Below are 110,646 nucleotides of genomic sequence, written 5' to 3' on the forward strand. Positions count from 1 at the left end.
GGTCAGTGTTTCGGCCATCGCCGTGATGCTGGCGACGCCGGCCTACGCGCAGGACGAAGTCCAGACCGACCAGATCGCCGACGAAGCGGCCAGCACCGACTCCGGCGACGCGATCATCGTTACCGGTTCGCGTATCCGCAGGCCCAACCTTGAATCGTCGGTCCCGGTCGTGTCGATCGGCGGCGATGAATTCTTCCAGCAGGGCCGCACCGCGATCGGTGACGTGCTCAACGACCTTCCGTCGCTGCGCAGCACGATCGGCCAGTCGAACTCGACGCGCTTCCTCGGCACCTCCGGCCTCAACCTGCTCGACCTTCGCGGCCTCGGCACCCAGCGCACGCTGGTGCTCCAGAACGGCCGCCGCCACGTCGGTTCGGATATTCTGAGCAACGCCGTCTCGGTCGACACCAACCAGATCCCGACCGACCTCATCGAACGCGTCGACATCGTGACGGGCGGCAGCTCGGCCATTTACGGTTCGGACGCGATCGCCGGTGTGGTCAACTTCGTCCTGAAGCGCGACTTCGAAGGCCTGCAGATCCGCGGCCAGTCGGGCATCAGCCAGCACGGCGACGCGGGCCAATATTATGTCAGCGGCGTCTGGGGTACCAACTTCGCCGAAGGTCGCGGCAATGTCGCAGTCAACGTCGAATATGCCCGTCAGGAAGACTGGTATGCCTCGCAGCGCAAGTCGTACCGTACGCAGAACACCTGGGTTCAGGTCGACAGCGATCCGTCGGGCCTCACCAACGGTAGCGACGGCGTGCCCGACTCGGTGTTCACGCGCGATGTCCGCAGCGGGCTCTACTCGAACGGCGGCACCTTCCTCGGCTGCTGCGATGCCAGCGGCAATTATCTGCAGCCCTATCTGTTCCGTCCGGACGGCACGCTGACGCCGCAGACCGGCGAGTTCATCGGCGTTCAGAGCTATCCGACGGTCGTCGGCGGCGACGGCAACAACTTCCGCGACGGCACGCAGACCGGCTTCTCGCCGCGCCTCGACCGCGTCAGCGTCAACCTGATCGGTCACTTCACCGTCAGCGACGCGTTCGAACCGTTCATCGAAGCCAAATATGTGCGGACCAATTCGCTCGGCAACGCCAGCGGTCCGTTCTTCTTCTCGGGCGGCACCACCGGCTCGCCGCGTGAAGTGTTCAACACCGACAACCCGTATCTGAACCCTCAGGCGCGCCAGTTCCTGCTCGACTATTACGGCTCGGCAACCGACGTTCCCTTCTACTTCCAGAAGAATGTCGTCGATCTCGGCAACCGTGAAGAAAAGGCGCAGCGCGAAACCTTCCGCATTGTCGGCGGTTTCCGCGGCACGTTCAATGACGACTGGAACTATGAAGTTTCGGGTAACTATGGCGAGTTCCGCGAGTCGACCCGCATCCTCGGCAACCTGAACGTCCAGCGCTTCCTGCTGGCGATCGATGCCGTCGATCAAGGCCTGTTCCAGAACGGCGTCGCCAACGGCAACATCGTCTGCCGCGCGCAGGTCGACCCGACCGCGGCGATCGCCTTTGAAGGCGCGCGCCTGCCCGGCTATGCAGCAGCCCAGCTGGCGAACGACGTCGCCGCCTGTAAGCCCGCGAACATGTTCGGCGAGGGGAATATCTCGCAGGACGCCAAGAACTACATGATCCAGGACACCGTCTCGCACGGCAAGATCACGCAGCTTGTGTTCAGCGGCTTCCTCAGCGGCGACACGAGCCAGTGGTTCGAGCTTCCGGGCGGTCCCGTCGGCTTCGCGATCGGCGCCGAATATCGCCGTGAAACGAACGATTACACGCAGGATCCGCTCGTCGATGCGGGTCTGACCTTCTACAACGCGATCCCGACGTTCAACCCGCCGGCGTTCGAGGTGAAGGAAATCTATGGCGAGCTTCGCGTGCCGATCCTCGCGAACATGCCCTTCTTCCACGAACTGACGCTGACCGGCGCCGGCCGTATTGCCGACTACAAGGGCAAGACGGGCACCGTTTACACCTATAACGGCGGTGTCGAATGGTCGCCGATCGAGGACATCCGTTTCCGCGCGCAATATGCGCGGTCGGTGCGCGCGCCGAACCTGACCGAGCTGTATACGCCCGCCGGTCAGAACTTCGCGCCGGGCTTCCAGGATCCGTGCGACGTCAACAATATCGGCGACGCACCGAACCGTGCCGCCAACTGCGCCGCTGCGGGCATTCCGAACGGAGCCGCGATCCCGTATCTGCAGTCGCTGCCCTACCTGTCGGGCGGCAACCCCGATCTGGACGCCGAAAAGTCGGATTCCTACACGATCGGCGGCGTCTTCCAGCCGCGCTTCCTGCCCGGCTTCTCGGCATCGGTCGATTATTACAACATCACGGTGAACAACGTGATCGTCCCGCTCGATGCGCAGACGATCGTCGATGCTTGCTATGATTCGGAATCGACCGTCAATTCCTTCTGCGGCCTCTTCACCCGTAACGGCAACGGCACGGGCCCGAACCAGGAAGCACCGTACCAGATCATCTCGAACAGCCTGCTGTCGGGACCGGTCAACTTCGCGAAGCTGAAGGTTCGCGGGATCGACGTCGAAGCCGCCTATCGCAAGAACTTCGGTTCGTTCGCGCTCAACACGCGCATCCAGTACACGCACGTTCTGCAGAACGACAACTTCCTCGATCCGCTTTTCCCGACCGTCGCCGACCGCGTGCGGTACGAGCTGGGCGATCCGGCGGATGCGTTCAACTGGAACGTCGAGCTGAAGCGCGGCAAGGTGACCTTCGGGTACCAGATGCGCTACATCGGCAAGATGACGCCGGGTGCGGTCGAGAACATCCAGTCGGTTCAGGGCCGTCCGCCCGAGAACGAAGATGCGTTCGAAATCAGCTACTATCCGGACGTTTTCTATCACGACCTGCGTCTGCAGGTCGATGTGAACGAGAAGTTCAACGCCTATTTCGGCGTCGATAACGTTGGCAACCGCCTGCCCCCGTACGGCCTGACCGGCATCGGCGGCGGCAGCGGCATCTACAACAATATCGGCCGCTTCTTCTACGTGGGCGCCGTCGCCAAGTTCTGACGGATCGCCTTCGGGTAAAGTGAGGACCGGGAGCCATGCTCCCGGTCCTTTTTTTGTGGCGCGCGCCTGTCCCCGGCTGCAAAAGGCCGCGATGGCCGCCCACCCCTTTCCCGCAATCGTCCGCACATGACCGCCGACGGCTTCGGAACACTCGAACATGCCCTCGCCAACGGCCGCGCCCTGCTCGCGCGCGACCCTCGCGGCGCGCTTGAACAGGCGCATGAGATATTGCGCGCCGACGGGCGCAATTATGACGCGCTCCGCCTGCGCGCCGCCGCGCTCCGTCGCCTTGGCGATGCGCGGGAGGCCGAACGAACCGAACGTCTCGCGATCGAGAATTTCGGTCGCAGCCCGGTTCTTGCAGCCGCAGCTACGGCGCTATCCCATGGCGATCTGAAACACGCCGAACATCTGCTCCGGCCGCATGTCGCGCGCAATCCGGACGAGCCCGGCGCGCTGATCATGCTCGCCGAGCTCGACAATATGATGGGCGCCTATGCCAGCGCGGAAACGCTGTTCCGCAAGGCCGCAACGATCATGCCCGCCTTCGCAGAACCGCGCCTCGGCATCGCGACTGTGCTGTTCCGGTTGGGCCGCCCCTGGGAAGCCGTCGACGAACTCCGCGCGATCGTAGAGACGTATCCCGGCAACGAGGCGGCGACGCGCCAGCTTGCCACCACACTCGGTCATCTCGGCCGCTTCGACGAAGCGATCACGGCCTATGAGACCTTTCTCGCCGCCGCCGAAGGCAGCGAGGTCGCGCGCGTCGGCTATGGCCATATGCTCAAGACCGTCGGGCGAGCCGGGGACGCGGTCGCCGCCTATCGCCGCGTCCTGTCGGAGCGCCCCGGCCATGGCGAAGTCTGGTGGAGCCTCGCCAACCTGAAAACGGTGCGCTTTGACGCAAGCGATATCGGGCAGATGGAGGCAGCGATCACGGCGCCGGGCCAGTCCGCCGACGACCGCGCGCATCTGCATTTCGCCCTCGGCAAGGCGCTTGAGGATGCTGGCGACTATCAGAGGTCTTTCGCGCATTACGTCGAAGGCAATGCGCTCGTTCGCTCACTCCTGCCGCACGATGCCGAGGCCTTCACCGGCGAAGTATCGCGGGCAATCGCGGCGCTGACACCCGAACTGTTCAGGGCGGCCGCCGGGGGCGGTCACCCCGATCCCGCGCCGATCTTCATCCTCGGCATGCCGCGCGCCGGATCGACGCTGATCGAACAGATTTTGGCGAGCCACTCAGAGGTCGAGGGGACCGCCGAGCTTCCCTATATATCGGAGATTGCGCGCGATCTGGTTTCGGAGACCTGGCAGCCCTATCCCGAGTTGCTGGCGGGCGTGGGCGGCGAAAGGCTGGCGGAACTCGGACAGCGCTACATCGATCGTGCCCGTTTTCATCGCAGCTCCGACCGCCCTTTCTTCATCGACAAGATGCCGAACAACTGGGTCGATATAGGCCTGATCCATCTGATTATGCCCAATGCGAAGATCATCGATGCCCGCCGGCACCCGCTCGATTGCAGCTTTTCGAACTTCAAGCAGCATTTCGCGCGCGGTCAGGCCTTTTCCTACGACCTTGCCGACATGGGGCGTTACTATCGCGACTATGTGCGGCTGATGGCGCATGTCGACCAAGTGCTGCCCGGCCGCGTCCACCGCGTGATCCACGAAGATCTGATCGCCGATCCCGGGGGGGAAATTCGCCGCCTGCTTGCGGCGCTCGATCTGCCATTCGAGGAAAATTGTCTGCGCTTCCACGAAAATGCCCGTCCGGTGCGAACGGCAAGTTCGGAGCAGGTGCGCCGTCCGATCAATCGCGACGGAGTGGAACGCTGGCGCGCCTATGAGGCGTGGCTGGGTCCGCTGAAGGACGCATTGGGGCCGGTGCTGGACGCCTATCCGGCCGCTCCGCAAGACTGAACGCGGAGCAAGGGAGGCGGGGCGCCGCCCGAAGACGGCGCCCCGCATCTGTAATCAATAGCGGTAGTGGTCGGGCTTGAACGGCCCCTCGACCGGCACGCCGATATAATCGGCCTGCTTCTGGGTGAGCTTCGACAGCTTCACGCCCAGCTTTTCGAGGTGCAGCGCCGCGACCTTCTCGTCGAGATGCTTCGGCAGGACGTACACGTCGTTGCCGTAGTTCTCGCCCTTGGTGAACAGTTCGATCTGCGCGAGCACCTGGTTGGTGAAGCTCGACGACATCACGAACGACGGGTGGCCGGTGGCGCAGCCGAGGTTCACAAGACGGCCCTTGGCGAGCACGATGATCTGCTTGCCGTCGGGGAATTCGACCAGGTCGGTGCCCGGCTTCACTTCGGTCCACTTGTAGTTGGCGAGCGCCGCGATCTGGATCTCGCTGTCGAAGTGACCGATGTTGCAGACGATCGCCATCGGCTTCATCGCTGCCATATGCTCGGCGGTGATGACGTCAGCATTGCCCGTCGCGGTGCAGAAGATGTCGGCGCGGGCGACGGCTTCGTCCATCGTCACGACTTCATAGCCTTCCATCGCCGCCTGCAGTGCGCAGATCGGATCGATTTCGGTCACGAGCACGCGTGCACCGCCGTTGCGGAGCGAGGCGGCCGAGCCCTTGCCGACGTCGCCGAAACCGGCGACCGCGGCAACCTTGCCGGCCAGCATCACGTCAGTGGCGCGGCGGATCGCGTCGACCAGCGATTCCTTGCAGCCATAAAGATTGTCGAACTTCGACTTGGTGACGCTGTCGTTGACGTTGATCGCGGGGAAAGGCAGCTCGCCCTTCTTCGCGATCTCGTACAGACGGTGGACGCCGGTCGTCGTTTCTTCCGACACGCCCTTCAGCGCCTTGACGGTCTTGGTCAGATAGCCAGGGTTCGCGGCGACGAACGCCTTCAGCGCGCGCTGGAATTCGACTTCTTCTTCATTCTCGGGCGCGGGCAGCGTTGCGCCGGCCTCGATCTTCGCGCCCCACAGCGCGAACATGGTGGCGTCGCCGCCATCGTCGAGAATGATGTTCGAAACCTCGTCGCCCCAGTCGAAGATGCGGCCGACATAGTCCCAGTAATCGGCGAGGCTTTCGCCCTTCACCGCGAAGACCGGCGTTCCGCCCGCGGCGATCGCGGCAGCGGCATGGTCCTGGGTCGAGAAGATGTTGCAGGTCGCCCAGCGGACGTCGGCGCCGAGCGCGGTCAGCGTCTCGATCAGCACGGCGGTCTGGATCGTCATGTGCAGCGAACCGGTGATGCGCGCGCCCTTCAGCGGCTGTGCAGCGCCGAACTCGGCGCGCAGGGCCATCAGGCCGGGCATTTCGGTTTCGGCGATCGCGATTTCCTTGCGGCCGAAGTCGGCAAGGCCGATGTCGGCGATCACATAGTCACGGGTGTCGGCGGCGAGAGTAGCCACGGGGGAGTCTCCATTCTGGCGAGTACGACCGCAGGCGAGCGGCCACGAATTGTCATGCAATTATCGTGCGCGCCCTAGCCGAAAGCGCGCCGCCAATCAAATATAAAGTTTTCTTTATATCTTCAAGACCAGGCCCGCTCCCCATCCCGCTTCGCGCACGACTCAGCGGCCGCAAAGCGGACCCATGCGAAAATAAATTTTCAGCGGACGCAAATGTGACAGCCGATCGCCCGGCTGTGTAACAACGAGTCGTCGATACCAAGATTATGAAAATCCTGATTTATAATTCGCCTTGGCGCTTAGCCTAATCTCTCTTTGTGACACCAGTGTTACACATGCCCCGAAATATTGACTTTTCTGTGGACGAGCGAGAAAATCAGCCAAAGTTTTCGGGGAGATAGAGACAATGAAAAAAATTCTGCTGCCGCTCGTCGCACTTGCTTTCGCGACCCCTGCTGCGGCCCAATCGATCATTGTGAACGGGTCTGACGAAGAGGGTCTGGCCCCGCTGTCGGTGGCGTATGAAGAGCTCCAGGCCGGACAGAATGCCGCCGCGGCCGACAAGCTGGAGCATAGCGCGCTCGACGCTCAGGATCCCTCGCGGCTGATCAACCTCGGCACTGCCTATGCCCGCCTCGGTAAAAAGGCCGATGCGCGCACCGCCTATCGGGCCGCGATCACCAGCCCGCTCCGCTACGACGTCGAACTCGCCGGTGGCACCTACATGGATTCGCGCTGGGCGGCTCGCGCCGCGCTCGCCAATCTCGATCAGGGCAAGCCGCTGCTCGCGCTCGCGCGCTAATAACAATCGCGGCACCGACCTGCTCCCCCGCCCGGCCTCCCATAGGCTACTATCGTCAGGAAGGCCGTGTGGGGGAGCGGGCCGGTGCCGCAATGTTTCAGCAAGGCTGAAACAGAAAACTAAGCCTCGCCGCCTTCGGTGGTGAGCAAGCGGGCGTCCACTCCCGCTTCGGCGAACGCCGCCTGCCAGCGACTGGCGGGCGGCGTTTCGAATATCAGGGCATCGCTACCCGGCGTTACATGCCAGCCGTGGCGCACCATTTCCTCTTCAAGCTGTCCCGGCGACCAGCCGGCATAGCCCAATGCGACCATCCAGCGCGACGGGCCGCGGCCCTCCCCGATCGCGCGCAATATGTCGTGCGAGCTCGACACCATCCAGCGATCGGCGACCTGCACCGCCTCCTGCCCGCCCCAGTCACGGCTGTGGATCACGAAGCCGCGCGTCTGCTCGACAGGGCCGCCGAGGAACACCGGCTGGTCGAGCGGGTCGTCATGGCCGATTTCGAGCTGGTCCAGCACGGCGCCGACGGTCATGCCGTCGATCGGGTCGGCGATCCCGATCCCCATCGCGCCTTCGTCATCATGGCTGACCATCGCGATCACCGCATGCTCGAACCGGGGATCGCCGATCCCGGGCAGCGCGAGCAACAACTGGCCGGTGAAAAAAGTCGGAGCCGTCTCCATTCGTTCACCATGCCCCGTGGCGCCCGCACGGTCCAGCGTCATTCGGCGAGTTGATCGCATCCACCGCGCTTGACTCGCGGCGCTCCCGCCCCAATGTCGCGCCCTGACAAATCCCCTCGAGTGAAAGGATGTCTGAATGACGATCAACACCGGCGACAAGCTGCCCGACGCGACCTTCGTGAAAGTGACCGAAAACGGTCCCGAACAGGTCACCACCGCCGATTATTTCAAGGGCCGCAAGGTTGCGCTCTTCTCGGTCCCCGGCGCCTTCACCCCGACCTGCTCGGCCAAGCATCTGCCGGGCTTCGTCGACAAGGCCGACGAACTGAAGGCCAAGGGCGTCGACGAGATCGTCTGCACCGCGGTCAATGACGCCTTCGTGATGGGCGCATGGGGCAAGAGCGCCAACGCGGGCGACAGCGTCACGATGCTTGCCGACGGCAACGGCGCCTTCGCCGATGCGGTCGGCCTCACCATGGACGGCACCGCCTTCGGCATGGGCAAGCGAGGCCAGCGTTTCTCGATGATCGTCAACGACGGCGTCGTCGAACAGCTCAACGTCGAAGCGCCCGGCGAATTCAAGGTGTCGAGCGCCGACCATATGCTCGAGCAGCTCTGATCATAATCCTCCCTGTGGCGCAGCCATGGGGAGGTGGCAACGCGAAGCGTTGACGGAGGGGCCTTTGGCCCGGCGCCACGGCCCCTCCAGCATCCTTCGGATGGCCCCCCTCCCCACGGCTTCGCCGCAGGGAGGATCGGTTCCCACCTCTTCCCTTTTGTCATATTTTCGTGCAACAGCGTCGCGATGACATCAGACGCATCGAACAATCAGAACATCGCCGATCCCACCGCTCTTGTTGAAGGGATCATCGCCGAGCTGCAGGAGCGCTTCCGCACCTCGGTTTCCAATCTCAAATCCGCCATCGCCGCCTATGTGCGCGACCGCACGTTGCCGCCGGCCGATGCCGCCGCGACGGGCCTGTTCGACTATCCCGCGATCCGCCTCGTCACGACGGGTGAGCAGCGCGAAGGCCAGACCGCACATAATCTGGCTTTCGGTCAGTTCGAGCGCGCGGGCGAGTTCATCACCACGGTGACGCGCCCCGACCTGTTCGCCGACTATCTACGCGATCAGCTCACCTTGCTTGCGCAGCATTATGACATCACGCTGGAGGTGACGCGCACGGGACAGCAGATCCCCTTCCCCTATGTGCTCGACGCCAGCGACGGGTCGGACATGGGCGGCGTCACCCCGCTCGAACTCGCGCGCCACTTCCCGACCACCGAACTCGCCGATATCGGCGACGAGCTGGCCGACGGGCTGTTCGGGGCCGACCCGACGGCGTCGCAGCCGCTGGCGCTGTTCGATGCGCTGCGCACCGACTTCAGCCTCGCGCGCCTCCGCCACTATACCGGCACCGCGCCCGAGCATTTCCAGCGCTACATCCTGTTCACCAACTATCACCGCTATGTCGACGAATTCGTCGCCTGGGCGGGATCACAGGTCGGTCAGGGCAAATATACCGCGCTCGCGGGCGCTGCGGGCCTCTATGTCGATCAGCCGGGCATCAACGCCAGTGCGCTCGTCGCCGACAGCGCCTGGCGGCGGCACCAGATGCCCGCCTATCACCTGATCGCGCCCGACGGCGGCGGCATCACGCTCGTCAACATCGGCGTCGGCCCGTCGAATGCGAAGACAATCTGCGACCATCTCGCGGTGCTGCGGCCCGAGGCGTGGCTGATGATCGGTCACTGCGGCGGGCTGCGCCCCAGCCAGCGCATCGGCGATTATGTGCTCGCGCACGCGTACCTCCGCGACGATCACATCCTCGACAGCGTCCTGCCGCCCGAAATCCCGATCCCGCCGATCGCCGAAGTGCAGGTCGCGCTCGCCAGCGCTGCCGAAGCGGTGTCTGGCGCCACTGGCGCCGACCTCAAGAAACGCATGCGTACCGGCACCGTCGTCACCACCGACGACCGCAACTGGGAGCTGCGCTACACCGACAGTGCGCTGCGTTTCTCGCAGTCGCGCGCGATCGGCATCGACATGGAATCGGCGACGATCGCTGCGCAGGGGTACCGCTTCCGCGTCCCCTACGGCACCCTGCTCTGCGTCAGTGACAAGCCGCTCCACGGCGAACTCAAGCTGCCCGGACAGGCGAACCGTTTCTATGAGGAAGCGATCGCGGCGCATCTTCAAATCGGCATTCGCGCGTGCGAAACGATGCGTGACGAGGGCGCGAAGCTCCACAGCCGCAAGCTTCGCGCGTTCAACGAGCCGCCGTTCCGTTGAGCAGCACACCGGACCGTTCGCGCTCGGTCGCGGGCCGCGTCGCGATCGTCACCGGCGCCGCGAGCGGCATGGGCCGCGCGACCGCGCTGCTGCTCGCCAGCGAAGGCGCGAAGGTCGCGGTTACCGACCTCGACCTCACCGCCTGCCAAGCCGTGGCTGATGAAGCCGGCCCCAACGCAAAAGCCTTCGCGCTCGACGTCGCCGACGGCGAGGCAATCAAACGCACCGTCGTCGCCATCGCCGAACATTTCGGCGGCATCGACATATTGATCAACAACGCCGGCGTCTCGAGCTTCGCACCGCTCGACGCCGAAGACGAGTATGAAGCGATCTGGCACCGCGCGATCGCGGTCATGCTCACCGCGCACCAGCGCATGGTCCGCGCCGCGCTGCCGTGGCTCCGCAAAAGCAACGCCGCGCGCATCGTCAACATCGCCTCGACCGAAGGCCTCGGCGCCACTCCCGGCGATACGCCCTATGTGGCCGCCAAGACCGGCGTCACCGGTCTGACCCGCGGCCTCGCGGTCGACCTCGGCAAGGAGGGCATCACCGTCAACTGCATCTGCCCCGGCCCGATCCGCACCGGCATGACCGACAAGGTGCCCGAAGAAGACAAGGCGTTGTTTGCCAAACGCCGCACCGCGCTCCGCCGCTATGGCGAGCCCGAAGAAGTCGCGCATGTGACGCTGAGCCTCGTACTGCCCGCGGCAAGCTATATCACCGGCGCGGTGATCCCCGTCGACGGCGGGCTGATGGCGCGCAATGCGTGAGCATTTGCGTTACCGGGGAACGGGCGCAGCCTCCTGAACGATCATGGTGGCCATCGCGGCAAGCCCGTTGGGACCTGCGCCCTGCGACACGGGCCAGCTGAGATTCAGGGTGGCCGGTTTTCCGGCGATATCTTTCTGGAACAATTGCATTTTCGCGGCAGGCGACGGGCTCGAGGTCGCCTGCGCCGCCCATCCCGAACCCGGTTTGTTGAGTTGTTCCAGAGCCCCGGCATGGCTGCCCGGAGCATCAAAGCTGCCTACACGGCACGCCAGCGGCGCGAGGGAAAAGACAATGTAGACGACGCCCGCAGCGCCGTCGACGCTGCCCTTGTATACATGGGCCCGTTGCCCCAGCATGAGCATGTTGACCTTTGCCTCATCCCCCGAAGCCGACATATAAAAGCCGCGCTGCGAAAACGGGCCCGGTTTGGCCGGGTCGGACTTTTCGCCCTTCAGCCCACCGGTATAGACCGCCTCACACGCCATGATCCCCTCTTCGAAGGCGACTGCGGCCGAAGGAAAAATAATCGGGCTGGCGGGCGTGGCACTGGCCTGGGCGGCGGCGATCAATGCGAGTGAAAGCGTCACGATGGTCATTCGCGGCCAATAGCAGCTCGGCTCGAAGAAAGCATTAAGCACGACACGCCATCCCGAGCCTGCCCGGGATGGCGCCATTCCATATGCCGACAGTGTCCGGCCTATGCCGCCGCGCCCTCCCGATACCGCGGAGCCAGATCGCGCTTCGACAGGTTCGGGCCCATCGCCAGCCGCGCGGCATAATAGCTCTTCCACTGTCCCTCGTCGGCAAGCGGCGGGATCGTCACGTCCTCGCCCCGGTCGAGCCCGAGCAGCGCCGCGTCCACAAGATCGCTCGCACTCATCACCATCTCGGCGGGAAAAGCATCGACATCCTTGCCTGAACGCTCCCAGATTTCGGTGCGCGTCGCGCCGGGAAGCACCGCCTGAACATGGAAACCCTTTTCGCGGCCGGTCGTCGCGAGCGCATGGCTGAGGTTCAGCAGGAAGGCCTTCGACCCGCTGTACACGCCCTCGAATGTTTCGGGCGCGAGCGCGAGGACCGAGGCGATGTTGACGATCGCGCCCTTGCCGCGCGCGCCGAACGCCTTGCCCGCAGCGATCGCGAGCCGCGCGGCGGCGGTAATGTTGAGCGCGATGATCGTCTCGATCTCGGCCGCGCTATTCTCCAGCGTGCCGCCGTTCAGCGACATCCCGGCGTTGTTCACGAACAGCGTGATCGCTGCGTCGTCGATCAGACGCTGCTCGATGCGCGTCACGTCGTCGCTTTTGGTCAGATCGGCTGCGATCACATCGACCGCGACGCCCGTCGCGGCGCGCAGCTTCGCGGCGAGCTCCTCCATCTGCGCCCCATTGCGCGCAACGAGGATCAGATCGTGGCCACGACGTGCGAGGCGGTCGGCGTATACGGCGCCAAGGCCGGTCGAAGCGCCCGTGATCAGGGCCGTTCCAGTGGGAATAGTCATCGTCATTCTCCTTTGCAGGCGGCCCGCCAGCGGGTCACTTGCAAAATGATAGTTACTACTCCATATGAGTTCAATGGCTATGGATGAAAATAATTCGGGCACCTGCCCCGTCGATCGCGGGCTGATGCGCGTCGGCGACCGCTGGAGCATATTGATCCTGCGCGACATCGAGCGCGGACTCACGCGTTACGACCAGATGCGGACCAGCCTCGGCATTGCGCCGAACATATTGTCGCGGCGCCTGTCGGCGTTGAGCGAGGCAGGGCTCATCGAGAAGCGCCGCTACAGCCAGCGGCCGCCGCGCGACGAATATCTGCTGACCGAAGCCGGCCGCGACTTCCTCCCCATCCTCGCCGCGATCGGTGCATGGGGACGCAAGCATAATGGCAAAGGCGCGCTCACGCGCCAGATCGATGTCGGGACCGGCGAAACGATCCGCCCGGTCGTGATCGACGCCAATACCGGCGCGCCGCTGGGCTCGCGCCCGCTCAGGTTCGAATATCCTGTGTAGAGGGCGCTATTTGTACATGCCCTCGCGCAAATTGATCCCGTGCTCGATCCAGACCTTGAGCGCGCAGAGCATCTGCGACCAGCCTTGGCAATTGCCGTAGGAGGCGCCGAGCGCACCCTGGTTCTCACGCCAGCCTTCCTCGGCGATCTCGACCAGCGTGCGGCCGTCGTCGAGCGCCTTGAAGCTCATCGTTACGCGCGTGCGGTAATCGGCATCCTTCAGTTCGCCGCCCTCGACGTTGGGCGCCTCGCCCTCGTTCGCCTGCCACTCAAGGACGATCCTCTCGTCGGGCACCACTTCGATCACATAGACCGGGAAGGCCCCCGGAAAATCGTGGAAATCCCATGTCACGGTCGCACCGGTCTCGAGCCGCCCCTTCGCGCCGCCGGTGGTGAAATAGTTCGACAGCTTCGCGGGATCGGCAACCGCCTCGAATACCTCGTGCACCGACTTCGCGATCCGCGCCGCGACCCTGAATTTCAGTTCCATGATCACTCTCCGCTTGAGTCGCATCCTTTTATGTTATATTTATATAACATGTCAATTCGCGACCAGTTCGACGCGACCTTCAAGGCGCTCGCCTCGCCGATCCGGCGGCAGATATTGGACGATCTCAAGGACCAGCCGCTGACCACCGGCGCGCTGTGCGGGCATTTCGCCGACATCGACCGCTGCACCGTGATGCAGCATCTGAAGGTATTGGAGGACGCCGGACTGGTGATCGCCGAGCGGCGCGGGCGCGAGCGCTGGAATCATCTCAACGCGATGCCGATCCAGGATATCCACGATCGCTGGATCGGCCCGCACGCGGCGGCGGCCACGGCGCGGCTCGCACGCTTCAAGCAAGCGGTCGAAACATCATCCCTCTGACTGGGGACGACGGCTCAGGCGTCGTACAGCGTCGTCCGCAGTTTCTCGCAAATGCTCGCGAAAATCAGGATCTGCAGCTGAAAATTGCCCATCGCGATGCCGTGATCGGCAACGACATAGGCCTGCGCCTTTACCGCCCCGTTGTCGCCGCGCATCACCTTGCCCGCTGAATGGCCCATGTTGAACGTGTTGATCAGCTTGTCGACCTCGGCCGTCGTCTTGTTCTTGGGCTGATCGAAATCGGCAAAAAGCGTCATCCCCATGCAGCCCTCGGGCTTGCAAACGGTAAAATAGGCCGTGGCCTTGATCCCGTTGGCGAAAGTGATGGCGTAATATTCGATCCCGTCGCTGCCCTTGGATTTGGTCCAGGTAGCGCCCGATTCTTTCAGCGATGCCGCAAGCGCGGGCTCGCGCAGCGACGTCAGTATCTGCGCGGATTTGAACTCCTGCGCCGTGGCCGGAACCGAAACACATGCCGCGGCGACCGCGGCCATAAGCATGAAACGCACATCCCCCCCCTTTACTCGACCCCACGTGATCGCGACCCACGTGACGATGGGCGGCGCACCCCGCGCGCCGCCCGAATGTGCTTACCAGCCCGACGGCTTGCCCTTGTTCTGTTCGTCGAGCCATTTCTTGAGCGGCGCGAAATAGTCGGCCATCGCCTTGCCCGACATTTCGCGGCTGCCGGTGAACACCTGCAGCGCGTCAGGCCACGGTTTCGACGCGCCCATTTCGAGCATCGCGTTCAGCTTCGCGCCGACCTGTTTGTTGCCATAGAAGGAACAGCGGTGGAGCGGGCCCTTCCAGCCCGCCTGCTTGCACGCCGCCTGATAGAATTGGAACTGCAGCACGCGCGCCAGGAAATAGCGCGTGTAGGGCGTGTTACCCGGAATGTGGAACTTCGCGCCCGCATCGAACGCGTTGGCCGGCCGCTCGCCGGGGGGCGTGATGCCCTGATATTCGCGGCGCAGATCGGTCCATGCCTTGTTGTAATCGGCGGGCTTGATCGACCCGTCGAAGACGCCCCAGCGCCAGCGATCGACGAGCAGGCCGAACGGCAGGAACGCAACCTTGTCCATCGCCTGACGCAGCAGCAGGCCGATATCCTTATCGGCGCTCGGCACCTTCGATTTGTCGAGCAGGCCGATGTCGACCAGATATTGCGGTGTGATCGACAGCGCGACGAAATCGCCGATGGCTTCGTGGAAGCCGTCGTTGGCGCCGTTCAGATAGAGGAACGGCTGCTTGTTATAGGCGCGCTGGTAATAATTGTGCCCAAGCTCGTGGTGGATCGTGATGAAGTCGTCGGCATTCACCTTGATGCACATCTTGATGCGCAGATCATCCTTGTTGTCGACGTCCCATGCCGAGGCGTGACACACGACCTCGCGGTCGGCGGGCTTCAGGAACTGGCTGCGCTTCCAGAAGGTTTCGGGCAGCGGCGCCATGCCAAGCGACGAATAGAAATTCTCGCCCGCCTTGACCATGTCGAGCGGCTTTTTGCCTTTTTCGGTGAGCAGATCACCGATGTCGTAACCGAGGTCGCCGGTGCCCGGAGGCGCCACGAGCGGATAGATATTGCCCCATTCCTGCGCCCACATATTGCCCAACAGGTCGGCGCGGATCGGGCCGGTCTTGGGCTGCACCGCATCGCCATATTTCTCGTTGAGCTTCCAGCGGACATAGGTGTGAAGCGCCATGTACAGCGGCTTCATGTCCTGCCAGATCTTCTCGGTCAGCTTGGCGAACTCTTCGGGCGGCATGTCATAACCCGACCGCCACATCGCGCCGGTATCGGCAAAGCCGAGTTCTTTCGCGCCCTCGTTCGCGATGCCGACCATCTTGACATAGTCATCCTTCATCGGCGCGCCGACATTGTTATGCCAGCTTGTCCACATCTCGGCATATTCGGCGGGCGTGCGCTGCAGGTTGCCCATTTCGGCCTCGATATCCGAACCCGAAATTTCCTTGCCGTCGAGCGTTCCGCGGCCCTTGCCGTATTGCGACTGCAGGTCGGTCGCGATCGTATTGAGTTCCGTCGCGGCGCCCGGCGTCGTCGGCGCGGGCAGGACGATGCCGGTGCGCAGGATGTCGAGCTTGCGCTTCGTGTCGGGGCTGAGGCCCGGAACGCCGGCATATTTGGCGGCATCGAGAGCATATTTGACCGACTTTTCGGTGCCGACCGCGTTGATCCGCGCCGCCATCGCGTCGGTGTCCTCGGTAATATAGGTCGCGTTGACCCAGTTCACCTGGCTTGCCTCGACCGTATAACCGAACAGATCCTTTTCGACCGACGCGATGAAGGCGTCGGCATCGGCCGCAGTGGGGGCAGCGGCGGGCGTCGCTTCGAGGGTCGACTGCGCGAGCGCGGGGGCGGCTACCGCGAGCGACAAGGCTAGCGACAGCGTTGAAATCATGGCTTTCATGGGGTGCGTCCTCTGGATTTTTTGATTGCGCGCGGGGGCGCTATGGCGCGCAATCTGGACCGCGACGCGTACCGGGTCAAGCGGCGAGGAATGCCGCGATCGCCTCGCCCAGTTCGGGCTGCGTCACGCTCGACATATGCGTGCCGGGGATCGTCGCAAGCCGTGCATCGGGCAGCACCGCGACCAGCTCGTCAGCCGATCCATTGTCCTGATCCTGCTCACCGCAAACGACGAGGGTCGGCATCGTCAGCGCCGCGAGCATGTCGGGCGTCGTGTCGGTGAAACTGTCCAGCAGCAGGCTGGCGGCGACGCGGTCGACCTTCATCGTCTTCAAAAACTGGATCGACATCCAGGTCTCGTCGCCGCGCTTCGCCGTTTCATATTCGGCGATCACGCGCTGGAAGAACTGCCCGCGCTTCTGCCACCCGGCCAGACCGGCAAGCCCCATCCCGCCAAGGATCAGCCGCTTCGGCGTCATGCCGGCGACGACGGCGCGCGTGCTGGTGCGCGCGCCGAGCGAAAAGCCGCCGAGGTCGAAATCGGAGAGGCCGAGGTGCGCGACCAGATCCTGCAGGTCGTGGACAAGCACGTCCGGCGGATAATGGTCGGGCTCCTGCGGCGCTTCGCTCGACCCGTGAACGCGCAGGTCGGGCATGATCACGCGGTAGCCTTGCTCGGCGATGCGTGCCGCAGTGCCGAATTTGATCCAGTTAACCTCGGCATTCGAGAACAGGCCGTGGAGGAGAAGGATCGGAGACCCCTTGCCCAGCTCGCGCCACGCCAGCCGCACGCCATCGCGCGCTTCGAAAAATCGGGGTTCGATCGTCATCGCGCCGCTTTAGGCCCCGTCCCGTCGGCGGGCAAGCCGCGCGCAGGTCAGCGCGGCCGCAGCCCTTTCTGCTCCATCCGCCATCTGGCCATCTCGATCCGGTCCTGCCCGAAAAAGGGTTCGCCGTCGAAGACGAGCGTCGGCACGCCCCAATGTCCCGCGATCTCGAGCGCGACCTGATTTGCCGCGATTTCGTTGTCGAGTGCCTCGGCGTCGGCCTCGACTTCGGCGTCGAGCTCGGCGAGGTCGAGCCCCGCGCGCCGCGCGGCCCCGGCCAGATGATCGCCAAGATGCCAGTCCTGCGCGCCGCCCCAGATAAGCTGCGCCGCTTCGTGCGCGAAGGCCAGACTCTTGCCGCGTCGCGACGCGGCCTGGCCGAGCCGTGTCAGCCTGTAGATATAGGGCTGCTCGGCGGCGATCGCGCGCGTCGTGACATTCTGGACGATCGGGTCGGGGCGCGGTGGACCGAAAGGGATGCCGTGGAACTGCGCCACACGGATCATGTCGCGCATCGTATAGCTCAGCCAGTTGGGGTGGTTGCGCTCGAAGAAATCGGGCTGGCGGATCGCAAGCGGATAGACCGGACGCAAGTTGATGGTCAGATCATGACTGGCAGCGAGCGCGCGATATCGTGCGATAGCCAGATAGGAATATGGCGAGCGAAAGGACCAGAAGAGGTCGGCGGTCAGTGTCATGGCACCCATTGTGCCAAAAATGACGTCGCGCGCAAGCGCCCTGTCGGAAAATTTTACACCATATCAGATGTTTCGCACATGCAGCATAGTTGTGATTGAACATAATAGCATTTGCTATTATGTCGTGTGCCATGAGCGAGACGATCGGCTTTCTGCTGAACGACAGTGCGCGGCTTTTCCGCCGTGCCTTCAACGCGCGCACGAAAGGCACGGGGATCACCGCGCTGCAATGGCGGTTGATCAGCTATCTGAAACGCCACGAAGGCATCAGGCAGGGACCGCTCGCCGACCTGATCGAGGTCGAGCCGATTACGCTGTCTCGCATGGTCGACCGGCTGGTCGAGTCCGGGTTGGTCGAGCGCCGAGCAGACCCGACCGATCGCCGCGCCTGGCAATTATATCTGACCGACCGTGCGGGCGACCTGCTCCATGCGATGCGCCGCACCGCCGAAGATCTGAATGCCGAAGCCACGGACGGCCTGACACCCGCCGAACTCGAACAGCTTGCCGAACTGGTCGAACGGATACGCGCCAATCTCTCGCGCCGTGAATGCCTGAAAGAAGCTATATAATGGACCAGCTCTCCCCTTCCCCCACCAAAGCGGAAGACGCCCGGCCGAAGGCGATGCCCAAGGCCGATCCGGTTCCCGCCGCGCCGTCGGCGATCGAAAGCGGCGACAAGCCGGCGCCGGCCTGGCGCACCCGCGTCCTGATGTTCGGCCTGCCGCTGATCCTCGCGGCGGTGGGCGGCTGGTACTGGCTGACGAGCGGCGGGTCGGTGTCGACCGACAATGCCTATGTCCAGATGGACAAGGTGTCGGTCGCGGCCGAAGTCGGCGGCCTGATCACCGAGGTCGCGGTGCGCGAGGGGCAGGAGGTCCAGAAGGGCCAGCTGCTCTTTCGCATCGATGGCCGCCCCTATGCGCTGAATGTCGCACAGGCGAGCGCCGCGATCGATGCGGCGCAGGTCGACGTGGGCAATCTGTCGGCCAGCCTCGCGTCGACCGGCGTCAATATCCAGGCCGGACAGGAAGCCGTCGGCTTCGCCGAATCGAACTTCGCGCGCCAGGCCGCGTTGATGGAAAAAGGTTTCACGACCAAGGCCGCCTATGACGCCTCGAAGCACGCCGTCGAACTGGCCCGCGCCAGCCTGGCACAGGCAAGGGCCGACGCCGCCGAAGCCCGCGCCAAGCTCGCGACCGGCACCGGCGGGGTCAATCCGCAGGTGGAAGCCGCGAAGGTCCAGCGTTCGCAGGCTGAGGTGAACCTCGGCCGCACCGAGGTCCGCGCACCGAGCGCCGGGCGGATCGCCGAATCGGATCGCCTGCAGCTCGGCCAGATGATGGTCGCGGGGCTTCCGGCGGTGACCCTCGTCGACACTGCGCACCCGTGGGTCGATGCCAATTTCAAGGAAACCGACCTTGCCGACATGTGTGTCGGCCAGCGCGCCGAGCTGCGCTTCGATGCCTATCCCGGCCTTGTCGTGCGCGGGCACGTCAAGACGATCGGCGCCGGCACGGGCAGCGAATTTTCGATCCTTCCGGCGCAGAACGCCACCGGCAACTGGGTCAAGGTAACCCAGCGCGTGCCCGTCCGCATCGCGTTCGACGAGGTCGCGAAGCGCCCGATGATCGCCGGCCTGTCCACCGACGTCACCGTCTTCACCAGCGGCGGCTGCAAGTAGGATCGGGCGGGTGGCGAGCCGCGCCCTTCCCCGCCGGCCATCCGGCCCGGCGGCCATCGACGACGCGATCCCGCTGTACGAGCAGGTTCGCTATCGCGGCCTGCTGACCGTCGCGGTCATGGGCGCGTCGGTTATCCAGATCCTCGACACGACGATCGCCAATGTCGCGATCCCGCACATGCGCGCGGCGCTCGGCGCGACGAGCGAGACCGTAAACTGGGTGCTCACCAGCTATATCATCGCCGCGGCGGTCGCGATGCCGATCACCGGGTGGCTGGCCGATCGTATCGGCCGCAGGCGCTTGTTTCTGGGCGCGGTCACCGGCTTCATCCTTGCTTCCATGGCCTGCGGCGCCGCCCAGAATCTCGAAGAAATGGTGATCTTCCGCTTTCTTCAGGGAATCAGCGGCGCATTCATCGGGCCCCTCAGCCAATCGGTGATGCTCGACATCAATCCGCCCGAACGGCACGCCCGCGCGATGTCGATCTGGGGCATGGGGGTGATGGTCGGGCCGATCCTGGGGCCGATCCTCGGCGGCTGGCTGACCGAGTCGGTCAACTGGCGCTGGGTCTTTTACGTCAACCTGCCCGTCGGCCTCGTCACGCTATCCCTGATGTGGGCCCTGCTTCCCGCGACGAAGACGCGGACCCGCAAGTTCGACCTGTTCGGCTTTTCGATGTTCGGGCTCGGGCTCGCCGCCTTGCAGCTCATGCTCGACCGCGGCGCGCAGCAGGACTGGTTTCACAGCACGGAGATCTGGATCGAACTCGGTGTGTCGGTCGCGTGCCTGTGGATGTTCCTCGTCCATCTCTTCACGGGCCGCGAAACACTGTTCAATCGCCAGATGTTTCAGGACCGCAATCTCGTCACGGCGATGGGCTTCATGATCGTGATCGGGATCGTGATGTTCGCGTCGATGGCGCTGCTGCCGCCGATGCTGCAAAATCTGTTCGGCTGGCCGGTGATCGACACCGGCTGGGTGCTTGCCGTTCGCGGGATCGGCATCCTGATATCGATGTGGGTCGCCGGTCAATTGCTCGGCAAGGTGGATGCTCGCTGGATGGTCGGCACCGGCCTTGCGGTCGCGGCGCTGTCGCTCTGGCAGATGAGCCACTGGTCGCTCGAAATGGGCATGCAGCCGGTGATCGTCAGCGGCCTGGTTCAAGGCGTCGGCATGGGGCTGGTCTTCATTCCGCTCAACACGATGGCCTTCGCGACCATTCCTCCGCAGTTCCGGACCGATGGGTCGAGCCTGATGAACCTGCTGCGCAGCATCGGCGGGTCGGTTGGCATTTCGGTGGTCACGACGTTGCTCGGCGTCAATATTCAGACCAGCCACGAGGATATGGCGACGCATATCACCAGCAGCTCGGTCAGCATGATCGATGCGTCGACAGCCGATCGCTTCGGCGTCCTCGGCGATACCGCGATGGCGATGGTCAATGCCGAGATCAACCGGCAAGCCTCGATGATCGCCTATCTCGACGATTTCTGGTTGATGATGTGGGTCACCCTCGCCGCACTGCCGCTGGTGCTGCTGCTGCGCCCGCCGAAGCCCGGCGGACCCAAGGCCTCCGCCGCCGACATGGGGCACTAGGCCTCAGCCGCGGCGCGCCATCGCCAGCGCCATGAACACCGCCGGATCGGGATTCTCGTCGAACGTTGCCATCCCTTCCGGAACGGCGATCCAGTCGCGTTTCCGCTTCACCCACAGATGCGCAAAAGGTTCGAGGATTGACGGATCGTCGAGCGTTCCGGCGCGGACGATCGCCATCCCCGGCCGCACGCTGTTGAGGTTATAGACACGGCTCAGGCAGTCGGGGCAGTGATAATGCGTGCTGACCCCGCCCGCCGGGCGCGGAAATTCGACCGTCATGCTGCGTCCTTCGATCGCCAGCGCATCGGTCATGACGATCAGCTGGTCGGCAAAGGCGCTCGCGGTCGACTTCTGGCAATCGAGACAGTGGCAGACATAGTTGAGCAAAGGCCCGTCCTGCGCGATGCGATAGCGAAGCTGGCCGCAGCGGCAGCCGCCCTGATATTCCTGCGCCATCGTCGGACCTCAGCGAAAGAAGCAATTGTCGCCAGCGAACAGCGCGTCGATCTTGGCGCTGTCGCCCGGCTCGGCGAACATGCCGCCGATGACATGGTCGCCGGTGCCGATGCTGAATTCCTCGCCCAGCGTGCTGTCCTCGACATCGGCGATCGACACCGATTCCTTCGCCTTCGCGCGCGTCGTTCCGACGCCGATCCCGCTCAGCGTCGAATATTCGGAGGCGCCATTCTCGTTACCCAGAAACCAGCCCACGAACTTGCCGTCCTGAAAGTTCAACGTCATCGCGTCGAAGCGGGTGAATTCCATCGTCCCCGCGCCGCATTCCTCGTTCGTGCTGCGGTCATCGGCCTTGCCCGCGACGCGCGCGAGCGCCTCTTCGGCCTGCGCCCGCGGCACGCCGAAGGCAAGCAGGCTGGTCTTGCCATTATTCTTGTCGACGAAGCGGAGCCCCTCCCCGTCGAGGCTGACCGCGGTCGTCGCGGCGGCCGGGCCGTCGGCCTTCGCTTCTGGCATCGCGGGCGCATCGACGCTGTCTTCGCCCGCAGCGGGCCTGTCCGTTGCCGGCTTGCAGGCCGCGAGCAGCGCAATGAGGGTGAGAGCCGCAAATGTCCGCATGATCTATCTCCTGCCTGCGAAGGGCAGCACCAGTATCGCACCGAGCGTGGCGAATGCCATATCCTTTTGGGCATCCCAGATATCGCCCTGCTGGCCATTGTAGCGATCGGCGGTCTCGCCCGCCGCGACGATCGTCAGCAGCCATTCGAAAATCTCGTAGAGGCACGAGATCGCAAGCACCCAGCCAAGCACCGCAACCGCCGCGCCGCGGGGACCCATCCCGCCCCAGCGCCGCGCGACCTCGGCGACAGGCACGACCGACAGTGCGCCAAATGCGAAATGGACGAGCCGGTCATAATGGTTGCGCGTCCAGCCGAATAGTTCGGACAATGTCGTCCCCGTCAGCGCCTGCAACCAATCGTCATAGGGGACATTGCTATAGGCATAGCGCCCGCCGAGCGTGTGGAGCGCGAGGAAGGCGACAATGCAGGCGAGCGCCGCGGTCGACAGCGGCCAGCGCCGCAGGATCCAGGGCGCAGCAATCAGGAATGCCAGCGTCGGAATGTGCTGGAGTAGCGCAACCTCGGGATAGGGCTGCGCGATCTGCGCGAGCAGCAGCAACGCGAGCAGCCCGCCAAGCAGCCATCGCTGCAGCTTTGACAGCGCGGCGATCACCAGCGCAGCGACATACAACTGAGCCCCGCATCGATGCGCGCGACATGCTCCGTCGCCATCCGCCGGACCGCGATGCCGCGCGCGGCGAGCAGCGCCTGCGTCGCGCGCCAGGTCTCGCCGATCAGCACCGTGTCACGAACGCGGAGAATGTTCGCCGCGCCCTCCTCGCCCGGCGGCGTCAGCACGACTTCGAGTTCTGCGAACTCGGGGCAGTCGCGCATCGCGGGCACCGCGAGCACGGTCCGCGCGTCGATCAGGCTGCATCCGGTCTTGAAGTGCAGCACGCCGGCGGGCGTCACCGCCACCTCGGCGCGATAGCCGAGCCGTTCGAGCAAGCCGGCTAGTTCGGTCGCGCCGGCACGGTCGGTCCGATCGGACAGCCCGATAACGATCCGGTCGGCGAGCCGTAGCACGTCGCCGCCCTCGACATGGCCGGGGCCGGTCATTTCGAGCAGCACCCGATGGCGCGCGGCGAGCGCGTCCCGGATATGCGCCACCTCGCCCGCCCGAGCTTCCGCGCCGGGACGGAGCAGGATCGCGCCTTCGGGAAAGGTCAGCGCGACATCCTCGGTGAAGAGCGCGTCGGGAAACGCATCGAGCGCGGGCAGCAGATCGACCGACAGGCCAAGCTCGCGGAGCGTCGCGACATAGGCCTCATGCTCGGCAGCGAGCGTGTCGAAGTCGGGATCGGGCCCTCCGCCGGCGCGGATACCGTTGACGGCGGACGGCGCGGGTGTGCGACAAAGCGCGCGAGTGAAAGCGAAGGGAGAGGTCATCGCCCCTTCCCTACCCGTTCGCAACCCGAAGTCGAGATGCGAACGGGCGGAAGGTCGGCTCAGCCCTTCTTGAGGTGCCGGCGGCCGAGCAGCTCGGCGATCTGCACCGCGTTCAGCGCGGCGCCCTTGCGGAGGTTGTCGCTGACGCACCAGAGGTTCAGGCCATTGTCGACGGTGCTGTCATCGCGGACTCGGCTGACGAAGGTCGCATAGTCGCCCACGCATTCGACCGGCGTGATGTAACCGCCGTCCTCACGCTTGTCGACGAGCATCACCCCCGGCGCTTCGCGCAGGATGCGCTGCGCATCCTCGGCCGACAGTTCGTTTTCCATCTCGATATTGATCGCCTCGGAGTGGCCGACGAAAACGGGAACGCGGACGCAGGTCGCGGTGACCTTGATCTTCGGATCGAGAATCTTCTTGGTCTCGACGACCATCTTCCACTCTTCCTTGGTCGACCCGTCGTCGAGGAACTTGTCGATGTGCGGGATGACGTTGAAGGCGATCTGCTTGGTGAACTTCTGGATATCCTTCTCGTCGCCGACGAAGATCTGACGCGTCTGGTTCCACAGCTCGTCCATGCCCGACTTGCCCGCGCCCGACACCGACTGGTAGGTCGAAACAACGACGCGCGTGATCTTCGCGGCATCGTGCAGCGGCTTCAGCGCAACGACCATCTGCGCGGTCGAGCAGTTCGGGTTCGCGATGATATTGCGCGCGGTATATCCGTCGATCGCCTCGGGATTCACCTCGGGCACGATCAGCGGCACGTCGGGGTCCATGCGATAGAGCGACGAATTGTCGATCACGACGCAGCCCGCCGCCGCCGCCTTCGGCGCATGGATCGCGGTCGCGTCGCTGCCGATCGCGAAAATCGCCATGTCCCAGCCGGTCCAGTCGAAATTCTCGATATTCTGGCATTTGACGGTCTTGCCGGTATCGCCGATCTCGACCTCATCGCCCTGGCTGCGCGACGATGCGACCGCTGCCAGTTCGTCGATCGGGAATTCACGCTCGGCCAGGATGGCGAGCACTTCGCGCCCGACATTGCCCGTCGCGCCGGCGACAACGATACGATAACCCATTTACTCACTCCTCAGCGTAGAACCCGGTTGAAAACATTGGGTAGGCTTAGACTTTCCAGCGAAAGTGGCCGGTCAGCGGATGCGCGAACAGCGCATCCTCCTCGCGGGCACCACCGCCGATATTATGGATCACGAGCGGGGTGCCCGTGCTGTTCTTGCGGTCGGACACGATGCCCGTGTGCGGCAGGCGCCCGCCGACCATCTGCGTAAAGATATCGCCCGGTCGCCAATCGGCCGCGGCGTCGGTCACCGGCACCGCCGCCTTCTGGCGCCGCCAGAAGGTCGCAAGATTGGGAACGCGGCGATGGTCGATATTGCGGTCGGGGCGGCCGAGCCCCCAGTTTTTCGGATAGGCCCCGAAATTGGCGCGCATGTCGGCGTTTACAAGGGCCTGAAGGTCGAGGGCCAGCGCATCGCGAAAGGCGCGGATCACCACATCGGTGCACACGCCCTTCACCCGCTCGACATCGCCGTTCGGAAAAGCAAGCACCGTGTAAGCGGGGTCATAGCGCAGCGTGACGCCGACCTGCCGCCGCGCCGCCGCGACGAGCCGCTGCGCATTGCTCGTCGCCATCGCTTCGCCCGCGAATCCCAACGCGAGCACCGAACCGATGAAGGCCCGCCGCGTCGGCTGGAGAAAGGAAGACGGCTGCAGCAAATTCGTTTCGCCCAAAAGAAAACGACCGGCTCTGCCTGTTGGCGGAACCGGTCGTTTTTGAAAGCTGTTTCGGCTTTGTAGAGGAGAAGCTCTCCTTAGCCTTCGCCGGCTTCCGACCGGTATTCGCGGCGCTCCGCAATACGCGCCGATTTACCAGTGCGGCCACGAAGATAGTAAAGCTTCGCACGACGCACGGCACCCTTGCGGATGACGGTAATGCTGTCGATGTTGGGCGAATAGAGCGGGAACACGCGCTCGACACCTTCGCCGAACGACATTTTGCGCACGGTGAAGTTGGAGCCCATGCCCTTGTTCGAGCGTGCGATGCACACGCCTTCGAAATTCTGGACGCGGGTGCGTTCGCCTTCAACCACCTTCACGCCGACTTTCAGCGTGTCGCCGGGACGGAACGTCGGAATGGTCTTTGCCGCCTTGGCAATTTCTTCGGCTTCGATCGTCTGGATGAGGTTCATGTCCTCTAGTCCTTTTCTTTTCGCCGCGCGCCAGAGGCAGGTCGGTCCCGAGCGCCCTCGTGGCGCTCCCAAAGGTCCGGCCTGCGTAACCGTGTATGATCCTCCGCCTGTTGTTTCCGCCAGGCGGCGATCTTCGCATGATCCCCCGATCGCAGCACTTCGGGGATCGTGCGCCCTTCCCATTCAACAGGTCGGGTATAGTGGGGATATTCCAACAAACCGTTTTCAAACGATTCGTCATCACCACTTGAAGCCGCGCCCATTACGCCGGGAAGCAGCCGAATGCAAGCGTCGAGCAGCAGCAGCGCGCCCATCTCGCCGCCCGACAATATGATGTCGCCCATCGATACCTGCTCGATCGGCCGCGCATCGAAAATCCGCTCGTCGAATCCCTCGAACCGGCCGCAGAGGATGATCGCGCCCGAACCCGCCGAAAGCTGGCGGATGCGGCCTTGCGTGACCGGCGTTCCGCGCGGCGTCATCGCCAGGACCGGGAGGTTCGGATGCGCCGCGATTGCTTGATCGACTGCGGCCGCCAGCACATCGGCCTTCAGCACCATCCCCGCGCCGCCGCCGGCAGGCGTATCGTCGACGGTGCGATGCCGGTCGGTGGCGAAATCGCGGATCTGCACCGGGGCGCACGACCACACCCCTGCTTCGAGCGCACGCCCGGCCATGCTGTGCCCCAGCGGACCGGGGAACATGTCGGGATAAAGCGTCAGGGGAACGGCGGTGAAGGTCATGGCAGCGGCTCCCATAGCGCCTCGGGAACGAGCTGGCGATCCATCTCCATCTCTTCGTGGAGCCACTCGCGAAAACGTTCGATCTTGCGGACCCCGACCCGCCCCTCCGGGTGAACGAGGAAATTGGCCGTTCCCGGCTGGTATAATGTCTCGAACGGACGGATGAGCCGGCCGCTTTCGAGTTCGGCGCGCCAATAGATCGGCGTCATCAACGCGATGCCGAAACCGCTCTGCGCCGCGATTGCTTCCTGAAGCTGGCTATCGAGCTCGATCCCCTGCTGGCGCGGCGGCGGGGTGCCGATACCCGCCGCAGCGAACCAGCTCGCCCACCAGGGATCGTTCGGCGCCAGCCGTTCGACACGCAACAGATCGGCGGGCTTTTCGATACGGTTAGCCTCGAGAAAGGCCGGCGAGCAGATCGGGGTGGCATGGCTGCGGAACAGGAAATCGTCGCGCAGGCCGGGCCAGTGCCCGGGACCGGTACGGATCGCGACATCGACGCTGGTGGCGTCGAAATCGACAAGGTCGTTCGACATGAGGAGCCGCACGGCAAGGTCCGGATAGCGCAGCTGGAAGCGCCCGATCCGCGCGCTGAGCCACGTGCCGCCAAAGGTGATCGCGGCGCTGATCGTCAGCACCTCGGCATCGTCGCTGCTGAGCGCGGCAAAGGCATCGCCCATCGCGGCAAAAGCTCCGCTTATTGCCGGGAGCAGGCGCTGACCGGTCTCGGACAATCGCACCCGCCCCTTCTCGCGCACGAACAGCGATCGGCCGAGCCGCTCCTCCAGCTGCCGGATCTGGTAGCTGACTGCAGCCTGCGTCATCCCGAGCTCTTCGGCAGCGCGCGAGAAATTCTGCAAGCGGGCGGCAGCCTCAAAGGCGCGGACGGCGGCAAGAGGCGGCAATCTGGACATACAATACATATAAGCTGTCCTTATATTCCATGCCAGCCGTTTTGTTGGCCCCGGCGCCGCGAAGGGCGCATCTGATGGCCACACACCGGAAAGGAGAAAAGCGATGATGGAAGAACATTTCATGCGCGGCTGGGTCCACAGCCACGACCGCCTGAGCGCGGATCTCGACCGCGGGTTCAAATGGCTGCGCGCCAGGGCACGCCAGTTCGTCGAGACGGTTTCGCCGGGCCACGCCCCGGGCGAAGACAGCTACACCCCCCACCCCGCCCCGGCCGGCCGCATCGCGACCACGCCGGCACGAACACGCGCTGCGAAGCCTCGCTGAGCCGCGTCTGCGCCTGCCGCGCCGTCTCCCGGTGGTCCCTCGCCGGTGGCGGGGCGGCGGGCGCTTCTATTCGATGAAAGCTGCGTCGATGATTGCGCGCTCGTCGTTCCAGTCGGGAACTGCGCGGGCGGTCATCGGCACCATGAAGCGCTTGGGCTTCTTGCCCGGCTCTGCCGGCGTCTCGATCTCGAGAATATCGCCGGCCCCGAAATTCTCGACCGCCACGACCTGCCCGATAGCTGCACCGTCGCTCGACACGCACGGCAGGCCGATCAGGTCATGATGATAATATTCGCCCTCGGCGAGCGTCGGCAATACCGAGCGCGGCACGGTCAGCACGGTACCGCGTAGTGCCTCGGCGGCGCTGCGGTCGGCGATCTCGGCAAAGGTTGCGACCGCGCCCTGATTGGCGGGACGCACCGATTTCAGAGTCAGTTTGCGGTCTCCCGCATCGAAAACGGAAAAGGCGCGGAGAGCCTCCGCGCCTTCGCCGAACAGCTTGAGACGCACCTCGCCCCGCACCCCGTGCGCGCCGGCGATGGCGGCAAGGGTGACAGGGCGATGGGCGTCGGCCAAGGCTTAGCCTTCGGCCTTTTCTTCGCCAGCTTCAGCAGCCGGAGCCTCTTCGGCAACCGGGCCGCCTTCGGCGACTTCCTCGGCGATCGCGGTCGCGTCTTCGGCGGTCGCATCGGCCGGAGTTTCGTCGGCGACGGCTTCGGCCACCGCTTCGGCGGTTTCTTCGCTCTTCACCGAACCGGTTGCATCCGATTCAGCGGCTTCGGGAGCAGCGGCTTCTTCAGCGGCAGGCGCTTCGACTTCGGGTTCCGGAGCCGGAGCGGCGGCGGCGGCTGCGGCTGCCTCTTCGGCGTCAGCCAGCTTCTGGGCCTTTTCTTCGGCGCGTTCCTTGGCCTTTTCGCCGGGGACACCCTTGTTCGGGTTGCTGCGGGCGGCGCGTTCCTTGATGCCGGCGGCGTCGAGGAAACGGGCAACACGGTCGCTCGGCTGGGCGCCGACGCTCAGCCAGTGCGCAGCGCGCTCGGCGTCGAGCTTCACGCGCTCGGGACTATCCTTGGCGAGCAGCGGGTTGTAGCTGCCGAGCCGCTCGATGAAGCGGCCGTCGCGCGGGCTGCGCGAGTCGGCAACGACGATCTTGTAATAGGGGCGCTTTTTCGAACCGCCGCGCGAAAGGCGAATGGAGGTAGCCATGATATTTTCCTTTTACTTCAAATATTAGGGTTAGTTACGATTACTTCTTTTTGTTCATCAGATTGGCGAGTTCGGGCGGGATCGCCCCGCCGCCAAGGCCAGGCAGCCCGCCGAGGCCACCGCCCCCGAGGCCGCCCATTCCGCCGCCGCCCATGCCACCCATGCCGCCGCCGCCTTTGCCGAACAGAGCGCCGAGCCCCTTCAGGCCGCCCATCTTGCGGATCTTCTTCATCGCGGTGGACATTTCCTGATGCATCTTCAGCACCCGGTTCACCTGCTGCACCGTGGTGCCCGAACCGTTGGCGATGCGGATCTTGCGCTTGGCGGTCAGAATTTCGGGCTTCGCGCGCTCCTTGGGAGTCATCGACCCCATGATCGCATCGAAATGCACCAGCATCTTGTCGTCGGCGCCGCTGTCGGCCATCGCCGCCTGCGCCTTCTTGAGGCCGGGGATCATGCCCGCGAGAGCGCCGATCCCGCCCATGCGGCGCATCTGGTTAAGCTGGGTACGAAGGTCGTTGAGGTCGAACTGGCCCTTGGCCAGCTTCGCCGCCATCGCCTCGGCCTCTTCGGCCTGGATCGTCTCGGCGGCGCGCTCGACCAGGCTGACGACGTCGCCCATGCCAAGGATGCGGCCGGCGATGCGCGAGGGCTGGAAAAGTTCGAGCCCGTCGAGCTTTTCGCCAGTGCCCGCGAACTTGATCGGCTTGCCGGTGACGGCGCGCATCGAGAGCGCGGCACCGCCGCGCGCATCGCCGTCCATGCGGGTGAGCACGACACCGGTGAGCGGCACCTGATCGGTAAATCGCTGCGCGACCTGCACCGCGTCCTGACCGGTCAGGCTGTCGACGACGAGCAAAGTTTCGGCCGGGTTCGCCGCGCGCGACACCGCCTGCATCTCGTCCATCAACTGCTGGTCGACGTGGAGGCGGCCGGCGGTGTCGAGCATCAGGACGTCATAGCCCTGAAGCTTCGCCGCCTGCAGCGCGCGCTGCGCGATTTCGACCGGCTGCTGGCCGGCAATGATCGGGAGAGTCGCGACGTCGATCTGCTGGCCAAGGACGGCAAGCTGTTCCTGCGCGGCAGGGCGATTGACGTCGAGCGACGCCATCAGCACCTTCTTGCGCTCCTTGTCCTTCAGCCGCTTCGCGATCTTCGCCGTCGTCGTCGTCTTGCCCGAACCCTGCAGACCGACCATCATGATGATCGCGGGCGGGGTGACGTTGAGGTCGAGCTCGGCGGTTTCGGAACCGAGCATCTCGGTCAGCGCGTCGCTGACGATCTTGACGACCTGCTGGCCCGGAGTGACCGAACGCAGGACATTCTGGCCGATCGCGAGTTCGGTGACCTGGTCGACGAAACTGCGCACGACGGGCAGCGCGACGTCGGCTTCGAGCAGGGCGATTCGCACTTCGCGCATCGCCGCGCGCACGTCGGCTTCGGTCAGCGCGCCGCGACCGCGGAGCTTCCCGAAAACATCGCCAAGCCGATTGCTCAGACTGTCGAACATGCGCCTTTTATACCCTTCTGACGACCGCAACGCAAAACACGCCGGTGAGCGAAACCTCGCCAACCAGCGGTATCCGTGGACAGTGTTTTCCGTCGCGGATGTCGTATCTGCCCGTCCGCAAGATGCGTCCGGACGCGGCGCCATTACGCAAAAGCGGGAGAAAAGGCAAGCGTGGATCGGGGGCCGGAGCGCCGAAGACCGCGACGCCACTTAACGCAAATTTCACCGCTGGCGGTCCATAAAGGCGACGATGGTGGGGAACAATCAAATGATGCTGGAACCGAAGGCTCGCGACCGGAGCGAAACCGCCCGGCGCGACGTCGTCGCGGGCGGCATCGTCGTCGCGGGCATATTGCTGTTCGTCGGTACCGGCGGCAGCGTGATGCAGTCGGTCGTGCAGACACTGATCGGGATCGGCGGCGGACCCGACAAGGTGCTGTCTGTGGCGCTGATCCTGAACGTCGCACTCGTCCTGTTCGGGTGGCGCCGCTACGAGGATCTCAACCGCGAAATCCGCGAACGCACCGAAGCCGAACAGCGCGCGCGCTATCTCGCCGACACCGATCCGCTCACCGGCTTTCTCAATCGCCGCGCGCTGCTGGTCAAAGGCCAGCGCCTGATCGCCGAAGCGACCGCCGACAAGCGCAACATCGCCCTGTTCCTGCTCGATCTCGACCATTTCAAAACCGTCAACGACATCCACGGCCATGCTGCGGGCGACCGCGTGCTGCAGGTCGCGGCCGAGCGCATCACGGCGGTGCTGCCGCCCAATGCGACCAAGGCGCGGCTGGGCGGCGACGAATTCGTCGCGATGCTGCCGTTCGAGCCTGCCGCACGCGCCAATATCGACGCAATGGCGGCAGCGCTGGTGACCGCGCTCGACGACATGGTCACCCATGATTCGCAGCAGATCCGCGTCGGCGCCTCGCTCGGCATCTCGCTCGCCAGCGACGCCAGCATGACGATGGAAACGATGGTCCGTCAGGCCGACATCGCCATGTATCACGGCAAGGACGAGGGGCGGAACCGCCACATCTGGTTCGAACAGGGCATGGAAATGGCGGTGCAGGTCCGCAACCAGATCGAGACCGGTATTCGCGACGGCATGCCACGTGGCGAGTTCATCCCCTATTTCGAGCCGCAGGTCGATATCGCAACCGGCCGCCTCGTCGGCTTCGAAATGCTGATGCGCTGGGAATCGCCCGAATATGGCCTGATCCCGCCCGAGCGCTTCATCCCCGTCGCCGAGGAAAGCGGCCTGATCGGCGAGCTGTCGCTGCAGGTCATCGGCCGCGCGATGGAAATTGCCAAGAGCTGGGATCCCTCGATCATCCTCGCGGTGAACATCTCGCCGCAGCAGCTCAAGGATCCCTGGTTCAGCCAGAAGCTCACCAAATTGCTGGTCGAGACGGGTTTCCCCGCAAGTCAGCTCGAGGTCGAGATCACCGAAAGCTCGCTGTTTGAAAATTTGCCGCTAGTCCGCTCGATCGTCACCAGCCTCAAGAATCAGGGCGTGTCGCTCAGCCTCGACGATTTCGGCACCGGCTATAGCTCGCTGTCGCATCTGCGCGCGCTGCCGTTCGACAAGATCAAGGTCGACCGCAGCTTCATCACCGCGATGCGCGGCAGCGCGGACGCCCATGCGATCGTCGTCGCGATCGTCCGTCTCGGCGAAAGCCTTGCGATGCCGATCATTGCCGAAGGCGTCGAGGATGAGGTCACCGCGACCGAGCTTACTCGCCTCGGCTGCGCCAAGGGGCAGGGCTGGTATTACGGCCGCGCCGCGTCGATCGACGACACCGCGCGCCTGCTTGCCGACCGCGGCCTGCTTCGCGCCCCGGTGCTGCCGCAGGGCGCACCGCCCGCCAGCGAAGACGAGCCGCTGCGCAAGACCGCCTGACACCGCCACATCGCTAGACTTCCCCGCCCCGCGCCCTTACATGCGCGGCTATGGCGGACCGCTTCACCAAGATGCATGGCCTCGGCAACGACTTCGTCGTCATCGACGCGCGCGAACAGGCGGTCGCGATGACGCCGGCGCGCGCGCATGCGATCGCCGACCGGCGCCACGGCATTGGCTGCGACCAGCTGATCCTGCTCGAACCGTCAACCAGCGCTGATGTGAAGATGCGCATCTTCAACGCCGACGGCGGCGAAGTCGAGGCGTGCGGCAATGCGACGCGCTGCGTCGCGACCCTGCTTGGCAAGCCCGCGGTGATCGAGACGCTGGGCGGGATGCTGCGCGTGACCCCCGCCGACGGCGGCGCCGAAGTCGTGCTCGGCGAACCTGTCTTCGACTGGGAGCATATCCCGCTCGCGATGCCGATGGACACCCGCGACATGCCCGTTGCATGGGACGAGCTGGAGCGCGGAGCTGCGGTCAATGTCGGCAATCCGCATGTCATCTTCTTCGTGCCAGAGGCCGACGCCGTGCCGCTCGCCGACCTCGGCCCTCGGATCGAGACCGACCCGCTCTTCCCCGAACGCGTCAACGTCAACGTCGCGAGCCTCGACGGCGAAGACCAGCTTCAGCTGCGCGTCTGGGAACGCGGTGTCGGCCTGACGCAGGCGTGCGGCACCGGTGCCTGTGCGACCGCGGTCGCGGCGATCCGCGCCGGGCTGGTCAAGTCGCCCGTCACTATATCGCTGCCCGGCGGCGACCTCGTCATCCGCTGGGCGCCGGGCGAGCCGATCGTGATGAGCGGCGCCGCGACCCGCGTGTACGACGGCGAGACCGACTGGACGCAATTCGGATGACCACCCTCGCCGCCGACCGGCGAGAGGTCGTTAATTTCGGCTGCCGGCTCAACATCGCCGAGGGCGAAGCGGTTCGCACCGCAATGCGCGATGCCGGCGCGCGCGACACGATCGTCTTCAACAGCTGCGCGGTCACCGACGAAGCCGTGCGGCAAGCTCGGCAGGCGGTGCGCCGCGCACTGCGCGAACGTCCCGAGACCGAGGTGGTCGTCACCGGCTGCGCAGCCGAACTCGAACGCGACGTCTTTATCGCCATGGGCGCCCGGGTCGTCGCGAACGACGCCAAAGGGCTGGCGCAAAGCTATGGCGGCACAGCCGCATCGCTTTCCGCCACATACACCCCCGCGCTCTCCGGCGCCGATCACGCTCGCGCCTTTCTTGGCGTCCAGACCGGGTGTTCGCACAGCTGCACCTTCTGCGCGACGGTGATCGCGCGCGGAACTGCTCGTTCGGCGACGATCGAGGCCGTCCTCGACGCCGCACGCATCGCGATCGTCCGCGGGCAGCGCGAGATCATCCTGACCGGGGTCGACCTTGCGAGCTATGGCGACGACAGCGGCACCAGTCTCGCCGCGCTGGTCGAGGCCTTGCTGACGCTTCCGGTCGAGCGCCTGCGCCTCTCGTCGCTCGACCCCAACCGCATCGACGATCCATTGTTTGCGCTGTTGACGCAGGAGGCGCGCGTGATGCCGCACGTCCACCTGTCGCTGCAGGCGGGCGACGATATGGTACTGACGCGCATGAAGCGCCGCCACCGCCGCGCCGACGCCGTGCGCCTTACCGAACGGCTCAAGACGGCCCGCCCGGACATCGCGATCGGCGCCGACCTGATCGCCGGATTCCCGACCGAGGATGAGGCGATGTTTGCGAACTCGCTCGCGCTCATTGAGGATTGCGACATCGTGTTCGGCCACATCTTTCCTTACAGCCCCCGCGCCGGAACACCCGCAGCGCGCATGCCGCAGGTCGGCCGCGCCATCGCCCGCGAACGGGCCGCGACGCTGCGCGAGGCCAATGCCCACCGCCGCCAGCGCTGGCTCGATGCGCAGCTCGGCCGGACCGCATCAATGCTTGTCGAGCGCGACGGCCGGACGGGGCATGCCGAAAATTTCGCCGCCGTGACGCTTGTCACCCCTGCAGCCCCCGGCAGCATCATCGACGTGCGGATGACCGCACGCGACGGAGACCGCATGATCGCCACCCCCATCGAACAGGATATTGCAGCATGAGCGGCCTCAGCTGGAGCGAGCGGCTGCTCGGCGGCCTCAAGCGCACGTCGGAAAAGCTCGGCGAGAATCTGTCGGGCCTCACCGGCAAATCGCGCCTCGACGATGACGATCTCGACCGGATCGAGGATGCGCTGATCACCGCCGACCTTGGTCCCAATATGGCATCGCGTATCCGCGGCCGGCTGTCGGAGCGCCGCGATGTCGCCGCGAACGGCATCGAGGAACTTCGCAGTGTCGTCGCCGGGGAAATCGCCGCGGTGCTGCGCCCCGTCGCCGAGCCGCTCGACATCGACGCCTTCCCGCGCCCGCAGGTCATCCTCGTGATCGGGGTCAACGGATCGGGCAAGACCACGACCATCGCCAAGCTCGCGCACCTGTTCCAGGAACAGGATTATGGCGTGATGCTCGTCGCGGGCGACACCTTCCGCGCCGCCGCGATCGGGCAGCTCAAGGTCTGGGCCGAACGCCTCGGCATTCCGATCATGGCCGGCCCCGAGGGCGGTGACGCCGCCGGCATCGTGTTCGACGCGGTGAAACAGGCGACCGCGACCGGTATCGACGTGCTGATCGTCGACACCGCCGGCCGCCTGCAAAACAAGCGCGAACTGATGGACGAGCTCGCCAAGATCAAGCGCGTGCTCGGCCGTCTCAATCCCGCCGCCCCGCACGACGTCGTGCTCGTCCTCGACGCGACGACGGGGCAGAATGCGCTGTCGCAGATCGACGTGTTCCGCGAGGTCGCGGGCGTTACTGGTCTGGTCATGACCAAGCTCGACGGCACCGCGCGCGGCGGTGTCCTTGTTGCCGCGGCCGAACGCCACGGCCTTCCCATCCACGCGATCGGCATCGGCGAGACGATCGACGACCTCCGCCCCTTCGACGCCGACGAAATTGCAGGCATCATTGCCGGAAATATCCGATGAGCGATCAACCCGAACAGCTTCCCGGCGGCCCCGAGCCGATCCCGGCCCCGCCGCCCGCCAAACATGGCGGGCTGAATTTCGCGATCGATTTCGGGCCGCTGCTCGTCTTCTTCCTGACCTATAAGTTCACCTCGGGCGGCACCGGCGCCTTTGCCGCGACGACCGGGGCAATCAAGGCCACCGTCGCCTTCATGATCGCGATCGTGATCGCGATGGTCGTGTCGAAATGGAAGCTCGGCAAGATTTCGCCGATGCTGTGGATGTCGAGCATCCTTGTGCTCGGCTTCGGCGCGCTGACCATCTGGTTCCATGACGAGCGCTTCATCGTGATGAAGCCGACGATCATCTATGCCGCCTTTGCGGCGTTGCTGCTCGGCGGCTGGTTGCTGAAGAAGCCGATGCTCAAATATCTGCTGCAATCGGCGCTCGAGGGCGTGACCGAACGCGGCTGGCTGCTTCTGTCGCGCAACTGGGGCTTCTTCTTCGCAGCGCTCGGCGTCGCCAATCATGTCATGTACGAGATGATCCAGGCGAAACAGATGAGCTTCGATACCTGGCTGACGATCAAGGTGTGGGGCGTCACCGCCCTCTCCTTCCTCTTCACGCTGACGCAGCTTCCGGTCATGCTGAAGAACGGGCTCGCCATCCCGGACGAAGCCGTCGCCGACAAAAGTTGATGCAATTCCCCATCGGGCTGGCATAGCTGCGTCACCGGCTCCGGGTCGCAAGCGGCGCCGCAAAACAGAGGGGGAACTGCCATGGACAAATTTTTCGGTAATCTGCACGCGGTGCTCGGCACCGGGCTCGTGCTCGCAATCATCCTGATGCTGACGCTCAACGGCCAGAATTTCGAGGACGGAATCGCCGCCGGCAACGCCGTGATGCGCTGGCTCCACACCTTCTTCGGCGTGCTGTGGATCGGCCTGCTTTACTATTTCAACTTCGTCCAGATCCCGACGATGCCCAAGATTCCGGCCGAGCTGAAGCCCGGCGTGTCGAAGCATATCGCACCCGCCGCGCTGTTCTGGTTCCGCTGGGCCGCGCTGATCACCGTGCTGCTGGGCCTCGCGATCGCGGGTCATGCCAAATATCTCGCGCCTGCATTGGGCCTTCAGGAACCCTATAAGCTGATCGGCGTCGGCATGTGGCTGGGCCTGATCATGGCGTTCAACGTCTGGTTCCTGATCTGGCCTAACCAGAAGAAGGCGCTGGGCATTGTCGAGGCCGACGATGCAACCAAGGCGAAGGCCGCGAAGACCGCGATGATCTTTTCGCGAACCAACACCCTGCTGTCGATCCCGATGCTCTACGCGATGGTGAACTTCAGCTAAGTTGCCGCAACGACGTCAAGGGGGCGCTCCGGGAAAACCGGGGCGCCCTTTTCGTTTCAGCTTTCGATCGCGGCCTTGTGCATGCGTCCGTTCATCACATAATGCGCAACGCCCATCTGCATGCCCGCCGCCTGCGCATCGTCGATCTCGCGGACGCGCCGCGCGGGCGATCCGGCCCATAGCTCGCGGCCCGGAATTTCCTTGTTCTCGGTGAGCAGTGCGCCGGCCGCGAGCATCGCGTCGCTGCCGATCCGGCACCCGTTCATCACCGTCGCCTTCAGCCCGACGAAGGCCCGGTCGGCGAGGATGCAGCCATGCACCATCGCCAGATGGCCGATCAGCACATCTTCGCCGATGATCGTCGGAAAGCCGTCGGGGCGGTGCGGCATCGGGCCATCGCAATGGACGACGCTGCCGTCCTGGATGTTCGAGCGCGCACCGACGACGATGCGGCTGACGTCGGCGCGCAGCACGCAATTGTACCAGATGCTGACGTCGGGCCCGATCACGACATCGCCGATGATCCGGCACCCCGGCGCGATGAAGGCGCTGGGGTCGATCTGCGGGGTCTTGCCGTTCACGGCGATGATGCTGACGTCTTTATAGGTCATTCGCGATTTCCGATCAGATGGCCCCACAGCAGGACCGGCAGGGTCGAGGCATAGTCGTCGGTCCAGCGCTCGAAACCCGGCCGGCTGCTCAGCGGCACCCACACGCCGGGTTCGGACGCCTCGGTGCGCGACTTGAGCGGCCCCGTCAATTGGGCAAGCCGTTCGGGCGTCGCGGTCAGCGCAACCCAGTTCGATCCCGTCAGATTGCTGAAGTCGGGACGACCGGGGTCTTCTTCAGGCGGCGAGTCGAGCCGGATCGCAGCCGACCAGCCGCGCGCCTTTGCCTCGGCCGACAATACCGGCTCGAGCGCGAAGAAGCGGTTGGAAATATGGATGAGCAGGATACCGCCCGGTTTCAGCGCACGCGCGTAAATGCCGATCGCTTCGGCGGTCAGCAGGTGAAGCGGGATCGCATCCGACGAAAAGGCATCGATGACGAGAATGTCGAACTGCGCGGGCGGCAGCTTCGCAATCTGCAACCGCGCGTCGCCGATGACGATCGGCGTGTCGGGCGCGCAGCGCGTGATGAAGGTGAATTTCGACGGATCGCGCGCAATCTCGACCATCGCCGGGTCGATCTCGAAGATCGTCCATCGCTGCCCCGGCCGGCGATAACAGGACAAGGTACCGGCACCGAGCCCGACGACCCCGACCGACGCGTCCGGTCCTGCCAGCATCTCGGCCTTGTCGAGCGCCAGTCCGACCCCCGACTGATGGCCATAATAGGTCGTCGGCTCGAGTTCGTGCCCGGGGTCGGTGCGCTGCAGCCCGTGCAGCGTCGTGCCATGCGCCAGCCGGCGCTGATGGCGATAGGGATCGTCGGTGACCGTATAGACGCCGAAATAGCTGCGCACGCGCATGCCGGCGAAGCTTTCCTGCATCGTGTCCCAGCCCCCGACGCCAAGCATCAGCAGCGCCAGCACCGGCAAATAGGCCCAGCGCCAGCCGATCACGAGTATACCGATGGCGAGGAGCACGGCACCCCAGACCGCGACCGGCCCCTCGACCTGCCCTGTCCATTCGCTCGCCATTCTCCAGCTCGCAAACGCCGCGACCCCGACCATCAGCGCGACGATAACGCGGGTCGTGAGCGGGGACAGTTTCAGCCACTTGTCCCACGGAAAGAGCGCGGGCAGCGGCAGCAACAGCGCGGCCGCGAGGACGAGCAGCGGATGCTCATAGGCCCAGTCGAAAATCAGCGGCGCGATGAGCGCCGCGAACAGCCCGCCGAGCACCCCGCCCGCCGACATGATCAGGTAGAAGAGCGTCAAATGTTCGGGCGCCGGGCGCAGATGATAGAGATAGCCATGCAGCGCCGTGGCAACGATGAACAGCATCGCGAGCGCCGCGAGCGCGACGAGCATTGTCCCGCCGCCGGTGCTGAGCAGCGAAATCCCGCCGACCGACAGCAGCACCGCTGGTGCTATGGTCGTGAAGACCTGGGTCACCCGATCGGCCGTCGAGAAGGCCACCGAGAAGCTGAGCAGATACAGGCCGAGCGGCAACACCCACAGCAGCGGCATCGCGACGATGTCGGTGGTGAGGTGCGTGGTCGTCGACAGCATCAGCCCCGACGGCACCGCTGCGATCAGGAGCCAGTGCAGCTTGCGGCGCAGCGACGGCGGCGGCTCGACGGCGGTCGACGCGGCCACATCGGGCGCCACATGGCTGTGCCAGCGCGCCGCTGCGGTCGCTACGACAAGCAACACGAGCAGGCCATAGCCCGCCGTCCATCCCCAACTTTGCGTTGCAAGTGGCAGCGTCGGCTCGACGAGCGCGGGATAGCTGATCAGCCCGGCAAAGCTGCCGAGGTTGGACGCGGCATAAAGATAATAGGGATCGCCGGCGCGCGTGTCGGCGGCGAACCAGCGCTGGATCAGCGGCGCCTGCGCCGACACCGCGAAGAAGACGGGACCAATCGAGGCGAGCAGCAACAGCGGCACCCACAGCGCTTCCTGTCCCGGGGCGGGCGGCGCGATGGTCGCGATACCGATCGGCAGCCACAGCGCGGCGACGAGCAGCAGCGCGACATGGATCGTCGCCTGCCGCCGAACCTCGAAACGCCCCAGCCAGTGTGCATAGGCATAGCCGCCGAGCAGCAGTGCCTGATAGACGAGCATTGCGCTGTTCCACACCGCGGGCGCCCCGCCGAGCCGCGGCAACACCATGCGCGCGACCATCGGCTGAACCTGAAACAGCAGGAAACTGCCGACGAGGATCGTCAGCACGAACAGCCAGCGGCGCGGCCCTGCGGAAATGCGATCGGTCAAACCGTCCCCCATGCGCTGCGCGCGATTGAATAGGTAACATGCGGACGAAGCGCGTCGCCCTCGGCAAGCTTCGGATGATCGAAATCGAGATCGGGATGACGGCGCATGCCAAGCCGTTCCATCACCGCCTGGCTGCGCACATTGCCCTGCCAGGTGATTGCCCAGACATCATCATCGGCCAGATTGGCAAAGGCCCAGTCGATCGCGCCGCGCGCCGCCTCGGTCGCATAGCCGGTGCCCCAGCAATCGCGCGCAAGCCGCCAGCCGATTTCGGCCTTGCCATCGACGGGCCCGGCATTGCCGCGAATGATCCCGCACCAACCGACCAGCCGCGCATCCTCGCGCCGTTCGAGCGCCCAAAAGGTATGGCCGTGCTCGGCTTCCTGCGACCGGACGCGCCCGATCAGCGCCCGTGTCGCCTCGATATCGAGCGGCGGCCCCAGCGTCGCCATGACGTCGGGGTCGCTGCAGATCGCCTGGAATGGCACGACATCCGCGTCGCGCCACGACCGCATCACCAGCCGCCCGGTCTCGATCATCCGTTCAGAAGCCGCGCGGCGTGCAGAGCGTGATAGCTGAGTACGCCCGATGCCCCGGCGCGCCGGAACGCCAGCAGCGTCTCGAGGACGAGCGCGTCGCGATCGCCGGCACCCGCCGCAACGGCCGCTTCGATCATCGCATATTCGCCCGACACCTGATAGGCGTAGACGGGCACCGCGAAATGATCTTTCACCGCGCGGACGACGTCCAGATAAGGGAGGCCGGGCTTCACCATCACGCTGTCGGCGCCCTCGGCGAGGTCGGCCTCGACCTCGCGCAGCGCCTCTTCGATGTTGGCAGGGTCCATCTGATAGGTCTTCTTGTCGCCTTTCAACAGGCCGCGCGATCCCACTGCATCGCGGAACGGCCCATAGAAGGCCGAGGCATATTTGGCGGCATAGCTCATGATCTGGACATGGCCGAAACCTTCGGTCTCCAGCGCCTCGCGGATCGCGCCGACGCGGCCGTCCATCATATCGCTGGGCGCGATGATGTCGGCGCCGGCGCGCGCCTGATTGAGCGCCTGCCCGACGAGGACGTCGACCGTCTCGTCGTTGAGAACATAGCCGCTCCCGTCGATCAGACCGTCCTGCCCGTGGCTGGTATAGGGATCGAGCGCGACGTCGGTCAGCACACCGATGTCGTCACCGAGCGCATCCTTGATCGCGGCGGTCGCGCGGCACATCAGATTATCGGGGTTGAGCGCCTCGGAGCCGTCCTCGCTGCGGCGGTCGGCCTGGGTATATGGAAAGAGCGCAAGGCAGGGGATACCCGCCGCCGCCGCGTCCCTCGCGCGCTCGACAAGCCGGTCGACCGACCAGCGCGACACGCCGGGCAGGCTGGCGATCGGTTCCTCGGTCCCCGAACCCCCACAGACGAACAGCGGCCAGATCAGGTTCGACGGCGTCAGATGATGTTCGCGCACCATCGCGCGGCTCCAGCCGGTGCGGCGGGTGCGGCGCAGGCGAAGGTCGGGAAAGGGGGCATAGGTCATGCGGCGTGCATAGCGGCGCAGCGCGGCAGGGCAAATGGATATTGGCCCGTTCGGGCCGCCGGAGCTAGATGCCGCCGCCTGCGCGCTTCGACGCGACATCGGCGAGCGAGCCGAGCTTCGGCGCCTCGGCGGGCTTCGCCACGACCGGCGCCAGTGCGCCGCCCGGCGTGATTGTCGTCAGCTGACGGATGCGCGCGCGGAAGTCGGCGAGCGCCTTTCCTTCAAGCTGCGCGCGGGTCACGAAAGCCACCGACATCGGGTTCACCGGAACGCCGTTGCGATAGACTTCATAGTGGAGGTGCGGGCCGGTCGACAGACCGCTCGACCCGATGTAGCCGATCACCTGTCCGCGCGAGACATGCTGGCCGGGACGCACCGCGATCCGGCTCATATGGCCATAGCCGGTGCCGAGGCCCGCGCCGTGGCTGAGCTTCACATAATTGCCGAAACCGCCCGTGCGGCCGGCAATGGTGACGAGGCCGTCGCTGACGGCATAGATCGGTGCACCATAGCCGCCGCCGAAATCGACCCCGCTGTGCATGCGCGTATAGCCGAGGATCGGGTGACGGCGCATGCCGAAGGTCGAGGTGACGCGGCCGTTCGTGGGGCGGACCATACCGCCGCGCTGCTGGCCGACGCCCGAAGCCTCGAACCATTGGGTCTGTCCGTCGACGGTCCATTCGATCATCGACAGGCGCGGCTTTCCGGCGCGGACGAGGCCGGCGTAGAGCAGCTTGCCCGTCTCGCTCTCGCCGGTTTCGGCACGGCGATGATCGACGATGATGTCGAACTCGTCGCTCGCGCGGATGTCGCTGCCGACCGAGATCTGGCGGCCGATGACGCGGAGATAGGCCTGGATCGATTCGGGCGAGGCGCCGGCGGCGCGCGCCGAACGATAAAGGCTGTCGCCGACGCGGCCGCGGATACGCAGCGGGGTCGCATCGACCGCAATCGGAATGCGGCGCATCACGAGACGGCCGTCGATGCGCTCCATCTCGATCCGGAGGTCGAAACGCGCGCGCATCGCGAGGGCATCGACGGGTCGCGGCATCGTGCGCGCGGCGCGGCGACCGAGGATCAGGTCGATGCGCGTGCCCGGCGCGATGTCGGCGAGCGGAACCGCGCTCGACACCTGGCTCGCCAGCGCCTGTGCATCGCCGCTACCGACACCCGAGCGTTCGAGTACGCGGGCGAAACTGTCGCCCTGCCCCAGCGTCGCGGTGAGTTCGATCTGCGGACGTTCGGGTGTCTGCGTCAGCGGGCGCACCGCGTCGGTCGCGGCCATGTGGCGGCCGGTGTCGCCGCCGAACGCCAGCGGTACGATCATCTGCGCGCGCGCTTCGTTGAAATCGGCGGCGTCGAGCGTGGATTCCGGCGAAGTGAGCGGCTGCACGCCAGGGAAAGTTGCAATCGCTGCACCGCAAGCCAGGGTAAGCGTGGCAAGGCCACGCCACCATTCGGCCGATCCGATATTGTCGCCAAGGTCGACGACGAGGTCGATCTGCGCCAGCCGGTCGCGCCACGACGGCCTGAGGTCGGGTGTGTCGTCCGCCAGTCGCAGGCCTATCGCCTGCGACATCGTGAGGGCAGCGGCATTGCCGGACATCCCCGCGATGGGTTCGTGACGCTGAAACAAGATGCAACCCCCGCTCGACGAGCCTCCCCGGCCCGGCCGTCGATGATGTTTTCGATCGTCGGTCTGTAAACAAAGGCCGTTAAAGTCAATTTAACGCCCCTGCGTCGCGCCAGCCTTGCGGCGGGCCGTGCGGGCACCGGGATATTATGCAAGCGGCACCGGAAAATGCGCTTTGCTGCGGCGGTTCGACGATCGCCTGTTGCGCGAGGCGGCGGGTCATGCCAGCGTGGAGCAAAGACAATGACGTCATCCTCTTCCACCCCGGTCAAGGCTGTCCTTGGCCCCACCAACACCGGCAAAACCCATTTGGCGGTCGAGCGTCTGACCGCCCATAGCAGCGGGATGATCGGCTTTCCGTTGCGCCTGCTCGCGCGCGAAGTTTACGACCGCGTCGTCGCGATCAAGGGGCCGGCGGAGGTCGCGCTGGTAACGGGCGAAGAGCGAATCATGCCGGCGCAGGCACGCTATCTGCTGGGCACGATGGAAGCGCTGCCGGTGACACGCGACGTCGCCTTCGTCGGGATCGACGAGGCGCAGCTCGGCGCCGACCCCGAACGTGGCCATGTCTTTACGGATCGCCTGCTCCGCGCGCGCGGCCGGGAGGAGACGATGATCCTCGGCTCTGCCTCGATCAAGGGGCTGGTCAAGGGACTGGTCCCCGACGCCGACATCATCACGCGCCCGCGATTCTCGACGCTGAGCTATGCCGGCACATCCAAACTCTCGCGCCTGCCCAAGCGCTCGGCGATCGTCGCCTTCTCGGCGGAAGAAGTCTACGCGATCGCCGAGATGCTCCGCCGATTCTCCGGCGGCGCGGCCGTGGTCATGGGCGCACTCAGCCCCAAGACACGCAACGCTCAGGTCGCGATGTTCGAGGCGGGCGAGGTCGACTATCTCGTCGCCACCGACGCGATCGGCATGGGGCTAAACCTCGACGTCCAGCATGTCGCCTTTGCGAGCCTGCAGAAATTCGACGGCCGACGCCTCCGCCGTCTGACGATTTCGGAGATGGCACAGATTGCGGGGCGCGCCGGGCGTCACCAGCAGGACGGCAGCTTCGGCACCGTCGGCCTTCCGCAGGGCGGCTTCACGCCCGAAGAAATCGCGGCGATCGAAGGGCATCATTTTCCGCCACTCTCCAGCCTCTTCTGGCGCAACCCGATCCCGCGCTTCGACACGCTCGAAACGCTGCTCGCCGACCTTGCCCAGCCGCCGTCGCAGCCAAGCCTGCGCCCCGCCCCGGAGGCGGTCGACATCGCGGTGCTGAAGCATCTGATCGGCGATATGGAAGTGCGGATGCGCGGCCGCGAGCCCGAAGCCGTCGCGCGCCTGTGGGACGTCTGCGGGCTTCCCGATTTCGAGCAGCTTGGCGCCGAGCATCACAGCCGCACGGTGCTCAAGCTCTGGCAATGGCGCACGAGCGGCGACGGGATGATCGATCCCGAATGGTTCGCACGGCGCTTGGCACGCCTCGACGATACCGATGGCGACATCGACCAGCTCGCGAGCCGCATCGCCGCGGTCCGCACGCTCTGTTTCATCGCGCAGCGCGGCGACTGGATCGCCGGCGGCGCAGGCTGGACCGAGCGGACGCAGGATCTGGAATCGCGCCTGTCGGATGCGCTGCACGCCGCGCTCGCGCAGCGTTTCGTCGATCGCCGCCTTGCGCTCCTGCTGCGCGACGCCGGCCAGCGCCACACCGCGCTGCCGGTCGCGGTCGCCGCCGACGGCACCGTCGCGGTCGATGGCGAGGCGATCGGAACGCTCAAGGGCTTTTCGTTCCGGGTCGACGCGCGCGCGCGCGCCAGCGATCACCGGCTTCTCCTTGCCGCTGCCGAAAAACATCTACGCAGCGAACTCGCGCGCCGCGCTGCGACGCTGGCGGCAGGCGAAGATAACGCCCTGTCGCTCGTCAGCGAGGCCGGCGCGCCGCCGCGTCTCGCCTGGCACGGCCATGTCGTCGCGACGCTGACGCGCGGGCCGACGCTGGTACAGCCGGCGATCCAGATCGATCCTTCGCTCCGCCGTCTCGACGTACAGCAGGTTCAGGCGATCGCCGAGCGGCTCCAGCTTTTCGTCGCGCAGCAGCTCGCGCGCCACGCCGCGCCGCTGGCGACGATGGGCGAAGCGGCGGGCGATCTTTTCACCCCGCCGCGCGTGCGCGCGCTGCTTGCCGCGCTCGTCGATGGCGGCGGCACGGCCCCGCGTACCGTGGTCGAGCCCCAGCTTGAAGCGATGAGCACCGAAGAGCGGCCGCAGCTCCGCAAGCTCGGGCTAACGATCGGCTCGCTCGACATCTTTCATCACCAGCTTCTGAAGCCCGAGGCAGTACGCTGGCGCACCGCCCTGCTCGCCGCGCAGCAGGGCGCACCCGTGCCCGTGCTGCCGCCGCAGGGCGCGGTGCTGCAGAAGACGGGGAACCATGCCGGCCTGCGTGTGGCGGGCTTCCGCCGCTGCGGTTCGGGATGGCTGCGGATCGACATGGCCGAAAAGCTCGCGCGTCAGGCGCATGCGGCGCGCATCCAGTCCGCGGCGCCGCCGACATCGCCGGTCGCGGGCGGCGACGAGCATCACGATGGTCATGACGCCGATCATGGCGAAGCGCACGCCCCGCTGCCGGGCTTCATCATCGACCCGGCGCTCGCAACGTCGCTCGGCCTCGACGACGAGACGCGCCGCGCGCTGCTGCAAAGCTTCGGCTTTCGCGCCGTCGGCGAACCTGCGCTCCAGCGCTGGCGCTGGGCGGGCCTCAAATCAGCCGACAAGCGCAAGCACAACAAGCACGGCAGGAAGGACAAGAAGGACGCCAGCACCGCGCAGCCGGCCGCCCACGGCGATCGCGCTCGCCCATCCGGAAAGCAAGCCAAGGGACGGCGCGGCAAACCCGCGGGCAAGCCGCAGCCCAGGACGGGCCAACCCGTCGAACCGGCCATTCGCCCGCCGCGCCCCGACCGCATGCCGCGTCGCGGCCCATCGCCGAACAGCCCCTTCGCCGGTCTCGCGGCGATGCTCGCGGATGCACGCAAGGACTGATGCCGCGCTGATGTCCAGTCCCGGCGCCGCAGGAAGCCTCAGGCTCGACAAGCTGCTCTGGTATCTGCGCTTCGCGCGCTCGCGCAGCATCGCGCAGGCGATGGTCGCGGCGGGGCATATCCGGCTCGACGGACGGCGCGTCGTTCGCGCTTCGGCGGCGGTCCATGCCGGCGCGACGCTGGTGCTGCCGGTGGGCGAGCGGATCGAGGTGATCCGCCTGCTCGCGCTTCCCCAGCGCCGCGGTCCCGCGCCCGAGGCGCAGGCCTGCTATGTCCGGCTCGGCGCCGAGGCCCCCGCCGCATCGAGCTGAGCTTTCGGCCCGCGAGGAAAAGCTGTCGCCCGAAATCGCCGCAACCGGCCTATCGAATGAGAGTGATTCGCAACTGTCGCTTTGCGTTGACGCACCATATTCGGGCGTTTTAGAGGCGGGTCCAACCATCGTCCGGACGGCAAGGGTGCCGCCGGCCAAGGGAGCGAATACCCATGACCTATGTCGTCACCGACGCCTGCATCCGGTGCAAATATATGGACTGCGTCGAGGTCTGCCCCGTCGACTGTTTCTATGAGGGCGAGAATATGCTCGTCATCAATCCGAACGAGTGCATCGACTGCGGCGTGTGCGAACCCGAATGCCCGGCCGAGGCGATCCTGCCCGACACCGAAAGCGGCCTCGAAAAGTGGCTCGAGCTCAACAACAAGTTCAGTGCCGAATGGCCCAACATCACGGTCAAGAAGGACACGCCCCCCGACGCCGACGAATATAAGGGCGTCGCGGACAAGTTCGAGAATCTCTTCTCGCCGGAACCCGGCGAAGGCGACTGATCCGGAATCGGACAATCGGAACGGGGCGGGACTTTCCCGCCCCTTCTTTTTGCCCCCTTGAAACCGCTCCGCTTGGCGCCGATGTAGGATGGCGGAGGGGCCAGCCCGCCGGATTCTCCGGTGCGGCATCCCGAAAATGAAGGACGAATTCCCAATGATCGACCCGCTCGCCGCCCTTGTTCCCACCGTCGTTGAACAGTCGAGCCGCGGCGAGCGCGCGTTCGACATTTTCTCGCGCCTGCTGCGCGAGCGCATCATCTTCGTGACTGGAGAGGTTGAAGATCAGATGGCGTCGCTGATCGTCGCCCAGCTGCTGTTCCTCGAATCGGAGAATCCGAAGAAGGACATCTATATGTACATCAACTCGCCCGGCGGCGTCGTCACGGCGGGCATGGCGATCCACGACACGATGCAATACATCCGCCCGCGCGTTGGCACCGTGTGCATCGGCCAGGCCGCGTCGATGGGCAGCTTCCTGCTCGCCGCGGGCGAACCCGGCATGCGCGTCGCGCTGACCAACGCCCGCGTCATGGTCCACCAGCCCTCGGGCGGCGCGCGCGGCATGGCGTCGGATATCGAGATTCAGGCCAAGGAAATCCTGCGCATCCGCAAGCGGATGAACGACCTGTACGTCAAATATACCGGCAAATCGCTGAAAGAGATCGAGAAGGCGATGGACCGCGACACCTTCCTCGAGGCGGACGAAGCCAAGGCCTTCGGCCTTGTCGACCATGTCTATGACCGTCGCCCCGACGGTGACGCAGCGGCCCCGGAACTGGGCAGCGGCGGCGCGCCCGAATAACCCCATACGGCCGGCTGGCGCCAAGGGATCGCCTTGGCCTTCCCGGGGGGCCCGCCGGACCGGTTTGCCGCCGGTAACCGCGTTTGTTGACGCGCGTTTGGCGCCTTGGCGCTAGGCAGGACATTGAAGCCATGTCACCCAATTGCCATATTGTAATTGGGTGGCCGCGGATTAGGATGAAGGAGGCAGAGCGCCTTTTGCGCCTGCCAGAGGACATAATATGACCAAATTGAGCGGCTCGGACAGCAAGAGCACTCTTTACTGCTCCTTCTGCGGCAAGTCGCAGCACGAAGTCCGCAAGCTGATTGCCGGACCGACCGTGTTCATCTGCGACGAGTGCGTCGAGCTTTGTAACGACATCATTCGCGAAGAGATCAAGGGCGGCGTCGCCGCGCGCAAGGACGGCGCGGTTCCGACCCCGCTGGAAATCTGCCAGCATCTCGACGCCTATGTGATCGGCCAGAACAAGGCGAAGCGCGTCCTGTCGGTTGCCGTCCACAATCACTACAAGCGCCTTGCGAACTCGGGCCGCGGTGACGAGGTCGAGCTGGCGAAATCGAACATCCTGCTCGTCGGCCCGACCGGCAGCGGCAAGACGCTGCTCGCGCAGACGCTCGCGCGCTTCCTCGACGTGCCCTTCACCATGGCCGATGCGACGACGCTCACCGAAGCCGGCTACGTCGGCGAGGATGTCGAGAACATCATCCTGAAGCTGCTGCAGGCGTCGGACTATAATGTCGAAAAGGCGCAGCGCGGCATCGTCTACATTGACGAAATCGACAAGATCAGCCGCAAGGCGGAGAACCCGTCGATCACCCGCGACGTGTCGGGCGAAGGCGTGCAGCAGGCGCTGCTCAAGCTGATGGAAGGCACGACCGCGAGCGTCCCGCCGCAGGGCGGCCGCAAGCATCCGCAGCAGGAATTCCTGCAGGTCGACACGACGAACATCCTCTTCATCGCGGGCGGCGCCTTCGCCGGCCTCGAAAAGATCATCGGCAACCGCCTGCAGGGCAAGTCGATCGGCTTCGGCGCGCATGTCGCCGGCCCCGACGAGCGCCGCACGGGCGAGATGCTGAAGAATATCGAGCCCGAGGATCTGCTGAAATTCGGTCTGATCCCCGAATTCGTCGGCCGCCTGCCGGTGATCGCGACGCTCGAGGATCTCGACATCGACGCGCTGGTGAAGATTCTCGGCGAGCCGAAGAATGCGCTGGTGAAGCAGTATCGCAAGCTGTTCGATCTGGAAGAGGTCGCGCTGACCTTTACCGACGATGCGCTGGTCGCGGTTGCCAAGAAGGCAATCGAACGCAAGACCGGCGCGCGCGGGCTGCGCTCGATCGTCGAGGCGATCCTGCTCGACACGATGTTCGACCTGCCCGACCTCACCGATGTGGTCGAAATCGTCGTCGACAAGGATGTCGTCGAAGGCCGCAAGGATCCGGTGCGCGTCTATGCCGACAAGGCGAAGGAAGCCGGCGACGCCGCATGATGCCGCGGGGACTATGCTTCGCCCTGGCCGCTTTGGCCTTGGCGAGCGCCCCGCCGCTTCTTGCCCAGCAGCAACCCGTTTCGACCCCGATCGGCGAGGTCGTCGATTCGGCTGACGTGCAGCGCGAGGGCGACGCGCCTCGCCACCGCGCCTCGGGCTATCTCTTTCCCGTCAGTCTCGCCGCAATGCCGGCGCGCAAGCTGATCGTCTATGGCCCCGGCGACATGTCGGTGCAGTATACGCTGAACGGCGGCGCTAACGGCGACGGCTGGATCGACCTGTATGTCTATCCAAAGGACGTGCAGCTGGACGAAGAAGCCGCGGCGACCGACGACATCATCCGCGAGCATTATCAAGGCAAGCGCATCGATCCGCCAAAGGACTTCGGCGCGCCCGAATATGGCGTCGCGAGCGGATGGTATGACGCGACCATAGGCGGCAAGCCTTATCTGACCCACTACCAGCTGGCGCATCACGGCGAATGGGCCGTGAAGGTGCGCTTCAGCATGCCCGCCGATGCCGCGCCCGACGTGCGCGAACGCGCGGCCGCCGCGCTCGCCGCCTTCCCTACCCGCTGGCGCTGAGTCGCGGAGACTCGGGCCGAAAGCGGGGCACGCCACAACGCCGCGCCGGCTTTTTTGTTGCATCGCAGCAACAGTTGCAGAAAAAAATGCGCCCTCCCCTGTGGATAATTTGGCGCGATCGACGGAAATTCGCGATTTTTTGACCTTTGTCCTGTCCGGGCACATGGCGCGGGTTGCACTGTCACAATTGCTGTCACAATCGTGCCACACGCGGGCTTCAGGGGCGCTCGCAGGTCAGGCGCGCCCTTTTGATGCGCGCCAGCCGATTGCATCACCAAGGGGACATCCTGACATGAAATTCCGTCACACGCTTGCCGCCAGCGCTGCGCTGATTCCGGTTGCGCTGCTTTCCACGCCTGCCTTCGCCCAGTCGACGGGCTCGCAGGACTTCGAAAACGAAATCGTCGTCACCGGCACCAGCAACCGCAACGGCGTCGCCGGCGTGATCGCACCCGACACGACGAAGGCGAAGGTCGTCCTGACGCAGGAGTTCATCTCGCGCCAGGCTCCCGGCCAGACGGTCAACGACATCATCAACCAGCTTCCGGGCGTCAGCTTCCAGAACAACGACCCGTTCGGTTCGGCCGGCGGCAAGATGACGATCCGCGGCTTCGACAACACCCGCATCAGCCAGACGTTCGACGGTATCCCGCTGAACGATTCGGGTAACTATGCGCTCTATTCGAACCAGCAGCTCGACCCCGAACTGATCGAGCAGGTCAACGTCAACCTTGGCTCGACCGACGTCGATAGCCCGACCGCCGCCGCTTCGGGTTCGACCGTCAACTATCGCACGCGCACGCCGAGCGAAGATTTCGGTGTGAAGCTGGTCGGCTCGGCCGGCGACTTCAACTTCTTCCGCGTCTTTGGCATGATCGACACCGGCGTTCTGACGCCGTGGGGCACGCGCATGTTCATCTCGGGCAGCTCGGCTACCAACGACACGGTGTTCAGCAACGTCGACCAGCCGACCTTCAAGGCGCACCGCGGCCGCATCAACAAGAAGCAGTTCAACGCCAAGCTGTATCAGCCGATCGGCGACGACGGCGACTTCATCGCGGTGTCGGGCCACTATAACGAAAACCGCAACAACTTCTTCGGTTCGGTGCCGCTGCGCAACGATGCCAACCGCGTCGTCGGCTCGGCTTCGAGCAATCGCTTCCCGCTGACTCGCGCCGAGCGCGATTACGGCATCGCGCGCTGCCAGATCCGCGGCGCTTCGCCGGGCGTCGCCACCGACGATGGCGCATCGGGTGCCGCCGGGAACACGTGCGGCTCGACTTTTGACGAACGCATGAACCCGTCGAACACCGGCAACATCCGCGTCAACTCGCGCTTCACCCTCGCCCCAGGCCTTGTCCTGACGGTCGATCCGAGCTTCCAGTACGTGAAGGCCAACGGCGGCGGCACCGTGGTCGGGAGCGAAGGCCTTCGCGACGTCGATCCGACCGCCGGCGTCTCGCTTCAAACCGGCTATATCGCCGGCGTCCCCTATTTCGGCCGCGACCTCAACGGCGACGGCGATATTCTGGATAAGGTCCGCCTGTTGGCCCCCAGCCAGACCGGCACCCACCGCTATGGCGTCATCACCGGCCTGCGGTACGAGCTCGACGACACGAACACCTTCCGCGTGTTCTACAGCCTTGATCGCGCGCGTCACCGCCAGACGGGCGAAGTCGGCTTCCTTGATCTCGACGGCCAGCCGATCGATCCGTTCCCCGTCAACAACGGCTTGGCCGACGTCAACGGGAATATCCTGCAGAAGCGCGACCGCAAGTCGATCGCGACGCTGAACCTGTTCGGCGGTGAATATCGCGGCGAGTTCGGCCAGCTGACCGTTCAGGTCGGTGGTTCGTACAAGATGTTCAAGCGCGATCTGAACAACTATTGCGCCACCTCGAGCGCGACGGGCTTCGTCGAATGCTTCGGCACCAACGACGCCGGCCTTGCCGCCTGGCTTGCTGCCAACCCGACCGTCATCATCGGCGTCGACCGTAGCACGACCCCGGTGACGAACATCACCGCGCCGGTTCAGGGTCCGCAGCAGCGCATTCGCAAGTATAACAAGTTCACGCCGAACGTCGGTCTGACCTTCAAGCCGACCGACGATCTCGCGATCTTCGCCAACTATTCGAAGGGTGTGCAGGTTCCGGGCACGGACAACCTCTACAACGCCTTCTACTTCCCGGCGGACAGCGATCAGGCTAATCCGAAGCCCGAAACGACCGATAACTTCGACGTCGGCGTTCGCTACACGACCAGCAAGATCCAGGGTCAGCTTGGCCTGTGGTACACGATCTTCAACGATCGTCTGGCCTCGTCGTTCGACCCCGAAACCGAGCGTAACGTGTATCGCAACCTCGGCCGCGTCGACAAATATGGCATCGACGCGAGCATCTCGTACCGTCCGATCCCCGAGGCCTCGATCTACCTCTTCGGTTCGTACCTGAAGTCGAAGATCAAGGACAACGTCCTCAACGGCCTCTGCACCGCGCAGAACGTCACCGATGGCGCCTTCCTCTGCACCGCGGTCAACGGGCAGGCCTATGCTCTGACCAAGGGCAAGCGCGAATCGGGTTCGCCGACCTTCACCGTCGGTGGCCGTGTGCAGGGCCAGCTCGGCCCGATCGAACTGGGCGCGCAGATCAAGCGCACCGGTCCGCGTTACGTGAACGACCAGAACACGCCGATCTATCAGACCATCGGCGGCCAATCGACGGTCGTCTGGGGTGCGAAGGCTCCGGCTTACACGCTCGTCGATCTGGATGCCCGCGTGAACATGGACTGGGCGGGTCTTGGCGACAAGGTCTACTTCCAGTTCAACATCAGCAACCTGTTCGACAAGCTCTATGTCGGCGGTTTCGACGGCCAGCTGGCGAACAACACGGTCCCGAACGTCAACATCGGCGCACCGCGGAGCTTCATCGGCTCGATCGTCGTCGGCTTCTAAGCCCACACGAACGGCACGAAATCGGGCGCGGGAGGAAACTCCCGCGCCCTTTTTCATGTTCGTTCGAAATTTCGCGGCGCCCCTGATGCGGGGACGCGAAAAGCTCAGCCTGCGGCGAGGCGGCGGGCGGTGTCCTGCACCAGCGCAATCATGTTAGGGACGCCCTGCGTCCGGTTCGACGAGAGCTGCCGCGTCAGGTCGAACGGCGCGAGCGCGGCGGAGACATCCATCGCCGCGACCTCGGAGGCAGGCTTGTCCTGCACCGCGGCGAGGACCAGCGCGACGATCCCCTTGGTGATCGCGGCATTGCTGTCGGCGAGAAAATGCAGGCGGTCGCCCGTCTGCGACACCGGATAGACCCAGACGCTCGCCGAACAACCGCGCACCAGCGTCGCGTCGGTCTTGAGCGCATCGGGCATCGGCTCGAGCTCGCGGCCGAGGTCGATCAGCAGGCGATAGCGATCGTCGCCGTCGAGAAAGTCATATTCTTCGAAAATATCGTCGAGACTGCGCATCGCCGCGCCCTCGCATGTTTGACGCCGCGTTGGAAGGCCCGGCTCACGGGTTGAGCCACAAGATTACGACCCAGATTACGACATTGTCACGGCGCGGCCACGCCCTCGTCGGACGGAAGCGACTAACAAGGGATTGTTCGCGGAAGAGACATCCCCCTGCCCCGACCACCGGACTCAGTGATTTCACCTCTATGGAGTGAAGACTATGGCACGCTTTCGTACCCTCATCGGCCTCGGCCTTGCGTCCACGATGCTGATCGCCGCCCCGTCCTTCGCGGCCGCGACAACCGCCAAGCCCGCCGCCAAGCCGGTGGCGCATGCCTCGGCAAAGCCAGCGACGACCAAGGTGGCTACCGCGCCGGCGCGCACCGCCGCCGCCAAGCCTCGCGGCCGCATGGTCACGGCCCGCCTCGCGAACGGCAAGACGGTGACCTATGATTGCTCGTTGGCGGGTAACAAGACCAAGCAGGCCTGCAAGGGCTGACGGTCGGCCGTCCGGGCTTTTTCGCCCACCCTGTTCGGGCCGCATGGCCCATCGGGATCGCGTCGATCTGTCGGCGCGATCCCGTTCTGTGTTCAAATCAGAGGTCGACCCCCGCCGCGATGGCTTCGAGCTTGCGGAGGCGTTCCTTGAGGTCGGCGATCTCGATCCGCGATCCGGCGTTGGGCACGGCGGGATCGTGCATCTCGGCGACGGGGCCGGCCGCAAGTTCCTCGCGCTTCAGCTGGATCCAGTCGCGCCAGCCGCGCAGCGCGACCAGGCTGATGATCGTCAGCGCGGTCAGCGCAACCGCCGCGGGGATCAGGTTCGTCGCAAGGTCGGAAGTGATGGTGCCCATGGTTCGGCTCCTTCTTCGTCAGGGTCTCAGGGACGGGTCCGGTCGCGCAGGCTTTCGATCTCCTGATCGAGCGTGACGGCGCGGTTGTTGTCGGTGGCGATGCGTTCGAGAACCTGGATGCGATCCTTGAGCGCGCGGATTTCGGCCTGCAGCGCCTGCGTTTCGGCCTCGTTCGCCGGATTGCCGACGAAATATTCATTGCCCCGGCGGTCGCGGCGGATGCCGTGCTTGGCGCGGATGATGCTGCCGATCGTCACGATCAGGACGATGCCGATCACCATTTCAAACGGGTTCATGGGGGGCTCCTTCCGGTCTTGTCTTGTCGTTGTTCAGTTGAGCGGCGGCGCGTCGCGCAGCTTTTCGATCTCGTCGGCGACATCGATCCCCTTGTCGGTGACGATGCGTTCGAGGACGCGGACGCGTGCCTCCAGCCGTTCGGTCTGCGATGCGTATTGCGCGGCCTTTTCGGCGGTCATTTCGGACTGCTTCTCGATCATCTTCTGCTGATGCTTCGACCAGATGGCGAAACCGCCGAGCAGAAAGGGCGCGAGGGGGATCAATACCCAGACGGCGTCACCCATGCTTCATCTCCTCAATTCGCCGGGCGCCGCAGCGCCTCGATTTCGCTCGCCACGCGGTGGCTTTCGTCGGTCACGATGCGTTCGATCACCGCGAGGCGATCCTTCACCGAACCAAGCTCTGCGCGCAGCTGGGCATTTTCCTGGGCGGCCAGCTTGATACGTTCCATCGCCTCGTCGCTGGTCTTGGGATAGACCGCCTTGCCCCAGCTGTTTTCGAGCGGGTAGCCGTTCTTGACGCGCAGCCAGGTAGTGAAGACCCAGCCGCCGACCCCGGCCAGGCCAACGATGGCGGCGACGGGGGCAATGGTGTTCAGGACGTCGAGATTCATCTGTCTTGTTCCTCTCAGCGCAGTCGGTCGATCTGGTCGGCGAGCTGCGCGGCCTGGCCGTTGGTTTCGGTCGCGATGCGTTCGAGAACCGAAATGCGTTCCTCGAGCCGGCCGATCTGGCCGACGAGCTTGGCATTCTCGTCCGATAGCAAAGCGATTTTTCGATCAGCGTCGACGTCGGTTCGATGAACCGTGCCACCCCATTCATTCTCGACGGGATAGCCGTGCTTGGCGCGGATCCAGGTGGTGAACATCCAGCCGCCGATCGACAGAGCGATGATGGCGAGGACGAAAGCGGGACCACCGAAGTTCATTGTAAGTCTCCCTGTTGCCTTGTCCGGTAAGCGCCCAGATTACCGGAGAGCGTCGATCTCGTCGGCGAGGCGACGGTTGTGGCTGGTGTAGTAAAGTTCGATATCGGCAAGGCGGCGGTCGATGTCGCGGAAGCGCGAGCGGATGTCGCGGGTCGACGCGCTGGGGTTCGTCCGCACCCCCTGCCAGAATTTCGCTTCCTCGTTCGAGCCATAGAGCGCGAGCGGCTTCGGCGTGCCCATCCAGGCGATCAGGAAATAGGCGATGATCAGGACACCCGATCCCATCAGCGTGCCCAGCACCGCCGCAACGCGGATCCAGAGGACGTCGATGCCCGTATAGTCCGCGATCCCGGCGCACACGCCGCTCCATTTCGCGTTCTGCTTGTCGAGGTAGAATTTCGTGCGGCTGGCAGACATCTCAGTTCCTCCGGCTCATGTTTTCCAGTTGCGCCAGATCCTCATCGCTCCTTACCGCCGGGCGGAAGTCGGGATTGTCGGCGCTGATGATGCGTTCGACGGTATGCAGGCGGTTTTCGAGCCGGCGTGCCGTGTCGTACAGTTCGTCGAGCAGCTGCTCGTCCTCCCCAGTCAGCGTCTTGGCCTGCTTCCACTTGGTCACATAGTGGAGGATCAGCCAGGGCAGACCGAGGAAGATCGCAGGGACGACCACAATCGGGACGATTACCTCTTCCATCGGTCCGGCTCCTTACTTGTTGGCCTGCGCGGCCTTCAGCGCGGCGAGTTCGTCGGCAACCTTGTCGGCGGACTGCAGTTCGGCGATTTCCTCGTCGAGCGACTTCTTGTAGCCGAGACCCAGCGCATCGGCGCGGCCTTCGGCTTCGTCGACGCGGCGTTCGAGGATCTCGAAGCGCGAGAAGGCGTCTTCGACCCGGTCGCCATTGGTCATCTCGCGCAGCTTGTAGCGGTTCTCGGCGCTTTCGAGGCGGTTGACGACGCTCGACTGGCGAGCGCGGGCTTCGCTCAGCTTCTTCTGCAGCTTGGCGATATCGGCCTCATAGCCCTTGAGCGCGTCGTCGAGGACGGCGATTTCGGCCTTCAGCTTGTCGGCCATGTCACCGGCCTTCTGCTTTTCGACGAGCGCAGCAGTGGCGAGGTCTTCGCGGTCTTTCGACAGCGCGAGTTCGGCCTTTTCCTTCCAGCTGTCCTGCAGGCTTTCGAGCTTCGAGATGTGGCGGCGCATTTCCTTCTGGTCCGCAATCGTGCGGGCAGCGGAAGCGCGGACTTCGACGAGCGTTTCGTTCATCTCGAAAATGATCTGGCGGATCATCTTTTCGGGATCTTCCGCGCGGTCGAGCAGGTCGGTGACGTTGGCGGCGATGATGTCGCGGGTTCGTGAGAAAATACCCATTTGGAAACTCCTGTCGAAAACCTTGGTCCTAAAAATGGCTGGTGCCGGGGCGGGGCAAGGGGGGAGAGTGCCCCGGCACCAGTGTTCGGTCAGGCCAGATGGCTGACCGCCGGGGTGGCTGCAGCGGCGTCGTAAACGAGCTGGGGCTGGTCGATCACGCCAACGAAGATGGCAAGCGCTCCAAGCGCGCTGAGCGCGAAGGTGGCGGCCTGGGCAAACATCGTCTTCATGGGTCAACCTTCCTGTTTTTCGCTGCACCGGAGCGTGTTGCGCCGGTTCGTGTGATACACTGCAGGAGGCGTGCCAATTGCCGAAAGGGGCAGAAAAGCGCGCAACTTCATCTGCAAACACCAGTCGGCACCGATTTGACTTGCCAATCAGCGGGAATTTTTGCCAATGATTGGGAATGGAGCGCGAAACGCAGTTTATCGGCCAGTCGGCGGCCTTTCAGGACGCGGTCGATCGCGCCAGCCAGGCGGCGGCGCTCGACCGGCCCGTACTCGTCATCGGCGAGCGCGGCACCGGCAAGGAATTGATCGCCGAACGCCTCCACCGCCTGTCGGCGCGCTGGGACAAGCCCTATGTAATCCTGAACTGCGCCGCGATGCCCGAAACGCTGATCGAGGCCGAACTGTTCGGGCATGAGGCGGGCGCCTTCACCGGCGCGACGCGCAGCCGCGCGGGACGCTTCGAGGAGGCCGACGGCGGCACCCTGTTCCTCGACGAACTCGCAACGATGTCGAGCGGCGCACAGGAGCGGCTGCTCCGCGCTGTTGAATATGGCGAGATCACCCGCGTCGGCGCCTCGCGCCCGACCCGCGTCGACGTCCGCATCGTCGCGGCGACCAACGAGCATCTGCCGGCGCTGGTCGAACAGAACCGCTTTCGCGCCGACCTGCTCGACCGGCTGTCGTTCGAGGTCATTACCCTGCCCCCGCTCCGCGCCCGCGAGGGCGATATCGAGGTGCTCGCCACTTACTTCGGCCAACGCATGGCGGCCGTGCTCGGCTGGGACGAATGGCCAGGCTTCGGCCCGCGCGCGCTTGCGGCGATGGAGGGGCACGACTGGCCGGGCAATGTCCGCGAACTGAGGAACGTCATCGAGCGCGCCATCTATCGCTGGGCCGACCCGTTACGCCCGGTCGATGCGCTGACGTTCGACCCCTTTGCCAGCCCTTGGCAGCCGGCCACGCGCCAACCCGCGACTGTTGTCGAAGCCGCCGCGCCCGCCGCCGCCAGCGAAACGGTGCTCACCGCGCATGCACCGCCATCGGGGCCCGTCAGCGACCTGCGCGCCTCGGTCGACGCGTATGAAAAACAGATATTGTCCGACACGATGGCGCGCTGCCGCTTCAACCAGAAGGTCGCGGCCGAAGCGCTCGGCCTCAGCTACGACCAGATTCGCCACGCGCTGAAGAAGCACGGGCTCAATCAATAACCTATCCGGGAAGCTGGTCCGACAGCGCCTCGATGATCGCATCCTGGGCCGAGGCCGTGTCGGCCAGCCGGTCGCGCAGCGCATAGATATCGGGCAGTCCGTCGACCGCCTCGTCGATGCTGCGGTCGAGATAGAGCCGGTCGATGTCGGCAAGCGCCCCGGTCAGCGGCGCGCGCGCCGCGACGAGGCGCGAGATCGCCTGCTGCGCCGCGATCCAGCGCTCGCTCGCTATAGCGGAGCCCGCAGCCGCCGACACCAGCGTGGCGGCATTGCCGCGTTCGGCGGCGAAGGCCTGCTGCGCTGCGGCCGCATCGGCATCCCAGCGCGCGAGGCGCCCAGCCAGATCGGTGGGCAGCGGCCCCGGCGGCGTGACCGCAACGGTCGGCGGTGCGACATTGAAACGCCCCTCGACCGGCCGGTGCGCGAGCGAGGGCGCAGCCTCACCATTTCCGACGCCGGCGGCGCAGGCCGAAAGCGACAGGGCGGCGATGGCCGGCAGAAAAAAGGACGCGCACTTCATCACCGCCCCTGATATGGGCGCAAGAGCATCGCAGCAAGAGCCGAATCGGCCTGTCGCCCGTATCGCGCCATGCGCCGCGCATTTCCTTAAAAAGCACGGAAATATGCGGTTGACAGCTCGGGGATTGAACGCTAGTGGCGCTGACTTTCCCGCATGCCGGAAAAATCGCCTGCCCCGGCAGGTGACTGGTGTGCGGGTGATCTAGTTTTTTGATTGGATGGAAGACCATGTTCGCAATCGTGCGCACGGGCGGCAAGCAGTATCGCGTCGCCGCTGGAGACAAGATCGCCGTCGAGAAGATCGAGGGTGAAGCCGGTGACACCGTGTCGCTGGGTGACATTCTGCTGGCCGGTGACGGCGGCGAAGTGAAGGACGCGAACGGCCTGACCGTTTCGGCCGAGATCATCGCCCAGACGCGCGGCGAAAAGGTCATCGTCTTCAAGAAGCGCCGCCGGCACAATTACCGCCGTCGCAACGGTCACCGCCAGTCGCTGACGCTGCTGCGCATCCTTGCCGTCGGTGAAGCCAAGAAGGCTGCGCCGAAGAAGGAAGCCGCTCCGAAGGCCGAGGCCGCTCCGGCTGCCGAAGCTGCCGCACCGGCCGCCGAGAAGAAGGCCGCTGCGCCGAAGAAGGCCGCTGCGCCCAAGGCCGAAGCTGCCGCCGAAAAGAAGCCCGCTGCCAAGAAGGCAGCCCCCAAGAAGGAAGCCTGAGCGCGGCAACGCAGCTCGGCCCCTCAAGCGAAGCAAGGAGTTTAGGTCATGGCACATAAGAAAGCAGGCGGTTCGTCGCGCAACGGTCGCGACTCGCAGGCCAAGCGCCTTGGCGTGAAGAAGTTCGGCGGTCAGGAAGTGATCGGCGGCAACATTATCGTGCGCCAGCGCGGCACCAAGGTGTACGCGGGCGTCAACGTCGGCATGGGCAAGGACCACACCCTGTTCGCCACCGCCGAAGGCCGCGTCCGATTCCACGATGGCAAGCTTGGCCGCAAATATGTGTCGGTCGACGCCATGGCAGAAGCAGCCGAATAAAGGACGACTTCGTACGGGTCGTCCACAAGGGATGACCCGGAACGGTCCTTTCCGCCAACGCGGGAACAAAGTTCGAAAAGAGGGAGACGGGTCACCCCCGGACTCCCTTTTTTCTTGTCCGATATCCGCGATCCCGGATTTTCTGGCGCGAAAACAGGGCCATCCATCTCCCTCTCTATCGAATGTCGTCAAAGCGTCACCATCTGGCGCCACGGCGACAGGCAAATGGGAGTGATACGATGTTTGCGCGTACCGAAAGACTGTTGCTGCGGCCCGGCTGGCAGGAAGATGCCTCGGCGCTCGCCCGCGCGATCGGCGAAGAAGCGGTGGTCCGCAATCTTGCCCGCGCACCCTGGCCCTATGGTGAGGAAGAAGCGCAGAAGTTCCTCAGCATGCCTGTCGACCCCGACCAGCCGCGTTTCCTGATCTTCGCCCGTACCGGCGGCGCCCCGCGCCTCGTCGGCGGCTGCGGCATCTCGCCGAGCCCCGAAGGACCGCTGGAGATGGGATACTGGATCGCGCGGCCCTATTGGGGACTCGGCTTTGCGACCGAAGCCGGACGCCAGCTCGTCCGCATCGCGCGCGCGATGAACCTGCCCAAGCTTGGTGCCGGCCATTTCGTCGATAATCCCGCGTCGGGCGCCGTGCTCCGCAAGCTGGGGTTCAAGCCGACCGGCCAGGTCGCGCAACGCTACAGCGTCGCCCGCGGCGGCGAAGCGCCCTGCGCGCTGTTCGAAGAGGGCGATGGTGACGGCAGCAATGCCGTCACCCCCATGCGAGGCCGCATCGACATCGATGCGGACTTTCGCGACGAAATCCGCCTGATCGCGGCCTGAAACACCCCTCCCGCTTGCGGGAGGGGATTGGGGCTGCCTTACCCGCGCAGCTTCCCGGCCATGCCGATGATGTCGTCGAGCGGATTGCCGTCGCCGTCCATGTCGAGCATCTTGCCGAGGCCGCCAAGCCCGCCCGACGCGCCGCCGCTACCGCCAAGAACGCTGCCGAGGATGCCCCCAAGGCCGCCGCTCGATCCGCCACCGCCACTCAGCGCGCCGCCGATCAGGTCGCCGAGTCCGTCGGCGCTGCCGCTGCCCTGCTGACCACCCTGCTTGGCCATATAGCCCGCGACCATCATCGCGAGGATCGGCAGCATCTGCTTGAGCAGCCCCGAATCAAGCCCGCTCTGGCCCGCGGCATGATCCGCGACCGTGCGGCTGACATCCTTCGATCCGAAAATCTGGCCGAGCACATCGTTGCCCTGATCCACCGGCGTCGGCTGCGACCCGAGGACAGAATCGAGCAAACCGCCACCGCCGAGCTGGCCGAGCAACCCGCCGAGCCCCTCGATCCCGCCCGCGCCCTGCGCCTGCGTCTTGAACCCGCCGAGGATCGCGGGCAGCAGCGCCTCGGCCCCCTGCTTCGCCATCTCAGGCGGAATACCCAGCTGGTTCGCCATCGAGTCGATGCCACCGGCCTGCGCCAGAATGTCGGTCAGATTCATCAGATATGCTCCCACTGCGGCCGGGATCAAACCCTGACCGGTGCATATTGTTATAGCAGCAGCGCGACAGAGAAGGAGTCGTTCATTTCGCTGTCATTTTCAAATGCCTAGGTCCATCCTGCGGCCATGCGACTCGCCCCGTCCGGGAGTGGCCGCGCTTATAGTGGGAGCTAAAATATGAGCATTTTCGGCAAGATAAAGGACGCGATTTTCGGCAAGGCGCAGGCTGCGGAACCCGCCGCCCCGGCCCCCAACCCCATCGGCTCGGCGCTCGACGCGGCGACCAGCGCGATGGCTGCCGCCGCCGCAGCGCCGACTGCGATCAGCGATGTCGACGTCGAAACCATCCTGTCGGCCGAGGCCGCCAAGGCGGGGCAGGCGCTCAACTGGCGCACATCGATCGTCGACCTGATGAAGCTGCTCGGCATCGATTCGAGCCTCGACAACCGCAAGGAACTCGCGACCGAACTCGGCTACACCGGCGCGCTCGATGGCAGCGCCGAAATGAACATCTGGCTGCACAAGGCCGTGATGCGCGAACTCGCCGCAAACGGGGGCAAGGTGCCCGCCGATCTGACCGACTGACAGACGGTCGATAATTTTCGACGGGGGTCGGGTGGGCAAAGGCTCGCCCGACCCCTTTTCGTTGACCGGCGCGCGGGGGTGCCTAGACAGGTTTCAACAGAAACAAAGCCCGGGGAGCCTTTGCCGTGCACATCATCTCGACTCCGATCAGCCGCCGCCAGACACTCGCCTCATTGGGCGCCGGTGCTGCCGGCATCGCCATCGCGGGTCCGGCTGCGGCCGAAACAATCGCCACCGGATCGGCGGCGAAATCGCCTGCGCAGACGCTGCTCGATTCGGTCGCCGACAATCTGATCGCGCTGTCGCCGGAAGGCGCGACCGCGCTCGGCATCGACACCGGCGCGCGCGCGGCCGAACGCGGCAAGCTCGGCGATCGCTCGGCGGCAGGGATGAAGGCCGTCGCCGACACGCTGAAGGCCGATGTGGCCCGCATCCGCGCGTTCAAGACCGACGGCCTCGACCATGCCACCCGCACCAGCCTCGCCGTCGTCGATAGCGCCTACAGCGTCGCGCTCGACGGTTTCGCGCAGCCCTATGGCGACGTCGCGGTCGGCGGCTGGCGCAACACGCCCTATGTGGTGATCCAGAATGTCGGCGCCTATCTGGACGTCCCGAAATTCCTCGACAGCGACCATCCCATCAAGACCTCTGCCGACGCCGAGGCCTATCTGTCGCGCCTCAATGCCTTTCCCGGCGTTCTCGATGGCGAAACCGGACGGCTGAAGGCCGCGGGCGGCACGGGCCTGATCGCCCCTGCCTTTCTGATCGACAAGGCCGTGAAGCAGCTCGAGGCCACGCTCGCCGATGCGAAAGCGGGTGGCGGGATGGTCGAAAGCCTCGCCACCCGCACCGCCGCCGCGAAGATCGCGGGCGATTGGAGCGCGCGATCTTCGAAGATCGTGCAAGGCCCGATTGCCGCGGCGCTCGAACGCCAGCTCGCCGAGCTGAAGGCGCAGCGGCCGAAGGCAACGATGGACGCCGGCATGTGGGCGCGCCCGCATGGCGACGAGTTCTACGCCTGGGCGCTCCGCGCCTCGACGACGACGCGCATGACCCCCGACGAGGTCCATGCGATGGGCCGCGAGCAGCTTGCCGACCTGCATGGGCAGATGGACCCGATCCTGAAGAAGCTCGGCTACGCGAACGGCTCGGTCGGCGACCGGATGAACGAGCTGGCGAAGGATCCGCGCTTTAAATTCCCCGACAACGACGCCGGCCGCGCCGAGATCGTCGCGTACATCCAGACTTGGCTCGGCAAGATCCGCACCCAGCTGCCGCGCGCCTTCCGCACGCTGGTGAAGGGCAATGTCGAGGTGAAGCGGCTGCCGCTCGCCGAGGAACCCGGCGCGCCCGCAGCCTATGGCGGCGCGGGATCAATCGACGGCAGCACCCCCGGCCGCTTCTGGATCAACCTCCGGACCACCGACCTGCATAGCAAATATTCGCTTCCTGATCTGGCGATGCACGAGGCGATCCCGGGGCATGTCTGGCAGGGCGAATATGCGAACCAGATGCCGCTGATCCGCACGATGCTGGCGTTCAACGCCTATTCGGAAGGGTGGGCGCTCTACGCCGAACAGCTCGCCGACGAACTGGGTCTTTATGACGATTTCGAGGTCGGGCGCCTCGGCTATCTCCAGTCGCTCGCCTTCCGCGCCTGCCGCCTTGTCGTCGACACCGGCATCCACGCCAAGCGCTGGACGCGCGAACAGGGGGTCGATTTCTTCGTCAAGGAGAATGGCTCGAACCCGCTCGAGGTGTCGAGCGAAGTCGACCGCTATTGCAGCTGGGTCGGGCAGGCGTGCGGATACAAGGTCGGCCACAGCGAGATCGTCCGCCAGCGCGGCCGCGCGCAAGCCGCGCTCGGCGCGAAATACGACCTGCGCGATTTCGACGACACGGTGGTCAAGGGCGGCAACGTCCCGCTCGACGTGCTGGCGAAGAATGTCGACGAATATATCGCGGTGACAAAGGCCTAGGGCCGCGGCAGCGGCGCCAGATCGGGCTCGACGAATCCCCGCCGCGCCGCGACCGAAAACAGCAGCTCGCGGGTGTAGAAGCGCAGCGGCCAGTCGCGGCGGCCGACGTCGGACAGCAGCATCGCGTTGACGCGCGCCGCCAGCTCCGTTTCGCCGGTTTCGGACAGGAACAGGCGTACCCCCGCGACATAGGCGCGGGTGATGCTGTCATGATAGCCCTGCGTGTCGTCGTTCACGCCGCCGACGCTTTCGTTATAGCGGCTGATGATCGTCGCGATCCCGGCATCGATGTCGATGTCGGGGCGCTCGCTGACAAGCCAGAGGCATGCGCCGAGATGCGCCTCGTGCGTCCACGCCTCGCGCGGCAATGTGCGCGCGAGCAGGCCCTCACCGATCGCGCGGATGTCGGAATCGCGCTCGAACAGGCGCGGTTTATAGTCGGTGGTCATCGGTCCGGTCCTTCCGGGTGAATGAGCACCCGGAAGTTTCCGGGTCAATCAGGCTGCGACGGCTGCCTGCGGTGCGGCCTGGCGGACGCCTTCGTCAACATGGTCCGCGAATTGTGCGAAATTGTCGATGAACTGGCCGACCAGCGTTTGCGCGGTGCGGTCATAGGCGGCCTTGTCGGCCCATGCCTCACGCGGATCGAGCAAGCCGCTGTCGACGCCCGGAACCGCGACGGGAACCATGAAGCCGAAGTTGGGATCCTTGCGGAACTCGGCGTCGTTCAGGCTGCCGTCGAGCGCCGCGTTGAGCAGCGCGCGGGTCGCCTTGATCGGCATGCGCTTTATGCCGTCCATCGTCGCCATGCCGCCGGTCCAGCCGGTGTTGACCAGCCAGCACTGGACGCCGCCCTTGGCGATGCGCTCCTTGAGGAGGTTACCATAGACCGACGGGTGGCGCGGCATGAAGGGCGCGCCGAAACAGGTCGAGAAGGTCGCCTCGGGCTCGGTCACGCCAATCTCGGTCCCCGCGACGCGCGCGGTGTAGCCCGAGAGGAAGTGATACATCGCCTGATCGGGGGTCAGCTTCGCGATCGGGGGCAGCACGCCATAGGCGTCGGCGGTCAGCATGATCACCGTCTGCGGCACCGGGCCCATATTCTTTTCCGACGTGTTCGGAATGAAGTCGATCGGGTAGCTGCCGCGGCTGTTCTCGGCGAGCGTCGCATCGTCGAAGTCGAGTTCGCGCGTTTCGGGATCCATAACGACATTTTCGAGCACGGTGCCGAAGCGCTTGGTCGTCGCGAAAATCTCGGGCTCCGCTTCAGGCGAGAGGCGGATCATCTTGGCATAGCAGCCGCCCTCGAAATTGAAGACTGCCGTGTCCGACCAGCCATGCTCGTCGTCGCCGATCAGCGTGCGCGAGGCGTCGGCCGACAGCGTCGTCTTGCCGGTGCCCGACAGGCCGAAGAAGACCGCGGTGTCGCCGTTCGCGCCGATGTTGGCCGAGCAGTGCATCGGCATCACGCCCTTCACGGGGAGGAGGTAGTTGAGGATGCCGAACACCGACTTCTTCATCTCGCCCGCGTACTGTGTGCCGCCGATCAGGATCAGCTTCTCGGTGAAGTTCACCGCGATCACCGTTTCGGTCCGCGAGCCATGCTTTGCCGGGTCGGCACGGAAGCTCGGCAGGTCGATGATGGTGTACTCGGCCGCAAATGCCGCAAGCTCCGCCGCGGTCGGGCGGCAGAGAAGCGTGCGGATGAACTGGCTGTGCCAGGCGAATTCGGTGACGACCTGCACCGCGACGCGGTGCTCGGGCTGCGAGCCGCCGAACAGCTGCTGGCGATAGAGGCGCGGGCGGTCGGCGAGGTGCGCGAAGAAATCGGCCTTGAGCGATGCAAAATGATCGGGCGTCATCGGGACGTTGGTCTTGCCCCACCATATGGTGTCGCGCGTTTCGTCGTCCTGGACGATGAACTTGTCCTTGGCGCTGCGACCGGTGTGCTTGCCGGTTTCGACGACGAGCGGGCCGTCCTTGGCCAGCAGACCTTCGCCGTTGCGGATCGCGTCCTCGATCAGCGCCGATGTGCCCAGGTTTTCGGCAATCTGCGCCTTCGTCTCGACGGCGTCGGTGCCGATCACAAGCTTCGTCATTGTCTTCGCCTTTCCTCTATCCCGACCGTATCTTTGCATAGGTATGCAGCGCATGCCATGCGAAAGCGATGGGCCCGCATGAACATGGGGTGCCGACCGGGCATCGATTCCGAAATCCCGGTCGCGTTAGCTGTGATGGGGGGCAAGGTCAAAAGATTAAAGGGTGAATCGCGGGGCCTCCGCGACGAGTATCGGCCATGGAACCCCGCACCGCTTCACGCGGTTGTCGCTGAGCCCCTTATCGGCTAGTCCCCGTGCGGGTCCGCCCAATGGAAAGAGCATGACGGCAACCATCGCGCTGGTCGACGACGACCGCAACATCCTGCAATCCCTGTCGATCGCGCTGCAAGCCGAAGGCTTTGTCACGCGCGTCTATTCGGATGGCGAGGCGGCGCTGAAGCCGCTGATCGACAACCCGCCCGACCTGGCCGTCTTCGACGTGAAGATGCCGCGCATGGACGGGCTGGAGCTGCTGCGCCGCCTGCGCGAGAAAAGCCAGCTTCCGGTCATCTTCCTGACCAGCAAGGACGACGAAATCGACGAGGCGCTGGGCCTTGCGATGGGGGCCGATGACTATATCGCCAAACCCTTCTCGCAGCGGCTGGTCATCGCGCGCATCCGCGCGATCCTGCGCCGCGTCGAGCTCAACCGCGCGCCGGCCAGCGAAGAGGACGAACCGGTGGCCGAGCCGATCACCCGCGGACGGCTGAAGATGGACCCCGCGCGCCACAAGGTGAGCTGGGACGGCAAGGATGTGACGCTGACCGTCACCGAATTCCTGATCCTCGAAACGCTCGCCTCGCGCCCCGGTATCGTGCGCAGCCGCAACCAGTTGATGGACGCCGCCTATCAGGACGACGTCTATATCGACGACCGCACGATCGACAGCCACATCAAGCGCCTGCGCCGCAAGTTCCGCGAGGTCGATGCCGAGTTCGACGGCATCGCGACGCTGTACGGGGCGGGTTACCGCTTTTCCGACGATGGTTGATCCGAAGAAACCCGAAGGCAGCATTGCCGAACAGGAGGAGGCGCCGCTCGTCTGGTCGGCGCGCTGGTCGCTGACGACCCGTATCCTCGCGGTCAATATCCTCGCGATCGTGCTGTTCGGCGGCGGCTTCTTCTATCTCGACACCTATCGCAGCCGGTTGGTCGACACGCGCATGGACGTGATGGGCGACCAGCTCGCGATGCTCGACGAGGCGCTCGAGGCGGCGCGCCCCGACCAGCGCCAGCATCTGATCAGCGAATTCACCCAGGCGACCGAGTCGCGGCTGCGCTTCTATGACGCGGCTGGGCGAAAGATCGACGACAGCTTCGACCACGCACCGCCGACCTATACGCTGCGCGACCCCGACCTGCAGCCGTGGAAGCGCGACGTCGCGCGCGCGATGGACCGCGGGATTGACTGGATCGTCGGCGCGCCGACCTATCCCGAGTTCGAGGAGCCACGGGTCGATCGCGGCGACGCATGGCCCGAGGTCGCCGCGACGCTGAAAACCGGCACGGCGTCGAGCCGCTTCCGCTATGTTCCCGAGCGCACCCCGTTGCTGAGCGCGACGCGGATCGTCGATCTCGATGCGCCCGAGGCGATGCTGATGACGCTGAACGCGCGCGACATAACCAAGACGGTGCGCGCCGAACGCTTCCGCATCGCGCTCGTCGTGACGACGGTGCTGCTCGCCTCGGTGCTGCTCTCGCTCTTCCTCGCGCGCACGATCGTCCGCCCGCTGCGCAGGCTCGCGCGCGCTGCGGTGCGCGTCCGCCTAGGCCGCGCCCGCGAGGTCGTCGTGCCGCGCCTGCCGAGCCGCCGCGACGAGATCGGCACCCTCGCCCGCGCCCTCAGCGATATGACGCAAGCGCTGCGTGAACGCATCGATGCGGGCGAACATTTCGCCGCCGACGTGACGCACGAGCTCAAGAATCCGATCGCCTCGGTGCGCTCCGCGATCGAGGGGCTGGGCCGCGTCAAGACCGCCGAACAGCGCGCGCAGTTGCTCGCCATCGCCGACGAGGATGTCCGCCGGCTCGACCGGCTGGTCACCGACATCAGCGATGCGAGCCGGATCGACGCGCAATTGTCGCGCACCCTGTTCGAGCCGATCGATATCGGGCTGATGATCGAATCGATGCTCGCAGGACGCGCGGCGCGTGCGGAGCAGGGCAAGCCCCTGCCACGCATCGCCTTCGCGCGGCCGCGCAAGGGCACGACGGTGGTGATGGGCGACGGCCACCGGCTCGAGCGCGCGATCGACAATGTCATCGACAATGCGATCAGCTTCTCCCCCGAAGACGGCCTTGTGTGCGTGTCGGCGACCCTGCTTGGTGACGAGGTCCATGTTCGGGTCGACGACGACGGCCCCGGCATCGACCCCGCGCAGCGCGAAGCGATTTTCCGGCGCTTTCACAGCGAACGCCCCGACGGCGAGGCGTTCGGGCGCCACAGTGGCCTCGGCCTCGCGATCGCCCGGACGATCATCGAGGGACATAGCGGAACGATCTCCGCGCGCGACCGCGACGATGGCCGGCGGGGCGCCAGCCTGCTGATCACCCTGCCCGCGCGCGAAAAGTCGGGCGAGGACGGCTGACGCCGGCCGACCGAAAACGGTTTGTCGCCTTGCGGCACCGCAGCATCGCCGGTAAGCCTGCGCGATGTTTCCGAGCCGGACCAAGCCCGAGATTCAGAATATCCATGCCAGCTGCGTTGCGGCGGGCAGCGGCGGCGTGCTGATTCTGGGCAATCCGGGTCAGGGCAAATCGGATCTGGCGCTCCGGCTGATCGATCGCGGTGCGCGGCTCGTCGCCGACGACCGCTGCGACATCTGGTACGACCGTGAGCGGCTGTGGTGCCGCCCCCCGGAGATTCTGGCGGGCAAGCTGGAAGTGCGCGGGATCGGCATCGTCGACAAATCGTGGACCGCACCGGTGCCGCTGGCACTCGCGGTGCGGCTGACCGACCGTTACGACCGTATGCCGTCGGTCAATCAGGTCGAAACGGTGGCGGGCCATCCACTGCCTGCGCTCCTGCTCTCGGCCTTCGAAGCCTCGGCCCCGATCAAGATCCTGCTCGCGCTCGAACAGCTGGCGCCCGAGCGATGAGCGACCACGCCGCCGAGCAACGCCTTCTTCTGGTGACCGGCCTGTCGGGCGCGGGCAAGTCGACCGTGCTCAAGGTGCTCGAGGACCTGGGGTGGGAGGTCGTCGACAACCTGCCGCTCGCGCTGTTGCAGGCGCTGATCGATGCGCCCGCGCAGCATAGCGGGGCGAACCGCCCGATCGCGGTCGGCATCGACAGCCGCAGCCGCGGTTTCCAGCCCGCGCAGCTTGTCAAGCGGATCAAGGAATTGCGCGAGGATGGCGGGCGCGACATCCAGACGCTGTTTCTCGACTGCGCCGGCGCCGAACTCGAGCGCCGCTTTTCGGAGACACGCCGCCGCCATCCGATGGCGGAGGATCGCCCCGCCGCCGACGGCATCGCGCGCGAACGCGAACTGATGGAACCGCTCCGCCGCTGGGCCGAGCATGTCATCGACACGACCAACTATTCGAGCAACGACCTGCAGCAGGAAATCCGCCAACGCTTCGGCGACGCAGGCGAGGATGAGCCGGTGCTCAACGTCATGAGCTTCGGCTTCGCGCGCGGCCTGCCACGCAACGCCGATCTGGTGTTCGATATGCGCTACCTGCGCAATCCACACTGGGATCCGAAGCTGAAGCCCGGCACCGGCCTCGACGCCGACGTCGCCGCCTATGTGAAGGCCGACCCCGCCTATGAGGACAGCGTCGCGCAGATCGAGACGCTGATCCTGACGCTGCTCCCGCGCTACCGCGTCGAGGGCAAGAGCTATGTCACCGTTGCCTTTGGTTGCACCGGCGGGCGGCACCGGTCGGTCCATGTGGCGAGCCGTGTTGCCCAAACGCTACGCGCGTCCGGTTATGAGCCAACGCTGACCCACCGCAATCTTGACTCCGCACCGCAAGATGGGCTTGAGGGCAGGCCCCCGCCTGCATCTCCCGCCGGCGCCGGAAAAGCATAAGGGTCTGCGATTTCATGGGTGTCGATAAAGCTCTGCCGCTGCTGGGAATGGTTCTCGTCACCCATGGCCGCCTCGCCGAAGAGATGGTCCGCGCGATGGAGCATGTCGTCGGCCCGCAGCGCGCGATCGCCACGGTGTGCATCGGCCCCAACGACAATATGGAAATGCGCCGCAAGGAAATCGCTGATGCGATCCGCAAGGTCGACGAGGGCCGCGGCGTGATCATGCTGACCGACCTGTTCGGGGGCACGCCATCGAATCTGGCGATCAGCCTGCTCGAAAGCGGGCGGACCGAAGTGATTGCGGGGGTCAACCTGCCGATGCTGATCCGGCTGGAAAGCGCCCGCAAGGCAATGGACCTGCGTGCCGCGGTGATCGCGGCCAAGGAAGCGGGCCAGAAATATATCTCCGTCGCGTCGGAGATGCTGGGAGTGGGGCCATGAGCGAAAACAGCGAAACGGTGGAAATCACCAACCAGCGCGGGCTGCACGCACGCGCCAGCGCCAAGTTCGTCACCTTCGTCAGCCGCCTGCCCGAGACCGTGAGCGTCGAGGTCGAAAAGGGCGGATCGCGCGTCAACGGCACCTCGATCATGGGGCTGATGATGCTCGGCGCCGCGAAGGGCGACAGCATCACGATCCACACGAAGGGCGACGGCGCTGATGCGGCACTGCTGAAGCTGGTCGGGCTGGTCAAGGACAGCTTCGGCGAGGATTGACCGGATGACCGGTCGCCGTTCCACCATCGAAAGCCTGTCGAACCCGCTGGTCAAGCGGATGCGCCTGCTGCGCGAGAAGCGGCACCGGCGAGCCGAGGGCCTGTTCCTTGCGGAAGGGCTGCGGATCGCGACCGAGGCGCGCGACGCCGGCATATTGCCGCAATGGCTGTTCCTTGCCGAAGAGGGCGCGGCGCATCCGCTGGCGAAGGCGCTCGTCGATGCGACGCTGGCGGGTGGCGGCGAGGTGATCGATACGACGCCCGCGATCCTGTCGAAGCTGTCGGGCAAGGATAATCCGCAGGCGATCGTCGCAATCTATCCCGAGCCAAGGACCGCGCTCGCCGATCTCGACCGCGACGCAGCGCCGATCTGGCTGGTCGCCGAGCGGCTGCGCGATCCCGGCAATCTCGGCACAATGCTGCGCACCGGCGATGCCGTCGGCGCCGGCGGACTGATCCTGCTCGACGAATCGACCGACCCCTATGCGGTCGAGGCGGTGCGCGCGAGCATGGGCGCGATCTTTACGCAAAGGCTCGTGCAGGCGCGGTGGGAAGACTTCCTGCCCTGGCTCCGCAGCGGCCCCGGCGAACTCGTCGCGACATGGCTTGGCGACGATACGCAGGATTATCAGGCGGTCCGCTATGCCGCGCCGACCTTCATTCTGATCGGCAACGAGTCGCAGGGGATGCCCGCGGGCTATGCCGCCGAGGCGGACGTGCGGGTGAAAATGCCGATGATGGGCAAGGCCGACAGCCTCAACGCCGCGGTCGCAGCCGCGGTGATGGCCTATGAGGTGCTGAACCAGCGGCGAAGCTGAGCCCGGCGCACGCTTTCGGTTCGGCCTTCGGCCAGCGTCATGCTAGTATCGGCGTCCGATGAAAGGAGCCATGCAATGGCCAGGCTGCCGCTTTTTCCTTTGGGCCTGTCGGCGCTCGCAGCGGCGGGTTGCGCGCCCGCTGCGGAAAGCCTGCAACCGCCCGCCCCGCGCGAACCCGTCTATATGGCGATCGGGACCGAGCCCGGCTGGACGCTCGAGATCACGCCCGAACGGCTGAATTACGCCGGCGACTATGGCGAGACGAAGATCGTGGTGGCGAATCCCGGCGCGACGCCCTCGATGAACGGCAGGACCTATGCCGGTGGCCGCCTTTCGGTCGTGATCAAGCACGCCACATGCAGCGACGGGATGAGCGACCGGCGTTACGCCGACACGGTGCGCGTCATTGCCGACGGCAAGACGCTGACCGGCTGCGGCGGCGCCATCTTGCCGCCCGACACGCTCGCGGGATCGAACTGGATATTCGTGTCGATCGGCGGCGTGCCGGTCGCCGCCGGCCGCCCGACCTCGCTGGCGTTCGACGGCGCGCGGCTCAGCGGCAGCGCGGGCTGCAATCGCTTCTCGGGCTCCTATACCGCCGACAGCCGGACGCTGACCGCCGGCCCGCTGATGGCGACCGAAATGGCATGCCCCGGTGCGGGGATGACGCAGGAACAGGCCTTCTTCAAGCTGATGGCGGGCCCGGTCCGCATCGGCTTTCCGACCGACGGGACGATGGAGATCAGCGGCGTCGACGGTCAGACGGCCGTGCTGAGGCGGGTGATCTAGTCGTTCGCGCCGCCGCCTGACAGCTTCGCCAGCGGGCGCGCGGCCTGCTCGGCGACGGGAAGCGCAGGAATCTCGCGGTCGCCGGTCTCGACGTCGAGCGCCTCGAAGCGTTTCGCCTGCGTCAGCACCTGCGATTCGAAGCTGCCGACGAAGGCGTTGTAGGCGCCGGTCGCCTGATCGAGATTTTTGCCAACCTTCGCGATATGCGACCCCATCACCGACATGCGCGCATAAAGCTCCTTGCCGAGCGCCGCGATCTCGCGCGCCTGCCCCGCGAGCTTTTCCTGCCGCCAGACGGCCGCGACGGTGCGCGCGATCGCGATCAGGTTGGTCGGGGTCGCGAGCAGCACCTTGCGCTCGAACGCGTAATCCCAGAGCTCGGCATCCTGGTCGAGCGCGGCGGCAAGGAAATGCTCGCCCGGCACGAACATCACGACGAAATCGGGCGTGTCGTCGAACTGGTTCCAATAGGATTTGGCGCCGAGCAGATTGACATGTGCCTTCATCGCGGCGGCATGCGCCGCGAGGTGCATCGCCTTCTCGCTCTCGTCCACCGCACCGAAGGCGTCCTGATAGGCGTTGAGCGACACCTTCGCGTCGATAATCAGGTTCTGGCCGCCGGGCACCTTGACGACAACGTCGGGTCGCAGCCGTCCGCCTTCGCCATCGGCGACGCTGACCTCGGTCTGGAAATCGGCATGTTCGGAAAGCCCGCAGCTTTCGAGGACGTTGCGCAGTTGCTGCTCGCCCCAGCGGCCGCGCGCTTTCGGCGCATTGCGCAGCGCGTTGACCAGCTTCGCCGCCTCGCTCGAGACGCGCTCGGTCCCCTCACGCATCGCGGCGATCTGGCCGTGGAGCAGGCCGAACGCGTTCTGGCGCTCGGCCTCGACCTTGCCGACCGCTTCCTCATATTTCTGCAACCGGTCGTGGACCGGATTGAGCAGTGCCTTCAGATTCTGCCCCGCACTCTCCTCGCTCTGACGAAAGCGCGCGTCGGCGCGTTCGAGGAATGCCTTCTGCGCCTCGCCGAGCATCGCCTGCCCGACTTCGCGAAACTGCGCGGTCAGCGCCGCCTGCGCATCCTTGAGCTGCGCGATCTGCGCCTCCTGCGCTTCGTCGCGCGCGCGCTGTTCGGCAAGCAGCGCGGCGAGTTTCAGGTCGGCCGCCTTGCGCGCCTCTGCCTCGGCGGCAAGGTCGGTCACCGCGGTGCGGAACCGCTCGGTCAGTCCGTCGCGCTCGGCCTTGAGCGCTCCCGCCTGCCGCCCGGCCAGCAGCCAGCCGATCAGCCCCCCGAGAAAGAGGGCGACGAAAGCAATGGCGAGTGCGGCAATATCCATGCGCGGAACATAGATCGAACACCGCCCCCCTGGCTAGCGGTAAAATCCCGTCAGAGGAGATCGCTCGCGACGTCGAGTTCGCGCACGCGGCGCTTCTGCCGCGCCGCGTCGACCAGACGGCGGAGTTCCTCGCGCCGATCGGCCGCGCGGTCGATATGCGGCATCACGAGCGCGCCACCACGCGTCGTCTCGTCGGACGAATCGATGCTGATCGTCCCGATACCCGCCCACTGGTTGATGAGCGTGAAATCCATGCGGACGTCCTTCACGCGATAGAGTTCGATCTCGTCGACGCTTTTGACGAAGATGCCCTTGCGCAGGATCAGCCGGTCTTCGGTCAGCTCATAGGTCGTGTCGAGATTGCGGATCCACTGGACGAGGATGATCAGGAAACCGACCCCGACGAGACAAAGCAGCAGGGTCAGCCAGCCGACGAGCGTGCCGCGCAGCCAGCCCCAGGTCGAGGAACGGAAGCGGTCGAGAATTTCGGGCATCGGCATCTCCTTCGCGTGGCGGGCTTACAGCAAATAGATCACGACATAGCGCGCGACCAGCGCGGCGAGGATCGCGATGCTCCAGCGCCGGTCCTTCACCCACATCGCCGCGACCATCAGCGCGACGAGGACCAGCGTCAGGCCCAGCGCGGGCGGGTGCGTCAGGTTGGGCGCAATATCCGGCTGCGACAGATAATAGCCGAGCTGCGCGGCGAGCAGCACCAGCAGCAGCCCCAGCACCGCGCGGCGGACGCGGAAATAATGGACGTCGAGATCGGCGAATCCCTCGGGGTGCGAGGGAAAGACGAGTCGTGCGGCGAGAAAGTACAGGCTCGCGAACGCCGCGACCGCCATCAGCGTGGTGCTCGATACCGCGATGTCCGCGCGCACCGTCCAGGCCGCCGACCAGAAGGACAGAAGGTCGAGCATCACGAAGATCGCGAGCAACGGAGTGAGCCAGCCGATCGTGAACCGCTTGCGGTCGTCGTCGGCCGCGAAGCGCGTTTCGAGCGCGCGGCCGAGCCCGCTCAGCAGCTCGACCATCGAAAGGCCGAGCAGCAGGCTGTAAAGTGCAAAGACGAACTCGAAATCTTTCACGGTGCGGCGTCCCATTCGGGGGGTAAAATGGCGCGATACGCCTCGAAACCCGCCGCCCCGCCGACCGTCACGCCCTGCGTCAGCAACCAGTAATGCCGCACGATCTCGGCCTGCTGTTCGAGGCCGTAGCGATGGAGCGGCCAGCCGGGTTTCAGACTGTAATCATAGGTCGCGAAGGGATGGCGCATCAGCACCAGATACCAGCGCCCGCGTTGCTGCGCCTGCCAGACATGCGTCATTTCGTGCAGGAACAGCCCCTTGGCCTTCAGCTCGGCCTCGTGCCCGCCCGCGGGACACGAGAAATCGTCGCAGTAAACGCCGCCCTTCGGATGGAAATGCAGGTCGCCCATCGGCGCCATCACGATCCGGCGTGGCTGGAAGAAGATCCATTTATAATGCCGCACCCGCACGCGCGCATAGTCGACCGCATCGCCGAACACGCTGCGGGCGAGCGCGATCTCGCCGTTCGTCAAAGGTCGCGAAGGACGCGGCACCCGGGCTTATTTCTTCGCGGCGTCCGCTGCCTTGTCCGTGCCCGTCGCGCCATGGTCCATCGAGCCATGGTCCATCGCCATGCCGCCGTCGGCGCCCGCCGCGGCCGAGGGCTTGATCGGCAGGTCGAACAGGATGCGTTCATTGTTGTTGTTGGTGAAGACGAACGCCATCGGCAGCTTGCCCGCGCGCACCGCGGCGCCGTTGATGCCCCAGATCATCAGATGCTTGCCGCCGGGCTTGAATTCCAGCTTGCCCTTGGCGGGCACCGCGGCGCTCGCCAGCGGCTTCATTGTCACGACGCCATTTTCCCGGACGCTCTCGTGCATCTCGACACGCTGCGCCAGATCGGCGGTCACCGCCATCAGCTGAACGTCCTTCGGACCGCCGGTGACAGTGAAATAGCCGGCTGCCGGAGCATCGGGGGTCGCACCCATCTGGATATAGCCGCTGACGACATTGAGCTGCGGCCCGGCGCCCAGATTCTCGCCGCATCCGGTCAGCGTCAGCGCGGTGGCGGCAAGGGCGGTCCCGATCAGGGTGCGGCGTGCGAAGGGCTTCATAGTGGAGGACTCCCGAAATGCGTCAATTTTCCTGTTCCCGATACGCGGTCAAAACCCTTGTGCCAAGGCAAAGCGCACCTATATCGCCCCCAACGAAACCCATGGACGGCGTGCCTTTTCAGGGCGCCGAAGAAGCAACAAGGACGTATTACCAATGGCCAAAGTGATCGGGATCGACCTCGGCACCACGAACAGCTGTGTCGCGGTGATGGAAGGCGGCAAGCCCAAGGTTATCGAAAATGTCGAAGGCACGCGCACAACGCCGTCGATCGTCGCCTTTGCGAAGGACGGCGAGCGCCTGATCGGCCAGCCGGCAAAGCGCCAGGCGGTCACCAATCCCGAAAACACCATCTTCGCGGTGAAGCGCCTGATCGGCCGCCGCTTCGACGATCCCATGACCAAGAAGGACATGGAGCTCGTCCCCTATAACATCGTCAAGGGCCCGACCGGCGACGCGTGGGTCAAGGCGGGCGGCGAGGATTATTCGCCGTCGCAGATTTCGGCCTATATCCTTCAGAAGATGAAGGAAACTGCCGAAGCCTATCTGGGCGAAAAGGTCGAGCAGGCGGTCATCACCGTTCCGGCTTACTTCAACGACGCCCAGCGTCAGGCGACCAAGGACGCCGGCAAGATCGCGGGCCTCGAAGTGCTGCGCATCATCAACGAACCGACCGCGGCCGCACTGGCCTATGGCCTCGACAAGACCGAGAACAAGACGATCGCGGTCTATGACCTTGGCGGCGGCACCTTCGACATCTCGATCCTCGAAGTCGGTGACGGCGTGTTCGAGGTGAAGTCGACCAACGGCGACACTTTCCTCGGCGGCGAGGACTTCGACAGCAAGATCGTCGAATATCTGGCCGACGGCTTCAAGAAGGACGAAGGCATCGACCTGCGCGGCGACAAGCTGGCGCTCCAGCGCCTGAAGGAAGCTGCCGAAAAGGCGAAGATCGAGCTGTCGTCGGCCGCGACGACCGAGGTCAATCTGCCCTTCATCACCGCCGACGCCAACGGGCCGAAGCATCTTGTGAAGACGATCACCCGCGCCGACCTCGAAAAGCTGGTCGAAGAGCTGGTGAAGCGCACGCTTGAGCCCTGCAAGAAGGCGATCAAGGACGCCGGCATCTCGGCGAGCGAGATCGATGAAGTCGTGCTCGTCGGCGGCATGACGCGCATGCCGCGCGTCCGCGAAGTCGTGAAGGATTTCTTCGGCAAGGAACCGCACACCGGCGTGAACCCCGACGAAGTCGTGGCGATCGGCGCCGCGATCCAGGCTGGCGTTCTGCAGGGTGACGTCAAGGACGTGCTGCTGCTCGACGTGACCCCGCTGAGCCTTGGCATCGAGACGCTGGGCGGCGTGTTCACGCGCATGATCGACCGCAACACCACGATCCCGACCAAGAAGTCGCAGGTCTATTCGACCGCCGACGACAACCAGTCGGCAGTGACGATTCGCGTGTTCCAGGGCGAGCGCGAGATGGCCGCCGACAACAAGGCGCTGGGCCAGTTCGACCTCGTCGGCATCCCGCCGGCGCCGCGCGGCGTGCCGCAGATCGAGGTGACCTTCGACATCGACGCCAACGGCATCGTGTCGGTCCACGCCAAGGACAAGGGCACCGGCAAGGAACAGCAGATCAAGATCCAGGCCTCGGGCGGCCTCAGCGACGCGGACATCGACCAGATGGTCAAGGACGCCGAGCAGTTCGCCGAAGAGGACAAGAAGCGCCGCGAGGCGGCCGAGGCGAAGAACAACGCCGAAAGCCTGATCCACACGACCGAACGCCAGCTCGAAGAGCATGGCGACAAGGTCGACCCGGGCCTCAAGAGCGAGATCGAAGCGGCGGTTGCCGAAGCCAAGACCGCGGTCGAAGGCGGCGATCCGGCGGCGATGACCGAAAAGTCGCAGGCGCTCGCGCAGGTTGCAATGAAGCTGGGTCAGGCGATCTACGAGAAGGAACAGCAGGCCGCGGCGTCCCCCAGCGCCGACGAAGCCGGCGAGACCAAGGCCGACGAAGATGTCGTCGATGCCGAATTCTCGGAAGTCGAAGACGACAAGAAGTAAGACAGAAACTCTCCCCGCCGCGCTTTCGGGCACGGCGGGGTTGAGGGGGCTTTGAAGAATGTCGCTCGACATCGATTATTATGAACTGCTGGAAGTCGAGCGGACCGCCGACGACGCGACGCTGAAGGCGAGCTATCGCAAGCTCGCGATGAAGTACCATCCCGACAAGAATCCGGGATGCGGTGACAGCGAGGCGCGGTTCAAGGCGATCAGCGAAGCCTATGACTGCCTGAAGGATCCGCAGAAGCGCGCCGCATACGATCGCTTCGGCAAGGACGGCGTCAATGGCGCGGGCGGCTTCGGCGGCGGCGGCAATGGCGATTTCGGCGACATCGGCGATATTTTCGAATCGATCTTCGGGTCGGCGTTCGGCGGCGGCGGCCGCCAGCAGCGCGGCCCCGCGCGCGGTGCCGACCTGCGCTACGACATGGAAATCAAGCTCGAGGATGCCTTCGCCGGCATCACGCGCGAGATTCAGGTCGACGTCGCTGCACGCTGCGATACGTGCGACGGTTCGGGCGCGAAGCCCGGCACCCAGACCAACCGCTGCTCGACCTGTGCCGGCCATGGCAAGGTGCGCGCGCAGCAGGGCTTTTTCATGGTCGAGCGCACCTGTCCGACCTGTCAGGGCGCGGGCGAAGTGATCGCCGACCCCTGCAATTCATGCCATGGCGAAGGCCGCGTCGACCGGCGCAAGACGCTGACCGTCAATATCCCCGCCGGGGTCGACGAAGGCACGCGCATCCGCCTGTCGGGCGAGGGCGAAAGCGGCGCGCGCGGCGCGGCGCCGGGCGACCTCTATATCTTCCTCCACATGGCGCGGCACAAGGTGTTCGAGCGCGAGGGCACGACGCTGTTCACGCGCGCGCCAATCAGCTTCACAACCGCGGCGCTCGGCGGGTCAATCTCGATCCCCGGCCTCGACGGCAAGAAGCACGACATCGCCATTCCCGCGGGCATCCAGTCGGGCAAGCAGCTCCGCCAGCGCGGCGCCGGCATGCCGGTGCTCAACGGCCGCGGCACCGGCGACCTTGTCGTCCAGATCGACGTCGAGACGCCGACCAGGCTCAGCGCCAAGCAGAAGGAATTGCTGCAGGCATTCCGCGAGACCGAGACCGGCGACGAATGCCCCGCAAGCCAAGGCTTTTTCGGCCGCATCAAGGAAATGTGGGACGATCTGACGGAGTAATCTCCGGGCATTCCTCGTCATTGCGAGGAGCGGAGCGACGAAGCAATCTCCAGCTATCGTCCTGCAAAGCCGATGGCTGGAGATTGCCTCGCTTCGCTCGCAATGATGGGGTTTAAGCGATCTCCATCCTCAGCTCCGCGATCAGCGCCTTCACTTTCGGCAACCGGCCCTCTTCCTCGTCGAGGATCGCGTGGAACGCCTGTCGCTTGATTGCCGCCAGTTCCTCGGCCGTCAGCGTGCCTGCGACGCTGCTCGCGACGATATCGATCAGCCGGTCGGCGCCGTGGAGCCGCCCCCACAGATAGTCGTTCTCGCGGTACGCGCGGCTGAAGAAGGCGCCAAAGCTGTTGAATTCGATCCCCTTCAGCATTGCCGACGCGCCGCCGGTGCGGATTGCGGTCGCGTCCGACGGCGAGATGCGGTCGACCTTGATCGGGTCGAACTCGTCGAACCCCTCGCCCTGCAGCAGCGGCAGCGTCGCGATGTCGTAAAAGGGATAGCCGAGATAGGCGAGAAGCAGCGTCCGCCGGTCGTCCTTCGGTAGCTGCGCAAGACCCTCGGCAACCCGCGCGTCGGCGCCCGCATCGGCGCCGATCAGATCGCGGCGTTCGCCGATCGCGTCGATCCATGCCGCCGGATCGGCGTCGGCGGGCACATCGATGTCCGCCAGCCAGTCGTCGCCCTCGCGCTCCAGATACAGGCCGAGCGCATCATAGATGGCGTCGCGCATCGCATCGCACGCCGGATCGCGCGCATCGCGCTTCGCCTCGACCACCCGGTCGAGCTCGCGCGCGAGGAAACGGAGGCGGCGGATGCGGAAGCCGATGTCATGGATGCGGAAAAAGACTACCGCATCGTCGCTCGCTCCCATGCCCCGCTTGCCGGACAGCCGGTCGAGCCCGCGCGACCGGATCTCGGTCCACAGCGCGTCGCGGCGGTTGCGGCGGTGGATGTCGCCCTCGGGCGGCGCCAGCCGGTCGATCGCGCCGACCAGTTCCTCGACCACCGAAGACAGCTTCAAATGGCCATAGGGCGCATAGGAAAAACCCGCGCGCGCCGAAGCCTGGTCCTGCGCCTTCGCGCGCCATTTCTGCAATCGCGCGGGCGTCGGCGTGTCGAGAAAGAAGGTCGTGCCGAACAGGGCGGCGACCTGTTCCTCGACCTCGACCTTCATCGCATCGACGATATGCTGCATGCGGCGGATACGGCGCGACATGCCCTCGATCGCCTCGACACTCTCGCGGATCGGCTGCTCGCGCGGAATTTCCGAGAGCGCGCCGAGGATCGTCGACAGGAAGCCCGGCAGCTTCGCCTCCTCGCCTTCCGCCGCCCCATTTGCACCCGCCTCCCCCGGCTTGCCGAAGCTGATCGAGCGGAAGTCAGGCTTGGGGTCGATATAGACGAAGCGCCGGTCGATCTCGCGCCGCGCCGGGCGCTGCTTGAGCGCCGCGATCGCGGGGCGGAAGGGGGCGTTCGCCAGCACCGAGCCGTCGATCAGCACGCGATCGGCCGGATCGCCCTCACCCCCCGCGGGCAACTGCGCGCGGATGAAGGCGTCGCGCTGCGGCCAGTCGATCCCGCGCTTGCCGAGCACGCGGTCGAGTTCGCGGAGCGTGAAGGGCGGGAAGGCACCCGGAAAGCTTGCGGTGGCGCGCGCCGCCGCGGCGAGCGACGGGACGTCTCCCAGCCCCCTGCCCGCGCGCACGTCCTGCCGGAAGCGCAGGATCAGCCGATGCTCCTCCTCGGTCACGCGCGGCGGGCTGTTGAGCGACAGGAACGTCTGGTGCCCCGCATAGTCGGTGACGGAAACGAACAGGTCGACCGGCTGCCCCGCAGGGACCAGCGCGGGTCCGACCGGACCCTTGTCCATCGCGTCGAAGGCGTCGAGCAGCAGCCCCGAAAAAGTCTCGCCCCCGAAAGGCGGCTCGAACCAGCGCGCGCGCACCAGCCGCGACAGCTTGGCGCGCACCTCGTCCTGTGCGCCTTCGCCGACGGTGCGGTCGATAACGTTGCCGCGCTTCTTCATCATCCAGCCGGCGATCGGCACCGCCCAGAATTTGGTTGCCGCCGACAGCGGCCGCGCGTCGGGATCGAGCAGATAGTCGACGTCGGCGTCCTTCAGCCACAGCTCGGTCAGCGGATCGAGCGACTGACCGCTCGCGATTGCCCGCGCCAGAAAGATGCCGTTGATCCCCCCCGCGCTGGCACCGGCGATAATGTCGGCCAGCACGCGCAGCTTGACCCCGCCCTTGTCGGCAAGCGCCGCGAGCAGCTCGCCATAGATGCGCCCCGATCCGGTCTGCGGCGATCCTTCGTGAAAGGCACGCGACGCCGCGGCAAGCCGCCAGACCTCTTTCGTGATGCCGTGCATGTAAACGGCAAGGCTGATCCCGCCGTAGCAGATCAGGGCGAAGCGTAGTTCCTTCTCGCGCATCGCGCGCCTGATAGCGCGCTTTGACGATTGTGGCGAATATTACACGGCCGCCGGCTTATCGACATGCATCCGGCTTCTTCTCTTGCATTTGCGAATCGATCGCATTAGCGGCAGCTCCGAAAACAGGAGCGATCATGAATCGCAAATGGATCGCCGCCGCGCTGCTCTCCAGCACGCTTCCCTTCCCGGCCTTCGCGCAGGATAATGCGCCTGCCGATGACGCCGCCGCGCAGGACGACAGCATCGTCGTCACCGCCGCGCGCACGATCCTGCCGCCGAACGCGCTGCCGCTGACGATCGACATCATCGGCAAGGATGCGCTTGACCAGCAACTCGCGATCGCGGGTTCGGTCACCGACGCGGTCGCGACATTGACCCCCAGCTTCTCGCCGACTCGCCAGAAGCTGTCGGGCGCGGGCGAGACGCTGCGCGGGCGCTCGCCGCTCTATGCGATCAACGGCATTCCGCAGTCGACCCCGATGCGCGACGGCAGCCGTGACGGCTTCACGATCGACGGCTTTTTCGTCGACCGCGTCGAGCTGATCTACGGCTCGAACGCGCTGCAGGGGATCGGCGGCACCGGCGGCATCGTCAATCAGGTCACTGTCGGTGCGCCGAAGGAAGAGGGGATCGGCGGCCGCGTCCTGCTGCAGGGCACCGCCGATGACGGCTTCAGCAAGGACGGTCTCGGCGGCAAGATCGCCGGATTGATCCAGTACAAGGCCGGCCGCTTCGACGCGACGGTTGGTGCGGCGTTCGAAAAGCGCGGCGCCTTCTACGATGGCGAAGGTCGCCGCGTCGGGCTCAACCTGACGCAGGGCGAAACGCAGGATTCGAAGACACTCTCGCTCTTCGCGCGTCTCGGCTATGAGCTGTCGCCGACCGCGCGGCTCGACCTGATCGCCAGCCGCTTCGAACTCAAGGGCGATGGCGACTATATCGCGCTTGCGGGCAACCGTCTGACCGGCGTTCCGACCAGCGCGGTGCGCGGCATCCCGCCAGGCGAATCGGCGCAGAACCGCACCGAAAGCGTCGCTCTGTCGCTGACCGACACCGACCTTGGCGGCGGCAATTTCGTGAGCCAGATCTTCTTCAACCGCAGCCGCGACACCTTTGGCGGCGAGGTCGCGACGCAGGCGACCTTCCAGGATCCCGCGCTCGCGCCGGTCGGAACGCTGTTCGACCAGTCGCAGAACCGCAGCCGCAAGCTCGGCGGCAAATTCAGTTACGAGCGCGCAGTCCCGGGCTTCGAGGCCCTGACGCTGACGATCGGTTTCGACGCGCTGTTCGACAAGACCGAACAGGCTTTGATCGCGACCGGGCGCGTCTGGGTACCGCCGAGCGATTTCCGCAGCCTCGCGCCCTTCGGGCAGGCGAACCTCAAGCTGATGGGCGGCCTCGTTCGCGTCGCCGGCGGGGTGCGCTGGGAGAATGTGAAGATCAGGATCGACGATTATCACACGCTCGCCTCGACGACCTTCCGCGCCTGTTCGGCGACCGTGACGACGAACTGCGGCCCGTCAACCTATGGCGGCGTCGATGTCGCGGGCGGCAAGCCGACGTTCAAGGACCTGCTGATCAACGGCGGCGTGATCGTCGAGCCGTGGGACGGCATCCGCGCCTATGCCAGCTATGCCGAGGGCTTCACCGTCCCCGACATCGGCCGCATCACGCGGGCGGTGAGCACTGCGGGCGTCGACATCGACAGCTTCCTCGACATCTCGCCCGTCGTCTCGAACAACCGCGAGATCGGTGTCGAGCTCAAACGCGGCCCACTCGACGCGACCGCGACCTATTTCTGGTCGTCGAGCGACAAGGGCCAGCTGCTGATCGCGCGTCCCGACCGCATCTTCGACGTCCAGCGCCAGCGGGTCGAGATCGAGGGGATCGAGGTCACCCTGCGCGTCGCGATGCCGATCGACGGGCTCAAGCTCGGCGTCGGCTACGCGCATCTGAAGGGCAAATACGACAGCGATAGCGCGAACCCCGACGGGATCGTCGATACCGACCTCGACGGCACCAACATCTCGCCCGACCGCCTGAATCTGAACGCGTCGTACAACAAGGGCACGCTGTCGGCGCTGATCCAGACGCAATTCTTCCTCGACCGCACCTTCCACGGCAAGGCGAACCCCGACCAGCGCAACAATTTCGGTGGCTATAACGTCACCGACGCCAGCATCCGTTACCAGACCGGCTTCGGCGGCCTCAGCTTCAGCGTGCAGAACCTGTTCGATAAATTCTATATCGACTATTCGAGCGACACGCGGCTGCCGACCGACAATCTCGCCTATTTCGCGGGACGCGGCCGGACCTTCATGCTGGGGTGGGATTACCGGTTCTAGACATGATGAAGCTCCTCGACACGCTGCACCGCTGGACGGGAGGCCTGATCGGCCTCGTGCTCGCGCTCATGGGCCTGTCGGGCACGATCCTCCTCTATGAACATCTGTGGATCGGATTGCCGGGCACCGGCGATCCGCTGCGCGGCGACCTGCCGACGGTTGCCGCGACCACCGAAAAGCTAATGGCCACGCCCGGCGCACAGGGCATCATCTATGCCGACGAGCGCTTCGGTCTGCTGCAACTCCGGTTCGGCAAGGAGGCTGGCGCCTATGCCAGCCAGTCGGGCGAGATCGTCACCCGCTGGGCGAGCCAGTGGGAACGGCCCGAGATCTGGATCTTCGATTTCCACCATCATCTCTTCGCCGGCGACAGCGGCGAATGGGTGATCGGCATCGCGGGCCTTGCCGGCATCTTCTTCGTGATCACCGGCGCGATCCTGTGGTGGCGCACGCGCAAGACCTTCCAGCTTCGCCTGTGGCCGAAACGGATGAGCCGCCCGTCGATCGTCTGGCACCATCGCGACATCGGCATTATCGCCGCGCCGCTGCTGCTGATCTCGGTCGTCACGGGTACGATGATGATCTTCCGGCCGTTCGCGCTCGGCGTCGTCGCGCCGTTCGGCCCGATGGCCGAAACCGCAAAGGCGCTCGATCCGCCGAAATTCAAGGGCGGGCCGCTCGCCGATAAGCCCGATTACACCGCGATGCTCGCCGAAGCGCGCCGCCGCTTCCCCGACGCCGAGTTCCGCATCCTCAGCCTGCCGCGGGGGCCCGGCGACCCGATCAGCCTGCGGATGAAACAGCCCAGCGAATGGCTCCCCAACGGCCGCACGAGCATCGCCTTCGACGCCGCGACGGGCGAAGTCCTCGCGGCGCGCGATGCGCTCGCGCTGCCGAGCGGGGCGCAGGCGTTCAACATGGCGTTCCCGATCCACGCGTCGAAGGTCGGCGGCTTGACCTGGCGCATCCTGCTCACGATCTCGGGGCTCGCGATGACGATGCTCGGCAGCTTCGCGGTGTGGACCTTCTGGTTCCGGCGGCCGAAGCCCGCGAAGCGCCCCTTAAAGAAAGCGGCATTGGCATCCATCTAACCCGTCATCCCGGACTTGATCCGGGATCCACCGCTGCGCTGACACCGTGGACCCCGGATCAAGTCCGGGGTGACGAAAGAACGGGAGAGGTCGCCCGCGGCGCTTTCCTATTCTACCCGCCGCCCTATATCCTGCCCAGTTCATGACCCGCGCCCGCGTCCTCCTTTTGACCGCCGCCCTCGGCCCGCTCGACTATCGCGTGCCCTATGGCAGCGAAGCCCCGCTCGGCAGCGTCGTCGTCGTGCCCTTGGGCCCGCGGCGGATGGGCGGTGTCGTGTGGGAGGACGAAAGCTTCGGCGCGCCCGAGCCCGTCGGCGACAATCGCCTGCGTAATCTGTTCGAGGTCGTACCGGTGCCGCCGGTCCCTGCCCCCTTACGCAAGCTCGTCGAATGGACGAGCGGCTATTATCTCGCGCCGCCCGGATCGGTGCTGCGCATGGTGCTGCCCGGCGCGGCCTTTGCCGATGCGCGGCGCCCCATCGTCGAATATCGCGCCACCGGCGAGCTGCCCGCGCGGATGACGCCGCAGCGCACGGTTGCGCTCGAAAAGATCGGCACGCGCCAAGGCATCGTCCGCGAACTCGCTGCGATGGCCGAGGTCAGCGAGGCGGTGATCCGCGGGCTCGTCCAGACCGGCGCGCTCGAAGCAATCAGCGTGTCGGCCGACCAACCCTACCCGGAGCCTGACCCGACCTTTGCGCCTCCTGACCTCTCCGACGAGCAAACCGTGGCGGCGGCGCAGCTTCGCGAGGCGGTCGACGCAGCGAAGTTCGAGACCTTGCTGCTCGACGGCGTCACCGGGTCAGGCAAGACCGAAGTCTATATGGAGGCGATCGCCGCGGCGATCGACGCCGGCAAGCAGGCGCTGGTGCTGCTCCCCGAAATCGCACTGACCGAGCCGATGCTGACGCGCTTCGCCGCGCGCTTCGGTTGCGAGCCCGTCGCCTGGCACTCGGGCCTCCGTTCGACCGAACGCCGCCGCGCCTGGCACAGCATCGCCGCGGGTGAGGCGAAGATCGTCGTCGGTGCACGCTCGGCGCTGTTCCTGCCCTATGGCAATCTCGGCGTGATCGTCGTCGACGAGGCGCATGAGACGAGCTTCAAGCAGGAGGACGGCGTCCATTACCACGCGCGCGACGTCGCGGTGATGCGCGGACATTTCGAGGGGCTGCCGGTCATCCTCGCGAGCGCAACCCCCGCGCTCGAAAGCCTCGCGCAGGTCGAGGCTGGCCGCTACCGCCACATCGTCCTCCCTGCGCGCTACGGCGGCGCGACGATGCCCGACCTTGCCGCGATCGACATGCGACAGGATCCGCCCGACCGCGGACGCTGGCTCGCACCGCCGCTCGTCGAGGCGCTCGCCGACCGGTTGGCAAAGGGTGAGCAAAGCCTGCTCTTCCTCAACCGCCGCGGCTTCGCGCCGCTGACGCTCTGCCGCACCTGTGGCCACCGCATTCAGTGCCCGAACTGCACCGCGTGGATGGTCGAGCACCGGCTCGTCCATCGCCTCGCCTGCCATCATTGCGGGCATGTGATGCCGCCGCCGCGCCTCTGCCCCGAGTGCGAGGGCGAGGACAGCCTCGTTGCCTGCGGCCCGGGGGTCGAACGCGTCGCCGACGAGGTGAGCTTACGGTTTCCCGAAGCGCGCACCGCGATCGTCACCTCGGATACCTTGTGGTCACCCGCGAAGGCGGCCGAATTCGTCGATGCGGTCGAGGGTGGACTCGTCGACATCATCATCGGCACGCAGCTCGTGACCAAGGGCTACCACTTCCCGAACCTGACGCTCGTCGGCGTGGTCGATGCCGACCTCGGCCTCGACGGCGGCGACCTGCGCGCCTCCGAACGCACTTTCCAGCAGATCGCGCAGGTCGCGGGCCGCGCCGGCCGCGGGGTCAAGCCCGGCGAGGTGCTGATCCAGACCCGCGTCCCCGATGCGCCCGTGATGGCCGCACTCGTCGCCAACGACCGCGACGGCTTCTACGCCGCCGAGGCGGCAGCGCGGAAATTTGCCGGCGCCCCTCCCTACGGCCGCTTCGCCGCGCTGGTGATCTCGTCGGAGGATATCGAGGTCGCGCGCGGGGTGGCAAAGCGCCTCGGCGAAAAGGCACCGGTCGCCGAGGGCCTCGCCGTCTATGGCCCGGCCCCCGCCCCGCTCGCGATGCTCCGCGGCCGCCATCGCTTCCGCCTGCTGCTCCACGCGCCGCGCAGCTTCGATCTGCAAGGCGCAATCCGCGAGTGGGTCTGCCGCATCGACTGGCCCTCGAAGGCGCGGCTGGCGATCGACATCGACCCCTACAGCTTTGTGTAAAGAAGCGAGGGCTTTACTCGCCTCCGGCGCGATGGCAGCATCGCGGCGATTGTTGGGGCGGGGGCGCAGACATGAAAAGAGCCGTTTGGGGTGTGGTGACGGTTTGGGCGCTGGCGGCGACGACCGTCCCCGCCGAGGCGAAATGGCTGCGCGCCGATACCGACAGCTTCATCATCTATAGCGAGAGCAATGAAAAGGCGCTGCGCGAGTTCGCACAGAATCTGCAGCGCTTCGACTCGACGCTCCGCCTCGTCTTCAAGGTCGAGACCGAGGGCGAGGACAGCAAGCTGCCGATCTATCTGCTCCCCGCGAGCGAGGATGTCGCCGAACTGGCGACGGGATCGCGCAAGTCGCCGATCGGCGGCTTCTATCGTCAGGACCGCGACGGCGCCTTCGCGATGTCGAACCGCGAAAATGACAATCTCGGCAAGGGCACCTCGGCCTCGCAGCAAGTCCTGTTCCACGAATATAGCCACCATTTTATGAAGCGGCATCTGCGCGCCGCCTTTCCCGGCTGGTTCATCGAAGGCTTCGCCGAATATTATTCGACCGTCGATTTCGACAAACAGGGTCACGCGATGATCGGCCAGCCGGTCTATCGCCGTGCCTATGGCCTGCTGATGCAGCCGAAGATTCCGGTCGAGCGCGTCATCATGGAACCGCCGAGTGCGATGCGTACTAATGGCCAGACCGACGTCTATTACGGCCGCGCGTGGATCCTGACGCACATGCTGTTTCATAACCCCGCCCGGCCGAACCAGCTCGGCACCTATGTCAATGCGATCAACGCCGGGACCGAGCCGAAAAAGGCGGCGACCGACGCCTTCGGCGACCTTGCCGTGCTCGACAAGGACCTCAACCGCTACATCGAAGGCAGGCTGTCTTACCGCACGACGCGGGATCCGGTGCCGGTGTCGGCGAACATCACGATCACGCCGCTGTCGGCCGACGAGGATGCGGTGATCCTGCTGCGGCTCGAGCGGATGAACGCACGCGGCGACAAGGCGCGGATGGTCAAGGCGCGCGACGCCCTGCGCGCGCTGGCGGCGAAGCTGCCCGCCAACCCCGACGTGCAGTTCGAGCTCGCTGCCGCCGAGTGGGAGATCGACGAAGATCGTGACCTCGCTGCGATCCGCATCGCACTCGGCAAGGTGCTCGCGGCGAAGCCCGACCATGTGCGCGCGAACGTGCTGCTCGGCCGACTCAACGTCTATGAGCTCTATGACAAAGGCTCGGACGATCCCTCCGCGTGGGGCGCGGCGCGGAAGCCGATCACGCTTGCCAACCGCACCGACCCGAACGACGCCGTGCCGCTCTACGCCTATTTCGAGAGCTTCACGATGCAGGGCAAGCGCCCGCCCGACATCGCGATCCAGGGGCTGGAACGCGCCTTTTCGCTGACGCCCGAGAATATCGAGATCCGCGTCTCTTACGCGTTCGCGCTCGCCAATCTGGGCGATTTCGAACCGGCGCTGCGGCTCGCCAAGACCGTCGCCTTCGACCCGCACGACAATGGCCGTGGCGAAGTGATGCTGGCACAGCTCGAAAAGCTCCGCGACCGAGGCGCCGGCGGCAGCAAGGATGCCGCCGCCGAAGGCACCGACTAGAGCTTAATAATCGGGTTCGGCGCCGCCGAGCACCTGCTGCGCCTGCCCGGTGAGCCACGCCATCGCCGCCGCCCAGGGCTGGTGGCCATGGCTGATCCGCGCGACGCCCAGGCCTGCGAGCTCCTTGTGCGTCGGACCGTCCTTGCCGCGCAGGATATTGACCGGAAGCGGCGATCCTTCGCAGATCGCGCCGATGCACTTCGGATCGAGCAGGAAAGGCACGAACAGCGACCCGGCCCCCGCATCGGCGTAGGCGCGCGCGCGTTCGAGCGTCGCGGCGACGAGCGCATCGCCATCCTGCGCCGCATTCTGACCGCGAAAGCTGTCGCAGCGCGCATTGACGAAGATGCCGGTATCGGCGGCAGCGCGATAGCGGGCGACCGCTTCGGCAATCGCAAGCTGCGCATTCTGCCCCGGCAGCCGGTCCTCCATGTTGATCCCCGCCGCGCCAGCGTCTTTCGCGCGGCCGACCGAAACCCCGACCGCAGCCGGATCGGCGCCATAGCCCGATTCCATGTCGATCGTGACCGGCAGGTCGGTGACCGACAGGATGCGGCCGAGATTCTCGAACACATCCTCGAGCGGGAAATCCTCGCCGTCATTGCGGCCCTGCGCGCCCGCGACGCCATAGCTGCCCGTCGCGATTGCCTTCGCGCCCGCCGCCGCGACCGCTTTCGCGCTCCCCGCATCCCAGATGTTGACGAGGATCAGCGGATCGCCCGGCACATGGAGCGCGCGGAACCGGGCCACTTTGTCAGTCATTTGCTTTCCCTTTTCAGAAGCTCGCGCTTGATCGGCAGGCCATAGGCATAGCCACCGAGCGATCCGTCACTGCGTACCACGCGGTGGCACGGGATCAACACCGCCACGTTATTCGCACCGTTCGCGCTCCCCGCCGCGCGCACCGCCTTGGGCTTGCCGACCGCGGCGGCGATGTCCGAATAGCTGCGCGTCTCGCCCGCCGGAATCTTGCGCAGTTCGCGCCATACGGCTTCCTGGAAGGCGGTGCCCTTCACGTCGATCGGGATATGGTCGAAGCCGCTCACCGGGGCCTCTACCGCCTCGATGACCTGCGTCAGCAGCGCCGAAAACGCCTCGCCGCCCTCGACCAGCTCGGCCGCGGGGAAGCGCTCCTCGAGCGCCTCGCGCCCCTCGTCGAAGCTCAGGCGGCACACGCCTTTCTCTGTGGCCGCGACCAACATCTCGCCAAGACTGGTCGGCACGACACCCCAATGGATCGTCGCGCCCTTGCCGCCGTTCACCCACGCCGAAGCCGTCATACCCATGCGTCCCTCCATATTCTCGTAGAAGCGCGACGGCCCTGAAAAGCCCGCGTCGTAAATCGCGTCGGTCACCCGGTTGCCCTCGCTCAGCGCCTGCCGCGCGCGCTCTTCGCGGAGGGCACGGGCATAGGCCGCGGGCGAGAGGCCCGCGTGGCGGGTGAATACGCGCTGGAAATGCGTCGGCGAATAGCCGGTGCGCGCGGCGAGGTCGGCGAGCGCGAGCGGTTCCTCGCTCGCCTTGATCGCCTGAATCGCGGCAAGCACGGCCCCCTCGTCGCGCGCGACATCGTCGGGCAGGCAGCGCTTGCAGGGGCGGAGCCCCGTTTCGCGCGCCGCCGCACCGTCGGCGAAGAAGCGGATATTGTCGCGAAGCGGATGCCGCGCGGCGCAGCTCGGCCGGCAATAGATGCCGGTCGTGAGCACGCCGGTGACGAAGCGCCCGTCAAGCGCGCGGTCGCGGCGCAGCACCGCCGCCCAGCGATCGTCGTCGGTCATCAGGTCGCTGCTCATGCTGCATCCCTTTCGATCCGCGCGGCGAAACAGCCGGCAGCGGCGTTGTGCGCGTCGATATAGGCAATGCGGTCGTCGGCGAACAGGTCACGGATCGCGCCGTCGCTCTCGCCCGCCCCCGCCAGCCTTGTGTCCTGCAGCAACCCATCGGCGTCGAATGCGCGCATCGCGATGACCCGGTCGTCGAACACCGAAGGCGTCGCATCGCGATAGCTCGCGGCCGGCACATCCCGCCGGACGAAGATGGCATAGGCGCTGCGATAGGGCGTCGCGACATCGTGGCTGGTGTGGTGGAGCAGAATCAGATCTTCTCCGGCGCGAGCATTCTCCAGACTGATCCGGCACGGGAAGCCATGGTCGGCGGTCGCGGTGACGCGGCGCGCATTGATCGCGGCCAGCGCGTCGTCATCCAGATCGAACAATCCGGCGAAGGGTTCGGGGTCGAGGCCCCGGATCCTGTAGGTCATGTCTCATCCTTTCTCTTTCGATGACCCATGACTGCCACACCCGGCGCAGGCCCGCGTCCCGATGCTTGCGTTCAAAGTTTAGCGCCAACTGTATTGCTGTATTATAACATTGACTCACCATATATGTTGCGGCACATTCGCGGCAACATCGGGGAGCAGGCCATGGCGACCATCGACGCATCCTTCGCACCATCTCGGCCCGCGCGCGGCGCCGACTGGCTCGGACGCGCGGCGACCTTCTGCTACCTTTCGATCGCGGCCGGGCAGCTGCTCTTCACTGCCTTCATCCTGCTCTTCTATTATCCCTCGTCGCTCTCGGGTGATTTCGCCGCGTGGAACAGCAAGCCGCTGATCAAGGGCTTCGTCGCGGGCGATGCCGGCGGCAATCTGTTCTTCGCCGTCCATGTGCTGATGGCGGCCGTCATCACCTTCGGCGGGCTGGTCCAGCTTTTGCCCCGGGTCCGAAGCCGGTGGCCCGCGGCCCACCGCTGGAACGGCCGGCTTTATCTGGCCAGCGCGCTGATGCTCGCACTCGGCGGGCTGTGGCTGACGTGGGGCCGCGGCACCTGGCTCAACCTGACCGGCGCGGTCGGGATCAGCCTCGACGCGTTCCTGATCCTCGCCTTCGCCGTAATGGCCTATCGCAGCGCCCGCGCGCGCCGCTTCGTCGAACATCGCCGCTGGGCGCTCCGCCTCTTTGCGGTCGCAAGCGCGGTGTGGTTCATGCGCGTCGGCTATATGGCGTGGGGGATCGCTACCGGCGGTGCCGGGATCGGCAAGACGATGGACGGCCCCTTCGACCTGTTCCTCGCCTTCGCCAATTCGCTGCTGCCACTTGCCGTGACCGAACTCTATCTGCGCGCCGGAGCGCATGGAACACCCGCCGCGAAAAAAGGCGTCGCGGCGCTGCTCGCGGTCAGCGCCCTCGTCATCCTCGCGGGCAGCGCCGGGGCGTGGATGATGATGTGGGGTCCATATATCTAGCTTCGCTTGCCTTCGCGGGCCCAGCGGCTAGGGTCGCCGCCATGACCCGCCTCCTTGCGCTCCTGCTCGCCCTCCTCACCGTCTCCGTCTCGCTTCCGGCCCGCGCCGCCGACGATATCAGCGCTTCCTCGCGCAGCGTCGTGCGTGTCGTCACCGTCGCGATGGTCGATGGCGAGGTTGTCGGCTTCGGCCACGGCAGCGGCATCGCGATTTCCCCGACGCGCATCGTGACCAACGCGCATGTCGTCGAATCGGCGGTCAAATATCCCGGCAATGTCGCGCTCGGCGTCGTCCCGTCGGAAGGACAGAAAAGCTATGCGGGCAAGCTGATCGCGGTCGACACCGCGCGCGACCTCGCGCTGATCGAGATCAGCGGCACCCGCCTGCCCGCCGCCGCCATCTATTCGGGACCGATCGATTCGGGCGCCGACGTCGTCGCGCTGGGCTATCCGGGCAATGTCGATCTGGCGACCGCGCGCAGCGCCAACGACTATATCACCCCGCGCACCCCGGTGCGCAGCGAGGGCAATCTGTCGAACATGCAGGCGGTCGACGGGGTCGCGATGCTCGTCCACACCGCCAAGATCTCGCGCGGCAATTCGGGCGGGCCGCTCGTCGACCAGTGCGGCCGCATCGTCGGGATCAACACCGCGATCACCCGCGCCGACGACGGCGATTCGCCGTTCGCCTTTGCGATTTCTACCCGCGAGCTGTCGCAATTCCTGGCGGATGCCGACCAGCAATATAGCTCGATCGGCACGCCTTGCCTGTCGATGGCGGAAGCCGACGCGCGCGACCGCGCGGCGCTCGATGCCGATGCACGCAAGACCGCCGAAGCCAATGCCGCGAAAGACGCCGCCGCCGCGCTCGACCGCCAGCTCAAGCAGGCGCGCGCCGAGGAAGAAGCACTCGACGCGCGCGAGAACCGCATCGCGCTCGCCGGCGTGCTGTTCGTCATCGGCGCGCTCGCTGCGGGCGCGGGGCTGATGTTCTATAGCCAGAAGAATATGCGCAACGCGAAGATCGCGGGCGGTGCCGGCGCGGCGCTGATCGTCGTCGCCGCGATCCTGTTCGTGACGCGGCCCGACGCGCATGCCGAGGTCAAGGACGATCCGAAGGCGGCGGCGCCGACCGAGGCACCGAAAATCGCCGGGGGCCAGTTCCTCTGCACGATCCGCCCCGACCGCAGCCGCATCACCGTGTCGGCGACCACCGACGTGCCGGTGAAGATCGCCGCGAACGGCTGCGTCAACGACCGCACCCAATATGCGCAAGGGGCCGACGGCCACTGGCAGCGTATTCTGGTTCCGAACGAGGAAGCGACGGTAACGGTCGCCTCGCTCGATCCGACGGGTAAAGAATATCGCGTCGAACGCTATCTGCTGGACGCCGAGACGATGACCAAGGCACGCGAGATTCGTGCGGGCGTGACGCTGAAAAGCTGCACCGCCGACGCCGACGCGCTTGCGGGACTCGCGACGCAGCAGGAGGCGATCCGTTCGGTCCTGCCCGCCGCCCCGAACGAGCGCCTCGTCTATCAGTGCCAGAAGGCGGCGGCAGGACTTACGCCGGCGGCCGCGCCTTGAGCGACAGGCGCTGAGCATATACGCGCACGCGTTCGCTGACACCGACGGCAACCATATCGACCAGCGGGGTGCGTTCGTCCGTTAACGACCGGTTGCGGATATTAGCGTTGAGGGCGGCTGGGCCACGATCCAGACCCGACAGCGGCGACTACTTCCGCGACTGTAATAGGGACGGTTGTGTCAGGTGGTCCCCATCGCCGCATCGCCCAGAACCCCGTCGCGAGCAGAACGACGGCTATGACAAATCCCCAGAATGCGGACAGGCCGGTCATGCCTGCGACTGCGCCGCCAATGACTGCGGCAGGAATGATGACCAGTCCATTCCAGAGAGAAAACCCCTCTGGTCCGAAGTGTTCGCTCCAATGCTCGTGGAGGTGAGTTAAGTCCGTCCCGAACCGCTCATGCACGCTGTTGAAGAAGTCCACGGCATCGTCGCCGTCCATACCAAAGTCATGAAGCAGCCGGTCTGAAAGGTTCAACTTGTTACGGGTCAGACCGCGTTCGTGAGCAAGGAGATCGATGACTTCATAGGAGTGGTCGCTGATTGACATTGCCTATGCTGGCCCATTCGATAGCCATTTGGCAATGGCCGCTTCCCACCCCTAAGCCGACATCGCCTTCAAATAGGCCTTTCCTACATTATCCGCCTGTGTCAGCCTTTATCCCGCTCTTTTCACTTGGTGACAAAAGCGATTGCGATCCGGTGCGTTTGCGGGCGCGGCCACGGCAATGCGCGTCGACCCGTTCGATACGCCGCAAGGTCGCAAACCCGCCGTGCGCATAAGGCTGAACTTTCCTGAACTTTGGAAAATGGCCATGCGGTCCTTGCCCGCCCTGATATTGAATCAGAGGTTTATCCCCCGCACGCCTTGAACAGCATCAGCGTCCGCTCGCGCGCCAGCGCTTCGCTCGGCTCGTGATAATCCTTGCGCCGGTCGCTGTTGAACCCGTGGCCCGCCTCATAGACGAAGATCTGCGCGGTGGGGTGCGCCTTCGCGATCAGCGCCTCGACGCCTTCCATCGGGATGCCATCGTCGAAGCGGCCGAAATGGGCGATCGTGGCGCAGACGGGCGCCTCGTCCTTGAACATCGTCGGGACGAGGCTGCCATAATAAGAAGACGCCGCGGCAAGGTCGGGGCTGAGCTGCGCCATCCGCCACGCAACCGACCCGCCATAACAATAGCCGGTGATGAACACCGGGCCTTTCGCTTTCAACGCGTCGATGCAGGTCTGCGCATCCTTCAGGCTCTGCTCGAACGGATGCAGCTCGCGCGCCAGTTGGACCGCGCGCTGGAACTGGTCGCCCGAATAGTCGCTCTCGAACCCCGGATGCTCGCGGTCGAACAGCGCCGGCGACAGCACCTCATAGCCGTCGGCGGCATATTCGTCGCACAGCTCGCGGATATGGTCGGTGACGCCGAAAATCTCCTGAATGAGGACAAGCCCGCCGCGGCGCTCTCCCTCGGGCTGTGCATGATAGACGGCAATCGCGGCGCCATCGTCCATCGTCATCCGGATCATCTCGCCCATGGTCTTTCCTCTGCTCCCGTCCCGACCGGACGCGTCGGGTTCCGGTCCTGCCTTCGCCTGATCTTTGAAGAAAGAACGGTCCTTCGACAAGCGGACATGGAGAAGACATGGGATCGTATGGGATAAGTCCCCACCCCCGCCTTGCATTGCGCCGGAATCGTTGCTACGCGCGCCGCGACTGCACAGCGGGGGTGTCTTCGGACGTCATGAAAATCCGCTCGGCCATCCCCCAAGGGATCGTAGAAAAGGACTTTCACGCGTGGAGAATTCCGGCGGCATTCAAGGCAACATCACGGCGGGCCTCGCGGGTCGCTATGCCAGCGCGCTGTTCGATCTGGCGCGCGAATCGAACGCGATCGACAGCGTTCAAAAGAGCCTCGCGACGCTGAAGACGGCGCTCGTCGATTCGGCCGATCTTGCCGCGCTCGTGTCGAGCCCGGTTGTTGGCCGCGCCGACGCCGCGAAGGCGATCGAAGCCGTCGCCAAGGCGCTGAAGCTCGATTCGCTGACCACCAAATTCCTCGGCGTGCTCGCCGAGAATCGCCGCCTCGGCGACGTCGCGGGCATGATCGACGCTTATAATGCGATCGTCGCGAACCACCGCGGCGAAGTGACCGCAAAGGTCACCAGCGCGCATCCGCTGAGCGCCGAGCAGCTGAAAGCGCTCGCCGCCAACCTCAAGACCCGTGTCGGCCGCGACGTCCAGATCGCGACCACCGTCGACCCCGCCATTCTCGGCGGCCTCGTCGTCCAGCTGGGCAGCCAGCTGATCGACGGCAGCATCCGTACCCGTCTCAACAGTTTCGCCCAGGCGATGAAGGGCTGAAAGCCCGTACGCCCAATTTGCCCGATGAAAGGCTAAACCATGGAAATCCGCGCCGCTGAAATCAGCAAGGTCATCAAGGACCAGATCGCCAATTTCGGCACCGACGCAACGGTCAGCGAGATCGGCTCGGTGCTGTCGGTCGGTGACGGCATCGCCCGCGTCCACGGCCTCGACAACGTCCAGGCCGGTGAAATGGTCGAATTCGCCAACGGCGTGAAGGGCATGGCCCTGAACCTCGAATCCGACAACGTCGGCATCGTGATCTTCGGCTCGGACAGCGAGATCAAGGAAGGCGACGTCGTCAAGCGGACCGGCACGATCGTTGACGTTCCCGTCGGCAAGGGCCTGCTCGGCCGCGTCGTCGATGGCCTCGGCAATCCGATCGACGGCAAGGGCCCGATCAAGGCCGACAAGCGCATGCGCGTCGAAGTGAAGGCGCCGGGCATCATCCCGCGCACCTCGGTTCACGAACCCGTCCAGACCGGCCTCAAGGCGCTCGACGCCCTCGTCCCCGTCGGCCGCGGCCAGCGCGAACTGATCATCGGCGACCGCCAGACAGGCAAGACCGCTGTCGCGATCGACACCTTCATCAACCAGAAGCAGGCCAACGCCGGCGACGATGAATCAAAGAAGCTGTACTGCATCTACGTCGCTGTCGGCCAGAAGCGCTCGACCGTCGCGCAGATCGTCCGCCAGCTCGAAGAAAATGGCGCGATGGAATATTCGATCGTCGTTGCCGCGACCGCGTCGGAGCCCGCTCCGCTGCAGTATCTCGCACCCTACACCGGGGTGACGATGGGCGAATTCTTCCGCGACAACGGCATGCACGCCGTCATCGTTTATGACGATCTGTCGAAGCAGGCGGTCGCCTATCGCCAGATGTCGCTGCTGCTGCGCCGCCCGCCGGGCCGCGAAGCCTATCCGGGCGACGTTTTCTATCTCCACAGCCGCCTGCTCGAGCGCGCTGCAAAGATGAACAGCGACAATGGTTCGGGTTCGCTCACCGCGCTGCCGATCATCGAAACGCAGGCTGGCGACGTTTCGGCGTACATCCCGACCAACGTGATTTCGATCACCGACGGCCAGATCTTCCTCGAAACCAACCTGTTCAACGCCGGTATCCGTCCCGCAATCAACGTCGGCCTGTCGGTGTCGCGCGTCGGCTCGGCCGCACAGACCAAGGCGATGAAGAAGGTGTCGGGCTCGATCAAGCTCGAGCTCGCGCAGTATCGCGAAATGGAAGCCTTCGCGCAGTTCGGTTCGGACCTCGACGCCTCAACGCAGAAGCTGCTCAACCGCGGCGCGCGCCTGACGCAGCTGCTGAAGCAGCCGCAGTTCCAGCCGATGCCGTTCGAGGAACAGACCGCGTCGATCTTCGCCGGCACCAACGGCTATCTCGACAATGTCGCGACGACCGACGTGTCGCGTTACGAGCAGGCGATGCTCGCCTATCTGCGCAGCGACCATGCCGATGTGCTGAAGACGATCCGCGATACCAAGGACCTTGGCGACGACGCCAAGAAGGGTCTGGTCGCGGCGCTCGACGCGTTCGGCAAGATTTTCGCATAAGCCAAGTTACCGTGAGCCCGGCCACCAGCGCCGGGCTGACGAACAAGAGGGGCCGTAATGGCATCGCTTAAGGAACTCAAAGGGCGCATCGTCTCGGTCAAATCGACCCAGAAGATCACCAAGGCCAAGAAAATGGTCGCCGCCGCCAAGCTTCGCAAGGCGCAGGCCGCGGCCGAAGCCGCGCGTCCCTATGCCGAGCGTCTCGAAGGCGTCGTTGCCAGCCTCGCGTCGAAGGTCGGCGCGTCGGATTCGGCGCCGAAGCTGCTGTCGGGCTCGGGCAAGAGCGACACGCATCTGCTGGTCGTGCTCAACAGCGACCGCGGCCTCGCCGGTGCGTTCAACTCGAACATCGTCAAGGCCGCGCGCGACAAGGCACTCGAGCTGCAAGCGCAGGGCAAGAAGGTCGCCTTCTTCCTCATCGGCCGCAAGGGTCGCCCGGTGATCGCCCGCCTGTTCCCCGGCCAGATCATCGAGCAGTACGAAACCACCGGTATCCGCGACATCGGCTTCGAGCAGGCCCATGATGTTTCGGCGAAGGTGATGGAGCTGTTCGAAGCAGGCGCCTTCGACGTTGCGCACCTCTTCTATTCGAAGTTCCGCTCGGCGCTTCTGCAGGAAGCGACCGGCCAGCAACTGATCCCCGTTCCCGCCCCGGCCGAAGCGCCGGCGTCGAGCGGTGCAGCGGTCGAATATGAGCCCGACGAGGAGGCGATCCTCGCCGACCTGCTGCCGCGCAACGTCACCATCCAGATCTTCAAGGGCCTCCTTGAAAACGCCGCGTCCGAGCAGGGTGCGTCGATGACCGCGATGGACAATGCGACGCGCAACGCGGGCGACCTGATCAACAAGCTGACCATCGTTTACAACCGCACGCGTCAGGCGGCGATCACCACAGAGCTCATCGAAATCATCGCTGGCGCCGAAGCGCTGTAAGCTATCCAAGCAAGGAAGAAACCAATGGCTACCGCTCCCGAAAAGAAGGCCCCCGCCAAGAAGGCCGCCGCGCCCAAGGCTGCTGCGCCGAAGAAGGCCGCAGCTCCGAAGGCCACTGCAACGGCCGGCACCGCGACGGGCCGCGTCGCGCAGGTCATCGGCGCCGTCGTCGACGTCCAGTTCACCGGCACCCTGCCCGCCATTCTGAACGCGCTGGAAACCGACAACAACGGCAACCGCCTCGTTCTCGAAGTCGCGCAGCACCTCGGTGAAAACACCGTCCGCACCATCGCGATGGACGCGACCGACGGCCTGACCCGCGGCCAGCCGGTTCGCGACACCGGCGCGCAGATTACCGTGCCCGTCGGCCCGCAGACGCTCGGCCGCATTCTCAACGTCATCGGCGACCCGATCGACGAACGCGGTCCGGTCAACGCCGGCATGTCGGCTCCGATCCACGCCAAGGCTCCCGAATTCGTCGACCAGTCGACCGAAGCCGCGATCCTCGTCACCGGCATCAAGGTCATCGACCTGATCGCCCCCTATGCAAAGGGCGGCAAGATCGGCCTGTTCGGCGGCGCCGGCGTCGGCAAGACCGTTCTCATTCAGGAACTGATCAACAACATCGCCAAGGGCCACGGCGGCGTGTCGGTGTTCGCGGGCGTCGGTGAACGCACCCGCGAAGGCAACGATCTGTATCACGAATTCCTCGACGCCGGCGTTATCGCCAAGGACGCCGACGGCAACCCGACCCCCGAAGGATCGAAGGTTGCGCTGGTGTTCGGCCAGATGAACGAGCCCCCGGGCGCCCGCGCTCGCGTCGCCCTCTCGGGTCTGACGATGGCCGAATATTTCCGCGACCAGGAAGGCCAGGACGTTCTGTTCTTCGTCGACAACATCTTCCGCTTCACGCAGGCGGGTTCGGAAGTGTCGGCACTGCTCGGCCGTATTCCGTCGGCCGTGGGCTATCAGCCGACCCTGTCGACCGACATGGGCGCGCTGCAGGAACGCATCACCTCGACCACCAAGGGTTCGATCACCTCGGTGCAGGCCATTTACGTTCCCGCGGACGATCTTACAGATCCGGCGCCGGCAACCTCGTTCGCTCACCTCGACGCGACGACGACGCTGAACCGCGCGATTTCGGAACTGGGCATCTACCCCGCGGTCGATCCGCTCGATTCGACCTCGCGCGTTCTGACCGCCGCGACCGTCGGTCAGGAGCATTACGAGACCGCCCGCCGCGTTCAGGAGACGCTGCAGAAGTACAAGTCGCTGCAGGACATCATCGCGATCCTCGGCATGGACGAACTGTCTGAAGAAGATAAGCTGGTCGTCGCCCGCGCGCGCAAAATCCAGCGCTTCCTGTCGCAGCCGTTCCACGTCGCCGAAGTCTTCACCGGCATCCCCGGCAAGTTTGTCGCGATCGAAGACACGGTGAAGTCGTTCAAGGCCGTCGTCGACGGCGAGTACGACCACCTCCCCGAAGCCGCCTTCTATATGGTCGGCGGCATCGAGGAAGCAGTCGCCAAGGCCGCCAAGCTGGCTGCCGACGCTGCGTAAACCCTATAGCCCTCCCGCTCCGGCGGGAGGGATTGAGAGACTGATATGGCTCTGAAGTTCGAACTCGTCACCCCCGCCCGTCTTGAGCGGTCGAGCGACGTCTATATGGTCACCGTGCCGGGCAGCGAGGGCGACTTCTCGGTGCTCGAAGGCCACGCGCCCTTCATGGCGACGCTGCGCAACGGCCCGCTGACGATTTATGCCACCAATGGCGCGACGCCCGAGACGATCGAAGTCGAAGGTGGCTTTGCCGAGGTGAACGAGGCCGGTCTGACCGTCCTCGCCGAGCATATCGCAAGCTGAAGTTTCCGCCGTCCACGCGGATCAAGAAGCCCGCATCCCGCAAGGATGCGGGCTTTTTTGTGCCCGCGACCGACGACGGGCGGCATTAGGATAATGTCAAAGTTTCCGGTTTATTCACCGTGTCGGATGGGGGTTTGACCACGAATTCGGCCAATCTCCGCTCGTACAGATTCGAAGCAGGATGATGACATGAGTGCATTCGGACGCCGACCCGGTACCGCTGGCCGCCCCGCCTTTGGCGTGGCGAAGCCGATGCAGACTGGCGCAGGCATGGGTGGCGGCTCGCAATTCCCTGCCATCGAAACGCCCGAGCCGGCGCCGCCGCCGATTCCGTCGAACCTGACCCCCGAAGAAGAGGCGATGGAGCGGCTGAACCAGCGCTCGACCGCCGACATGGCCGAGCCCGAAAAGGCGCAAGGGTTCGAGGCGAGCGTCCACAAGATCAAGGAACAGGTGCTGCCGCGCCTGCTCGAACGCGTCGATCCCGAGGCGGCCGCGACGCTCAGCAAGGACGAGCTGACCGAGGAATTCCGCCCGATCATTCTCGAAGTGCTCGCCGAACTCCGCATCACGCTCAACCGCCGCGAACAATTCGCGCTCGAAAAGGTTCTCGTCGACGAACTGCTCGGCTTCGGACCGCTCGAAGAGCTGCTGTCCGACCCCGACATCTCCGACATCATGGTCAACGGCCCCTACCAGACCTATATCGAAAAGAAGGGCCAGCTGGTCATTGCGCCGATCCAGTTCCGCGACGAACAGCATCTGTTCCAGATCGCGCAGCGCATCTGCAACCAGGTCGGCCGCCGCGTCGACCAGACCACGCCGCTTGCCGACGCCCGCCTCAAGGACGGCAGCCGCGTCAACGTGATCGTCCCGCCGCTGTCGCTGCGCGGCACCGCGATCTCGATTCGTAAATTCTCGGCCAAGCCGATCACGCTCGACATGCTCTGCCAGTGGGGCGCGATGAGCCAGAAGATGTGCACCGCGCTGAAGATCGCGGGCGCCAGCCGCTTCAACATCGTCATCTCGGGCGGTACGGGTTCGGGTAAGACGACGATGCTCAACGCGCTGTCGAAGATGATCGATCCCGGCGAACGCGTGCTGACCATCGAGGATGCCGCCGAACTTCGTCTGCAGCAGCCGCACTGGCTGCCGCTCGAAACGCGCCCCGCGAACCTTGAGGGCAATGGCGCGATCCACATGGGCGACCTCGTCAAGAACGCGCTGCGTATGCGTCCCGACCGCATCATCATGGGCGAAGTCCGTGGCGCGGAATGTTTCGACCTCCTCGCCGCGATGAACACCGGTCACGACGGTTCGATGTGTACGCTCCACAGCAACAGCCCGCGCGAATGCCTTGGCCGTATGGAGAACATGGTTCTCATGGGCGACATCAAGATCCCGAAGGAAGCGATCTCGAAACAGATCGCCGACTCGGTCGACCTGATCGTCCAGATCAAGCGTCTGCGCGACGGCTCGCGCCGCGTCACCAACGTGACCGAGGTGATCGGCATGGAAGGCGACGTCATCGTCACGCAGGAATTGTTCAAGTTCGAATATCAGGACGAGGACAAGGACGGGAAGATCATCGGCGAATATCGCGCGATGGGCCTGCGTCCCTATACGCTGGAAAAGGCCCGCCAGTACGGCTTCGACCAGCCGTATCTTGAGGCCTGCCTCTAACCCCTCAGCGCGAACGCCGTCGCGAAGATCGCGATCGCCGCCGAGGCGAGCGCGATCCCGCGCCACGGCATAAAGCCGACGTTATCGACGTCGCGGCGGTTGTTGCGGCGCCAGTTGGCGACCTCGGCGATGCCGAACAGCGCCGCAGCGCTGATCCCGATCGTCAGCATCGACCCTTGCATTGACGCGCATCCCTTCGCAAACAGGGGCATATTCCCCCCAAGAAAGAGGTGCCGATATGCGTCATTTTCGTCCCGTTGCAATAGCCGCGTTGCTGACCGCCGCCGTTGCCGCCTGCAGCGCGCCCGCGCCCGACGCGACCGCGAAGGACAGCGCGGCCAAGCCCGGCGACGCGATCGCCGCCGCGGTCGCCGCGCCAACCCGTTCCCCGGCGAACATCGCGCGCGACAAATATCGCCACCCCGCCGGAACGCTCGCCTTCTTCGGCGTGAAGCCCGGCGACACGGTGGTCGAACTGTGGCCCGGCGGCGGCTGGTACACCGAAATCCTCGCGCCCTTGTCAAAGGCAGGCGGCGGCACCCTCTATGCCGCCGCGCCGTGGGAAAAGGGCCTGAACCGGCTCAAGGAATGGCAGGGCGCCAAGCCCGACGTCTATGGCGCGCTCAAGCTCGCCGAATTTCCAGCGACCGGTGCCGGGCCGAAAGTCCCCGACGGCAGCGCCGATTTCGTCCTGACCTTCCGCAACATCCACAACTGGCGCTTCGGCGGCAAGGACAACACCGCCGAGGCCTTTCGCCAGATCTATGCGATGCTGAAACCCGGCGGTGTGCTGGGCATCGAGGAGCACCGCCTGCCCGAAGACATGGATTCGGCGCTTGAGGAAAAGAGCGGCTACATGAAGCGCTCGTCGATCGTCGCCTTTGCCGAGGCGGCCGGTTTCAAGCTCGCGGGCGAGAGCGACATCAACGCCAACCCCAAGGACACACACGACTATCCCGACGGGGTGTGGACGCTGCCCCCGACGCTGACCAAAAAGGATGTCGATCGCGACAAATATCTGGCGATCGGCGAATCGGATCGCATGACGATCAAATTCGTGAAGCCGGCAAGCTGAGCCGCCATCTCGAATCGATCGACCCCGCGCTGCTGCTGAGCGCTTATGCGCAGGGGTTGTTTCCGATGGCCGACGGGGCGGACGACCCGTCGGTCCATTGGGTCGAACCGCGGCTGCGCGCGATCCTGCCGCTGGACGGCTTTCACCTGTCGCGCAGCCTGAAGAAGGTCATCGTCTCCGACCGTTTCCGGGTCACCACCGACATTGCGTTCCGCGAGATGATGGCGCTTTGCGCCGAGCCCGCCGACGACCGGCCGACGACGTGGATCAACCCGGTGATCAAGACGAGCTATGAACGGCTGTTCCAGCTCGGCCACGCGCACAGCGTCGAGGTATGGCTGGACGGCGATCTCGCCGGAGGGCTCTACGGCGTGTCGCTCGGCCGCGCCTTCTTCGGCGAATCGATGGTCAGCCGCGCGCGCGATGCGTCGAAGGTCGCGCTCGCGCATCTTGTCGCGCGCCTGCGCGCCGGCGGGTGGAAGCTGCTCGACTGCCAGTTCATCACGCCACATCTGGAAAGTCTGGGCGCGATCGAAATTCCGCAGTCCGACTATCTGGCGCGGCTCTACTCGGTCTTGGCCGAAGGCGCTGCGGCGGGGGCCGCCCTGGGTGCCGGAGCAGCGGGTGCCGCAGCTCCCTCGCCGCCGTTCGTTTCCGGCGACTGGGGCGCGCTCGATGCCTTGGGCGCGGCCGAGGGCGATTTGGGCTTGGCGCGCTCGACCGGCTCGCCGCCTGGATATGTCATCGCACAGCTTTTGACATAGACGTCATAGATCGGGTGCTGGATCACGTTGCGCTCGGGGCGCTCGCGGAACAGCCAGCCCGAAAAGACGCGATACCATTTATCGTCGCGCTGATCCTGCACGGTCAGCTGGACGAAAGCGCCGGTCTCGGGCGGATCTTCCCACGGCGCCGTCTGTTCGCACGCGCGCAGGCGCACGATCGCACGGCCGACGCGCGCGCTCTCGCCGGGCTTCATTTCGAGCTCGCGGACGAGGCCGTTGCGCTTGTTGAGCAGGCCCAGCACAGCAACACGCTGGTCCATCGGGGTCGCCCCCTCGATCCCGCCGACTTCCCGGGGGACACTTTCGGTCTTGGCGAGCTGCGCGCTCGTCTCCCCCGGCCGCTTGCCATTACTGCCGCGGTCACACGCGCTGAGCGCGGTCGCCGCGAAAAGCGCCATCAGCAGGGCACGGGAAAGATTGCCGCTCACGAAGCTCAGTCGGCGCCGGGACGCCACGCCTCGTAATCGCCGGTCGCCGCAGCGCGGTGGCCGCCGCGCTCAAGCGCGCCCGCCGGGCGATAGGCGCCAAGGCTCCCGGTCAGATTCGCGCTCGGTTCCTGCTCCCACGCGCGGGGGGCAGGCAGAACGTCGCCGGGCAGCTCGTCGAGCGTGCCGTGCAGCCAGCCGTGCCATTCGGGCGGCACGCGGCTCGCGTCGTTCGAGCCATTATACAGAACCCAACGGCGGTTGCCCTTCTTCGCGCGGAAATAGCGGTTGCCGAGACTGTCCTCGCCGACCTTTTCGCCGCTGCTCCAGCTGTTCAGCAGCGTTCCGACGGTCGCGCCGTCCCACCAAGTGAAAATCTTGCCGAGGATGCTCATGGCTGGCCGTTTACAGGCAAGGCGGCGCGCTGTGCAAGCCGCAAACCGCGCAGCAGGCGGCTATTTCTTGTCCTGCCACGTCACCTTCGCGCTCTCGTCGAGGCCGAGCTCGGCGGCGCTGCCGCCCGCGAGTTCGAGCACCGCCGCCACCTCGCCGCCACTAACGACGGGCTCGAGCGATTCGGGGATCGTATTTTCGGCGATGCGGTCGATGCTGCCGTCGCTGCGCACGAAGATCATGTCGAGCGGGATCAGCGTATTCTTCATCCAGAAGCTCGCGAGCTTGGGCTTCGCGAACGGAAAGAGCATCCCGCCATCCCTGGGCAGGCTGGTGCGGAACATCAGCCCCTGCTCCTGCTCGGCATCGCTGCGCGCGACCTCGACATTGAAGCGGTGCGCCTTGCCCGCCATCGTCACGGTCACCGGGATCGTCGCGGCGTTTTCGGACTCGCTCCCATTCTTGCTGCACGCCGCCATCGGCAGCGCAAGCGAAAGAGCCAGAGCGGTGAACAGCGCGCGCATCGGCAAATCCTTATCCCGAAAACAGGTTTACGCGGCCTAATCGAGCGCCGCTTCGCCGTCCAGCGCCGCCAGTGCGTCGGCGTCCCCCGACGGGACGGCGAGGATCCGGCGCGCAAGGGCGAGCGAATGACCGGCACGCGCGAACGCGGCGACCTGCCGCTCGCGATCCTTCGGATCGTCGCTGGTCCGCGTCGCGAAAGGCCCGAAACGTCGGCGGCGCGCAAAACCGATGGCAGACGCCATCGCCTTGTCTTCGGCCTCGCTGACTGCCGCACCGATGTCGTCGGGCGCGATGCCGTCGACAAAGAGCTGCGCCTTTACGCGCCGCACCCCCAACCCGCGCCGGGTCATCGCGCCGGCGCGCATTGCGGCATATTGCTTGTCGTCGAGAAACCCCATCCGGGCCATCCGGTCGGCGATCGCCTCGCACGCCGCCATGGCGTCACTTTCGTCAGCCCATTCGGATTCGCGAACCTTTCGAGCGAGATAGCGCGTCAGCTTGGCCCGACTCGTGGCGAAACGCGCAACATAGGCGAGCGCCAACTCGTCGAGCCTGGCTGCGCCGAGCGGTTTGCGGGAGCGGTCGGACGGAAAGCGACGGGACACAATGCCATGTTTATGCCACAGTCGGGCCTGATTGAGAACGATCAAAACCGCCATATCGGGCATCAAAGCCCGGAAATGGGCCAATTTGTTCCACCTGACCGGGATCGCGCAGCGCAGACATGGCTCAAAAAGATGACATGATTATTGCCGCGCGTCCCGATAGCCGGGACTCGAAAGCCTTTATGACCGATATTATCGCCCCAGCGGAGGCAGATCTTGCCCCGACCCCGACCGAATGCGCCCAGCCCCGCCGCTTTTCCGACTTCGCAACCGTCGGCGAAGCGCTCGACTATGCCGCGAGCGGCACGCGCGGGCTCAATTTCCACGATCCGCGCGGCAAGCTGACGCGACCCTATCCGTATAGCGAGCTGAAGGCCGACGCGCTTACCACCGCCTATCGCCTGATCGCGGCGGGCGTGCAGCCCAATGACCGCATTGCGCTGATCGCCGAAACCGGTCCCGAATTCGCCGCGCTGTTCTTCGGCACCATTTATGCCGGCGCCTGGCCGGTGCCGCTGCCCCTGCCCACAAGCTTCGGCGGCCGCGACAGCTACGTCGGCCAGCTTGTCGTCCAGCTCACCAGCAGCGACCCCAAGATGCTGTTTTTCCCGCCCGAAATCGCCGCGATGGCGGCCGAGGCGGCCGAACAGCGCGGGGTACAGCCCGTCGACTGGAGCGAATTCGAGATGCGCGCAGCCCCCGTCGCCGACCTGCCCGAACAGAAGACCGACGAAACCTGCTACCTTCAGTACAGCAGCGGCTCGACGCGCTTTCCGCACGGCGTCGCAGTCACTCACGGCGCCCTGCTCAACAATCTGGCCGCGCACTCGCACGGCATGGAAGTGCGCGACAGCGACCGCTGCATTTCGTGGCTGCCGTGGTATCATGACATGGGGCTCGTCGGCTGCTTGCTTTCGCCGGTCGCGAACCAGGTGTCGGTCGACTATCTCAAGACCGAGGATTTCGCCCGCCGTCCGCTCGCCTGGCTCGATCTGATCAGCCGCAACCAGGGCACGACGCTCAGCTATTCGCCGACCTTCGGCTACGACATCTGCGCGCGCCGCGTGTCGAGCCAGACGCATGTCGCCGACCGCTTCGACCTGTCGCGCTGGCGCGTCGCAGGCAATGGCGCCGACATGATCCGCCCCGATGTCATGCAGCATTTCGTCGACGCCTTCGCCGACGCCGGCTTCAAGGCAAGCGCCTTCCTGCCGAGCTATGGCCTTGCCGAAGCGACGCTCGCGGTCAGCATCATGCCGCCGGGCGAAGGCATCGTCGTCGAACTGGTCGAGGAAACCGAATTGTCGGGTGCCTCGAACGACGCCGGCCGTCCGACGCGCTACCGCGCGATCGTCAACTGCGGCCGCGCCGCGCGCGACATGGTGATCGAGGTCCGCGACGAGGCCGGCAACATCCTGCCCGATCAGACCGTCGGCAAGGTGTGGTGCACCGGGCCCTCGCTGATGACCGGCTATTTCCGCGACCCCGAAGCGACCGCCGCCTGTATGGCCGACGGCTGGCTCGACACGGGCGATATGGGTTATTTGTCAGACGGTTACATTTATATTGTCGGCCGCGCCAAGGACATGATCATCATCAACGGCAAGAATCACTGGCCGCAGGATATCGAGTGGGCGGTCGAGCAGCTTCCGGGCTTCAAGTCGGGCGACATCGCGGCCTTCGCGATCACCGCACCCGGCGGCGAGGAAACCCCCGCCGTGCTCGTCCAGTGCCGCACCAGCGACGAGCATGAACGCGTCGCGCTGCGCGAGACGATTCGCGACCGCGTCCGGGCGATCACCGGCATGAACTGCCTGATCGAGCTGATTCCGCCGCGCACGCTGCCGCGCACCAGTTCGGGCAAGCTCAGCCGGTCGAAGGCGCGCGCGCAATATCTGGCGGGCGAAATCCAGCCGTTCCGGCTCGCCGCCTGACGCCCGGTTCCTGTCCCGCAGCGGGACGGAAATTTCGTCGCAGAACAGGCGTGTAGTTACCTTCGGGTAACCCCCCGGCGCTAAGCAGGCGGGGTGAAGAGCCTGTTGACCGACCAGATTGTTGCCGACGATGTTTCCGTGCGGGCCCTGTTGGGGCTGGGACCGCGCGACGAGGATATCGGCGACCTCCGCCAGCTCCAGCTTGCGCCGCTGCGCGGCAAGGGCAAGCTGCGCCTGTGGATGGGGGTCGGCATGGCACTCGTCGCGGCGTTCAACATGGTGCTCCACATGCCCTGGCCGATCGTCAGCGGCTGGCTCACCTGCACGCTGATCTTCAGCCTCTGGTCGTACCGCATCTTCGAACAGCTGCCGCTCGACGACCCCAGGGTGGCAGGGCTTGCCGAATACAGGCTTTGCAATCGCCACGCGCTTTATTCCGCAGTCGTCTGGGGCTCCCCCTTCTGGATCGGGGGCTATCCGCCCGCGCTCGAACATGTGCTGACGATCTGGTCGATCGTACTGCTCATGATGTTGACGCTGGCGATTGCGGCGCACAGTCTGCCGCGCGCCTGTATCCTCTTCATCGCCCCGGTCACCCTGTCCGCGATGGGCGCGATGCTCGCCGCGGGCAGCCCGCCTCTTGCCGCGGTTGCCGCGGTCGCAGGTTTTCTGCTCAGCGCCTTCTGCATCCGCTTTGCGCGCTCGCACGTGCGCTTCCGCCGCGCCGAGGAGACGCTGCACGAAAAGACCGAAACGGTCAGCCTGCTGCTCCGCGAGTTCGAGGAAACCTCGGCCGACTGGCTGTGGCAGACCGACAACAACCGCCGCCTGATCCACGTCTCGCCGCGCCTTGCCTATGCGCTCGGCGGCACCACCGAGGCGCTCGAGGGCGTGCCGCTGCTCCAGGCCCTCTCGGGCGATGCGTGGGAAACCGGCCAGTTCCCCAAAAGTCTGCACGACATGGCCGAGCGGATGAAGCGGCGTGAAAGCTTCTCGAACCTGATCGTTCCCGTCACCATCGGCGGCAAGCCGCGCTGGTGGGAGCTGTCGGCCTCGCCGCGCCTCGACGAGACGAGCAAATTCCTCGGCTTCCGCGGCGTCGGATCCGACGTCACCGAACAGCATGCGACCGCCGAGCAGATCGCGCGCATGGCACGCTTCGACAATCTGACCGGGCTTCCCAACCGCCTCAGCCTGCACGAGGATCTCTCGCGTGCGCTGACCCAGGCGATCGCGGCGAAATCGCGCTGCGCGATGCTGATGATCGACCTCGACCGGTTCAAGGCTGTCAACGATACGCTCGGCCATCCGACCGGCGACAAATTGCTCGCGCAGGTCGCCGCGCGCCTCAAGGGCATGATGGAACGCGGCATGACCTGCGGCCGCCTCGGCGGCGACGAATTTGCGGTCGTGCTCCACAATGTCCCCTCGGCGACCGAGGCCGAGGATCTGGCAAAACGCATCATCACCGCGATCAGCCGGCCCTATGTGGTCGACAACCACCAGCTGTTCGTCGGCGCCAGCGTCGGCTTCGCGATCGGCCCGCAGGACGGATCGACGGTCGAGACGCTGACCCGCAACGCCGACCTTGCGCTCTACAAGTCCAAGGACAAGGGCGGCAACGTCGTCGCGGGCTATGTCGCCTCGCTCCACGCGCAGGCCGAGGAGCGCCGCGTGATGGAGCAGGAGCTGCGCGGCGCGCTCGATCGCGGCGAGTTCGAGCTTTACTACCAGCCGGTTGTCACCGCCGCCGACGGCACGCTCAACGGCTTCGAGGGCCTGATCCGCTGGCACAACCAGAAGCTCGGCAACGTATCCCCCGGCCGCTTCATCCCGCTTGCGGAGGACAGCCGCCTGATCTCGCCGATCGGCGAATGGGTTCTGCGAACCGCGTGCCACGAGGCGATGAAATGGCCGTCGAACCTTAAGGTCGCGGTCAACGTTTCGGCCGAACAGCTCACCGATCCCGCCTTCGCCTCGGTCGTCGTTTCCGCGCTCGCGCAGAGCGGCCTGCCGCCGCAGCGGCTGGAGATCGAGGTGACCGAAAGCGTGTTCCTGCGCGACGGCGGCGGCGCGGCGCAACTGCTCGACCAGCTCATCGGGCTCGGCATCCGGCTCAGCCTCGACGATTTCGGCACCGGCTATTCGTCGCTCGGCTATCTGCGCAAGACGCAATTTTCGACGATCAAGGTCGACCGCAGCTTCGTCGTCGGCGCCGCCAAGGGCAGCATCGAATCGATCGCGATCATCCGCGCCGTCGTCGCGCTCGCCGACAGCCTCGGCATGTCGACAACCGCCGAAGGCGCCGAAACCGAGGTCGAGGTCGATACGCTGCGTGCGCTCGGGTGCAGCAATATCCAAGGCTATTATTATGGCCGTCCGATGCCTGCGAGCGACGTGCTCATGCTGTTCCGTCCGTCGCAGCCGGATGCGATCGCCGCGGCCTGATTCTGGCGATCCGGCGACGGACCGAAGCCCTCGCGCGACGAATGGCAGGGCTTAACAAAAGGTTCCCCCGCTCATCGCATCACCGGCGCAATTCACCGCTATGTGGTTGGTGGCCGGCGGGGGCTGCGGCAAAGACCCTGCAACGCTTGAAGACAAGCCAAAGGGGTCGCCTTCCAATGCTCAATCGCCGCTTTCTGGGTGCGTTCGCCCTGTGTGCTTCGCTGCTCGCCAGCGTTCCCGCCGTGGCCCGCGACTATCTGCAGTGCGTTCCCTTTGCCCGCGCCGAATCGGGCGTCGAAATCCGCGGCAACGCAAAGACCTGGTGGGCGCAGGCCGCCGGCGAATATGATCGCGGCCAGGAACCCCGCAAGGGCGCGGTGATGGCGTTTGCCGGCACCGGCGGCATGCCGCTCGGCCACGTCGCCGTCGTCAAGAAGGTCGTCAGCGACCGCGAAATCCTGATCGACCACGCCAACTGGTCGCCGATCAACGGCCGTCGCGGTCAGATCGAACGGAACGTCCGCGTCGTCGACGTCAGCGACAAGGGCGACTGGAGCATGGTCCGCGTGTGGTACGCCCCGATCGGTGACCTTGGTCTGCGCGCCAATCCGGTGCAGGGCTTCATCTATGCGGGCGGCAATGCCAAGCCCGACCACCGTTTCGGTGGCGGCGAGCCCAAATGGGCCCAGAACGACTGGAAGCCGGGCAACGGTCTCGAAATGGTCGTCGCCTCGCTCCGCTGAGCGAAACCTTACCTGAAATACGTCATTGCGAGCGCAGCGAAGCA

113 protein-coding genes and 2 pseudogenes (1 of these 115 only partly in view) are annotated in these 110,646 nt (G+C 65.5%); 59 read left to right on the forward strand and 56 right to left on the reverse strand.

All coding sequences use genetic code 11. The annotated features are described in order from the left end of the window. Positions 1–3,052, forward strand: partial view of a TonB-dependent receptor domain-containing protein gene (locus ACQY80_RS04630; protein ID WP_428684103.1) — the 3' portion only. The gene continues 50 nt to the left of window position 1, outside the view; the window shows 3,052 of its 3,102 coding nt (coding positions 51–3,102); its start codon lies off the left edge, out of view; its stop codon occupies positions 3,050–3,052. A gap of 126 nt (positions 3,053–3,178) precedes the next feature. Next, entirely contained in the window at positions 3,179–4,975 is a 1,797-nt protein-coding gene (locus ACQY80_RS04635; RefSeq protein ID WP_428684105.1) for a sulfotransferase, read from the forward strand. 54 nt (positions 4,976–5,029) lie between these two features. Here ACQY80_RS04635 and ahcY read toward each other — a convergent pair whose 3' ends face one another. Then, on the reverse strand, positions 5,030–6,436 hold the full coding sequence (gene ahcY, locus ACQY80_RS04640; RefSeq protein WP_428684107.1) for an adenosylhomocysteinase: 1,407 nt from the start codon (positions 6,434–6,436) through the stop codon (positions 5,030–5,032). Between the two features lie 406 nt (positions 6,437–6,842). Between ahcY and ACQY80_RS04645 the strand changes: the two genes are divergently transcribed. Next, on the forward strand, positions 6,843–7,238 hold the full coding sequence (locus ACQY80_RS04645; protein ID WP_428684109.1) for a hypothetical protein: 396 nt from the start codon (positions 6,843–6,845) through the stop codon (positions 7,236–7,238). A 119-nt stretch (positions 7,239–7,357) separates the two neighbouring features. Here ACQY80_RS04645 and ACQY80_RS04650 read toward each other — a convergent pair whose 3' ends face one another. After that, complete coding sequence (locus ACQY80_RS04650) at positions 7,358–7,921, reverse strand: YqgE/AlgH family protein (protein WP_428684111.1); 564 nt, start codon at positions 7,919–7,921, stop codon at positions 7,358–7,360. Between the two features lie 136 nt (positions 7,922–8,057). Between ACQY80_RS04650 and ACQY80_RS04655 the strand changes: the two genes are divergently transcribed. The 3 genes from ACQY80_RS04655 to ACQY80_RS04665 all read left to right on the forward strand — a co-directional run bounded on the left by ACQY80_RS04655 (position 8,058) and on the right by ACQY80_RS04665 (position 10,984). Further along, on the forward strand, positions 8,058–8,540 hold the full coding sequence (locus tag ACQY80_RS04655) for a peroxiredoxin (RefSeq protein WP_428684113.1): 483 nt from the start codon (positions 8,058–8,060) through the stop codon (positions 8,538–8,540). A gap of 186 nt (positions 8,541–8,726) precedes the next feature. Then, on the forward strand, positions 8,727–10,214 hold the full coding sequence (locus tag ACQY80_RS04660) for an AMP nucleosidase (protein ID WP_428684115.1): 1,488 nt from the start codon (positions 8,727–8,729) through the stop codon (positions 10,212–10,214). After that, positions 10,211–10,984 (forward strand): SDR family NAD(P)-dependent oxidoreductase, encoded by a 774-nt coding sequence (locus ACQY80_RS04665; RefSeq protein WP_428684117.1) that lies wholly within the window; start codon positions 10,211–10,213, stop codon positions 10,982–10,984. The genes ACQY80_RS04660 and ACQY80_RS04665 overlap by 4 nt, the downstream gene beginning before the upstream one ends. Positions 10,985–10,993: 9 nt before the next feature. Here ACQY80_RS04665 and ACQY80_RS04670 read toward each other — a convergent pair whose 3' ends face one another. Together ACQY80_RS04670 and ACQY80_RS04675 are read right to left on the reverse strand one after the other, a co-directional pair. Next, complete coding sequence (locus ACQY80_RS04670; protein ID WP_428684119.1) at positions 10,994–11,581, reverse strand: hypothetical protein; 588 nt, start codon at positions 11,579–11,581, stop codon at positions 10,994–10,996. A gap of 101 nt (positions 11,582–11,682) precedes the next feature. Beyond that, positions 11,683–12,486 (reverse strand): SDR family NAD(P)-dependent oxidoreductase, encoded by an 804-nt coding sequence (locus ACQY80_RS04675; RefSeq protein WP_428684121.1) that lies wholly within the window; start codon positions 12,484–12,486, stop codon positions 11,683–11,685. Positions 12,487–12,559: 73 nt separating this feature from the next. On the opposite strand from ACQY80_RS04675, the gene ACQY80_RS04680 reads away from it, so the two are divergent. Next, entirely contained in the window at positions 12,560–12,997 is a 438-nt protein-coding gene (locus tag ACQY80_RS04680; RefSeq protein ID WP_428684123.1) for a winged helix-turn-helix transcriptional regulator, read from the forward strand. Positions 12,998–13,003: 6 nt separating this feature from the next. On the opposite strand, the gene ACQY80_RS04685 is transcribed toward ACQY80_RS04680, so the two are convergent. Further along, positions 13,004–13,486 carry an SRPBCC family protein gene (locus ACQY80_RS04685; protein WP_428684125.1) on the reverse strand — a complete coding sequence of 161 codons (483 nt, stop codon included), beginning with the start codon at positions 13,484–13,486 and terminating at the stop codon, positions 13,004–13,006. 48 nt (positions 13,487–13,534) lie between these two features. Here ACQY80_RS04685 and ACQY80_RS04690 point away from each other — a divergent pair, with 48 nt between their 5' ends. Then, the gene (locus ACQY80_RS04690) at positions 13,535–13,867 is read left to right on the forward strand and encodes an ArsR/SmtB family transcription factor (protein ID WP_428684127.1); all 333 of its coding nucleotides are present in this window, start codon (positions 13,535–13,537) and stop codon (positions 13,865–13,867) included. Between the two features lie 14 nt (positions 13,868–13,881). Here ACQY80_RS04690 and ACQY80_RS04695 read toward each other — a convergent pair whose 3' ends face one another. The 4 genes from ACQY80_RS04695 to ACQY80_RS04710 form a co-directional block, all read right to left on the reverse strand. Continuing rightward, positions 13,882–14,367, reverse strand: a complete 486-nt coding sequence (locus ACQY80_RS04695; RefSeq protein WP_428685748.1) for a YbjN domain-containing protein — start codon at positions 14,365–14,367, stop codon at positions 13,882–13,884. Positions 14,368–14,457: 90 nt separating this feature from the next. Continuing rightward, positions 14,458–16,296, reverse strand: a complete 1,839-nt coding sequence (locus ACQY80_RS04700) for a M2 family metallopeptidase (protein WP_428684129.1) — start codon at positions 16,294–16,296, stop codon at positions 14,458–14,460. A gap of 76 nt (positions 16,297–16,372) precedes the next feature. After that, positions 16,373–17,125, reverse strand: coding sequence for an alpha/beta fold hydrolase (locus ACQY80_RS04705; protein WP_428684131.1), 753 nt, complete (start codon positions 17,123–17,125; stop codon positions 16,373–16,375). Positions 17,126–17,172: 47 nt separating this feature from the next. After that, entirely contained in the window at positions 17,173–17,820 is a 648-nt protein-coding gene (locus ACQY80_RS04710; protein WP_428684133.1) for a 2-hydroxychromene-2-carboxylate isomerase, read from the reverse strand. 131 nt (positions 17,821–17,951) lie between these two features. Here ACQY80_RS04710 and ACQY80_RS04715 point away from each other — a divergent pair, with 131 nt between their 5' ends. From ACQY80_RS04715 to ACQY80_RS04725, 3 genes are read left to right on the forward strand one after another with little or no spacing between them, the layout of a single operon-like run. Beyond that, the gene (locus tag ACQY80_RS04715; protein WP_428684135.1) at positions 17,952–18,392 is read left to right on the forward strand and encodes a MarR family winged helix-turn-helix transcriptional regulator; all 441 of its coding nucleotides are present in this window, start codon (positions 17,952–17,954) and stop codon (positions 18,390–18,392) included. Continuing rightward, a complete protein-coding gene (locus ACQY80_RS04720) occupies positions 18,392–19,504 on the forward strand; it encodes an HlyD family secretion protein (protein ID WP_428684137.1) in 1,113 nt (370 codons plus the stop codon). Before ACQY80_RS04715 ends, ACQY80_RS04720 begins: the two co-directional genes overlap by 1 nt. Before the next feature lie 10 nt (positions 19,505–19,514). Further along, positions 19,515–21,101, forward strand: coding sequence for a DHA2 family efflux MFS transporter permease subunit (locus ACQY80_RS04725; protein WP_428684139.1), 1,587 nt, complete (start codon positions 19,515–19,517; stop codon positions 21,099–21,101). Positions 21,102–21,104: 3 nt separating this feature from the next. Here ACQY80_RS04725 and ACQY80_RS04730 read toward each other — a convergent pair whose 3' ends face one another. The 9 genes from ACQY80_RS04730 to ACQY80_RS04770 form a co-directional block, all read right to left on the reverse strand. After that, positions 21,105–21,557, reverse strand: coding sequence for a GFA family protein (locus ACQY80_RS04730; RefSeq protein ID WP_428684141.1), 453 nt, complete (start codon positions 21,555–21,557; stop codon positions 21,105–21,107). A gap of 9 nt (positions 21,558–21,566) precedes the next feature. Beyond that, a complete protein-coding gene (locus ACQY80_RS04735) occupies positions 21,567–22,175 on the reverse strand; it encodes a hypothetical protein (protein ID WP_428684143.1) in 609 nt (202 codons plus the stop codon). Between the two features lie 3 nt (positions 22,176–22,178). After that, the gene (locus tag ACQY80_RS04740) at positions 22,179–22,808 is read right to left on the reverse strand and encodes a DUF2238 domain-containing protein (protein ID WP_428684145.1); all 630 of its coding nucleotides are present in this window, start codon (positions 22,806–22,808) and stop codon (positions 22,179–22,181) included. Next, positions 22,787–23,566: a dimethylarginine dimethylaminohydrolase family protein gene (locus ACQY80_RS04745; protein ID WP_428684147.1), complete on the reverse strand. Its 780-nt coding sequence runs from the start codon at positions 23,564–23,566 to the stop codon at positions 22,787–22,789. Before ACQY80_RS04745 ends, ACQY80_RS04740 begins: the two co-directional genes overlap by 22 nt. Before the next feature lie 59 nt (positions 23,567–23,625). Then, a complete protein-coding gene (locus ACQY80_RS04750; RefSeq protein WP_428684149.1) occupies positions 23,626–24,651 on the reverse strand; it encodes an aspartate-semialdehyde dehydrogenase in 1,026 nt (341 codons plus the stop codon). Between the two features lie 46 nt (positions 24,652–24,697). Next, complete coding sequence (locus tag ACQY80_RS04755; RefSeq protein ID WP_428684151.1) at positions 24,698–25,309, reverse strand: DUF1287 domain-containing protein; 612 nt, start codon at positions 25,307–25,309, stop codon at positions 24,698–24,700. A 95-nt stretch (positions 25,310–25,404) separates the two neighbouring features. Continuing rightward, positions 25,405–25,782: a 50S ribosomal protein L19 gene (gene rplS, locus ACQY80_RS04760; protein ID WP_037513643.1), complete on the reverse strand. Its 378-nt coding sequence runs from the start codon at positions 25,780–25,782 to the stop codon at positions 25,405–25,407. A 5-nt stretch (positions 25,783–25,787) separates the two neighbouring features. Then, the gene (trmD, locus tag ACQY80_RS04765) at positions 25,788–26,525 is read right to left on the reverse strand and encodes a tRNA (guanosine(37)-N1)-methyltransferase TrmD (protein ID WP_428684154.1); all 738 of its coding nucleotides are present in this window, start codon (positions 26,523–26,525) and stop codon (positions 25,788–25,790) included. Beyond that, positions 26,522–27,439, reverse strand: coding sequence for a LysR substrate-binding domain-containing protein (locus tag ACQY80_RS04770; RefSeq protein WP_428685750.1), 918 nt, complete (start codon positions 27,437–27,439; stop codon positions 26,522–26,524). Before ACQY80_RS04770 ends, trmD begins: the two co-directional genes overlap by 4 nt. Before the next feature lie 103 nt (positions 27,440–27,542). Here ACQY80_RS04770 and ACQY80_RS04775 point away from each other — a divergent pair, with 103 nt between their 5' ends. Then, positions 27,543–27,764, forward strand: coding sequence for a hypothetical protein (locus tag ACQY80_RS04775; RefSeq protein WP_428684156.1), 222 nt, complete (start codon positions 27,543–27,545; stop codon positions 27,762–27,764). A 66-nt stretch (positions 27,765–27,830) separates the two neighbouring features. On the opposite strand, the gene rimM is transcribed toward ACQY80_RS04775, so the two are convergent. From rimM to ffh, 3 genes and pseudogenes are all read right to left on the reverse strand, one after another. Then, positions 27,831–28,340 carry a ribosome maturation factor RimM gene (gene rimM / locus ACQY80_RS04780; RefSeq protein WP_428684158.1) on the reverse strand — a complete coding sequence of 170 codons (510 nt, stop codon included), beginning with the start codon at positions 28,338–28,340 and terminating at the stop codon, positions 27,831–27,833. A gap of 180 nt (positions 28,341–28,520) precedes the next feature. Next, positions 28,521–28,970 (reverse strand): annotated as a pseudogene (gene rpsP, locus ACQY80_RS04785) (30S ribosomal protein S16); the annotation flags it as partial. Between the two features lie 40 nt (positions 28,971–29,010). Beyond that, positions 29,011–30,480: a signal recognition particle protein gene (gene ffh / locus ACQY80_RS04790; RefSeq protein ID WP_428684160.1), complete on the reverse strand. Its 1,470-nt coding sequence runs from the start codon at positions 30,478–30,480 to the stop codon at positions 29,011–29,013. Positions 30,481–30,748: 268 nt separating this feature from the next. Between ffh and ACQY80_RS04795 the strand changes: the two genes are divergently transcribed. From ACQY80_RS04795 to ACQY80_RS04820, 6 genes are all read left to right on the forward strand, one after another. Next, complete coding sequence (locus ACQY80_RS04795) at positions 30,749–32,380, forward strand: putative bifunctional diguanylate cyclase/phosphodiesterase (protein ID WP_428684162.1); 1,632 nt, start codon at positions 30,749–30,751, stop codon at positions 32,378–32,380. A gap of 50 nt (positions 32,381–32,430) precedes the next feature. Continuing rightward, entirely contained in the window at positions 32,431–33,237 is an 807-nt protein-coding gene (gene dapF, locus ACQY80_RS04800) for a diaminopimelate epimerase (protein WP_428684164.1), read from the forward strand. Next, positions 33,234–34,466, forward strand: coding sequence for a MiaB/RimO family radical SAM methylthiotransferase (locus ACQY80_RS04805; protein WP_428684166.1), 1,233 nt, complete (start codon positions 33,234–33,236; stop codon positions 34,464–34,466). Before dapF ends, ACQY80_RS04805 begins: the two co-directional genes overlap by 4 nt. Next, the gene (gene ftsY / locus ACQY80_RS04810; protein ID WP_428684168.1) at positions 34,463–35,389 is read left to right on the forward strand and encodes a signal recognition particle-docking protein FtsY; all 927 of its coding nucleotides are present in this window, start codon (positions 34,463–34,465) and stop codon (positions 35,387–35,389) included. Before ACQY80_RS04805 ends, ftsY begins: the two co-directional genes overlap by 4 nt. Then, positions 35,386–36,066 (forward strand): inner membrane-spanning protein YciB, encoded by a 681-nt coding sequence (locus ACQY80_RS04815; protein WP_428684170.1) that lies wholly within the window; start codon positions 35,386–35,388, stop codon positions 36,064–36,066. The genes ftsY and ACQY80_RS04815 overlap by 4 nt, the downstream gene beginning before the upstream one ends. Before the next feature lie 81 nt (positions 36,067–36,147). Then, a complete protein-coding gene (locus ACQY80_RS04820; RefSeq protein ID WP_428684172.1) occupies positions 36,148–36,720 on the forward strand; it encodes a urate hydroxylase PuuD in 573 nt (190 codons plus the stop codon). Between the two features lie 56 nt (positions 36,721–36,776). Here ACQY80_RS04820 and ACQY80_RS04825 read toward each other — a convergent pair whose 3' ends face one another. The 5 genes from ACQY80_RS04825 to ACQY80_RS04845 form a co-directional block, all read right to left on the reverse strand. After that, the gene (locus ACQY80_RS04825) at positions 36,777–37,331 is read right to left on the reverse strand and encodes a gamma carbonic anhydrase family protein (protein WP_428684174.1); all 555 of its coding nucleotides are present in this window, start codon (positions 37,329–37,331) and stop codon (positions 36,777–36,779) included. After that, positions 37,328–39,613: a spermidine synthase gene (locus ACQY80_RS04830; protein WP_428684176.1), complete on the reverse strand. Its 2,286-nt coding sequence runs from the start codon at positions 39,611–39,613 to the stop codon at positions 37,328–37,330. Before ACQY80_RS04830 ends, ACQY80_RS04825 begins: the two co-directional genes overlap by 4 nt. Further along, positions 39,598–40,140, reverse strand: coding sequence for a GNAT family N-acetyltransferase (locus ACQY80_RS04835; RefSeq protein WP_428684178.1), 543 nt, complete (start codon positions 40,138–40,140; stop codon positions 39,598–39,600). Before ACQY80_RS04835 ends, ACQY80_RS04830 begins: the two co-directional genes overlap by 16 nt. Next, entirely contained in the window at positions 40,137–41,135 is a 999-nt protein-coding gene (gene hemB, locus ACQY80_RS04840) for a porphobilinogen synthase (protein ID WP_428684180.1), read from the reverse strand. The genes ACQY80_RS04835 and hemB overlap by 4 nt, the downstream gene beginning before the upstream one ends. Before the next feature lie 64 nt (positions 41,136–41,199). Further along, positions 41,200–42,741 (reverse strand): M23 family metallopeptidase, encoded by a 1,542-nt coding sequence (locus tag ACQY80_RS04845; RefSeq protein ID WP_428685752.1) that lies wholly within the window; start codon positions 42,739–42,741, stop codon positions 41,200–41,202. A gap of 270 nt (positions 42,742–43,011) precedes the next feature. Between ACQY80_RS04845 and ACQY80_RS04850 the strand changes: the two genes are divergently transcribed. The 7 genes from ACQY80_RS04850 to ACQY80_RS04880 all read left to right on the forward strand — a co-directional run bounded on the left by ACQY80_RS04850 (position 43,012) and on the right by ACQY80_RS04880 (position 52,451). After that, positions 43,012–45,804: a helicase-related protein gene (locus ACQY80_RS04850; RefSeq protein ID WP_428684182.1), complete on the forward strand. Its 2,793-nt coding sequence runs from the start codon at positions 43,012–43,014 to the stop codon at positions 45,802–45,804. Between the two features lie 10 nt (positions 45,805–45,814). After that, entirely contained in the window at positions 45,815–46,114 is a 300-nt protein-coding gene (locus ACQY80_RS04855) for an RNA-binding S4 domain-containing protein (RefSeq protein WP_428684184.1), read from the forward strand. Between the two features lie 173 nt (positions 46,115–46,287). Next, positions 46,288–46,626: a ferredoxin FdxA gene (gene fdxA, locus ACQY80_RS04860; RefSeq protein ID WP_428684186.1), complete on the forward strand. Its 339-nt coding sequence runs from the start codon at positions 46,288–46,290 to the stop codon at positions 46,624–46,626. Between the two features lie 154 nt (positions 46,627–46,780). Further along, positions 46,781–47,428: an ATP-dependent Clp endopeptidase proteolytic subunit ClpP gene (clpP, locus tag ACQY80_RS04865; protein ID WP_428684188.1), complete on the forward strand. Its 648-nt coding sequence runs from the start codon at positions 46,781–46,783 to the stop codon at positions 47,426–47,428. A 220-nt stretch (positions 47,429–47,648) separates the two neighbouring features. Next, positions 47,649–48,917 (forward strand): ATP-dependent Clp protease ATP-binding subunit ClpX, encoded by a 1,269-nt coding sequence (gene clpX / locus ACQY80_RS04870; RefSeq protein WP_428684190.1) that lies wholly within the window; start codon positions 47,649–47,651, stop codon positions 48,915–48,917. 38 nt (positions 48,918–48,955) lie between these two features. Next, positions 48,956–49,501, forward strand: coding sequence for a hypothetical protein (locus tag ACQY80_RS04875; RefSeq protein WP_428684192.1), 546 nt, complete (start codon positions 48,956–48,958; stop codon positions 49,499–49,501). A gap of 292 nt (positions 49,502–49,793) precedes the next feature. Further along, positions 49,794–52,451, forward strand: a complete 2,658-nt coding sequence (locus tag ACQY80_RS04880) for a TonB-dependent receptor (protein WP_428684194.1) — start codon at positions 49,794–49,796, stop codon at positions 52,449–52,451. A gap of 104 nt (positions 52,452–52,555) precedes the next feature. Here the strand turns inward: ACQY80_RS04880 and ACQY80_RS04885 are convergent, their stop codons facing one another. Next, the gene (locus ACQY80_RS04885; protein WP_428684196.1) at positions 52,556–52,966 is read right to left on the reverse strand and encodes a SufE family protein; all 411 of its coding nucleotides are present in this window, start codon (positions 52,964–52,966) and stop codon (positions 52,556–52,558) included. 205 nt (positions 52,967–53,171) lie between these two features. Here ACQY80_RS04885 and ACQY80_RS04890 point away from each other — a divergent pair, with 205 nt between their 5' ends. Beyond that, positions 53,172–53,450 carry a hypothetical protein gene (locus ACQY80_RS04890; RefSeq protein ID WP_428684198.1) on the forward strand — a complete coding sequence of 93 codons (279 nt, stop codon included), beginning with the start codon at positions 53,172–53,174 and terminating at the stop codon, positions 53,448–53,450. Positions 53,451–53,547: 97 nt separating this feature from the next. Here ACQY80_RS04890 and ACQY80_RS04895 read toward each other — a convergent pair whose 3' ends face one another. From ACQY80_RS04895 to ACQY80_RS04935, 9 genes are all read right to left on the reverse strand, one after another. Next, positions 53,548–53,805, reverse strand: coding sequence for a hypothetical protein (locus ACQY80_RS04895; RefSeq protein WP_428684200.1), 258 nt, complete (start codon positions 53,803–53,805; stop codon positions 53,548–53,550). 26 nt (positions 53,806–53,831) lie between these two features. Beyond that, on the reverse strand, positions 53,832–54,101 hold the full coding sequence (locus ACQY80_RS04900; RefSeq protein ID WP_428684202.1) for a hypothetical protein: 270 nt from the start codon (positions 54,099–54,101) through the stop codon (positions 53,832–53,834). A 33-nt stretch (positions 54,102–54,134) separates the two neighbouring features. After that, a complete protein-coding gene (locus ACQY80_RS04905; RefSeq protein WP_428684204.1) occupies positions 54,135–54,386 on the reverse strand; it encodes a hypothetical protein in 252 nt (83 codons plus the stop codon). A gap of 11 nt (positions 54,387–54,397) precedes the next feature. Beyond that, positions 54,398–54,715: a hypothetical protein gene (locus tag ACQY80_RS04910; RefSeq protein ID WP_428684206.1), complete on the reverse strand. Its 318-nt coding sequence runs from the start codon at positions 54,713–54,715 to the stop codon at positions 54,398–54,400. A 14-nt stretch (positions 54,716–54,729) separates the two neighbouring features. Continuing rightward, the gene (locus ACQY80_RS04915; protein WP_428684208.1) at positions 54,730–55,029 is read right to left on the reverse strand and encodes a hypothetical protein; all 300 of its coding nucleotides are present in this window, start codon (positions 55,027–55,029) and stop codon (positions 54,730–54,732) included. Between the two features lie 39 nt (positions 55,030–55,068). Next, positions 55,069–55,446 carry an envelope stress response membrane protein PspC gene (gene pspC / locus ACQY80_RS04920; RefSeq protein WP_428684210.1) on the reverse strand — a complete coding sequence of 126 codons (378 nt, stop codon included), beginning with the start codon at positions 55,444–55,446 and terminating at the stop codon, positions 55,069–55,071. Position 55,447: 1 nt separating this feature from the next. Next, on the reverse strand, positions 55,448–55,723 hold the full coding sequence (pspB, locus tag ACQY80_RS04925) for an envelope stress response membrane protein PspB (protein WP_428684212.1): 276 nt from the start codon (positions 55,721–55,723) through the stop codon (positions 55,448–55,450). A gap of 12 nt (positions 55,724–55,735) precedes the next feature. Further along, positions 55,736–56,398 (reverse strand): phage shock protein PspA, encoded by a 663-nt coding sequence (gene pspA, locus ACQY80_RS04930; RefSeq protein ID WP_428684214.1) that lies wholly within the window; start codon positions 56,396–56,398, stop codon positions 55,736–55,738. An 89-nt stretch (positions 56,399–56,487) separates the two neighbouring features. Further along, complete coding sequence (locus ACQY80_RS04935) at positions 56,488–56,628, reverse strand: hypothetical protein (RefSeq protein WP_428684216.1); 141 nt, start codon at positions 56,626–56,628, stop codon at positions 56,488–56,490. 176 nt (positions 56,629–56,804) lie between these two features. Here ACQY80_RS04935 and pspF point away from each other — a divergent pair, with 176 nt between their 5' ends. Beyond that, positions 56,805–57,836: a phage shock protein operon transcriptional activator gene (gene pspF, locus ACQY80_RS04940; protein WP_428684217.1), complete on the forward strand. Its 1,032-nt coding sequence runs from the start codon at positions 56,805–56,807 to the stop codon at positions 57,834–57,836. A 1-nt stretch (position 57,837) separates the two neighbouring features. On the opposite strand, the gene ACQY80_RS04945 is transcribed toward pspF, so the two are convergent. Beyond that, the gene (locus tag ACQY80_RS04945) at positions 57,838–58,356 is read right to left on the reverse strand and encodes a hypothetical protein (RefSeq protein ID WP_428684219.1); all 519 of its coding nucleotides are present in this window, start codon (positions 58,354–58,356) and stop codon (positions 57,838–57,840) included. Between the two features lie 227 nt (positions 58,357–58,583). Between ACQY80_RS04945 and rplU the strand changes: the two genes are divergently transcribed. The 3 genes from rplU (at position 58,584) to ACQY80_RS04960 (ending at position 60,220) form a co-directional block, all read left to right on the forward strand. Further along, the gene (gene rplU / locus ACQY80_RS04950) at positions 58,584–59,066 is read left to right on the forward strand and encodes a 50S ribosomal protein L21 (RefSeq protein ID WP_428684221.1); all 483 of its coding nucleotides are present in this window, start codon (positions 58,584–58,586) and stop codon (positions 59,064–59,066) included. 48 nt (positions 59,067–59,114) lie between these two features. After that, on the forward strand, positions 59,115–59,384 hold the full coding sequence (rpmA, locus tag ACQY80_RS04955; RefSeq protein WP_428684223.1) for a 50S ribosomal protein L27: 270 nt from the start codon (positions 59,115–59,117) through the stop codon (positions 59,382–59,384). 239 nt (positions 59,385–59,623) lie between these two features. Beyond that, positions 59,624–60,220 carry a GNAT family N-acetyltransferase gene (locus ACQY80_RS04960; protein ID WP_428684225.1) on the forward strand — a complete coding sequence of 199 codons (597 nt, stop codon included), beginning with the start codon at positions 59,624–59,626 and terminating at the stop codon, positions 60,218–60,220. 38 nt (positions 60,221–60,258) lie between these two features. Here the strand turns inward: ACQY80_RS04960 and ACQY80_RS04965 are convergent, their stop codons facing one another. After that, positions 60,259–60,885: a DUF937 domain-containing protein gene (locus tag ACQY80_RS04965; RefSeq protein ID WP_428684227.1), complete on the reverse strand. Its 627-nt coding sequence runs from the start codon at positions 60,883–60,885 to the stop codon at positions 60,259–60,261. Between the two features lie 177 nt (positions 60,886–61,062). Here ACQY80_RS04965 and ACQY80_RS04970 point away from each other — a divergent pair, with 177 nt between their 5' ends. Both ACQY80_RS04970 and ACQY80_RS04975 read left to right on the forward strand, forming a co-directional pair. Beyond that, entirely contained in the window at positions 61,063–61,470 is a 408-nt protein-coding gene (locus tag ACQY80_RS04970; protein ID WP_428684229.1) for a DUF3597 domain-containing protein, read from the forward strand. Positions 61,471–61,595: 125 nt separating this feature from the next. After that, positions 61,596–63,449, forward strand: coding sequence for a DUF885 domain-containing protein (locus ACQY80_RS04975; protein WP_428684231.1), 1,854 nt, complete (start codon positions 61,596–61,598; stop codon positions 63,447–63,449). On the opposite strand, the gene ACQY80_RS04980 is transcribed toward ACQY80_RS04975, so the two are convergent. Both ACQY80_RS04980 and ACQY80_RS04985 read right to left on the reverse strand, forming a co-directional pair. Further along, the gene (locus ACQY80_RS04980) at positions 63,446–63,898 is read right to left on the reverse strand and encodes a hypothetical protein (protein WP_428684233.1); all 453 of its coding nucleotides are present in this window, start codon (positions 63,896–63,898) and stop codon (positions 63,446–63,448) included. The two genes, ACQY80_RS04975 and ACQY80_RS04980, sit on opposite strands and share 4 nt — an antisense overlap. A gap of 48 nt (positions 63,899–63,946) precedes the next feature. Further along, positions 63,947–65,548, reverse strand: a complete 1,602-nt coding sequence (locus ACQY80_RS04985; RefSeq protein ID WP_428684235.1) for a phosphoenolpyruvate carboxykinase — start codon at positions 65,546–65,548, stop codon at positions 63,947–63,949. Between the two features lie 280 nt (positions 65,549–65,828). On the opposite strand from ACQY80_RS04985, the gene ACQY80_RS04990 reads away from it, so the two are divergent. The 8 genes from ACQY80_RS04990 to ACQY80_RS05025 all read left to right on the forward strand — a co-directional run bounded on the left by ACQY80_RS04990 (position 65,829) and on the right by ACQY80_RS05025 (position 71,909). Then, the gene (locus tag ACQY80_RS04990; protein WP_428684237.1) at positions 65,829–66,539 is read left to right on the forward strand and encodes a response regulator; all 711 of its coding nucleotides are present in this window, start codon (positions 65,829–65,831) and stop codon (positions 66,537–66,539) included. Further along, the gene (locus tag ACQY80_RS04995) at positions 66,532–68,136 is read left to right on the forward strand and encodes an ATP-binding protein (protein WP_428684239.1); all 1,605 of its coding nucleotides are present in this window, start codon (positions 66,532–66,534) and stop codon (positions 68,134–68,136) included. The genes ACQY80_RS04990 and ACQY80_RS04995 overlap by 8 nt, the downstream gene beginning before the upstream one ends. Positions 68,137–68,200: 64 nt before the next feature. Continuing rightward, a complete protein-coding gene (locus ACQY80_RS05000) occupies positions 68,201–68,647 on the forward strand; it encodes an HPr kinase/phosphorylase (protein ID WP_428684241.1) in 447 nt (148 codons plus the stop codon). Next, entirely contained in the window at positions 68,644–69,585 is a 942-nt protein-coding gene (gene rapZ / locus ACQY80_RS05005) for an RNase adapter RapZ (protein ID WP_428684243.1), read from the forward strand. Before ACQY80_RS05000 ends, rapZ begins: the two co-directional genes overlap by 4 nt. 38 nt (positions 69,586–69,623) lie before the next feature. Next, positions 69,624–70,028, forward strand: a complete 405-nt coding sequence (locus ACQY80_RS05010) for a PTS sugar transporter subunit IIA (RefSeq protein WP_058816415.1) — start codon at positions 69,624–69,626, stop codon at positions 70,026–70,028. Continuing rightward, the gene (locus ACQY80_RS05015; protein ID WP_077145441.1) at positions 70,025–70,303 is read left to right on the forward strand and encodes an HPr family phosphocarrier protein; all 279 of its coding nucleotides are present in this window, start codon (positions 70,025–70,027) and stop codon (positions 70,301–70,303) included. The genes ACQY80_RS05010 and ACQY80_RS05015 overlap by 4 nt, the downstream gene beginning before the upstream one ends. A 4-nt stretch (positions 70,304–70,307) precedes the next feature. Then, positions 70,308–71,120, forward strand: a complete 813-nt coding sequence (locus ACQY80_RS05020; RefSeq protein ID WP_428684245.1) for a TrmH family RNA methyltransferase — start codon at positions 70,308–70,310, stop codon at positions 71,118–71,120. 75 nt (positions 71,121–71,195) lie between these two features. Next, a complete protein-coding gene (locus tag ACQY80_RS05025; protein WP_428684247.1) occupies positions 71,196–71,909 on the forward strand; it encodes an META domain-containing protein in 714 nt (237 codons plus the stop codon). Here ACQY80_RS05025 and ACQY80_RS05030 read toward each other — a convergent pair. From ACQY80_RS05030 to ACQY80_RS05050, 5 genes are read right to left on the reverse strand one after another with little or no spacing between them, the layout of a single operon-like run. Next, complete coding sequence (locus ACQY80_RS05030) at positions 71,906–73,246, reverse strand: DNA recombination protein RmuC (RefSeq protein WP_428684249.1); 1,341 nt, start codon at positions 73,244–73,246, stop codon at positions 71,906–71,908. The two genes, ACQY80_RS05025 and ACQY80_RS05030, sit on opposite strands and share 4 nt — an antisense overlap. 50 nt (positions 73,247–73,296) lie before the next feature. Beyond that, on the reverse strand, positions 73,297–73,740 hold the full coding sequence (locus tag ACQY80_RS05035; RefSeq protein WP_428684251.1) for a PH domain-containing protein: 444 nt from the start codon (positions 73,738–73,740) through the stop codon (positions 73,297–73,299). Between the two features lie 24 nt (positions 73,741–73,764). Further along, the gene (locus ACQY80_RS05040) at positions 73,765–74,337 is read right to left on the reverse strand and encodes a hypothetical protein (RefSeq protein WP_428684253.1); all 573 of its coding nucleotides are present in this window, start codon (positions 74,335–74,337) and stop codon (positions 73,765–73,767) included. Further along, the gene (locus tag ACQY80_RS05045; RefSeq protein WP_428684255.1) at positions 74,334–74,831 is read right to left on the reverse strand and encodes a vgr related protein; all 498 of its coding nucleotides are present in this window, start codon (positions 74,829–74,831) and stop codon (positions 74,334–74,336) included. The genes ACQY80_RS05040 and ACQY80_RS05045 overlap by 4 nt, the downstream gene beginning before the upstream one ends. Before the next feature lie 6 nt (positions 74,832–74,837). Further along, on the reverse strand, positions 74,838–75,392 hold the full coding sequence (locus ACQY80_RS05050) for a copper chaperone PCu(A)C (protein WP_428684256.1): 555 nt from the start codon (positions 75,390–75,392) through the stop codon (positions 74,838–74,840). 154 nt (positions 75,393–75,546) lie between these two features. Between ACQY80_RS05050 and dnaK the strand changes: the two genes are divergently transcribed. Together dnaK and dnaJ are read left to right on the forward strand one after the other, a co-directional pair. Then, complete coding sequence (gene dnaK / locus ACQY80_RS05055; RefSeq protein ID WP_428684258.1) at positions 75,547–77,454, forward strand: molecular chaperone DnaK; 1,908 nt, start codon at positions 75,547–75,549, stop codon at positions 77,452–77,454. Between the two features lie 58 nt (positions 77,455–77,512). Continuing rightward, positions 77,513–78,643, forward strand: a complete 1,131-nt coding sequence (gene dnaJ, locus ACQY80_RS05060) for a molecular chaperone DnaJ (protein ID WP_428684260.1) — start codon at positions 77,513–77,515, stop codon at positions 78,641–78,643. A gap of 112 nt (positions 78,644–78,755) precedes the next feature. On the opposite strand, the gene ACQY80_RS05065 is transcribed toward dnaJ, so the two are convergent. Then, entirely contained in the window at positions 78,756–81,077 is a 2,322-nt protein-coding gene (locus ACQY80_RS05065; protein WP_428684262.1) for a patatin-like protein, read from the reverse strand. Positions 81,078–81,211: 134 nt separating this feature from the next. On the opposite strand from ACQY80_RS05065, the gene ACQY80_RS05070 reads away from it, so the two are divergent. The 4 genes from ACQY80_RS05070 (at position 81,212) to ACQY80_RS05085 (ending at position 88,431) form a co-directional block, all read left to right on the forward strand. Next, on the forward strand, positions 81,212–83,422 hold the full coding sequence (locus tag ACQY80_RS05070; protein WP_428684264.1) for a TonB-dependent receptor: 2,211 nt from the start codon (positions 81,212–81,214) through the stop codon (positions 83,420–83,422). 5 nt (positions 83,423–83,427) lie between these two features. Beyond that, complete coding sequence (locus ACQY80_RS05075; protein WP_428685755.1) at positions 83,428–84,513, forward strand: PepSY-associated TM helix domain-containing protein; 1,086 nt, start codon at positions 83,428–83,430, stop codon at positions 84,511–84,513. 142 nt (positions 84,514–84,655) lie between these two features. After that, positions 84,656–86,824, forward strand: a complete 2,169-nt coding sequence (locus ACQY80_RS05080) for a primosomal protein N' (protein WP_428684266.1) — start codon at positions 84,656–84,658, stop codon at positions 86,822–86,824. 71 nt (positions 86,825–86,895) lie between these two features. Further along, complete coding sequence (locus ACQY80_RS05085; protein WP_428684268.1) at positions 86,896–88,431, forward strand: hypothetical protein; 1,536 nt, start codon at positions 86,896–86,898, stop codon at positions 88,429–88,431. 3 nt (positions 88,432–88,434) lie between these two features. Here the strand turns inward: ACQY80_RS05085 and ACQY80_RS05090 are convergent, their stop codons facing one another. Genes ACQY80_RS05090 through ACQY80_RS05100 form a run of 3 tightly spaced genes read right to left on the reverse strand, consistent with a single transcriptional unit; the run spans position 88,435 to position 90,691 of the window. Continuing rightward, positions 88,435–89,193, reverse strand: coding sequence for an isocitrate lyase/PEP mutase family protein (locus tag ACQY80_RS05090; protein ID WP_428684270.1), 759 nt, complete (start codon positions 89,191–89,193; stop codon positions 88,435–88,437). Next, positions 89,190–90,224 carry a bifunctional DNA-binding transcriptional regulator/O6-methylguanine-DNA methyltransferase Ada gene (ada, locus tag ACQY80_RS05095; RefSeq protein ID WP_428684272.1) on the reverse strand — a complete coding sequence of 345 codons (1,035 nt, stop codon included), beginning with the start codon at positions 90,222–90,224 and terminating at the stop codon, positions 89,190–89,192. Before ada ends, ACQY80_RS05090 begins: the two co-directional genes overlap by 4 nt. Beyond that, positions 90,221–90,691 carry a DUF1203 domain-containing protein gene (locus ACQY80_RS05100; RefSeq protein WP_428684274.1) on the reverse strand — a complete coding sequence of 157 codons (471 nt, stop codon included), beginning with the start codon at positions 90,689–90,691 and terminating at the stop codon, positions 90,221–90,223. The genes ada and ACQY80_RS05100 overlap by 4 nt, the downstream gene beginning before the upstream one ends. Positions 90,692–90,853: 162 nt before the next feature. Between ACQY80_RS05100 and ACQY80_RS05105 the strand changes: the two genes are divergently transcribed. Beyond that, positions 90,854–91,675 (forward strand): DUF2306 domain-containing protein, encoded by an 822-nt coding sequence (locus tag ACQY80_RS05105; protein ID WP_428684276.1) that lies wholly within the window; start codon positions 90,854–90,856, stop codon positions 91,673–91,675. A gap of 41 nt (positions 91,676–91,716) precedes the next feature. Next, positions 91,717–93,261 (forward strand): S1C family serine protease, encoded by a 1,545-nt coding sequence (locus tag ACQY80_RS05110; RefSeq protein WP_428684278.1) that lies wholly within the window; start codon positions 91,717–91,719, stop codon positions 93,259–93,261. A gap of 101 nt (positions 93,262–93,362) precedes the next feature. Here ACQY80_RS05110 and ACQY80_RS05115 read toward each other — a convergent pair whose 3' ends face one another. Then, positions 93,363–93,812, reverse strand: a complete 450-nt coding sequence (locus ACQY80_RS05115) for a hypothetical protein (RefSeq protein WP_428684280.1) — start codon at positions 93,810–93,812, stop codon at positions 93,363–93,365. Between the two features lie 302 nt (positions 93,813–94,114). Continuing rightward, entirely contained in the window at positions 94,115–94,792 is a 678-nt protein-coding gene (locus ACQY80_RS05120; RefSeq protein ID WP_428684282.1) for a dienelactone hydrolase family protein, read from the reverse strand. Between the two features lie 259 nt (positions 94,793–95,051). On the opposite strand from ACQY80_RS05120, the gene ACQY80_RS05125 reads away from it, so the two are divergent. The 6 genes from ACQY80_RS05125 to ACQY80_RS05150 all read left to right on the forward strand — a co-directional run bounded on the left by ACQY80_RS05125 (position 95,052) and on the right by ACQY80_RS05150 (position 101,669). Next, positions 95,052–95,618 carry a F0F1 ATP synthase subunit delta gene (locus ACQY80_RS05125; protein WP_428684284.1) on the forward strand — a complete coding sequence of 189 codons (567 nt, stop codon included), beginning with the start codon at positions 95,052–95,054 and terminating at the stop codon, positions 95,616–95,618. 39 nt (positions 95,619–95,657) lie between these two features. Further along, positions 95,658–97,187: a F0F1 ATP synthase subunit alpha gene (atpA, locus tag ACQY80_RS05130; protein WP_428684286.1), complete on the forward strand. Its 1,530-nt coding sequence runs from the start codon at positions 95,658–95,660 to the stop codon at positions 97,185–97,187. Positions 97,188–97,244: 57 nt separating this feature from the next. Further along, positions 97,245–98,120 (forward strand): F0F1 ATP synthase subunit gamma, encoded by an 876-nt coding sequence (locus ACQY80_RS05135; protein WP_428684288.1) that lies wholly within the window; start codon positions 97,245–97,247, stop codon positions 98,118–98,120. A 24-nt stretch (positions 98,121–98,144) separates the two neighbouring features. Further along, positions 98,145–99,683 carry a F0F1 ATP synthase subunit beta gene (atpD, locus tag ACQY80_RS05140; protein WP_428684290.1) on the forward strand — a complete coding sequence of 513 codons (1,539 nt, stop codon included), beginning with the start codon at positions 98,145–98,147 and terminating at the stop codon, positions 99,681–99,683. Positions 99,684–99,728: 45 nt separating this feature from the next. Then, positions 99,729–99,986, forward strand: coding sequence for an ATP synthase F1 subunit epsilon (locus tag ACQY80_RS05145; RefSeq protein ID WP_428684292.1), 258 nt, complete (start codon positions 99,729–99,731; stop codon positions 99,984–99,986). A gap of 189 nt (positions 99,987–100,175) precedes the next feature. Further along, complete coding sequence (locus tag ACQY80_RS05150; protein WP_428684293.1) at positions 100,176–101,669, forward strand: CpaF family protein; 1,494 nt, start codon at positions 100,176–100,178, stop codon at positions 101,667–101,669. Here ACQY80_RS05150 and ACQY80_RS05155 read toward each other — a convergent pair. Next, positions 101,666–101,851 carry a hypothetical protein gene (locus tag ACQY80_RS05155; protein ID WP_428684295.1) on the reverse strand — a complete coding sequence of 62 codons (186 nt, stop codon included), beginning with the start codon at positions 101,849–101,851 and terminating at the stop codon, positions 101,666–101,668. The genes ACQY80_RS05150 and ACQY80_RS05155 overlap by 4 nt on opposite strands. 56 nt (positions 101,852–101,907) lie before the next feature. Here ACQY80_RS05155 and ACQY80_RS05160 point away from each other — a divergent pair, with 56 nt between their 5' ends. Further along, positions 101,908–102,744 carry a class I SAM-dependent methyltransferase gene (locus ACQY80_RS05160; RefSeq protein WP_428684297.1) on the forward strand — a complete coding sequence of 279 codons (837 nt, stop codon included), beginning with the start codon at positions 101,908–101,910 and terminating at the stop codon, positions 102,742–102,744. Positions 102,745–102,809: 65 nt separating this feature from the next. Next, the gene (gene aat / locus ACQY80_RS05165) at positions 102,810–103,508 is read left to right on the forward strand and encodes a leucyl/phenylalanyl-tRNA--protein transferase (protein WP_428684299.1); all 699 of its coding nucleotides are present in this window, start codon (positions 102,810–102,812) and stop codon (positions 103,506–103,508) included. A gap of 44 nt (positions 103,509–103,552) precedes the next feature. Here the strand turns inward: aat and ACQY80_RS05170 are convergent. The 4 genes and pseudogenes from ACQY80_RS05170 to ACQY80_RS05185 all read right to left on the reverse strand — a co-directional run. After that, a pseudogene (locus ACQY80_RS05170) lies at positions 103,553–103,927 on the reverse strand (DUF2155 domain-containing protein); the annotation flags it as partial. Between the two features lie 35 nt (positions 103,928–103,962). Then, entirely contained in the window at positions 103,963–104,349 is a 387-nt protein-coding gene (locus tag ACQY80_RS05175) for an NADH:ubiquinone oxidoreductase subunit NDUFA12 (protein WP_428684301.1), read from the reverse strand. A 60-nt stretch (positions 104,350–104,409) separates the two neighbouring features. Next, positions 104,410–104,871 carry a DUF192 domain-containing protein gene (locus tag ACQY80_RS05180; protein WP_428684303.1) on the reverse strand — a complete coding sequence of 154 codons (462 nt, stop codon included), beginning with the start codon at positions 104,869–104,871 and terminating at the stop codon, positions 104,410–104,412. A gap of 36 nt (positions 104,872–104,907) precedes the next feature. After that, complete coding sequence (locus ACQY80_RS05185) at positions 104,908–105,477, reverse strand: regulatory protein RecX (protein ID WP_428684305.1); 570 nt, start codon at positions 105,475–105,477, stop codon at positions 104,908–104,910. Positions 105,478–105,659: 182 nt separating this feature from the next. On the opposite strand from ACQY80_RS05185, the gene ACQY80_RS05190 reads away from it, so the two are divergent. The 3 genes from ACQY80_RS05190 to ACQY80_RS05200 all read left to right on the forward strand — a co-directional run bounded on the left by ACQY80_RS05190 (position 105,660) and on the right by ACQY80_RS05200 (position 110,602). After that, a complete protein-coding gene (locus tag ACQY80_RS05190; RefSeq protein ID WP_428684307.1) occupies positions 105,660–107,411 on the forward strand; it encodes a fatty acyl-AMP ligase in 1,752 nt (583 codons plus the stop codon). 93 nt (positions 107,412–107,504) lie between these two features. After that, positions 107,505–109,859 carry a putative bifunctional diguanylate cyclase/phosphodiesterase gene (locus ACQY80_RS05195; RefSeq protein ID WP_428684309.1) on the forward strand — a complete coding sequence of 785 codons (2,355 nt, stop codon included), beginning with the start codon at positions 107,505–107,507 and terminating at the stop codon, positions 109,857–109,859. 176 nt (positions 109,860–110,035) lie between these two features. Then, complete coding sequence (locus ACQY80_RS05200; RefSeq protein WP_428684311.1) at positions 110,036–110,602, forward strand: CHAP domain-containing protein; 567 nt, start codon at positions 110,036–110,038, stop codon at positions 110,600–110,602. Positions 110,603–110,646: the final 44 nt, after the last annotated feature.

The organism is Sphingopyxis sp., from assembly GCF_965279755.1.
Lineage (GTDB): Bacteria > Pseudomonadota > Alphaproteobacteria > Sphingomonadales > Sphingomonadaceae > Sphingopyxis.

What these genes read in the sequence shown, in the direction of transcription:
- ACQY80_RS04945 (WP_428684219.1), bottom strand. Translation starts at nt 58,356, where the DNA reads ATGAAGTGCGCGTCCTTTTTTCTGCCGGCCATCGCCGCCCTGTCGCTT.
- ACQY80_RS04960 (WP_428684225.1), top strand. Translation starts at nt 59,624, where the DNA reads ATGTTTGCGCGTACCGAAAGACTGTTGCTGCGGCCCGGCTGGCAGGAA.
- ACQY80_RS04695 (WP_428685748.1), bottom strand. Translation starts at nt 14,367, where the DNA reads ATGCTTATGGCCGCGGTCGCCGCGGCATGTGTTTCGGTTCCGGCCACG.
- ffh (WP_428684160.1), bottom strand. Translation starts at nt 30,480, where the DNA reads ATGTTCGACAGTCTGAGCAATCGGCTTGGCGATGTTTTCGGGAAGCTC.
- ACQY80_RS04680 (WP_428684123.1), top strand. Translation starts at nt 12,560, where the DNA reads ATGGCTATGGATGAAAATAATTCGGGCACCTGCCCCGTCGATCGCGGG.
- atpD (WP_428684290.1), top strand. Translation starts at nt 98,145, where the DNA reads ATGGCTACCGCTCCCGAAAAGAAGGCCCCCGCCAAGAAGGCCGCCGCG.
- ACQY80_RS05110 (WP_428684278.1), top strand. Translation starts at nt 91,717, where the DNA reads ATGACCCGCCTCCTTGCGCTCCTGCTCGCCCTCCTCACCGTCTCCGTC.
- ACQY80_RS04645 (WP_428684109.1), top strand. Translation starts at nt 6,843, where the DNA reads ATGAAAAAAATTCTGCTGCCGCTCGTCGCACTTGCTTTCGCGACCCCT.
- ACQY80_RS04835 (WP_428684178.1), bottom strand. Translation starts at nt 40,140, where the DNA reads ATGATCGAGACCGGGCGGCTGGTGATGCGGTCGTGGCGCGACGCGGAT.
- ACQY80_RS04795 (WP_428684162.1), top strand. Translation starts at nt 30,749, where the DNA reads ATGATGCTGGAACCGAAGGCTCGCGACCGGAGCGAAACCGCCCGGCGC.
- ACQY80_RS04700 (WP_428684129.1), bottom strand. Translation starts at nt 16,296, where the DNA reads ATGAAAGCCATGATTTCAACGCTGTCGCTAGCCTTGTCGCTCGCGGTA.
- ACQY80_RS04655 (WP_428684113.1), top strand. Translation starts at nt 8,058, where the DNA reads ATGACGATCAACACCGGCGACAAGCTGCCCGACGCGACCTTCGTGAAA.
- pspC (WP_428684210.1), bottom strand. Translation starts at nt 55,446, where the DNA reads ATGTCTGCCAGCCGCACGAAATTCTACCTCGACAAGCAGAACGCGAAA.
- hemB (WP_428684180.1), bottom strand. Translation starts at nt 41,135, where the DNA reads ATGACCTATGCCCCCTTTCCCGACCTTCGCCTGCGCCGCACCCGCCGC.
- clpX (WP_428684190.1), top strand. Translation starts at nt 47,649, where the DNA reads ATGACCAAATTGAGCGGCTCGGACAGCAAGAGCACTCTTTACTGCTCC.
- ACQY80_RS05020 (WP_428684245.1), top strand. Translation starts at nt 70,308, where the DNA reads ATGACCGGTCGCCGTTCCACCATCGAAAGCCTGTCGAACCCGCTGGTC.
- ACQY80_RS04820 (WP_428684172.1), top strand. Translation starts at nt 36,148, where the DNA reads ATGGACAAATTTTTCGGTAATCTGCACGCGGTGCTCGGCACCGGGCTC.
- ACQY80_RS05190 (WP_428684307.1), top strand. Translation starts at nt 105,660, where the DNA reads ATGACCGATATTATCGCCCCAGCGGAGGCAGATCTTGCCCCGACCCCG.
- ACQY80_RS04995 (WP_428684239.1), top strand. Translation starts at nt 66,532, where the DNA reads ATGGTTGATCCGAAGAAACCCGAAGGCAGCATTGCCGAACAGGAGGAG.
- ACQY80_RS04715 (WP_428684135.1), top strand. Translation starts at nt 17,952, where the DNA reads ATGAGCGAGACGATCGGCTTTCTGCTGAACGACAGTGCGCGGCTTTTC.
- ACQY80_RS04845 (WP_428685752.1), bottom strand. Translation starts at nt 42,741, where the DNA reads ATGTCCGGCAATGCCGCTGCCCTCACGATGTCGCAGGCGATAGGCCTG.
- ACQY80_RS04770 (WP_428685750.1), bottom strand. Translation starts at nt 27,439, where the DNA reads ATGTCCAGATTGCCGCCTCTTGCCGCCGTCCGCGCCTTTGAGGCTGCC.
- ACQY80_RS05145 (WP_428684292.1), top strand. Translation starts at nt 99,729, where the DNA reads ATGGCTCTGAAGTTCGAACTCGTCACCCCCGCCCGTCTTGAGCGGTCG.
- ACQY80_RS04745 (WP_428684147.1), bottom strand. Translation starts at nt 23,566, where the DNA reads ATGACCTCTCCCTTCGCTTTCACTCGCGCGCTTTGTCGCACACCCGCG.
- rapZ (WP_428684243.1), top strand. Translation starts at nt 68,644, where the DNA reads ATGAGCGACCACGCCGCCGAGCAACGCCTTCTTCTGGTGACCGGCCTG.
- ACQY80_RS04690 (WP_428684127.1), top strand. Translation starts at nt 13,535, where the DNA reads ATGTCAATTCGCGACCAGTTCGACGCGACCTTCAAGGCGCTCGCCTCG.
- ACQY80_RS04685 (WP_428684125.1), bottom strand. Translation starts at nt 13,486, where the DNA reads ATGGAACTGAAATTCAGGGTCGCGGCGCGGATCGCGAAGTCGGTGCAC.
- ACQY80_RS04880 (WP_428684194.1), top strand. Translation starts at nt 49,794, where the DNA reads ATGAAATTCCGTCACACGCTTGCCGCCAGCGCTGCGCTGATTCCGGTT.
- ACQY80_RS04660 (WP_428684115.1), top strand. Translation starts at nt 8,727, where the DNA reads ATGACATCAGACGCATCGAACAATCAGAACATCGCCGATCCCACCGCT.
- ACQY80_RS05080 (WP_428684266.1), top strand. Translation starts at nt 84,656, where the DNA reads ATGACCCGCGCCCGCGTCCTCCTTTTGACCGCCGCCCTCGGCCCGCTC.
- ACQY80_RS04850 (WP_428684182.1), top strand. Translation starts at nt 43,012, where the DNA reads ATGACGTCATCCTCTTCCACCCCGGTCAAGGCTGTCCTTGGCCCCACC.
- ACQY80_RS04900 (WP_428684202.1), bottom strand. Translation starts at nt 54,101, where the DNA reads ATGAACCCGTTTGAAATGGTGATCGGCATCGTCCTGATCGTGACGATC.
- ACQY80_RS05035 (WP_428684251.1), bottom strand. Translation starts at nt 73,740, where the DNA reads ATGCCCGAAATTCTCGACCGCTTCCGTTCCTCGACCTGGGGCTGGCTG.
- ACQY80_RS05070 (WP_428684264.1), top strand. Translation starts at nt 81,212, where the DNA reads ATGAATCGCAAATGGATCGCCGCCGCGCTGCTCTCCAGCACGCTTCCC.
- dapF (WP_428684164.1), top strand. Translation starts at nt 32,431, where the DNA reads ATGGCGGACCGCTTCACCAAGATGCATGGCCTCGGCAACGACTTCGTC.
- ACQY80_RS05175 (WP_428684301.1), bottom strand. Translation starts at nt 104,349, where the DNA reads ATGAGCATCCTCGGCAAGATTTTCACTTGGTGGGACGGCGCGACCGTC.
- ACQY80_RS05135 (WP_428684288.1), top strand. Translation starts at nt 97,245, where the DNA reads ATGGCATCGCTTAAGGAACTCAAAGGGCGCATCGTCTCGGTCAAATCG.
- ACQY80_RS04885 (WP_428684196.1), bottom strand. Translation starts at nt 52,966, where the DNA reads ATGCGCAGTCTCGACGATATTTTCGAAGAATATGACTTTCTCGACGGC.
- ACQY80_RS05085 (WP_428684268.1), top strand. Translation starts at nt 86,896, where the DNA reads ATGAAAAGAGCCGTTTGGGGTGTGGTGACGGTTTGGGCGCTGGCGGCG.
- ACQY80_RS04855 (WP_428684184.1), top strand. Translation starts at nt 45,815, where the DNA reads ATGTCCAGTCCCGGCGCCGCAGGAAGCCTCAGGCTCGACAAGCTGCTC.
- ACQY80_RS05050 (WP_428684256.1), bottom strand. Translation starts at nt 75,392, where the DNA reads ATGAAGCCCTTCGCACGCCGCACCCTGATCGGGACCGCCCTTGCCGCC.
- atpA (WP_428684286.1), top strand. Translation starts at nt 95,658, where the DNA reads ATGGAAATCCGCGCCGCTGAAATCAGCAAGGTCATCAAGGACCAGATC.
- pspB (WP_428684212.1), bottom strand. Translation starts at nt 55,723, where the DNA reads ATGGAAGAGGTAATCGTCCCGATTGTGGTCGTCCCTGCGATCTTCCTC.
- rpmA (WP_428684223.1), top strand. Translation starts at nt 59,115, where the DNA reads ATGGCACATAAGAAAGCAGGCGGTTCGTCGCGCAACGGTCGCGACTCG.
- ACQY80_RS05105 (WP_428684276.1), top strand. Translation starts at nt 90,854, where the DNA reads ATGGCGACCATCGACGCATCCTTCGCACCATCTCGGCCCGCGCGCGGC.
- ACQY80_RS04830 (WP_428684176.1), bottom strand. Translation starts at nt 39,613, where the DNA reads ATGGGGGACGGTTTGACCGATCGCATTTCCGCAGGGCCGCGCCGCTGG.
- ACQY80_RS04635 (WP_428684105.1), top strand. Translation starts at nt 3,179, where the DNA reads ATGACCGCCGACGGCTTCGGAACACTCGAACATGCCCTCGCCAACGGC.
- ACQY80_RS04935 (WP_428684216.1), bottom strand. Translation starts at nt 56,628, where the DNA reads ATGAAGACGATGTTTGCCCAGGCCGCCACCTTCGCGCTCAGCGCGCTT.
- ACQY80_RS04735 (WP_428684143.1), bottom strand. Translation starts at nt 22,175, where the DNA reads ATGCGGACATTTGCGGCTCTCACCCTCATTGCGCTGCTCGCGGCCTGC.
- ACQY80_RS04675 (WP_428684121.1), bottom strand. Translation starts at nt 12,486, where the DNA reads ATGACTATTCCCACTGGAACGGCCCTGATCACGGGCGCTTCGACCGGC.
- fdxA (WP_428684186.1), top strand. Translation starts at nt 46,288, where the DNA reads ATGACCTATGTCGTCACCGACGCCTGCATCCGGTGCAAATATATGGAC.
- clpP (WP_428684188.1), top strand. Translation starts at nt 46,781, where the DNA reads ATGATCGACCCGCTCGCCGCCCTTGTTCCCACCGTCGTTGAACAGTCG.
- ACQY80_RS04965 (WP_428684227.1), bottom strand. Translation starts at nt 60,885, where the DNA reads ATGAATCTGACCGACATTCTGGCGCAGGCCGGTGGCATCGACTCGATG.
- ACQY80_RS04905 (WP_428684204.1), bottom strand. Translation starts at nt 54,386, where the DNA reads ATGGGTGACGCCGTCTGGGTATTGATCCCCCTCGCGCCCTTTCTGCTC.
- ACQY80_RS04775 (WP_428684156.1), top strand. Translation starts at nt 27,543, where the DNA reads ATGATGGAAGAACATTTCATGCGCGGCTGGGTCCACAGCCACGACCGC.
- ACQY80_RS05120 (WP_428684282.1), bottom strand. Translation starts at nt 94,792, where the DNA reads ATGGGCGAGATGATCCGGATGACGATGGACGATGGCGCCGCGATTGCC.
- ACQY80_RS05155 (WP_428684295.1), bottom strand. Translation starts at nt 101,851, where the DNA reads ATGCAAGGGTCGATGCTGACGATCGGGATCAGCGCTGCGGCGCTGTTC.
- ACQY80_RS04815 (WP_428684170.1), top strand. Translation starts at nt 35,386, where the DNA reads ATGAGCGATCAACCCGAACAGCTTCCCGGCGGCCCCGAGCCGATCCCG.
- ACQY80_RS05150 (WP_428684293.1), top strand. Translation starts at nt 100,176, where the DNA reads ATGAGTGCATTCGGACGCCGACCCGGTACCGCTGGCCGCCCCGCCTTT.
- ACQY80_RS04805 (WP_428684166.1), top strand. Translation starts at nt 33,234, where the DNA reads ATGACCACCCTCGCCGCCGACCGGCGAGAGGTCGTTAATTTCGGCTGC.
- trmD (WP_428684154.1), bottom strand. Translation starts at nt 26,525, where the DNA reads ATGACCTTCACCGCCGTTCCCCTGACGCTTTATCCCGACATGTTCCCC.
- ACQY80_RS04730 (WP_428684141.1), bottom strand. Translation starts at nt 21,557, where the DNA reads ATGGCGCAGGAATATCAGGGCGGCTGCCGCTGCGGCCAGCTTCGCTAT.
- ACQY80_RS05200 (WP_428684311.1), top strand. Translation starts at nt 110,036, where the DNA reads ATGCTCAATCGCCGCTTTCTGGGTGCGTTCGCCCTGTGTGCTTCGCTG.
- ACQY80_RS05015 (WP_077145441.1), top strand. Translation starts at nt 70,025, where the DNA reads ATGAGCGAAAACAGCGAAACGGTGGAAATCACCAACCAGCGCGGGCTG.
- pspA (WP_428684214.1), bottom strand. Translation starts at nt 56,398, where the DNA reads ATGGGTATTTTCTCACGAACCCGCGACATCATCGCCGCCAACGTCACC.
- ACQY80_RS04985 (WP_428684235.1), bottom strand. Translation starts at nt 65,548, where the DNA reads ATGACGAAGCTTGTGATCGGCACCGACGCCGTCGAGACGAAGGCGCAG.
- ACQY80_RS05075 (WP_428685755.1), top strand. Translation starts at nt 83,428, where the DNA reads ATGAAGCTCCTCGACACGCTGCACCGCTGGACGGGAGGCCTGATCGGC.
- ACQY80_RS04990 (WP_428684237.1), top strand. Translation starts at nt 65,829, where the DNA reads ATGACGGCAACCATCGCGCTGGTCGACGACGACCGCAACATCCTGCAA.
- rplS (WP_037513643.1), bottom strand. Translation starts at nt 25,782, where the DNA reads ATGAACCTCATCCAGACGATCGAAGCCGAAGAAATTGCCAAGGCGGCA.
- ACQY80_RS04895 (WP_428684200.1), bottom strand. Translation starts at nt 53,805, where the DNA reads ATGGGCACCATCACTTCCGACCTTGCGACGAACCTGATCCCCGCGGCG.
- ACQY80_RS04750 (WP_428684149.1), bottom strand. Translation starts at nt 24,651, where the DNA reads ATGGGTTATCGTATCGTTGTCGCCGGCGCGACGGGCAATGTCGGGCGC.
- ACQY80_RS05115 (WP_428684280.1), bottom strand. Translation starts at nt 93,812, where the DNA reads ATGTCAATCAGCGACCACTCCTATGAAGTCATCGATCTCCTTGCTCAC.
- ACQY80_RS05160 (WP_428684297.1), top strand. Translation starts at nt 101,908, where the DNA reads ATGCGTCATTTTCGTCCCGTTGCAATAGCCGCGTTGCTGACCGCCGCC.
- ACQY80_RS05180 (WP_428684303.1), bottom strand. Translation starts at nt 104,871, where the DNA reads ATGCGCGCGCTGTTCACCGCTCTGGCTCTTTCGCTTGCGCTGCCGATG.
- ACQY80_RS04650 (WP_428684111.1), bottom strand. Translation starts at nt 7,921, where the DNA reads ATGGAGACGGCTCCGACTTTTTTCACCGGCCAGTTGTTGCTCGCGCTG.
- ACQY80_RS05030 (WP_428684249.1), bottom strand. Translation starts at nt 73,246, where the DNA reads ATGGATATTGCCGCACTCGCCATTGCTTTCGTCGCCCTCTTTCTCGGG.
- pspF (WP_428684217.1), top strand. Translation starts at nt 56,805, where the DNA reads ATGGAGCGCGAAACGCAGTTTATCGGCCAGTCGGCGGCCTTTCAGGAC.
- ACQY80_RS05065 (WP_428684262.1), bottom strand. Translation starts at nt 81,077, where the DNA reads ATGCGCGAGAAGGAACTACGCTTCGCCCTGATCTGCTACGGCGGGATC.
- ACQY80_RS04970 (WP_428684229.1), top strand. Translation starts at nt 61,063, where the DNA reads ATGAGCATTTTCGGCAAGATAAAGGACGCGATTTTCGGCAAGGCGCAG.
- ACQY80_RS04825 (WP_428684174.1), bottom strand. Translation starts at nt 37,331, where the DNA reads ATGACCTATAAAGACGTCAGCATCATCGCCGTGAACGGCAAGACCCCG.
- ada (WP_428684272.1), bottom strand. Translation starts at nt 90,224, where the DNA reads ATGAGCAGCGACCTGATGACCGACGACGATCGCTGGGCGGCGGTGCTG.
- ACQY80_RS05100 (WP_428684274.1), bottom strand. Translation starts at nt 90,691, where the DNA reads ATGACCTACAGGATCCGGGGCCTCGACCCCGAACCCTTCGCCGGATTG.
- aat (WP_428684299.1), top strand. Translation starts at nt 102,810, where the DNA reads ATGGCCGACGGGGCGGACGACCCGTCGGTCCATTGGGTCGAACCGCGG.
- ACQY80_RS04980 (WP_428684233.1), bottom strand. Translation starts at nt 63,898, where the DNA reads ATGACCACCGACTATAAACCGCGCCTGTTCGAGCGCGATTCCGACATC.
- ACQY80_RS04705 (WP_428684131.1), bottom strand. Translation starts at nt 17,125, where the DNA reads ATGACGATCGAACCCCGATTTTTCGAAGCGCGCGATGGCGTGCGGCTG.
- ACQY80_RS05025 (WP_428684247.1), top strand. Translation starts at nt 71,196, where the DNA reads ATGGCCAGGCTGCCGCTTTTTCCTTTGGGCCTGTCGGCGCTCGCAGCG.
- ACQY80_RS04915 (WP_428684208.1), bottom strand. Translation starts at nt 55,029, where the DNA reads ATGAACTTCGGTGGTCCCGCTTTCGTCCTCGCCATCATCGCTCTGTCG.
- ACQY80_RS04710 (WP_428684133.1), bottom strand. Translation starts at nt 17,820, where the DNA reads ATGACACTGACCGCCGACCTCTTCTGGTCCTTTCGCTCGCCATATTCC.
- ACQY80_RS05000 (WP_428684241.1), top strand. Translation starts at nt 68,201, where the DNA reads ATGTTTCCGAGCCGGACCAAGCCCGAGATTCAGAATATCCATGCCAGC.
- ACQY80_RS04910 (WP_428684206.1), bottom strand. Translation starts at nt 54,715, where the DNA reads ATGAATCTCGACGTCCTGAACACCATTGCCCCCGTCGCCGCCATCGTT.
- ftsY (WP_428684168.1), top strand. Translation starts at nt 34,463, where the DNA reads ATGAGCGGCCTCAGCTGGAGCGAGCGGCTGCTCGGCGGCCTCAAGCGC.
- ACQY80_RS04890 (WP_428684198.1), top strand. Translation starts at nt 53,172, where the DNA reads ATGGCACGCTTTCGTACCCTCATCGGCCTCGGCCTTGCGTCCACGATG.
- ACQY80_RS05090 (WP_428684270.1), bottom strand. Translation starts at nt 89,193, where the DNA reads ATGACTGACAAAGTGGCCCGGTTCCGCGCGCTCCATGTGCCGGGCGAT.
- ACQY80_RS04720 (WP_428684137.1), top strand. Translation starts at nt 18,392, where the DNA reads ATGGACCAGCTCTCCCCTTCCCCCACCAAAGCGGAAGACGCCCGGCCG.
- dnaJ (WP_428684260.1), top strand. Translation starts at nt 77,513, where the DNA reads ATGTCGCTCGACATCGATTATTATGAACTGCTGGAAGTCGAGCGGACC.
- rplU (WP_428684221.1), top strand. Translation starts at nt 58,584, where the DNA reads ATGTTCGCAATCGTGCGCACGGGCGGCAAGCAGTATCGCGTCGCCGCT.
- ACQY80_RS04670 (WP_428684119.1), bottom strand. Translation starts at nt 11,581, where the DNA reads ATGACCATCGTGACGCTTTCACTCGCATTGATCGCCGCCGCCCAGGCC.
- dnaK (WP_428684258.1), top strand. Translation starts at nt 75,547, where the DNA reads ATGGCCAAAGTGATCGGGATCGACCTCGGCACCACGAACAGCTGTGTC.